Raw genomic sequence first — 115,343 nt, forward strand, 5'->3', positions numbered from 1 at the left:
TGGAAGGGGTCAGTAGAGCGGTGATCTCGCACGATCCAATGTGGCCGGAAGATCAGAGCAATCTGAACCCTCGCCTCGGACCGAGGGGTGAGGCGCTGCGAGATCGCGAGGGTTTGTCCGCATGGTCCGTACAAGGCGCATCCGCAGATGTCGTGTGAGCTTCTCGAGTTGAACGCTGCGGCAAGCGTCATTGCGAGCGCGGTGATGCAATCCAAGGGACGGGGTGGGACTCTGGATTGCTTCGTCGCTTCGCTCCTCGCAATGACGGAGATTGGAGCAGCCGGTCGTGCTTCGCGACCGGGATCGCGCTGGGGGCCTGGCGGTGGGGCGCAATTCCTCAGGAGAGGCAAGTGCGGCGTTCGCGATGTAGAAACTCGTGCGCGACTTCCTTCGCCTCGATCCGCCACCCCCGACAAACAAAAACCCCGCCATTTGCGGCGGGGCTCAGTCTGGGAGGAGCAAGCCGTGAGGCTCGCCGGAGGACCCAGTGAAAGCTCAGGCGGGGATGCGTTCGTCCATGTCGTGGGGCTCGCGCAGCACGTAGCCGCGGCCCCAGACGGTCTCGATGAAGTTGCGGCCTTCGGAGGCGTTGGCGAGCTTCTTGCGCAGCTTGCAAATGAAGACGTCGATGATCTTCAGCTCGGGCTCGTCCATGCCGCCATAGAGATGGTTGAGGAACATCTCCTTGGTGAGGGTGGTGCCCTTGCGGAGCGAGAGCAGCTCCAGCATCTGATATTCCTTGCCGGTCAGATGCACGCGCTGGCCACCGACTTCCACCGTCTTGGTGTCCAGGTTGACGACGAGGTCGCCGGTCTGGATGACCGATTGGGCGTGGCCCTTGGAGCGGCGCACGATCGCATGGATGCGGGCGATCAGCTCGTCCTTGTGGAACGGCTTGGTCATGTAGTCGTCGGCGCCGAAGCCGAGACCTTTGACCTTGTCCTCGATGCCGGCGAGGCCGGACAGGATGAGGATCGGCGTCTTGATCTTCGAGACGCGCAGCTGCTTGAGCACGTCGTAACCGGACATGTCGGGCAGATTGAGGTCGAGAAGGATAATGTCGTAATCGTACAACTTACCGAGGTCGACGCCTTCTTCGCCGAGGTCAGTCGTGTAGACGTTGAAGCTCTCAGACTTCAACATCAGCTCGATCGACTGCGCGACGGCGCTGTCATCCTCAATCAGCAAAACGCGCATGCCAGTTCCCCATAGTCGCCGCTCCGGGCGTCAGGTCGGCCGCCATCGCGGCACTCAAAACGCCTTTGAACAACTGATTCGGATCCTGACGAGAGATGGTTAACAAATCCTGATTCACATCCGCAAGCTCAAACCGTGCAATTTTTGTCGAATCGCCGTAAGGTGTTGCGAAGAAGCAGTTTTTCTCAGCCGCCCTCGTTCAAGCTCCATGTTAAGAGACGGACCTAACCGACTCTCGTTCCTCACCGCTTTTGAGGGCGGAAAGGCGCGCTGCGTCAGTCACTCCAGACCATGACGCAATGATTAATGATGCGAGTAAACACAGAGTTAAACCGCACAACCGAATCTGCCCTTACTTAAGGTTTTCGCAATGAAGGCGCTTTCGTGATGAAGGCACTGGCCGAGCAGATCAGCGACATCGACGCGGTGAACACCTATGGCCGTGTCGTCGGCGTGAAGGGGTTGATGGTGGAAATCGCCGGTCCGATTCATGCGATGTCGGTCGGCGCCCGCATCGTGATCGAGACCGGCAATAATGTCATCCCCGCCGAAGTGATCGGCTTCTCCGGCAAGAACGCGGTGGTGATGCCGTTCGCGGGACTCGAGGGCGTGCGGCGCGGCTGCCGTGCGGTCATCGCCAATGCCGCAAACCAGGTGCGGCCATCACCGGCCTGGCTTGGGCGCGTCATCAATGCGATGGGCGAGCCGATCGACGGCAAAGGGCCGCTGCCGCAAGGCGCGGCGCCGGTTCCCTACCGCAACAATCCGCCGCCGGCGCATTCGCGCAAACGCGTCGGTTCGCCGCTCGATCTCGGCGTCCGTGCCCTGAACACCTTTCTGACGTGTTGTCGTGGCCAGCGACTCGGCATCTTCGCCGGTTCGGGCGTCGGCAAGTCGGTGCTGCTGTCGATGCTGGCGCGCAATGTCGATGCCGCGGTCTCGGTGATCGGCCTGATCGGCGAGCGCGGCCGCGAGGTGCAGGAGTTCCTGCAGGATGATCTCGGCGAAGAGGGCCTTGCACGCTCGGTCGTCGTGGTGGCCACCTCCGACGAGCCGGCGCTGATGCGCCGGCAGGCGGCGTATCTGACGCTCGCAATCTCCGAATATTTTCGCGACGAGGGTAAGGATGTTCTCTGCCTGATGGACTCGGTGACGCGCTTCGCGATGGCGCAGCGTGAGATCGGCCTGTCGGCCGGCGAGCCGCCGACCGCGAAGGGCTATACGCCCACCGTGTTTACCGAGTTGCCGAAACTGCTCGAGCGTGCCGGGCCCGGCAGCGGCGAGGGAACCATCACCGGAATCTTCACGGTGCTGGTCGATGGCGACGACCACAATGAGCCGGTCGCGGACGCGGTGCGCGGTATTCTCGACGGTCACGTCGTGATGCAGCGTTCGATCGCCGAACGCGGCCGCTATCCGGCGATCAACATCCTGAAATCGGTGTCGCGCACGATGCCGAAATCGGCCGACCCCGTATTCTTGCCGACCATCATGCGGGCGCGCCAGGTGATGGCGACCTACGCCGACATGGAGGAGCTGATCCGGCTCGGCGCCTATCGCGCCGGCTCGAGTCCCGAGGTTGACGAGGCCATCCGGCTGCACGAGCCGCTGGAAGCCTTCCTGCGCCAGCGCAAGGACGAGGTCTGCGGCCTGGCCCAGGGGTATCGGGAGCTGGAACAGATCCTTGGACGCTTGGAAACGGAAAGCTAACTTTGTCGCGTAATCATCCCCCGCATGTAACGAGCCTAGTCGGCGGGCCCAGGAAGGGCGGCCGGCCCTGTCCCGCGCCGTATACGGGACTTCTGGGGAGTATGAGTCGATGAAGTCGCGCGAAACGCTGATCCGTCTGAAAAAGTTTCAGGTGGATGAGAAACGCCGCCGGGTGACGCAGATCGAGGGCATGATCGCTGATTTCCAGCGCATGTCGGCCGAACTCGAGCGGGAAATTCAGACCGAGCAGGAGCGGGCCGGCATCAACGACCCGACCCATTTTGCCTATCCGACCTATGCCAAGGCCGCGATCCAGCGCCGCGAGAACCTGACGCGCTCCGCTGACGAGCTGCGCGCCCAGCTCGAGGACGCCAAGGCCGCGTTGTCCGAGGCATTCGAGGAAATGAAGAAGGTCGAGTTGCTCGACGAGCGTGACCAGGCCCGCGAAAAGGCCGAGGAGAGCGCCCGCGAGCAGGCCGACATGGACAGTATCGGCCTGATGCGCGCCCGGCTCGGCGTCATCGCCTGAGCCGGAGCGCCCCACGGCCTTTGCTTTCGAAAACCCGGGCCCGCAAGGTCCGGGTTTTTCGTCGCGCCCACCTTGGGTGGAGCACGGTGCGCGAGTCGTGCTACGGGAGGGCGGGGCTCGAACGAGGGAGTGGGGCCGATTTTCGGGGACGCTGAATGCTGACGCCGGCAGAGCTGGTCTGGTTGCTTGCCGCAGTCGCCAAGGGGGATGAGGCCGCGTTCGAGCGCCTCTACGCGGCAACGCGCGCGAAACTCTATGGCGTCGTGCTCCGTATCTTGCACCGACAGGACCTCGCCGAGGAGGTCGTCCAGGAGACCTACGTCAAGGTTTGGAATAATGCCGCCCAGTTCAACCCGGCGGTGTCTTCCCCGATCACCTGGATGGCCGCCATCGCTCGCAACCGGGCCATCGATCTGGTGCGCAAGCGGGGCGAGCTGTCTTTGGAGGACGAGCCGTCCGCGTTCGAGGTCGCTGCCGAGACGCCGGATCCGCTGGCGCGGCGCGAAATGTCGGAGGAGCTGAAGCGGCTATTGGAATGTGTCGGCCGGCTCGAGCCGGACCGTCAGAAGCTCGTGCTGCTGGCCTATTATAACGGCTGGAGCCGTGAGCAACTGGCGACCAAGTTCGAGGCGCCGGTGAATACGGTCAAGACCTGGCTGCGGCGGAGCATGATGGACATTCGCCAATGCCTCGGTCTCGGTTGAGGCGTGGTTTGGACTGAGCGTTTGATGCGAGAGACGCTGCAAGAGACCTTGTAGGTGATCTGACCTGGACCTGTGATGGCGTATAGCGAAGACCATATCGCGCTGGCGGCGGAATATGCGCTCGGCACCCTCGACGCCGCCGAGCGCGCCCAGGTCGAGACCATGATGGCGGTCGACAGCGATTTTGCCGCGGTCGTGCAGGCCTGGGAATTCCGGCTGAGTGCGCTCAACCAGATGGTCGGACTGGTCGAGCCGCGCCCCGAACTGTGGGAGCGCATCAAGGCCGAGATCGCGCGCGCGGCGCCGGTCGCCCAGGTCTCCCCCACGACTGCAGCTGTCGTGGCGGCGCCGGTCGCGATCGTGCCGGATGCTCCCCCGGTTTTGGCTGCGGATGGTCCGGCCGTCACGGCGGCCGAGGACGACACTGCCACGGGCAAGACGACCGAGCTCAAGGCCGAACGGAGCGAGGCCGTTGCAGCCGACAACACTAATGTCATTCAGCTCTCGTCCAAGGTCCGGCAGTTGCGCATCGTCGCCAATGTCATGACGGCGGTTGCCGCGATGCTGCTCGCGCTGCTCGGGGTGCAGATCTACCGGCCGGAGCTGTTGCCGCCACCGCTGCAGCCGAAGGCGCGGGTTCAGACCGCGGAGGTCAAGGTGCCGGCTGGAGCGCAGCCTTCGGCCCAGTTCGTTGCGCTGTTGCAGAAGGATGCGGCCTCGCCGGCCTTCATCCTGAGCGTCGATGCCGGCAGCAAGACCTACACGGTCCGCCGGGTTGGTGCGGCGCCTGAGCCGGGCAAGAGCTTCGAGCTCTGGATCGTCTCGGACAAGCTGCAGAAGCCGCGCTCCCTCGGTGTAATCGGCGGCAGCGACTTCACCAGCCGGCCCGTTCTGTCGGCCTATGATGCCGACACGGTCAGTCGCGCCACCTACGCCGTGTCGGTGGAGCCGGAGGGGGGGTCGCCGACCGGGCAGGCCACCGGGCCGATCGTCTTTACCGGCAAGCTGATCGAGACGGTGCCGCCGTCACGCTGAACCGCGGCAAAAAGAAAACGCCCGTGGGGAGCGGGCGTTTTCGGTAGTCGACTTGGGGTTGGGTCTACTACATATCCACGCGGCCAGTTGGGGGCTGTGAGAACCGCGTGAATTCCGGAAATTCCAATCAACGAACCAGCGATGTCTCCGAGCTCGTCACCGCCACCGGCTTGCCGGCTTTCATGACTTTTGCGGTCTGCGTATAGCCCGGCTCCGCATTAAGGCGAGCCGAGATGCCGAGGCCGGCCACCGCGATGCCAGCCACCAGTGCAACCACCACGATCTTGAGGTGGGTTGTCCGATCCGCGCTGTAAATCGAGTGGTTCATGGAAGCCTCCTGCCGCCTTCCGTCCTCTATCGATTCGTGTGAGCCGGGCTCGTTCCGGTTCATCGTCTCGACTCTAAGAACGTAGGAAACCTCGATTCCGTTTCGTAGGTGACATCACAAGTGTGTGAAAAGTCGTGATGGCCTGCGATCGGTATGCGCGGAAGGATGAATATTTATTTATTTCCAATGCCTTGTGATGTTTCTGGTCTGTTCTGAAGTTCGGGCAACCTAACGGAAAAGAAAGAAATCGTTTGCCTGTGGCGATAAAGCACAGCTCCGGCCTGCCCAGAAAAAGGGCGGAACCGGCGATGGCGCGCCGGCCTCCCATCTCAACGAGCGGCGGAGTCGCGGGTTCCGCCGCGTCCGTCCTCACACGCTTCCGACCGTCTTGAGCCGCGCGCGGGGATGAATTTCGGCCTGCGACAGCACGGTGGTCTGCGCCCGGAAGCGTTCGACCAGCGAGCGGACGAACGGCCGGATCGCGGCCGAGGTGACCAGCACCGGTGACTCGCCCTCGCGCGCGGCCCGCTCGAACGCATCGCGCGTCGCGGTCATGAACTCGGAGAGCTTCGACGGCTGCATCGCCAGGCTGCGCTCCTCGCCCTGGCCGATCAGCGATTCCGCAAACGCCTGCTCCCATTTCGGCGACAGCGCGATCAGCGGCAGGTAGCCCATCGGCGAGGTGTTCTGGGCGCAGATCTGGCGGGCGAGGCGGGCGCGCACATGCTCGACGATGGTGGCCGGATTGCGCGAGAACGCCAGCGCATCGGCGATGCCTTCGAGGATGGTCGAGAGGTCGCGGATCGAGATCCGCTCCGACAGCAGCAATTGCAGCACGCGCTGGATGCCGGAGATCGTGATCTGGGTCGGCACGATGTCCTTGACCAGCTCGCTCTGTTCCTTCGGCAGCTCCTTCAGAAGCTTCTGCACCTCGCCATAGGACAGCAGGTCGCTCATATTGGCCTTGAGCAGCTCGGTCAGGTGGGTCGAGAGCACGGTCGCCGCGTCCACCACCGTGTAGCCCTTCAAGGTCGCTTCTTCCTTCAGGCCGGCGTCGACCCATGTGGCGGGCAGTCCGAAGGTCGGCTCGGTGGTGTGGATGCCGGGCACCGCGACCTGGTTGCCGCCGGGGTCCATGACCATGAACTGGTTCGGCCAGATCTTGCCGGAGCCGGCGTCGACCTCCTTGATCTTGATGATGTAGGTGTTGGCCTCGAGCTGGACGTTGTCGAGGATGCGCACCGACGGCATCACGAAGCCCATTTCGATCGCGAGCGACCGCCGCAGCGCCTTGATCTGGTCGGTCAGCCGGTCGGTGCCGTCGGGGCCGTTGACCAGCGGCAGCAGCGCATAGCCAAGTTCGATCTTGAGGTCGTCGATCTTCAGCGCGTTCGCGATCGGCTCCTCGGCCGCCGCGGCGGTGGCGGCTGCGGCGGGCGCCGCCGCCTCCGCGGCCTCGACCGCCTTGGCGACGTCCTTCTGCCTGCGCGCCTTGATGGCGAGCGCGGCGGCGCCGCCGCCCAGTGCGAGGAACGGTAGGGTCGGAATGCCCGGCAGCAGCGCCAGCACCAGCATGACGGCGGCGGACAGGCCGAGGGCCTGCGGATAGCCGGAGAACTGCTGCATCAGCGCCTTGTCGGCCGCGCCGCTGACGCCGGCCTTGGACACCAGGAGGCCCGCGGCCGTCGACACGATCAGCGCCGGCACCTGGGTGACGAGGCCGTCGCCGACCGTCAGCACCGTGTAGGAGCGGGCGGCGTCGCCGAACGACATGCCCTGCTGGGCGACGCCGATGATGATGCCGCCGATGATGTTGATGAACACGACGAGCAGGCCGGCGACGGCGTCGCCGCGGACGAATTTCGAGGCACCGTCCATCGCGCCGAAGAAGCCGCTTTCGTCCTCGAGCTCCTTGCGCCGCATCTTGGCGACCTTCTCGTCGATCAGGCCGGCGGAGAGGTCGGCGTCGATCGCCATCTGCTTGCCGGGCATCGAATCCAGGTGAAAGCGTGCCGCGACTTCGGCGATACGGCCCGAACCCTTGGTGATGACGACGAAGTTCACCGTCACCAGGATCGCGAACACGATGATGCCGATGACGAAATTGCCGCCCATCACGAACGAGCCGAACGCCTGGATGACGTGGCCGGCGGCGTCGGTGCCCTCATGGCCGTGGCTGAGGATCAGCCTTGTCGAGGCCAAGTTCAGCGACAGCCGCAGCATCGTCGAGATCAGCAGGATGGTCGGAAAGGACGAGAATTCCAGCGGCGCCTGGATGAAGAGGGCCGTCATCAGGATCAGGATCGACAGCGTGATCGAGATCGCCAGGAACAGGTCGAGCACGATCGCCGGCAGCGGCAGGATCAGCACCACCAGGATGGTGAGGATGCCGAGCGCTAGCGCGATGTCGCCGCGCAGGATCAGCGTCTTGAAATCGCCGAATGTGTAGCCCCCGGCCGGTGACCCGGCCCCCTGACCCGCCGTGACGTCGACCATGGCTTTCGCCCCTTCCCGTGAGCCGCGTTTCCCGGCCCCAAACGACTGCGCGGCGGCCACTGCGCCGCCGTTTCGAAATTGAGGTACCGCGCTGGCGTCCACGGAAGGTCTCCCCCGTCAACTGCACCCGACTGCGACACGCACATTTCACTCGGCAATTTTTGCCCGGTGTATGGTTAGCATTCGGTTAATGCGGGTTAACAAAGGGTTGCGGGGAGAAGGGATGGGGTGTTCCGCGGTGCTCCGATCCACCGCCCCAGCCCGAGCCTCGCCCTGCGAGACGCCCGCTTTCGGCGATCTTCTCAAGGGGAGGGGGGGCGCCGATTTCGCCGCTCGACCCTCGCCATGAGCACGCAGCGTGCAGCGCCGGGGCTGGCGCTAAATCCTCATGGTGAGGAGCGCCGCAGGCGCGTCTCGAACCGTGAGGCCCCTGCCGCGCCTGACAGCCGACGCGCACGATTGAATGTCTCTCCGCGGCCATGCGCCATCATCTCTCGCGGCGCATCGCGCCCGAGCTTTCGCATCAGGTTCGCCCTCATAACAAACGCCCTCATAACAAAGGAGGGCGCGGGGAAGGCCGGGCGCTGGCCGCGCCCGTGGCCCGCCTGCAGCAAAAAAAGCAGGCGGCAGTCACCACAGGTCTGGCCGGGCACGCCCGGCCTTCCCCGCGCGACGGTTGGAANGGCACGCCCGGCCTTCCCCGCGCGACGGTTGGAACGGCTTATACGTGGTCTCCCTGGTGCACCGGGCTTGTTGGCCACCATGCGCGACGGCGCGCTTGCGCACGCTCGCCGCGGGACACCAGCATCGGGGTGTCAGGACCGCACGACTTCGCCGTGCGCAACGAACCGTTCGTCGGCGCGACACAAAGCCACGCTGCGATTCCCTGCGCCCATCGCATCCCACCTCCCACGTCTCGTGACGGTCGCGACACGCCCCTCCGGCGGAAGCAGGATGGGAGAGATATACATGATTTCTGGAAAAAAGAAAGAGGTGTCTTGGAACTGGGACGATCAAAGGGGCAGCAAGATCCGGCGAGCCAAAGGCCGGCGGTCTCCGCGTAACTCGCAAAGCACGCACTGTGAAGCGGGCTGAAAGAGTATATGTCGCCTTGGCCGGCATGGCGTCCGCAGGCACCCGCTTCAACCGTCTGTTCTCGTCCTCCCGTCTCTTCAGCCGCTTGGCCTCCAAAACGTCCATCCCGCCAAACGTGGCTTCCACTTGCAAATGCCAGTGTCGCTCAAGCCTTGCTTGCAGCGCGGGCGAGCGACGGAGCACCAGCCTCGTGCTCCTTCGAAATCCCGATGATCTGCTCTTCCGTAAAGCAATCCTAGGAGAGATGAATTACGCGAGAGGTCTTTTGCTGCAGAGGACTTGCATGCAATGGATAAGTGCCGATACCTATCATCGTGCCGGCTCAGCGCTGACAGGTACTGCAGAAGAGTGTCCTCTCGTTCTCAATATCGGAAGCTGTATTTCGAGTTCGCGAAACATCATTGTCATAAATTTCTCGTTTTGCGGCAGAAGATCGTTCGAGAATCTTTCGATTGCATCAGCAACCTGGGGCTTGTTCACCTTCCGGTCAATCCAGCCCTTCAGTACAGCGGAGAGGGAATCATATGAATGCTTCCACACCACAAAGAAGTGTTCGATGATGGCGCCGTCTTCAGCCTTCATGAAGTTTTTCATACTTGTCTGGTCAGCAAGGCCGTATTCGCTCGCCTCGATCACCATCCGCTGAAGATAGGAATCGAGCGAGCGAACCTCGAGGTCAAACGCATTATCGGTCGCATTTACCGAGAACTGGTCGCGCAATTTCTGCCGCTCCTCCCCAAACTTGAACCAGAAGCGCGCTGCGAAGATCAGGCCGATAAGCGGAAACGACGTTTCGTCTCGCCCGGGAAATAGTCGCTCAAGCGTCGGAATGAGCGAGACATAGTAACGCCTGGTGCCGTTTCGAAAAACCTTGAACCGTCCAATGATCGGACGATAGGGCTTCAAATCCTCACCGATGAAGCTCAGCGGTGGAGGCTGAGTTACGCCTGCCTTTAATTGCGCCATGATTGAAGCTTCGACATACCTTATCCAGGGTACCACATTGCCGGCCCGCTTTGTCAGTATTTCGGTGAGGTCCTTCCAATCAAGGCCGTAGATGTCCTGATCCTTGAGTCGCTCTGGAACAGCGTTTGGAACGCCAAGCAGGCTGAAGGACGTTATGGTACCCAATACCCGCGAGGTCGGCGGAATGCCGGCCATAGTATCCCAATCTGTTACGGCAGGAAGAGTAATCGAAATGCGTTGGTGAAGCGGCCGCTCATCGACGACCTCATCGCCTTTGTTCGCGTAGAATGCCTGGATGATCTCGCGCGACTTTTTCTCGCTCTGGTCCTGTAGATGCGCTTTGCGGCGTTCCGCGTAAAGCTTGTAGCAAAGTGAAAACATAGCCTTCATTCGTGGCGCAAAGGCCTCGGATGTCCAGCCCTCAGCAGACTTGAGCAGCTTCTCGCCCGCGTCATAGCGGATCTGAACGCCTTGGAGTCCTGATAGAATTGTTGGAGGCTCTTTGGTGTCATAAATGCAGAACATCCTTCTCTTCATCCCGTCCGGCTCAGACGCGGTAAAGAGTCCGACTTCGAAACCGCAATAGTCGAAAACATGTTTTTGATCGCCAGTGTACACCGCGATGAAGATGTCGGCATTTTTAACGGCGAACGCGATTTCGGCTTTCCAGTCTCCTCCCAATTCGATTTGTTGGGCATCGAGAAATACTTCGAACGCGGCGTGGTCTATGGCCGCGATCTCTTGCCAGAGCGCTTGCGCGATGGGGAAATCATCATGAGAATAGCTAATAAAGACATTGATCTTGTCTATTTTTTTGCGTCGTTGCCTCGACGCTGCATTCTTCGCCTTTTTCGCTTTTGCGGGCTTGCCCATTGTCCGCCTCCGTATCGCATCTATCGCAGGCAGCTGATTTAAGAAAAAGCAACATCAGAAATGACCAATTATTTGCACGTTAAAATCGCATGTCAAACAGAATCGATTTAAGGGAGATGTCGCTCAGTTGTGTGAAAATACCGTCGGCAGCCTCAATCGTTTGGAGTTGTTGTTCTTGATTGCGAGTATTTCATCGAGAAGGAATGGCTAGCTGCTCCACATGTAATCCTCATGAGTCCGGACGACGCGCGCGGTCAGTCCGATCCCGTTCGTGCGCGACGGGGATTGGAGCGGCAACGGGTGTTGATTGAGGTGATAGTGCACACAAGCGACCGTTGTTCTGGTCATATGGACTACCGAAGCGACGCTATCCTTCCGAACAGGCCGGCCGAGGTCTCCTGGATTGAGTGGGCGGCGTGGGATCTAGACAACCGAGTTCGCGGTGTCTATTTGCCGTTGTCCGGCCAAGGCGCGTCACTGTTCTTGATGCTGTCGCCAGCAGCTGATCCGCGCGGACCTCTGCGTCGGAGGATCGATGATCTCGCTCGGAGCCGAAGCCATGGATGCGACACGTATCTTCGTGGACAGCGAGTTCGCACGCCTGCGCACGGTGGTGCTCGCCGAATGCGAGTTTCGCGCGCCCGACGCCATGCCGCTGCCGGCAGATCTGGCATTCCTTCCGCAACAGGCGAGCGCCGCAGGATCTCAAACGCCTGGCCGCAGCTTGGCTGAGAGCCATCCCGATGTGCAGCGCGCTTGGGAAGCCGAGCGCGAGGCGCTCGCGGCGGTGCTGCGCCGGCATCAGGTCGAGGTGCTGCGACCGCGGAAGTTGAACGCGGCGGAGAAGGCCTTTGCCGGCGCCAGGGGCTACGCCAACTTCTTCACGCGCGATCCGTTCTTTACCATCGGACCTTTCCTGATCGAAGGCTCGCTGCGCTTTGTGTATCGCCGCATCGAAGTCCTGCCCGCCCGCGACCTGATCTTTGACTGGGCGATGCGGACTGGCTGCCTCTATGTCGCAGTCCCGCAGCCGGCGATCGCCGACGACGATGACGGCGGCGCCGGCCCGTTCCTGGAGGGCGGCGACATTCTGATCCTGGGGCGTCACGTCTTTGTCGGGCAATCGGGGCTGGCATCGAACGACGCTGGCATCCGATGGTTGGCCAATCTGCTGCGCCCGATGGGCTATACCGTGGAAGGCGTCAGGTTGCGGCCCGACGTGCTCCATCTCGATTGTGCGCTCAGCCTGGTCCGGCCGGGTGTGATGGTCGTCTGCGAGGACGCCTTCCTCGACGGCGTGCCCTCGGCGCTTGCGAACTGGACCCGCATCGCTGTCGGTCTCGATGAGGTGGCCCAATTGGCCGTGAACGGCCTGCCGGTGACGTCCGACATCTATATCACCGATCCTGCTTTTGCAGCGGTTGGCGAGGCGCTCGCCCGACATGGCGTCGCGGTCGAATATGTCGACTTCGCCATCTCCCGATCGATGGGCGGCGGATTTCGCTGCAGCACGCAGCCGCTGCTGCGGGCCGATTGACGCAACGCGTCAATGAGGCCGGCGCTCCTTCGAGACAAATGCATCATCGATGGAGCTCAGTTCCTTTCAATCAAGCAGCAGCTCGTTGTCCATTACCGTCACCGTAATTCGCAGAGCAGCTTTCGCTTCGGCTGCGCATGCGTCCATCTACGACGGCTCGGCGTCAGAGCCCTACGACCGCGGTGTCTCGTGCTCCCCCCGCGCATCGCCGCGAGACGATCGTGCCGGCCGACAAACTGTGTCGTGATCATGCTGGCCGTGCGGCAGGCGGCATCAAGTTTTTCTGATGGTTGCGATCAGCAATCGCGATTGGCATCCCAGGCAGCTTCTTTTTAGAACGTTTCTAATTTGAAGGAGAAGCCAGGATGTATCCACCCCACCACCGCCTGCGGCTGACATTGACCGCAGTAACCCTCGCCGGACTTGCGATCGTCGCGACCGGCGTCGGCTTGCGCGCGGAGACGCCGCCGCCGTCACCGACCTATCTGCCGAGTGTCAGCGACCTGATGATCGCGACCATCCAGCCGCGCCACATCCGGCTGTGGATCGCCGCCCATAGCGGCAATTGGGCGTTCAGCGCCTATGAGCTCGGGAATCTCAAGGGCGCCTTGAACCGGGTCAGCCGTGCGCAGCCGCTGGTGGACGGCAATTCTTTCGCCGACATGACGACGGCGGTGACCCAACAGCCGTTCGAGGCGCTGGCGCAGGCGATCAAGCAGAAGGACATCGGTCGCTTCGAGCAGTCATATGCCGATCTCACGGCGGCCTGCAATTCCTGTCATCAGGCGCTGAACCGCGCCGCCGTCGTGATCAAGGTGCCACAAAGCGCGAGCGTTGCGGATCTGGACTTTGCGCCGGGCGCGGAGTGAGGCAAAGGAATTGAGCTCGGGCGCGCCGTCCGGTGGCGATGGGAGACGGCTTGATGAAGCTCTATTCGTTCTGGCGGTCGCTTGCGAGCTTCCGGGTGCGGATCGCGCTCAATCTGAAGGGCGTCGCCTACGAGCTCATCACGGTTGATGTCGACCGCCAGCAGCATCGGGAAGGCGCTTATGCGGCGGTCAATCCGCAGATGGCGCTGCCGTCGCTGGTGCTGGACGACGGCACGGTGCTCACGCAGTCGCTGGCGATCCTCGACTATCTCGACGAGGCCTGTCCCGGTCCGGCGCTGCTGCCGGCCGATCCCAAGGGGCGGGCGCGGGTGCGGGCGCTGGCGGCGATGATCGCGTGCGATGCGCATCCGCTGACGACGCCGCGGGTGCAGCGCTATCTCACCGAGGTGCTGCACCTCGACGATACGGCGCGCGCGGCCTGGCTCAGGTACTGGGCCGCGGAGATGCTCGGCGCGGTCGAGGCGCGGCTCGCGGGCGATGGCGCCACGGGGCGCTTCGCCCATGGCGATGCGCCGACCACCGCCGACATCTGCCTCGCCGGCCATGCGCTGTTCGCACGCAACCAGGGCCTCGATCTCGGCGGGGCGCCGACGGTGCAGCGCGTCGTCGAGGCCGCGATGGCGCTGCCCGCCTTCGCGGCCACGCATCCGCTGGCGCAGCCGGATACGCCGGAGTCGCTGCGGCGCGCGCCCACTTCATCGTAGTCCGAGCAACGGCGCTATCGCGCCGGCTGTCCGCCGCTTTGCTTCATCCAGTCCTGAAACTGCTCGAACAGCACCTTGGCCTCATCATTGCTCAGGCGCCGGCCGCCGGTCGCGGTTCTCGCGCTCATCCACTCGTCGAACTGCTGCTTGACCGCGGCGGCCTCGGCCTCGGGCGGGCGGCTGCTCGCGAGCAGCTCCTCGGCGGCGCGGAAGCGGGTCCAGCCGGGCAGCGAGGAGGCGAGGTTGATCTCGTTCCATTTCGGGTGGAAGGGCGGCTGCTTGAACTGGTCGAACCGTTTGAACAGATACTCCACGAAACGCGAGACGCGGCGATAGCGCTCGGTCTCCGGCGACCAGTTGTACACCGCCAGCACCTGCGGCACGCCGATCGTCTCGACGGTCTCGCCGGGCTTAAGCAGGTTGGGGTAGTCTTGCGAGGTCAGCTTGGTCGGCACGTAATAGTCCTGCAGGCTGCGCGCGAACGGAATCGGCAGGAAATGAAAGCCCGGCTCGGGCTTGAACTTGGCGAACAGGTCGGTCGGCTTGCCGGTCACATGCACCACGCCGGCGATCTCGCCGCTGCGCATCTTCTCCAGCGCCACCGAATTGTTGATGAACACCTTCTCGGCGTTGATCTTGAGCCGGTCGAACACGATGCCGCCGGTGAGGTTGGCCGCGCTGCCCACCGTGTTGAACGAGACCTTCTTGCCGGCGAGGTCCTCGAGCGTCTTGATCTCGGGCCGGACATAGACATGCATCTCGTTGATGTAGAACGAGCAGATGTAGCGGATGCGGTTCTTGATGTTGGCGAGCGTGCCGTTGCGGACGAACTCGTCGAGTACGTCGGCCGAAGTGATGGTGACGTCGACGCCGCGCAGATACAGCAGGTCCTCGATATTGCCGAGCGCACCATAGGTCACCATCGGCAGCACGCGCAGGTTCGGCCGATCGTCGAGCACCTTGGCCATCTCGGCGGCAAAGCGGATGTTGGTGCCTTCGAGCAGGCCGCCGGCAATGCCGACCGTCCATTCGTTGGACTCCTGCAGCTTGCCGCCTTCGCCGGCGGCGGCCGCCGTCGCCGATTTTGCCGGCTTCGCGGTCTGTGCGGCGGCGGGCAGCAGCGCAGTCGCCAGACTCAATCCCGCCGCAACGACGCAACTCAACCACGCGACCCGCATGCCCCAGATCCCCCATTGCCGGCCGCACGATGATCGCGGCACGGTCGTTGTTCTGGTCGATTATGTCGGGGTTCCGCGAAGGCCGTCTACTACTCGCCGGTTGGTCGCTATTTGGCCGAGACAGTGGCGGCACGTCGCCACTAAAAAGCCATCAACTTGAATGCGCCCTGGTTTCGCCAGTGAGAGGCATTGTTACATCGGGCCCGGCCAAAAGGGCACAGCGGGAACCATTACAGCTATCGGTTGTACCTCCGATACCCGAGAGGCTCCCGAAGACCCGGTGGGACGCATCGATGCGGTCTGCGAACGAACTCTCTGCCGTGCGCGGCAAGAGCCGCACGGCCGATCAGGTGCCGGCTTTGGCGCAATAGTCCCGCCAGAACTGCCGATAGCCCGCCTCGACGCAGCGCGTGTAGTGGGCGACGTCGCCGGCAGGCGAGCGTGCGACCTTGCCGGGCAGCTCGGTGCGCAGCTGTGCCAGCAGCTCGGGCTGCGCGGCAAATGTCTTGGCGATGCGGATGTAGCCGTCGTCATCGTCGGCGACCCAATCGGACAGGCCGGCCGCGGTCAGGATGCCGCCCGCCGCCCGCGAGGCCGCGCCGGCGCCAAGCTTGGCAACGACCGGCACGCCCATGTAGAGCGCCTCGAACGTCGAGATGCCGCCATTCTGCGGGAACGGATCGAGCGCGATGTCGATGCGGTCGAACGATCGCAGATGCTCGCTGCGCGCGCTGGCGCCGAGGCAGAGGATGCGCGATTCCTTAACGCCCTGCGTCACGAAGCGGCCGAGCAGGCCGTCGCGCACCAAGGGATCGTTGAGCGCGAGATGCTTGACGACGAGCTTGGCGTCCGGCACTTCGCCGAGCAGCCGCGCCCACAAGGCAATCGCCTCGTCGGAGATCTTGTCGATGCGATTGTAGACGCCGAAGGTGACGTGGCCGTTCTGCAGCATCGGCGGCGGCGATGGCGGAATGTCGAGCAAGGGATCGATCGTGATCACCGACGGCAGGTCATGCACGCGCTCGGCGAAGAGCGGCCGGACGTTTGCGGGCACCGTGACGGGATCGGCGAAGAAATAGTCCATGGTCGCAAGCCCCGTGCCGGTGCCGCTGCCCCAGGCGGTGACCTGGATCGGCGCCGGCTTGCGCGCGAACACCGGCATCCGCGTGCCCGTGGTGTAGCCGGAGAGATCGACCAGGATGTCGACGCCGTCCGCCTGGATGCGATCGGCGAGCTCGTCGTCGGAGAGGTTGGCCGCCTCGACCCAGACGTCGGCGATGGACTGGAAGGTCGCCGTCAAGTCGTCGTGGCGCGGCGAGGACGAGTAGCAATTGACCTGCACCTGCGTCTTGTCGTGCCCGCGCAGCACCGGCAGGAAGGCGAAGGCGGCCGAGTGCGTGCGGAAGTCGGCCGAGACGTAGCCGACGACGATGCGCCGCTCGGGATCGAGCGCGCGTGCGGCAAGCTTGCGGCGCGGGAATTTCGAGCCGACCGCCACCCACCAATAATAGCGCGCCGCCTGCTGGACCGCGAAGTCGGCGCCGGAGAGGAAGTCGAGATAGAAGATCTTCTTGGTGATGGCCTCGTCATAGTCCGGCTGCACCGCGAGCGCCTGATCGAAGCGCGCAATCGCGCCTTCGATGTCACCGAGCCGTCCCTGGCAGGCGCCGAGCAAGGTCAGCGCCACTTGGGCCGTCGGGTTCTGGTCGAGCACGCGCTTGCAGGCCGCCATCGCCTGGGCGATGTTGCCGTTGAGCATCGCGATTTGCGCCTTGCCCTGCCAGCCCACCTGCAGCCCGGGATCGAGGGCGACCGCGGCATCGAACTCGGCTTCGGCTTCGGCATTGCGCCCGCTCAGCATGAACAGCCGGCCGCGATGCGCCAGCAGCTCGGCATTGCTCGGCCGCACCGCGCGGGCCGTGTTGAAGGTCGCTTCCGCCAGCTCGAAATGATGCAGTTCGAGATGCGCGAGGCCCTTGTTGACCAGCGCTTCGAAATGCGCCGGGTTGAAACTCAAGGCGCGCTCGGCGCTGGCCGCAGCGGCGTCCCAGCGTCGCAGCATCAGCTCGGCGACACTGCGGTTGCACCAGGAATCGACATCGTCAGGCTTGAGCTGGAGGGCGCGGGTCGCGGCGTCGAGGGCGGCCTCGCCCTGTTTCAGCCGCAGCAGGGCGATCGCCAGATTCCGCCACGTGACCGGCGCGTTCGGCCGCAGCGCGAGCGATCGCTCCAGCGCGGCGCGCGCCTCCTCGTAGCGCTCGCAATTGACCAGTGCCCAGCCGAGATTGGACTGCGCATCGGCCGAATTGGGCTCCAGCGCGACCGCCTGGGTCAAGAAGCCGGTGGCCTCGACGAAACGCGAGCTGGTGACGAGCGAGACGCCGAGCAGATGCATGGCGTCGAAGCAGCTCGGCACCTCCTGCAGCAGCGCCGCGCAGATCGCCTGGGTCTCCGCTTGCCGTCCGGCGCGATAGGCCGTGTACGCCGCCGTCAGCTGCGTCTCGACCAGCTTCTTCTGCTTCTTCTCCTGCCGGGCCTTCTGGAAGGCGCGCGAACCAACGGTGCTCAAGGCTTTTCTCCGGGCGAACTGTGCGGTGGCGCGTTCGAACGGGCCTGGCGCCGCGCTCGGCGGAGCGCCCCGCCGGGGGCCGCAGGTTGGGCCGATTGCGCCGTCGTGCCGGCAGCCGCGACGGGCAGGGCTCGCCGGAGCGATGATCCGGCGGCCCGCCACGCGCAGCGCGACGCGGCAAAGCTTGCCCGCCTCATGGTTAGCAAAGCGTTAACGCGGCCGGCGGGGCGCGCGCGGAGGCGAGGAATGCCCGGTCAAGGGAGCAGCATCCTCGCCAAGCGGCCGCAGGGGCCAGGACTTTGACGGGCCAGCGTCGCTTGTCCTACTTGCCCTTCTCGATCTCGGTCACCGTGTAGCCGGACGGCTCCTCGATGGCCTCGAACTTGACCTTGTCGCCGGCCTTGAGGCCCTTGAGCATCGCGGCGTCCTTGACGCGGTAGACCATGGTCATGGCCTCGTCCATGCCGAGGCTCTTGGCCGGGCCGTGATGCAGGGTGATCTTGGCGTTGGCTTCGTCGACCTTCTTGACGTCGCCGCTGATGGCATCGGCGGCGAGGGCGGGGGTCAGAAGCGCGAGAGCAAGGGCGGCGGCGGTGCTGAGCTGAGTGAACGTCTTCATCGTGTCGTCTCTTCTGCTGGTCTTGGGTCTGAATGCGTAAGGCGGATCAGCGCAGCGTGATCCGCCGATGGGGCCGAGATCCGTGGCGATGGCGGGTCACGCTAACGCTGATCCGCCCTACGGCCTGGCGCGTGAGGCGCGCCGTCACTTGACGCTGACATGACCGGTCATGCCGTAGTCGCGATGGTCGGGGATCAGGCACGAATATTCGAACGTCCCGGTCTTGGTGAAGCGCCACAGCAGCTCGGTGGTCTTGCCCGGTGCGAGCCGGGCGCCGTTCGGTTCGGCGTGCTCCATGTGGGGATGCTTCTTCATGACGGCGGCGTGTTTCAGATTCTCCGTCTTGGTGGCGAGCAGGAATTCATGGTCCTCCTTGCCGTTGTTGCGCAGCATGAAGCGGATCTGCTCGCCGCGCTTCACGTCGATGCGCGCCGGGGTGAACTCCATCTCGGTCAAGAGCACCTCGACGGTGCGCGACGGCAGTTTGGGGTCACCCGGCTCGCCGGCCGAATAGCCCTGCGCGCCGTGCTGCTCGTGGCCGCGCGCCGGCGCGGCTGCGATCATCGCGGCGGCGATGGCGGCGCTGATCATGACGGGGGTCTTCATCTGTCTCTCCTGGGGATCATCTGGTCGGCTGGTCATGGACGGGTGGATTTCGGCGTTGCGGCTGCGGCGCTGCTGGCGCGCGGGACCGGCTCCGGCGCGCTCGCGACCTCATAGGCGATGCTGCCTTGCGGAAACTGATAAGGGCCGGGATCGCGATAATCGTCGCGCGCCAGGCCCTCGCGCACCTTGAGCGTGGTGAACATGCCGCCCATCTCGATCGGGCCGAACTGACCGGTGCCGGTCATCATCGGCAGCGTGTTGTCGGGCGCCGGCATCTCCATGGTGCCCATAGCCATGCCGGTATGGCCCATCACCATGCCCTCGGGCGCGAGCTTGCCGACGGCAGCGGCCAACTCCTTGCGCGACACGCCGATCAGGTTGCGCATGTCGTGGCCCATGGCGTTCATCGTGTGATGCGACTTGTGGCAGTGGAACGCCCAGTCGCCGGGATTGTCGGCCGTGAAATCGAGCACGCGCACAGCGCCGACCGGCACGTCGGTGGTGGTCTCCGGGAATTGCGCTGTTTCGGGCAGCCAGCCGCCGTCGGTGCCGATCACCTTGAATTTGTGGCCGTGCAGATGGATCGGATGGTTGGTCATGGTGAGATTGCCGATGCGGATGCGCACTTTGTCGCCGAGCCGCACCGGCAGCGGATCGATGCCGGGAAAGACGCGGGCGTTCCAGGTCCACATGTTGAAGTCGGTCATCTCATTGACCTTGGGCAGATAGCTGCCGGGCTCGATGCGATAGGTCGACATCACGAACACGAAGTCGCGGTCGACCGGCGGCGGCGCGGAGCCGCGCGGATGCACGACGATCATGCCCATCATGCCCATCGCCATCTGCACCATCTCGTCGGCATGCGGGTGATACATGAAGGTGCCGGCGTGCTTCATCTCGAACTCGTAGACGAAGGTCTTGCCCGGCTTGATGTGCGGCTGGGTCAGGCCGCCGACGCCGTCCATGCCGCAGGGCAGGATGACGCCGTGCCAGTGCACCGTGGTATATTCCGGCAGTTTGTTGGTGACGAAGATCCGCACCCTGTCGCCTTCGACCGCCTCGATGGTCGGGCCCGGCGACTGGCCGTTATAGCCCCACAGATGCGTGGTCATGCCGGGCGCGAATTCGCGCGTCACCGGCTCGGCGACGAGATGGAATTCCTTCCAGTCGCCGTTCATGCGGAACGGCAGCGACCAGCCGTTGAGCGTGACCACCGGCTGATAGTCCGGACCGGCGGACGGATTCAACGGCGGCTGCATCACGGCCTTATCCATGGTCGGTGCTTCGGGAATGGCGGCGGCCTGGACGCGGCCGGATACGGCGGAGGCGCCGGCCAGCGCCGCGGAGCCGAGCAGGGTTCGGCGTGACAACATCGGGGCTCTCCTGTCAGTCATTGGCGGGCACGAGCGCGCTCGCGGTCTGCTGTGCATTATCTTCGCCGCTCACGACGCCGCCGTTGATTGCGGCCGACAACTCGGCATCGGCGAGGAAGAAGTCTCTGACGGCATCGATCGCGGCGCGGCGCGAGGCCAGCCGCTGCCGCGCCTCGACCAGCAGTGCGAAGATGTCGACCTGCATGCTGGAATAGCGCAGCTGCATCTCCTCGCTGATGATCTGGCGCAGCGGCAGCACCTCGCGGGCATAATGGCCGGCGATGTCGTAAGCCGCGCGATAGCTGCGATAGGCATCGCGCGCCTCGGAACGCACCGTGACGGCGCGCTCGGTGAGGCGGTTGAAGGCGATGTTGTAGGTCTCGGCCGCCTGCCGCGCGCGGACCTCGCCGCCGTCGAAGACCGGAATCTGGAACTGCACATCATAGCCGCGCTCACGGATGACGCGGCCGTCGGGCTCGACGGTCTTGCGATCGAGGCCGGCAAGGTCGAGCAGCGTCACGAAGCGCGTCGCCTCGGTGAGCTGCAGCGAGGTCGCGAGTGCCGTGAGCTCCAGCCGGGCGATCTGCAGATCGATGCGATGCGCGACGGCGTCGCGCTCGACGAAGGGCTGGCTCAGCGGCCGCCGCGGCAGCGCGGGCAACCGATCCGGCAGCCGGAAACCCAGGTCGTCGCCCCACAGGCCCATCAGCCGGATCAGGCGCTCGCGCGCGCTTGCCGCCATGCGGCGGGCGGTGGCGAGCTCGGCCGTCGTCTCGGCATAGAACACCTGCTCGCGCGCCTGATCGAGCCGGTTGAGCGCGCCGGTCTCGCCGAGTTTCTGGGCGAGCTTCGCGGTGGCCTCCGCGGCCGATTGCGCCTCGCCGAGCAGCGCCACCAGCTCGTTCGCGGCCACCACGCGCACATGCGCGCGGCGGACGTCGGCGGCCAGCCGCAAGGTGGTGAGTGCAGCCTTCAACTGCGCCTGCCGGAAGCGCTCGCGCGCGATCTCCGAGCGCAGCGGCAAGGTGGCGAGCGCCAGAATGTCGCCGGCGACCTGCCGCTCGGCTTCCAGCGCGCCGTCGCCGCTGATGCGCATCAGCGAGAAGGTCGGGTTCGGCGGCAGGCTGGCCTCGATCGTATCAGCCTCGCTGAGCGCCAATTGATGATAGGCCGCCTGCAGCCCCTTGTTGTTGAACAGCGCGACCTGCACGGCGGCATCCGCCGACAGCGGCCGCGACAGCAGCCGGCGCGTGGCGTCGCGCAGGCGCGCGGCATCGTCATCGGTTCTGACCGAGGCGACCTCCTTGCCGGTGGTGCGGCCGGTGATGTCGGCCACGACGCCGAGGCCGCCGTCGGGCGAGAACGAGGCGCAGCCGGCAAGCCCAGATGCTGCGACGACCAGCGCCGCAACGCGCGGCGCGAGCTTGATGATCCCTTGCATCTCAGGGCTCCTGGCGGGCCGGTTCGGAGCGCGGTGCGCGCGCCCCGCCACGCTCTCCCCAGCCGGCGGGGGCGGTGGGGCGCAGCGGCGTGTAGGGCGCGACGACCGCGGAGGTGCGCACCGGCGCCTCATTGGCCGCGGGATCGGCCGGATCGGGGCCGGCGAACGCGACGGTGCGCGGCTGGCAGCCGGCGAGGCTCACAGCGGTGAGCAGCGCGCATGCCCCGGAGACAATGCGATACGGCAGGCCGCGCCGCGCCGGACGAACGGCAGCGGGCGGCGCCGGTGATTGCGACAACATGATCTGTCCTTTGGTCGGTCGATGATCAGCGACCGCGCGCAGTTGCGCGCGAGTCCGCGTCGTTCGTTCAGACCAGGACGATAGGGGGACGATCGAGCCGTGGCGGCGTGCGCCCGGGCAGACTGGTCTCGTGCGCAGCTTCGCTGGCCGCGGCGAGGGGAGCGCGCAAGGCGACCACCGGCAGCGCGGCGGCGAGGCCGACCGCGCACATCATGGCGCAGCAGGGGCCGGGCATCTTGCTGTGATCGTGGTGGGACGGTGCGGGCGGCGGATCCTGCTGCGGCTGTAGACTGGCATCCGCGATTGGGTGATCATGATGATGCGCATGCGCGGCATGCCGCGGCATCGCGCCATCGTCCAACGCGGGTTGGGCCGGATGATGAGAGACCGCGACGGCAACCATGCCGTCATCGAAGCACGGCGCCGCGCCGCGGGCAAATGCGAGCGCCACGCCCGGGCTGAGCACGCAGAACAGGTAGGCAAGGACGAGCAGCCGTCCCGCTGAAACCCGCAGCTTTCGTGTCAATCCCAGCGACATGCGCGCGCAAATCTCTCCGTGTCGGTCGGCACTCTAGCGCAACAGGCGCGCCGCCGCAAAGAGGGCTGCGGAAGCAGCATTGCGCCACGTCTGTTGCACTGCTTCTGCATGGCCAATGCTGCAGCAATGTGACTTGACCCGATACGGCGCGACGATGATGTTGCCGACATCGTGCACGGACCAGCCACAAGATTCGAGGAAGCGCCCCATTTCGTTCCGGATTCGCGCCAGGCCTGGGCGCGGCTGGTGCTGGCGCTCGTGATCGGATCGATCGGCGGTGCGGGGATGTGGACCGTCGTCGTCGTGCTGCCGACGGTGCAGGCGGAGTTCGCCGCCAGCCGCGGCGCCGTCTCGCTGGCCTATACGCTCACGATGTTCGGCTTCGGTCTCGGTGGCGTCATCGTCGGCCGCATCACCGACCGTTTTGGCATCGTCACCGCCATGGCCCTGAGCATTGCCTGCACGGCAGTGGCCTATCTGCTCGCTGGCGCCTCGGTGACCCTGTGGCAGTTCCAGGCAGTGTATTTCCTGGTCGGGCTGGGTTCATCCGTGACCTTCGCGCCGTTGATGGCCGAGGCCTCGCATTGGTTTGTGCGCTATCGCGGGCTCGCCGTCACCATCGTCGCCTCCGGCAATTATGTCGCCGGCACGATCTGGCCGCCGCTGGTGAATTGGGGCGTGCAGCAGATCGGCTGGCGCGCCAGCCATGTCGCGCTCGGGATTTTCAGTGCGGTGACCATGAGCGCGTTGCTGCTGCTGTTGCGCGCCCGCATGGGCGGCGCCGGCGCGCAGGATCATGCCCATGCCGCACCGCCGCAGCTCGCGCTGCCGATTTCCACCAATGCACTGACCGTGCTGCTCAGCGTCGCTGCGATCGCCTGCTGCGTCGCCATGGCGATGCCGCAGGTCCACATCGTCGCCTATTGCGGCGATCTCGGCTATGGCGTCGCGGCCGGCGCCCAGATGCTGTCGCTGATGATGGCGCTCGGCATCCTCAGCCGCATCGGCTCGGGCTTTCTCGCCGACCGTGTCGGCGGCATGCGCACATTGCTGATCGGCTCGCTCGCGCAGGGCTTTGCTCTGCTGTTCTATCTGTTCTTCGACGGCCTCACCTCGCTGTATCTGATCTCCGGGATGTTCGGCCTGTTCCAGGGCGGCATCGTGCCGAGCTATGCGATCATCGTGCGCGAGGCGATGCCGGCGCGCGAGGCCGCCACCCGCGTGGGCATCGTCATCTTCGCCTCGGTGTTCGGGATGTCGTTCGGCGGCTGGGTTTCCGGCGTGATCTTCGACGCCACCGGCTCCTATGCCGCGGCCTTCGCCAATGGGCTCGGCTGGAATGCGCTCAATCTGGCCATCGTGGTCACGCTGCTGATCCTGGCGCGGCGGCAACACTCGCTCGCGGCTTGAGCCCAGACCTGAACCGAAAGCGTTGCGCGACGGCAACAGTCGGATCCTGATCGGTGGGGCATATGCACGCCGTCATACAAAATCCCGGCGCGCGCCGCAAATCCATCGAATCCCAACCAGCAACTACCAACTCGATCGAGGCCGCTCGAGGCCATGAGCGCTCGGGGGGACTCGCATCGCGAGGGGGAATGTTGCGTGGTCCCATCCGGGGCCGCGGATGCCCATCGCTTGCCCGAAGCGCAAGGAGGCGTCGAGGTGAAGGCTGCGGACCGGTCGAGATCGCTGCGGCGGCATCGCGATGGCGAAGGACGATTCGCATCACCGATCGTGCCCCAAGGCGTTTGGAAGCTGCTGCCCGCAATGATCGTCAGCCTCCTGCTTGCCGGTGCGGCTTCGGCGCAGGCGCCTCCACCCCAACGCCCCGCGCCGACCCGCTCCATCATCGTGCCGGTGGCGCCTGCGCCGGCCAAGCCGAATGCTGCGCCTGTGATCCCCGCGCCGCCACGTCCGGCCGGATTGCCGGCCTCATTGTCGCCGGCGCCCGGCAGCGGACCGGATGTGTGGCGGCTACCGAACCCGAACGACGTCAACGATGGCACGGTGACGATCATCACGGCGCCGGCTGGCGGGGCGACCTCGGTGTTCGGCTCGGACATGGCGCGCGTGCTCGACGATCAGTCCAACATTCGTGTGCTGCCGGTGCTCGGCAAGGGGCCAGTCCGCAATGTCTCCGACATCCTGTTCCTCAAGAGCATCGACATGGGCGCGGTCGCCGCCGACGTGCCTGAGTTCTATCGCCTGCAATACGGCATCCCGGACATCACGTCGCAGCTGCGCTACGTCGCGCGGCTTTATTATAATGAGGTCCATGTCATCGCGCGGTCCTCGATCCGCTCGATCTTCGATCTCAACGGCAAGCGGGTCATTGCGCCGACCGATGTCGGGTTCTATTCGGCGCGCGTGATCTTCAACCGGCTCGGCATGACCGCATCGTTCGACTATTCGACCGACGATGCGAAATCGATCCAGAAGCTGGTCGACGGCGAAGCCGACGCCTACATCGTCTCGACCGGCAAAGTGTTCCAGCTCGCGCGCAACATCCGCAACGACAATCGCGCGCTGCATCTGGTGGCCATCCCCTACGACCGCCGTCTGCAGGATCTCTATCTGCCGACCACGCTGTCGTCGGAGGAATATCCCAACCTGCTCGGGTCTGGCGAGACGATCGAGACCGTGGCGATCGGCATGCTGCTTGTCAGCTACAATTGGCCGGAGAATACCGAGCGCTACCGCAAGGTCGCGCGCTTCGTCGATGCGTTCTTCGCGAACTACGACGAGTTCATGAAGCCGCCGCGGCATCCGAAATGGAAGGAGTCGAGCATCGTCGCCGCCGTTCCCGGCTGGAAGCGCTTCAAGGCGGCGGACGAGTGGCTGGTCGCCCGCAACATGGCGCCGCGGCCGCATGTCGCCGATGTCCAGCAGCGGCAATTCGAGGATTTCGTGCGCCAGAGCGGCGGCCAGGTGTCGAACGATCCGGCCGAGCGCAGCGCGCTGTTTCGGCAGTTCCTGCAATGGCGCCAGCAGCATGGCGGCCCGCCGGCGCCGACGCGCTGAATCCGCCGCGCGGTCAGACCGACTGGCCTGCCTTCAGCAGCGAGCAGCCGGTGATCTTGAGGCTGCCATCGGTCTGCGCTTGCAGCGTGTACAGCGCTTCCCAGGCCTCGCCATTGGCGTCGACGATGTGAACGCGCTGCATGATCGTGCCGTCCTGCGCCTGTGATGGACCGAATTCGAAGCTGCGGTGCCGGTAGACCGGTGCATAGCCTTCGCGCACCATAGCCATGAAGATCTCGATGCTGGGGAACAGCGCCTGGATCTCCGGCGCCGCCTGGGCATAGGCGGTCGCGCCGTCATCGCGCGCCAGCGCCTGCTCCTGGGCGCGGATCACCCCCTGCGCGGCGTCGATCTCATTGCCGGCAAAGGCGGGCGTCCGCAGCAGGCAGAGACCGAGGACGAGCCATGCTGAAACTCTCATCGCGCTTGCTCCAAAGCTGCAGTCATGACAGAGCCAGATCGCGCGGGCATGGGCGGTCCGTCACGATCTCGGTCGGGGCTGTGGCCGCCCGGGCCGTCCGATCTGGCCTCTTACGGCCCAAATCATGCATCCAGGATCGCGAACAGAGCAAGGCAGCATGACGGATTTTTCCTACACACGATCGCTTTTCAAGATACCTGACGGCATCATCTATCTCGACGGCAATTCGCTGGGAGCGCTGCCGTCCGCGGTGCCCGCGCGCGTCGCCGCCATGATCGAGGCGGAGTGGGGGCAGGAGCTGATCCGCGGCTGGAACAGCGCCGGCTGGATGGTGCAGCCGCGCCGCGTCGGTGATCGCATTGCCCGGCTGATTGGCGCTGTGCCCGGCACGGTCGTGATGGGCGATACGCTCTCGATCAAGGTGTATCAGGCGCTCGCCGCGGCGCTCTCGCTCAATCCGAGCCGGCGCGTGATCCTGTCCGACAGCGGCAATTTCCCGTCCGATCTCTACATGGCGCAGGGGCTGGTCCGCATGCTCGGCGACCGCGCGACCTTGAAGGTGGTCGATCCCGAGCAGGTCGAGGCCGCGATCGACGACAGCGTTGCCGTGCTGATGCTGACCGAGGTGGACTACCGCACCGGCCGGATGCACGACATGGCCGCGCTGACGCAGAAGGCGCATGCTGCTGGCGCGCTCACGGTGTGGGATCTCGCGCATTCCGCCGGCGCGGTGCCGGTGGATCTTGCTGGCGCGGATGCGGACTTCGCCGTCGGCTGCACCTACAAATATCTCAATGGCGGTCCCGGCGCGCCAGCCTTCATCTATGTCGCGCCGCGCCACGCCGACATCGCGCCGCCGGCGCTGTCGGGCTGGATGGGCCATGAGGCGCCGTTTGCCTTCGACCTGGATTATCGCCCGGGCGGCGGTATCGAGCGCATGCGCATCGGCACGCCGCCGATCATCGCGCTCGCCGCTCTCGATGCCGCGCTCGACGCCTGGGACGGCGTGTCGATGCAGGACGTGCGCACGGCCTCGATCTCGCTCTCCGAGCTGTTCATCGCCGAGGTCGAGGCGCGCTGTCCGTCGCTGACCTTGGCGTCGCCGCGCGATGCCTCGCGGCGCGGCAGCCAGGTGTCGTTCCGTCATCCCGACGGCTATGCGATCATGCGCGCGCTGGTCGCGCGCGGCGTCATCGGCGACTTCCGCGCGCCGGACGCGCTGCGCTTCGGCTTCACGCCGCTCTATATCGGCGAGGCCGAGGTGCGCGGCGCCGTCGACATCCTCGCGGAGGTCCTCGCCAACAGGCTGTGGGACAAGCCTGAGTATCGCCAGAAGGAGCTCGTGACGTGAGCAACGCCCCCTACGATCCCGCCACCGAAGGCGCGCGGATGAACTTCAAGGGACGCATGTCCTATGGCGATTATCTGATGCTCGATCGCCTGCTCGACGCGCAGGCGCCGCTGTCGTCGGCGCATGACGAGCTGCTGTTCATCATCCAGCACCAGACCTCCGAATTGTGGATGAAGCTCGCGATCCACGAGATCAAGGCGGCGATGGCGGCGATCGCCAAAGACGACGTGCAGCCGGCGTTCAAGATGCTGGCGCGGGTGTCGCGCATCTTCGAGCAGCTCAACGGCGCCTGGGACGTGCTGCGCACGATGACGCCCAGCGAATATACGCTGTTCCGCGACAAGCTCGGCGAGTCCTCCGGATTTCAATCGTTCCAGTATCGCTCGATCGAATTCCTGCTCGGCAACCGCAATCTGGCGATGCTGCGTCCGCACGCGCATCACCCCGAGTTGACCGCCGAGCTGGAAGCGATCCTCGCCAAACCCAGCCTGTATGATGAAGCGCTGAAGCTGCTGGCGCGGCGCGGCTTCTTCATCGGCGCCGACGGGCAGCGCACCGACTGGCGCGGAACGCGCAGCGAGAGCCCGGAAGTGGCGGCGGCCTGGACCAGCGTCTATCGCGATCCGCAGCGGCATTGGGAGCTGTACGAGTTGGCCGAGAAGCTGGTCGATTTCGAGGATTATTTCCGCCGCTGGCGCTTCAACCACGTCACCACGGTGGAGCGCATCATCGGCTTCAAGACCGGCACCGGCGGTACCAGCGGCGTGAACTATCTGCGCAAAATGCTGGAGATCGTGTTGTTCCCCGAACTCTGGAAGCTGCGCACCGGGCTGTGAGCAGGGCTCCCGCATATGATGTTCAAGCTTGAAGGCGGCTCTCTGCGCACGGTCATGGTCGGACTCCGTTCCGGCCATCCACGTCGTGCTGCATCCTGGAACGGACGTGGATGCCGGGCCTTCGCCGCGCCGAAGCGGCTTCGGTCGCGCAGGCGGGACGAAGCCCGGGCATGAGGATGCGGACCCGCGAAGACTCAGAATATCATCAGCGATAGACCTCGGGCTGCAAGGCCGCGCGCTCATTCGATCAGGAGATTTCGATGCTCTATACTATCAAGGACTGGGACAACGCCTACGCCAATGGCCCCAACATCGCCGGCGGCGAGCGCTGGCCCGGCCTATGGGTCGCGCCGGCTGACGCGTATCGCAAAGAGCTCGCGGGGCAGGGCCGGGCGAAGCTCGACATTGCCTATGGCGCGCATGACCGCCAGCGTCTCGACCTCTTCCTGCCTGCGGCTGCGCCGAAAGGGCTCGTCGTCTTCGTGCATGGCGGCTATTGGATGCGGCTCGACAAGAGCTTCTGGTCCCATTTGGCGCGCGGCGGCAACGCGCACGGCTTTGCTGTGGCGATGCCGTCCTACCGGCTCTGCCCCGAGGTCGGCCTCGCCGACATCTCGTCCGATGTGGCGCAGGCGATCGCGCGGGCCATGGACGAGGTTGCGGGTCCGGTGGCGCTGACCGGCCATTCCGCCGGCGGCCATCTCGTCAGCCGCATGATCTGCCGCGGCGCGCCGCTGCCGCCGGAGCGGCAGGCGCGCATCACCAGCGTCGTCTCGATCTCAGGTCTGCACGATCTGCGTCCGCTGCAACGGACGGCGATGAACGAGACCTTGCGCATCGACGACGCCACTGCGCTGCGCGAGAGTCCCGCGCTGCTGGCGCCGATCGAGGGCGCGCGGGTCACCGCCTGGGTCGGCGGCGCCGAGCGCAACGAATTCCGCCGCCAGGCCCAACTGCTCGCCAACATCTGGACCGGGCTCGGCGCATCCACGGCCTACGTCGAAGCACCGGACCGGCACCATTTCGACGTGATCGATGAGCTGGCGGAGCCGGAGAGCGGGCTGGTCGGGGCGCTGGTGGGGTAATCGCCAGGCTCTTTGCGCACTGCTCTCGCTGCTTACTCATCGCTTGCGTTCTACGGTGACGCCGCCGCGATCTCATCTCCTCCCCGCAAGGGCGGGGCGATCGCATATGGAAAACTGACATCGTCTCTGCGGCCATCCTTCGAGACACCCGACTCCGGCGGCCTCAGGATGAAAGCTTGTTTTGCGGCACGAAATTAGCCCCTCATGGTGAGGAGCGCCTCTGCGGCGCGTCTCGAACCATGAGGCCCCGAACTGCTGTGCAGCCATATGCAATCGCCTTGCCCGCAAAGGGGGGGAGCACAATGTCAGCGCGGTGATATCTCCAATCTGAGGGATCGTTGCCTCACCCCTCCGCCACCGCATCTCCCCAGGCATGGAAGATCTCCGTCGCGCCGCTGTTCGTGTCGCCGTTGCGCAGCACGATGCTGGGGCAGGCGAATTTCATCGGCATGGTCTGCACCGGGGACGGCACCGTCTCGAACTTTGCCGCGAGCGCGTTCATGACCTCGGCCGGCAGCCGCGTATCGGCACCCACCACGTCGCCCTCGCTGGCGTCGATCCGCGGCTGGTGGATCGCGGCGTCCAGGTCCATGCCGTAATCCATGACGAAGGACAGCATCTGCGCGACCGCGGGCAGGATGCGACGGCCGCCGGAGGCGCCGAGCGCGAGGCGCTTTCCATCCGCCGCCTGTGCCACGACCGGCGTGTAGTTGGTGAGGCAGCGCTTGCCCGGCGCCAGCGAGTTGGTCGTGCCGGGCGTCGGATCGAACCACATGATGCCGTTGTTCATCATGATGCCGCTCTGCGGCGCCTGGAATTTCGAGCCGAAGCCCGACAGCAAGGTTTGGGTGACCGCCGCCATGTTGCCGTCGCGATCGACCACCGAATAATGCGTGGTGCAGGCCGGGGCGAGATATTCCGCGCCGAGCGCGCGCTTGCCGGGCGCATCGCCCATGTCGTTGAGGCGCTCGCGATAGGCCGATTGCAGCGCTTGCGCATAGGCGATGAAGGCGCTGGCGTCAGGCGCCTGGCCTGACGCGGCGATGCTGGCCTGCATCAGCCGCAGCGCGTGCGCCAGCGTGGGTCCAGCGGTCAGTTCCGGCGTCGCGAACACGGTGCCGCCGCGATAGGGGATGCGCAGCGGCTCGCGGATATGCGCCGCGAAGGCGGCGAGATCCTCGACCGACAACGCCCCGCCGGCCGCCTGGATGTCGCGCGTCAGGGAGCGGGCGATGTCGCCCTGATAGAAATCGCGCGCACCGGCGCTGGCAAGATGCGCAAGCGTCGCCTTCAGCTGCTCCTGCGGCAAGCGCGTGACCGCCTTGGCACCCCATTGCGGGTTCGGCGGCAGGCCGTCCTTGAGATAGGCCGCGGCGCTGGCGGGATAGCGGCGCAGATCGGCGGCGCAGCTCGAGATCATCACGGTGGTCCACCAATCCACCAGCAGGCCTTCAGCAGCGAGCCTGACGCTCGGCGTGACGAGGTCCTGCCAGGGTAGCCTGGCGTAGCGGCTGTGCACCGCCTCCATGCCGGCGACGACGCCGGGCACGGCGACCGCGCCGGGGCCGTGCAGGTTGCGGTCGTCCTTGACGCGGGGCCACGGGAACAGATCGGCGGCGACACTGCCGTCATTGGCCAGCGGATAGTCTTCCACGCGCAGACTGTCGGGCGCGCGCATGCCGTAGTCGATCACCTCGACGCGGTTTTCCTTGGCGCGGTACAGCACCATCGCGCCGCCGCCGCCGAGACCGCTCATCCACGGCTCCAGCACGCCGAGCGCAAAGCCGGTCGCGACGACCGCATCGATGCAGTCGCCGCCGGCGGCCAGCACCTCGGCGCCGATCTCCGCCGCCCGCCGCGACTGCGCCGCGACGATGCCGCCTTTGCTGGTCACCGCCGGCTTGCGGATCTCTTGACGATTGGAAAACTGGTTCGGCATGGCACTCCCCCTCGATCCGCCGCATTCGTCGGCGAATTGACACCGGTTGGTGCCGGCACACAATCGGCAGCAGCGGAAGGCTCCCCAGCCCGGATCGAATGACGGCTTGCCGCGTTGAGGAGATGTTTACCAATGGGTATTATGGTCTGCGGCAGACCAGATCGATCTCGATCAGCGCGTCATAGGCAAGGCCGGTGACGCCGACGCAGGTGCGGGCCGGCAGCCGGTCCGGCGGGAAGAATGAACGGTAGGTTTCATTCATTGCCGCGTAATCGCGCTTGAACTCGGTCAGGTAAATCCGAGCCATCACAATATGTTCGAAGCGGAGGTTAAGACCTTGGAGGATGTCCTTCAAGTTCTGCATCACCGCCTTCGTCTGTTGGACGATCCCCTCCGGCAGTACGCCCGGCGCCTCCGGTGAGTCCGGCATCTGGCCGGTGACGAACACGAAGCCGTCGGTCTCGACCGCGTGACTGAACGGCGCCACCGGCTTCGTCGCGCCTGTGATCATGTGGAATTGCATGGGGGTGTCCTCTTCGTAGGGGGCTCGCTGGAAAAACAACAACGGCCGTCGTTGCGAGGAGCGAAGCGACGAAGCAATCCAGAGTCGCGCGTGACGCCTGGGATTGCTTCGCTTCGTTCGCAATGACGGAGATCTGAGAAGCAGCTGCGGTTCAATCCGCATCCTCGAACAGCCGCTTGCTCAGGATCGCGTGCACGCCCCAATTGCCGTCGACCACCTGCGTCACGCCGAAGTCGACGGCCGCCGACATCAGCGCGATCGCCTCGTCCTCGCTGAGGCCTTTGATGTGCATCAGGAAGCGGCGCATCTTGCGGAACGCATCCTTCATCGCGAGGTCGAGCGAGGATGTCGCGTAGACCTCGCTCTGGCCCTGCGCGCCGAACTCGGCGAGATAGTTCGGATGACTGAAGCCGGTCAGCACCCAATCGGTCGCGGTCTCGATCAGCGGATAAGTGAGGTCGGCGAAGGGCTGTCCGGCGAGCTGGGTCTTCTTGTGGAGGATCACCTGGAAGGTGCCGGTCATCGAGCATTCGATCGCGGTGCCGGACAATTCGCCGTCGCCCTGCGTGGCGTGAGGATCGCCGACGGAGAGCAGCGCGCCGGGAACGGCGACCGGCAGATACACGGTCGCTCCTTTGCCGATGCGCCAATTGTCGAGATTGCCGCCGAAATAGGATGGCGGAACCGAGTCGACGAAATCGGCTTCGCGCGGTGCCACGGCGATGACGCCGAAATGTGGCCGCAGCGGAATGCGGATGTTGTCGAGCACGCCATGGCGGCGCTTGATGCTGTCAGCGGCCACCGGCACGCCGGGATAATCATAGGTCGCGTGCACGATCCCGGCCGGATCGGTTTGCGGCTCCCAGCGATAGGAATACAACGCGCGGGCGTGCGGCTCGGGATCGCCGGCGAAGATCTCGTAGATCGTCACGGCCTCGCGCGGCTGCGGCGACGCAATCAGCTCATTGTAATGATAGCCCCACCACGCCGCGACGCTGGAGCCGAACACGCGTCCCGCGTGGTTCGGGTTGCGGCTCGGCCGCGGCACGATGTCGAGGATGCGGACCTCGAGCACGTCGCCGGGCTGCGCGTCCTTGATCGCCACCGGACCGGTGCAGATGTGTACGCCAAATCCTTCGCCGGCGCCGCGGCCGAACACGCTGGCGTCCATCGGTCCCGCTCCGCGGCGGTCGACGTTCTTCTTCGTTCTGGTCCAGCCGAACACGCTGAGCGCGCCCTCGTCACCTGCGATCATCAGCTCCGGATCATCGGAGGCGTGCTGGGTCAGCGTCTCGATCGTGATCGTGTCACCGGAGGCGATCTCCAGCTGCGGCGGCAGCGAGCGGCTGAAATAGCCCCAATGCACGCGCTCGGCGGACACTGCGAGATGATGATGCCGCTGCTGCGCGTCCTGGTCGTTGGCGGGCGCGGGCAGGGCGATGTCGCTTCGCGCCGGAGCCGCGGTCGGCGAGGCGCGCTGCTGGGCCAGTGCATCCTGCGGCCAGCCGCGCTGGCCGCGCGGCACCGCCGAGGTCACCGCCTGCTCAGCCTTCTGCTGGCGGAACTCGCGCGGCGACAGGCCGAAGCGGGCGCGGAAGCTGCGGCTGAAATGCGCTGAATCGGCAAAGCCCCAGCGATAGGCGATCTCCGAGATGGAATGATGGGCTTCGGCCGGATTGGACAGATCGGTCCAGGCGCGCTGCAGCCGCCGCTCGCGGACATAGTGACTGAAATTGTCGCCGGCGCTCTCGAACAGCTTCTGCAGATAGCGCTCGGAGATGCCTTCGGCCTGCGCGACGCTTGCCGGCGTGAGAGTGGCGTCATCGAGCCTTCGCTCGATGCTCTGGCAGATCCGGTGCAAGGTCGCGGCCTGGGTCGCGCTGCTGCCGGCCTCCGAGACCGGCACGGCCTGGCGATGCGCCAGCGTCAGCAGCAGATCGACGAGACTTTGCGCGACCGTGCTCCATTCGGCGTCGCTGAGCGTTTCCAGCGTTCGCGCTGTCGCCTCGATGGTGCGGCAGACCACGTCGGCGAGCCCAATTGGCGCGATCACCTGCGGCTTGGCGAATTTCAGCTTGCCGCTGATGCGGCCGTGCAGCGCGTCCGATGTTACCGACAGCACGATCGCGCGCAGGTCGCGCTGAAACGCGATGCTCCAGTCGCGTGTCCGCGGCAGCAGCAGCAGATGTCCCGACGGCACGATGCGGTGGCTGTCGCCGCTGCGGAGCACGGCGCCATCCTCGATCGCGAGCAGCGCGATCGGCAAGTCCTCATGCGCCTGCGGAACCGCGGCTACGCTCTGCGAGCCTGCCGAAAGCCGCGATAGCGCCAGGCCTGGCGCAGTCCGATGCGAGGCGGTGGCATGGCCGTCGTAGAAGGCCGTCTTCGTTGCCGGCTGCAGCCCGACGGCGCTCAACACATCGCGCCACGCATCCGGGCGCTCGCCCTCGGCATAGGATTCGCTGGTGAACGGACGGAAACTCATGGCACGCCCCGGGTCCGGGAATTCGAAGCAACCCCCGTGCCAGATGAGCTTCATGGTGTGTGATGTCCGCAGAAGGGAGTCGGTCTTCAGCGCTGTGCTCTTGAGTTGGTCAATGCTGTGCCCCGCGAGCGGTCTGTTCCCCTGCCCCACAAGGGGGGAGGGAGCGTACCTTTCGTGGAGCGAGGGCTCGTTCACCAACGTCAATCAATCACACCGGAACACGGTCTTCCGGATCGTGCCGTGCACGCCCCAATTGGCGTCCACCACCTGGGTGACGCCGAAATCGGCGCCGACCGACATCAGCGAGATCGCCTCGTCCTCGCTGAGATGATGCACCGTCATCAGGAAGCGGCGGAGCTTGCGGAAGGCGTCGCGCATGGCGCGATCGAGGCTGGAATGGTTGGCGATCTCGGTCTGCGCGTTGGCGCCGAGCTCGGCGAGATAGTTCGGATAGGTGAAGCCATAGACCGACCACGCGTCGCTGGTTTCCAGCAGCGGATGGGTGAGGCCTTCCAGCTGGGTGCCGCCAAGATCGCCCTTCTTGTGCAGGATGAACTCGAAGTCGCCGGTGAGCGAGGTCTCGATCGCGGTGCCGCCGAGCTCGCTGTCGCCTTGTGCGGCATGGGGATCGCCGACCGAGAAATAGGCGCCGGGCACGGCGACCGGATAATACATCCGCGCGCCCTTGCCGATGCGCCAATCGTCGATATTGCCGCCGGTGTAGCTCGGCGGGATCGAGGAGACGTAGTCCGCCTCGGAGGGCGCGAGGCCCATGGTGCCGAAATGCAGCCGCGCCGGCACCTTGATGCCCGGCAGGATGTTCTCGCGCTTCCTGATCGTGGTGTGATCGACCGGCACGCCGGGATAGTCGATGGTCGGATGGACGATCCCGTCGGGATCGGTCTGCGGCGTCCAGACGTAGTTGTAGACCGCCTTGGCGAACGGCTCGCCCGAACTGTCCAGCTCGAAGATGGTGACGACCTCGCGCGGCTTCGGCTCCTCGATCAGGTCGTGATAATGGAAGCCCCAATTCGCCGCGACATTGGAGCCGAAGCACTTGCCGGCATGGCAGCCGCATTGGCTCGGCCGCGGCCTGATATCGAGGATGCGGACCTCCAGCACGTCGCCGGGCTCGGCGCCTTCGATCGCCACCGGGCCCGTCAGCAGATGCACGCCGATGCCTTCGCCGGCGCCGCGGATGAACGGGCCTTCGGTCGGGCCGGAGCCGCGCCGCGCCACCGCCTTGTGTTCTTTCGTCCATTTGAAGACGCTTTCGGCGCCGGGATCGTCCTTGATCATGCGCTCATAATCGTCGTTGGCGTGATGCGTCAGCGTCTCGATCGTGGCGCGATCGCCGGAGCGCAAGGTGAGCGCCGGCGACACCACCTTGGAGAAATAGCCCCAGTGGACGGTCTTGTTGGACACCGGCAGCAGATGGTGCTTCATGCGAGGGCCTCTTTGCTCAGAGATCGAAAAACGTCGGGAGGTTGGCTCGCGCCCGGGGTCCTGTGGGGCGCGAGACCGTGGGCCTCATGGTTCTCAAGGCGATGCCGACGGCATCGTCCGGAGACGGCGCTGCGGGCCTCCTCACCATGAAGGGTGGGAGTGACGGCGCCGCAGCCACGGACCTCATCCTGAGGAGCCCGCCGCAGGCGGGCGTCTCGAAGGTTGGCCAAGAGGACGCTGTCGCGGCACACAAGGACGCGGCGCTCATGCCACCGCGTCCTTCGGCCGCTCGGCCTCCATCACCGACAGGAAGCGCGCGGTCAGCGGATGGCGCGGATTCGTCAGCACCTCGTGGGCCGGGCCCTGCTCGAGGATAACGCCGCCATTGAGGAAGGCGACGCGGTCGGCGACCTCGTCGGCGAAGCGGATCTGGTGGGTCGAGATGATCATGGTGAGGCCGTCGTCGATCGCGAGGCGGCGGATTACCTCCAGAACCTCATTGACCAGCTCGGGATCGAGCGCCGAGGTCGGCTCATCCAGCAGCAGCACGCTCGGGTTCGGCGCCAGCGCGCGGGCGATCGCGACGCGCTGCTGCTGGCCGCCGGAGAGATGCCGCGGCAGCGCATCGGCACGGTGCGAGAGCCCGACGCGCTCCAGCAGCTCGAGAGCACGGCGCTCGGCCTCGAACCGGCCCATGCCGTGCACCCAGCGCAGGGGACCAGCCACGTTCTCCTTCGCGGTGAGATGGCCGAACAGGTTGAACTGCTGGAACACCATGCCGACGCCGACATTGGCGCGCTCATTGGCGATCGCGCGCGGCGACAGCTTGCGCCCTTGTTCGTCGAAGCCGAGCTTGCGGCCGCCGACGCGGATCTCGCCGGCATCCCAGTTCTCGAGGTGGTTGATGCAGCGGAGCAGGGTGCTCTTGCCGGAGCCGGAGGGCCCGAGCAGCGCGACCACCTCGCCGATGCGCACGGTGATGTCGAGGCCGTCGAGCACCTTGTTGCCGTCATAGGCCTTGCGCAGGTGTTTCACCTCGACCGCGACGTTGTTGCGCGCGACAGTCGCCGCGCGCCGGGCCCGGTCTTCGATCGACAAAGCGAGCGGCGGGGTCTCTTTGAGCTCGGGTGCCTCTGGCGGCGCTGCCTTGTTGGCCTGCTCCGGCTTTGGCGTGAGGTCGACGCGGCGCCAGGGGAGATAATCAGCGAGGCCGCGCGGCTTCGTCGTCCGGTCGAGGTCGAGCAGCCATTCCAGCGCCAGCTGAATCACGCTGATCGCGCCGGTCAGCACGAGGTAGATGAGGCCGGAAGCAAAGAAGATCGAGAAGAAATCGAAAGTCGAGGAGGCGAGCTGCGTCGAGCGCAGGGTCAGCTCCTGCACGGCGATCACCGAGGCCAGCGAGGAGTTCTTCAACGCGCTCACGGCCTCGTTGCCGAAGGCGGGGATCATGGTGCGGATCGCCTGCGGCGCGATGATCCGGCGCATCAGAACGCCGGGCGTCATGCCGAGCGCCTGACCCGCCAGCAGCTGGCCGCGATCGACGCCGAGCACGCCGGAGCGCAGCATCTCGGCAATGAACGGCGCTTCGTTGCAGGCCAGCGCGAGGCCGGCGGCCAGCACCGCCGGCAGCTTGATGCCGATATGCGGCAGCGCGTCGTAGGCGAACACCATCTGCAGGATCAGCGGCGTGCCGCGGAAGATCACGGTGTAGCCGCGCGCGATCGCGGCCAATAGCCAGAACCGGCTGAGCTGCATGCCGGCGAGAATGATCCCAAGAAGCAATCCGCCGATCAGCCCGAGCGCGGTGACCTGCAGCGTGAGCTCGATGCCCATGAGCAGGTACGGCATGCTGAGATAGTGCAGAAAGAGGGACATCGGTGATGAGTGCCTGAAAAGTGCCGCAGGGTGAGCAACGGCGCGGAGCGCCGTGCCGACCGCGATTCGTGCGATCCCTCCTCGTTGGGGAGGGGGATGTCAGCAAAGACTCCGCCGTGTAGACCCCCATCCCCCATCCTCTCGGCAAGGGGGAGGGGAGCGCGCGGTCTTTTGCGGCAGTAGCTTCGCTTGAAGGGCGCGCTTAGTCTGCCGTCAGGATGTCCGGCTCCTTGAAGTTCGCCGGATCAAGCTCCCACTTCTTCAACAGCTCCTGATGGATGCCGGCCTTCTGCACCTCGATCAGCGCGGCCATCACGGCGTCGCGGAACTTCGGCTTGTCTTTCGGCACGGCGATGCCGACCGAATAGGGGATGGTCACCGCGATCGCCTTCTCCAGCTTGTCCGGATAGGCCTTGACTGCTTGATCGACCGTGTTGACGTCGTTGACATAGGTGTCGGCACGGCCGGCGAGAATGGCCTGGATGCAGTTGGCGTTGTTGTCATAGAGCTGGAGCGTCGGCTCGGGCTTGCCGGCGGCCTTGCATTGCGGGCCGAGGTCCTGGATCAGCGGGACCTCGACATAGCCGGTGTTCTCGGCGGCGGCGGCGCCGCACATCGACAGATTGATGCCGTTGATGCCCTTCGGGTTGCCCTTGGCGACCAGCACGCCGTCGAACACCTTGGAGTAGGTGATGAAGTCGGCGGCCTTGGCGCGCTCCTTGGTGGCGTAGATGTCGGAGATGACGATGTCGGCCTGGCCGCTTGCCAATGTGGTCAGGAGCGCGGCGAAGGTCACGGGTTTGTAGGTCAGCTTGAAGCCGAGGCAGTCGCCGATGGCCTCGCCGAGATCGATGTCGAAGCCGACATATTTGCTCGGGTCCTTCGGATCGATCGACTCATAGCCCGGCGTGTGCGGGTTGATGGCGTTGACGAGCGTCTTGCCCTTCCAGTCCGGATATTTCTCCTTGAGCGCCGCGCAGCCTGCGGGCGCCGCGGCCTGGGCGCCGACGGGAGCGAGAAGCCCCGCCGCGATGATCGCGCCGAGCGCGACAAGCCACGCGCGCCTCGCTTTGGTGAATAGCCTCGTCTGCATGTTGCCAGCTCCTTCGAACGATGATGTCGCGCTGGTCCGGCGGTGCATGGGTGCCGTCGCCCCGGTCCAAGCTCAAAAGCGAGCTTAGGTGCGCGCGAGCGCGGCTGACTTGTCCGTGGGCGCACAAAAATTTGGATCATGGCGGCGCAAGAAATGAGCAGCCGCGTGCCTATAAACTGATCTGCGACAGAGCGTTCTCTCAGTTTCCGATCGTGCTGAGGCTGCGCGAGGGATAGCGCAGCGCGACGTCGAACGGGTTCAGCTTGCCGGCCAGCGCCTGCGCCTCGCCTTGCAGGATCTTCACGACATGCGGCAGGCGGTCGGCATTCAGCCGCTCCGCCAGCGTGCCGACGCTGAGCGCTGCGACGGCGCGTGCTTGCGTGTCGAGCACGGGGACGCCGACGCCGGCCATGCCCGGAATCAGTCCCGTGCTGGTGTTGACCCATCCTTGTGCGCGCGCCTGCGCCAAAGCGCTGCGCAGCGACGCCTCGTCGAGGAAGCCGCGATCGAGCAGGCGCGGGATGTTGAAGCGGATCACAGCTTCCTGCTCGTCCTCCGGCAGGTTGGCGAGAATGGCGAGGCTGCCCTGGCCGAGCCCGAGCGGCACCTTGCCGCCGATATCGCCCGTGAAGGAGCGGATCGGAAACGGCCCCTCGACGCGATCGAGGCACACCGCATCGAAACCGTTGCGCACCAGCAGGAAGATCGTGTCGCTGAGCGTCGCAGAGAGGCGCAGCAGCGCCGGACGCGCGGCCTCGCGCAGGCCGCTGGCCTGGCCGGCGCGCGCGGCGAGCACGTAGAAATCGAGCGCGAGTCGATAGCGTTTGCCGGCGGCCTGCTCCGCGAAACCTTCGGCCGCCAGGTCTTGCAGCATGCGATGCGCGGTCGGCTGGCTGCAGCCCGCGGCCTCGGCAATGTCCTTCAGCCGCAGCCCCGCCGGGTCGCCGGCCGCGAGAACCCGCAGCAGTCTGAGCGCGCGGCGGAGGCTGGAGGAGGACTGCAGGTCAGAGTTGTTCATTTTGTTGAGTGAATGATATTGGGAATAGGAGCGTCTAATAATCCATATACCGGAATCTTTCTGAATTAAATTCAGGATATTGAAATCGGTCGTTGACCCGTCGTCCCGACCGCCCGATGAAAGAGCCCCAGGGTGGCAATCCCTGGTGATGGCCCAGGGCGCCTCCCGCGCGAGGACGCATGGGTTTCCTGACGCTGGAAGGTCTGACCAGGCTCTATGGTGATGTCGCTGCGGTCAGCGACGTCAGCCTCAGCGTCGCCAAGGGCGAGTTCGTCTCGCTGCTCGGCCCGTCCGGCTGCGGCAAGACCACGACGCTTCAGATGATCGCCGGCCTGGTCGAGCCGACGTCGGGGCGCATCACGCTCGACGGGCGTGACATCACCCATGAGAAGCCGGATCGCCGCGGCCTCGGCATTGTGTTCCAGAGCTATGCGCTGTTTCCGCACATGACGGTGGCGCAGAACGTCTCGTTCGGGCTGGAGATGCGCCAGGTGGCCAGGGCCGAGCGCGAGGCGCGCGTCAGACAGGCGCTGGCGCTGGTGCAGCTCGCCGCGCTCGCCGACCGCTATCCGCGCCAGTTGTCCGGCGGCCAGCGTCAGCGCGTCGCGGTGGCGCGTGCGCTGGTCATCGATCCGCCGGTGCTGCTGCTCGACGAGCCGCTGTCCAATCTCGATGCCAAGCTGCGCGAGGAGATGCAGTTCGAGCTACGCGGCATCCAGCAGCGCGTCGGCACCACCACGATCATGGTGACGCACGACCAGGGCGAGGCGCTGTCGATGAGCGACCGCGTGGTCGTGATGGAGCAGGGCCGCATCGTGCAGGTCGATGCGCCTTATCGGCTCTATGAGAGCCCGGCCACGTCCTTCATCTCCGCCTTCGTCGGCAAGATGAACCGGCTATCCGGCGTCTGGCGTCCGGGCGGGGTTGAGATCGGCGGCCGCCTGCTGCCCTGCAACGGCGCTGGTCTGAGCGAGGGCGCCGCTGCCGTGCTGGCCATCCGGCCGGAGAAGATCGGCTTGAAGGCGCCGGGCGCAGGCGTGCTCGACGGCCGCGTCAAAGGCCGCTTTTTTCTCGGCAGTGCCTGGTTCTTCACCGTGGAGACGCCGGCCGGCCTGATCGGCGTGTCCCTGCCCAATGCCGGCGAGGAGCCGGCGCGCGAGGGCGATGCCGTCGGACTCGACTGGAGCAGCACCAGCGCCAAGGCCGCGAAGCCGGAGGGAGCGCAGGGGGCATGAGCGGCGCGCGCGTCAGCACGACACCCTGGCTGTTGGCCGCGCCTGGTGCGTTACTGTTCGCGGCGCTCGTGCTCGTGCCGCTCGCGCTCACAGTCGTGCTCTCGTTCCATGCCTATGACGTCGCGCGTGGTGTGCAGGACGAGTTCACGCTGGCGCACTATGCCGCGATCCTCTCCGACAGCTATTTTCTGAGTATCTTCTGGCGCACGCTGCGGCTCGCCGCGCTCACGACCTTGATCTGCGCCGTCATCGGCGCGCCTGAGGCCTACGTCCTGTCGCGGATGCGCGAGCCCTGGCGCTCGATCTTCCTGCTCGCGATCATCGGCCCGTTGCTGGTCTCGGTGGTGGTACGCACGTTCGGCTGGAGCATGCTGCTCGGCCCGACGGGACTCGTGAACGATACATTCCGCGGGCTCGGCATCGGCACCGTGAAGATCCTCTACACCGAGACCGCGATCGTGATCGCGCTGGTGCATGTGATGCTCCCGTTCATGGTCATCCCGGTCTGGACCTCGCTGCAGAAGTTGGATCCGATGGTCGAGGCTGCGGCCTGGACGCTCGGCGCCTCGCGCTTCACGGCGCTGCGCCGCGTGGTGCTGCCGCAGGTGACGATGGGCCTGTTGTCAGGCAGCCTCGTTGTCTTCGGCCTGTCGGCCTCGGCCTTCGCGATCCCCGCGCTGCTCGGCGGCCGCCGGCTGAAGATGGCGGCCACGCTGGTCTATGACGAATACATGCATGAGCTGAACTGGCCGCTGGGGGCTGCGATCGCGATGCTGGTCCTGGTCATCAATCTCGTCATCATGCTGGCCTATCAGCGCGTCGTCGAGGCGCGCGCGAAGCGAACCTTGGGGTGAGTGGCATGCACCGCAACGGTCCGATCGCTCTGCTGTTTCATGCGCTCGTCGTCGGCTTCGTGCTGGCGCCGCTCATCGTCATCTGCCTGGTCGCGTTCACGCCCGCCAACACCTTGACCCTGCCGACGACGCAGGTCTCGCTGCGCTGGTTCACGGCCGTGTTCGCGCATCCGGATTTCGTCGCCTCGTTCCTCAACAGCCTCTGGGTCGCGGCGATCGCCGCGTCGGTCGCGGTCGTGCTCGCGGTCGCCGCCGGGCTTGCCCTCGATCGCTACGATTTCCGCGGCCGCGCGGCGCTGAATGCGCTGTTCCTGTCGCCCTTGATGATCCCGCATCTCGTGCTCGGCGTCGCGCTGCTGCGGCTGTTCGCGCTCATCGGCGGCACCGGCAGCCTGCTCTGGCTGACTGCGGGCCACATCATCGTGGTCACGCCCTATGTGCTCCGCTTGGTGCTGGCGGCGCTGTCGGGGCTGGATCGCAGTGCGGAGCAGGCCGCGGTGACCTTGGGCGCCTCCAGCTGGATCGTGTTTCGCCGTATCACCGTGCCGATGATCCTGCCCGGCATCACCGGCGGCTGGCTGCTCGCCTTCATCAACTCCTTCGACGAGCTCACGATGTCGATCTTCATCACCTCGCCCGCGACGGTCACGCTGCCGGTGCGCATGTACATGTATGCGACCGAGTCGATCGATCCGATGATGGCCGCGGTGTCGGCGCTGATGATCGCGGTGACCGCCGCGGCGATGCTGCTGCTCGATCGCATCTTCGGCCTCGACAAGATTCTCGTCGGGCCGGGCTGAGGAATGACCATGCCGTTGCTGCACCGTCTCGTCCGCACCGACAGCGCCGTGATCCGCTTCACGATCGACGGCACCCCTTGCCAGGGCCGCGCCGGCGACACGGTGCTGACCGCGGTGCTGTGTCATGCCGAACGGCTGCGTCGCAGCGAGTTCACTGGTTCGCCACGTGCCGGCTTCTGCCAGATGGGGGCGTGCCAGGACTGCTGGGTGCAGCTCGACAGCGGGGAGCGGCTGCGCGCCTGCACGACGCCGCTCGCCGAGGGCATGCACATCATCACGCAGCGGAGAGGCAGCCATGCGTGAGCGTCCACCGCCGCTGATCGTCGGCGCCGGCCCGGCCGGCATCCGCGCTGCCATCACGCTGGTCGCGGCCGGCCTGCGGCCGGTCGTGGTGGATGAGGGCCATGCCTGCGGTGGCCAGATCTATCGCCAGCCACTGGCTGCCGATAAGCGTGATGACCGCGCGCGCTACGGCTCGGAGGCCGCCAAGGCGTCGCGGCTGCATCGCGCCTTCGCGGCGCTCGGCAGTGATATCGACTACCGGCCGAATACGCTGCTGTGGAATCTGCGCGATGGCGCTGCCGACATCCTGCGCGACGGCACCAGCCGGCGCTTCGCCTATGACGGCCTGATCCTCGCAACCGGCGCGACCGACCGTGTGCTGCCGATCCCCGGCTGGACCTTGCCCGGCGTGTTCACGCTCGGCGGCGCGCAAATCGCGCTGAAGGCGCAGGGCTGTGCGATCGGCCGGCGCGTGGTGTTCGCGGGCGCCGGCCCGCTGCTCTATCTCGTCGCCTGGCAGTACATGAAAGCCGGCGTGGACGTCGCGGCCGTGCTCGATGCAGCGCCGCTGCCGGCCAAGCTCAATCTGCTGCGCGCGCTGCCGCTCGCGCCCGGGATTGTGCTCCGCGGACTGCGCATGGCCGCGGAGCTTGCGTTCGGTGGAACGCGTGTGCAGTTCGGCGTCTCCGGGCTTCGTATTGAGGGCGAGGGCAGGGTGGCCCGCATCGTCTATCACGCGGGCGGACGCGAACGCGCAATGGCCTGCGATGGCGTTGGCTACGGGCTCAATCTGCGCTCGGAGACACAGGCCGCCGATCTCGCCGGCTGCGCCTTCCGCTTCGATCCCCGCGACCGCGCGCATCTGCCTGAGCGAGATGCCGCCGGTCGCAGCAGCGTTGCCGGCGTCTATCTCGCCGGCGACGGTGCCCGCATCGCCGGTGCGGATGCCGCGGAAGCCGCCGGCGAGCGTGCGGCGCTGGCGCTGCTGGAGGACCGTGGTCTGCCGCACGATCCGGCGCGCGCCGCCGATCTCGAACACGTGCTGGCGCGCATCGACCGTTTACGCGACCTGCTCGAGGCGGCATTTCCCTTTCCGTCGCATGGGGCGGGCGACATCGCCGACGACACGCTGCTCTGCCGCTGTGAGGAGATCCGCGCCGGCGACGCCCGGCGCGCGATCGCGCGATTCTCGCTGACCGAAATGAATCGTCTCAAGGCGGTCACGCGCATCGGCATGGGCCGCTGCCAGGGCCGCATGTGCGGCGCTGCTGCAGCGGAACTGCTGGCTGCGCAGACCCGCCGCGACATCGGCGCGGTCGGGCGGCTGCGTGCGCAGGCGCCGATCAAGCCGATACCGCTGGCCGCGGGCCTGTCCATCGATGAGAGGCAGCATGACCCGGCGCATTGACTGCGATGTCGCGATCATCGGCGGCGGCCTGGTCGGCAGTTCCGCCGCATTGGCGCTGCGCGGCATGGGCCTGTCCGTCACGCTGCTCGACAAGGGCTTTTGCGGCGCGCAGGCGAGCGGCGTGAACTATGGCGGCGTGCGCCGGCAGGGCCGTCCGTCCGAGCAACTGCCGCTGTCGCAGCGGGCGCATGCGATCTGGCCGCGACTGCAGCAGCTGATCGGCATCGACGGCGAGTTCCTGCGCTCGGGCCATCTCAAGCTCGCGCGCAGCGCCGACGACATGGCGAGCCTGGAGCGTTACGCCGCCGAGGTCGCGCCGTTCGGGCTCGATCTCGAACTGGTCGGACACAATCAGCTGCGCGAGCGCTTCGGCGTGATGGGCGATCTCGTCGGCGGGTCGTTCTGTCCCGGTGACGGCCACGCCAATCCGCGGCTGGTCGCTGCGGCCTTCGCTGCGGCGGCGCGCCGCGCCGGCGCCGAGGTGCTGGAAAACACGGAAGTCGCCGGCGTGAGCAGGACGTTCGAGGGCTTTGCGCTCGAGGCCGGCGATGTCGCCGTCACCGCCCGCAGCGTCATCAACAGCGCCGGCGCCTGGGCCGACAGATTTGCGCGCGCGTTCAACGAGCCGGTGCCGCTGGAGCGGACTTATCCCTCGATGATCGTGACCGAGCCGCTCGATCCGTTCCTGTCCGTCAATATCGGCATCGAGGGCGGCGGCATCTATGCGCGGCAAGTTGCGCGCGGCAATGTCGTGGTCGGGGGCGAGCGCGCCACGCCGCTCGACAATCCCGACTACTCGCGCCCGCACAGTGATGGCGCTCTTACCATCATGCAGCGGGCCAGCGAATTGTTCGGGCCGTTGCGCCATGCGCAGGCGATCCGGTTCTGGAGCGGCACCGAGGCGACGATGCCCGACCGCAATCCCGTGCTCGGCCCGAGCGCGACGACGCCGGGTCTCATTCATGCCTTCGGCTTCTCCGGCGCCGGCTTCCAGATCGCGCCGGGTGTCGGCGAGGTGCTGGCCGAGCTGGTGCGCGATGGCCAGACCGCGACGCCGATCGACGCCTTCGCGATCACCCGTTTCTCACCCGCATCGCAGCCGGGCGGTGCTCTCAAGCAGCAATGACGACAGGATCGAAGGAGATCACGCCATGATCGATGCTCGCCGCGCGCTCGGCTCAGCCCTCGCGCTCATGCTCGCCACCGCCGCTGCGCAGGCCGAGACGAAGACGCTCTATGTCGGCATGAACGGCGGCAATTTCGAGCGCACCTATACGCAGGCGGTGTTTCCGGATTTCGAGAAGGCCAACGACGTCAAGATCGTCGTTGTGCCCGGGACCTCCTCGGAGATCCTCGCCAAGGCGATCGCCGCGAAAGACAGGCCGCAGATGCACCTGATGTTTCTCGATGATGGCGTGATGATCCGCGCGGCAGGTTTGGGCCTGTGCGAGAAGCTGAAGCCGAGCGATGGCCTGGCGCAGCTCGAGCCGTTCGCGCGGCTGAAGAACGACATCGCCGCCGGCATCGACATCGGCATGACCGGGCTCGCCTACAACAAGAAGCTGTTCGACGACAAGGGCTGGGCGGCGCCGACGTCGTGGCTCGATCTCGCCGACCCCAAGTTCAAGGACAAGGTCGTGTTTCAATCGGCCTCGGTGTCCACCTTCGGACTGCACGCCTTCCTGATGTTCAACCGCATCAACGGCGGCAGCGAGGCCAATGTCGAGCCGGGCTTCAAGGCGTTCCCCGAGACGATCGGCAAGAACGTGCTCGAATACATCCCGAACTCGGCCAAGATCTCCGAGATGGTGCAGACCGGCGAGGCCGCGATCTTTCCGCTCACGCCGACCGCGGTGTCGACGCTGAAGGAGAAGGGTATTCCGGTCGAATATGCGCAGCCGAAGGAGGGCTCCGTCGTGCTGATGGTGGCCGAATGCGTGATCGCCAACAATTCGGAAGCGGAACTGGCGCAGAAGCTCGCTGCCTATCTGCTGTCGCCGGACGCCCAGGCGAAGGCGCTTGCCGCCGGCAACATCGTGCCCTCCAACACGGCAGCGAAGGCCACGACGCCCGCCGCCGAGCAGAAGCTCGCGACGTTCCACACCTATATGAAGACCGCGATCACGCTGGATTGGGACGGCATCAACGCCAGGCGCGCCGAATGGAATACGCGCTGGAACAGGATGATCGAGCGCTAGGCTGGCGTCGTTCCGTCGTCATTGCGAACGAACCAAAGCAGTCCAGACCTTTCGCGCGGCCTCTGGATCGCTTCGCGGGCGACGACGGAGAGCGTGTCGGGCGACGCCTGCTCCGATCGTCATTGCGAGGAGCGAAGCGACGAAGCAATCCAGGGCTCCGCAGGGACTCTGGCTTGCGTCAGAGCTTGCGCGTCTCGCAATGACGGAAGCGAGAAAGGCGAGCTATCCCGCCGGATAGCTCATTGCATAGGTCTCTGTCAGCGCCTCATCCAGGCGCCGTCCAGTTCTGAAGGCTGAGAGCGTCGCAGGGCGCGTCACGCCAGGCAACAGCCGGCCGTCGGGCTCCGGCGGCTCGATCACGGTGCGCACCGGAATTCGCTCGGCATAGATCGGCAGCAAATAGTCCTCTTCATCATCGATGACGCCGGCGGCGCGGATCTTGGCGGACGCTTTCTCGATGTCCATGGTCACGACCGACGTCGCCTTGAGCTCCTGCTCCGTGGTCGGGCGCAACGTCGCGGTGCGGCCTGGAAACAGACGGTCGACCATCATGGTCAGTGCCCGCGACTTGTCTGTCTGGTCCTCAATCAGCCGCGCATGGCCGAACGCCATCACCGAGCGATAATCTGCGGAGTGATGGAAGGCGCTGCGCGCCAGCACGAGACTGTCGAGATGCGTCACGGTCAGGCAGGCCGGCTGTCCTTCGGACAAATTGCGCAGCATCCGGCTGGCGCTCGAGCCATGCCAGTACAGCGTCGTTCCCTCGCGCCAATAGAGCGTCGGCGTGCAGTAGGGCTGGCCCTCGATCACGTAGGAGACATGGCAGAGAGCGGCCGAGTCGAGCAGGGCGTGCACCGTGGCGTGATCGTAATGTGCGCGCTGATGTCTCCGCTTGACGCGATTGGTGTCGTCGATGGGATAGCTCGCCGCTGGTGCCTCGGTCATCGTCAGTCTCCTGTTTGCGGCGAACTGATGCCATGGCAAAGTGGTTGCCGGGAGTTCCACTTTGATGCCAAACAGAGCAACCACTTTGCGGCGCCGCGACGATGTGCTGGCGCTGCCGATCCGGCTCGATCGGGCCATTCGCAGCCAGTCGCAGCAGGTCCACAGCGCGCTGCGCGCCGGCATCATCGACGGCCTGCTCGCGCCTGGCCTGCGGCTGCCCTCGACGCGCGCGCTCGCCGAGCAACTCGGCGTCCGGCGCAACGCGATCGTTGCCGCCTACGAGGCCCTGCTGTCGGACGGCCTGGTCGAGGCGCGCCATGGCGCGGGCACCTATGTCGCGGCCGAGCTGCCGGCGCCACCGGCTGCGGCGCCGATGGCCGAACTGGATATCCGCATTCCGCCACGCCGCCCGTTCGCGCTCGGCGTCACGCTGGTCGACCCGGTGCTGCTGAAGCGACTCGCCGCGGCCAGCCGCGGCGTCGGATCGCGCAGGCCGTGCCGGATGATCTCGGCTATGGCGATCCGCGCGGCAGCCTGCATCTGCCTACCCAGGTCGCGCATTATCTCGCCGCCAATCGCGGCGTCCGCTGTGACCCCAGCTGTATCCTGATCGTCAGTGGCACCCAGCACGGGCTGCGGCTGTGCATCGATGCGCTGCTCGCGCCGGGAGACGCGGTCTGGTTCGAGGATCCTGGCTATTTCGCCTCGCGCCATACGTTGCGGGCGACCGGGGTGACGCTCGTCCCGGTGCCGGTCGATGGCGAGGGCATCGTCGTGACCGCAGGCGAGAAGGCAGATGCTGCGGCGAAGGCCGCCTATGTCACGCCCTCGCACCAGTTTCCGACCGGCGTCGCGATGAGCATGGCGCGCCGGATCGCGCTGCTCGACTGGGCGCGCCGGGCCGGTGCCTATATTTTCGAAGACGACTATGACAGCGAGTATCGCTTCGCCGGTCCGCCGCTCACGGCGCTCGCCGGCATCGGCGCCGAACGCGTGATCTATCTCGGCACGTTCGCCAAGACGCTGTTTGCCGGGCTCAGGCTCGGCTATCTCGTGGTGCCGCCAGCCCTGGTCGCACGCGTCGTCGCCGCGCGCGCAGCGCAGGACCGGTTTCCGCCCGTTTTCATGCAGGACGCGCTGGCCGATCTGATGGCCGACGGCGTGATCTCAGCCCATATGCGGCGGATGCGCCCGCGCTATCGTCAGGCCCGCGACGTCGTGGCGGACGCGCTCGCAAGATATGCCGGCGATTCGCTCCATCTCGCCGCGCCGGCGCAGGGGCTGCACCTGTTGGCCACCCTGCCGCACGGTGCGCCGAAAGGGGCCGCGAAGCTGATCCGGGAGCGGGCGGACATCGAATGCCGGCTGTTGTCGGATGCCCGGATCGTGCAGCGCGGACCGGACGGCTTCATCCTGGGCTACTCGGGGTTTGCGACCCACGATCTGACCGGGGCGGCAAGGCGGCTCGGGCGTGCCGCCCAGGAGATCCTGTCACAAGCCGGACGCGCGCGCTGAACTCCAGGAGGCGATCTTAAGGATAGGGGTCGTGTGCGGCGTCCGTCATGGTCTGGCGCACCCGGCGCAACGTGATGGGCGTGCCGTCGGAAACGAACTGCAGCTCATAAGCGCGGCCGCTGTCGTCCTTGGCCGAGCAAGTCACGCTCGTCACCTTGAGCATCGCGAAATTGCCGACCTGCCGGCAGTGTCCCGACGAGCTCTGGGTTGCGGGCACCGGAATGCCGTCGACCTTCGGGCGGGTTTTCGAGTTGAGCAGCATGCGGTCGATCGGCAGCTCGTAGACGTTCTGAATCGACCGCCGGCCATTGATGCCGGAGAAGGCGATGATGTGGCTTTCGTCGGCGGGATCGTCGAGAGCCACCGTGAAGTGCGCCCGGCCTTTCTCGCTGTGGAAGAACGCCACGGTCTTGCAGGGGAAATCCCGGCCGTCGACCTTCAAGGTCCGGCAGCTGCCGGACATCAGGGCATAGAGGTCGATGTCAGGCTGCTCCTCCGGCAAGTTCGTGACCGGCATCGGCTGCTGCGCGACGCATGGCGTGCTCAGGCCGAGGCTGAGCGCAACGGCGACGAGGCGAGGAAAGTGAAAGGTCATCCGCGGGGTCAGCCTGAAGGGAATCATGTCTGCGCAATAGGTTAAGCGATGTGTCAGCTTTGCGGCGAAACAACGGCCGCCCGATGCCAATTGCCGGACATTGCGCCGCAGTATGCCGCTCGATTCGCCTTCGATACCGCAAAAACCTTTAGAAAGTTCCGCGTTCAGCTCCTATGGGAAGAGCATGGCCGGTTCACGGCCCAACATAAGAACGACATGGAGGAAACGGATGACAGTGTCGCGTCGCGGCATTCTTTCGGCCGCGCTCAGCGGAGCAGCGCTTGCGGTCTCGGGGCAGGCGAGGGCGCAATCCTTCGGGTTCAAGCCCAACCAGCGCTATCCCGATCCCGCGGTCGAGATCCTCGATCCCAGCTTCGCCAAGTATCGCCTCTACAGTTCGACCGTCGAACAGCTCGCCAGCGGCATGCGCTGGGCGGAAGGGCCGGCCTATTTCCCCGAGGAAGGCTATCTGCTGCTCAGCGACATTCCGAACAACCGGATCATGAAATACAGCGAGAAGGACGGCAGCTTCACCGTCTTCCGCAGCCCTGCGAACTATGCCAACGGCAACACGCGCGATCGTCAGGGCCGGCTGGTCAGCTGCGAGCATTCGGTGACGCGGCGCATCACCCGCACCGAGAAGAACGGCGTTGTCACCGTGCTCGCTGACAGCTTCGAAGGCAAGCGGCTCAACGCGCCGAACGACATCGTGGTGAAGTCCGACGACACGATCTGGTTCACCGATCCGCTGTTCGGCATCAACGGCAATTGGGAAGGCTTCAAGGCCAAGTCGGAGCAGGCCAATACCAACGTGTTCCGGATCGGCACCGACGGCAAGCTCACGGCCGTCATCACCGACCTCGTCAACCCGAACGGGCTCGCCTTCTCGCCGGACGAGAAGAAGCTCTATGTCGTGGAGTGGAAAGGCACGCCCAACCGCAGCATCTGGAGCTACGACGTCAACGCCGACGGCTCGGTCGGCAACAAGGTGAAGCTGATCGATGCCGCCGACCAGGGCTCGCTCGATGGCTTCCGCGTCGACCGCGACGGCAATCTCTGGTGCGGCTGGGGGTCGAACGGCGCGCTGGCCGCCGAGCCGGTCGACGTCGATGGCCGCAAGGTCTATCCGCTCAAGGCCAAGTCGGAGGATCTCGACGGCGTCATGGTGTTCAATCCCTTGGGCAAGCCGATCGGCTTCATCCGGCTGCCCGAGCGCTGCGCCAATTTGACGTTCGGTGGGCCGAAGAACAACCGCCTCTACATGGCGGCGTCGCATTCGCTCTACGCGCTCTATGTCGAGACGGAGGGCGCGGTGTAGGACGACGTCGACGCTGCGGCGTCATCCAGGGGGCAGCAGGTCCGGGCTGCCCTGATGGAAGCTGCAGCGTCGTCGGGACCTACTTCGTTGATTGTGCCTTCTGCTTCCACAGCACCCAGGCGCGGTCCATGATCACCATGTTGACGCCGTCGGCCTTGGCGGCCTCCTCGGCGCTGAGATAGGTCACCTCGGTGCCGAGGCCCATCGCCTGCGCCTGCAGCCGCGCATTGACGTCGGTGTAATAGGCGCGGAACACGGCCGCCTGCACCGCCGGGCCGACGGTGACGTCGCCATGGCCGCGCATCAGCACCACGGATTTGTCGCCGAGCGCTGTCGCGAGCGATTTGCCGATGGCGTTGTTGCGCACCAGCATGTCGGTCGCGCCGAATTCCTTGCCGATGTCCCACACCGGCGCGCCCTCGCCGAGGAAGGCGGCGTTGTGATAGAGCGGGCGCAACGGCGTCCGGCTGACGCTGAAGGGGATGACGCCGGGTGAATGCGTATGCACGACGGCGTTGACGTCCGGGCGGGCCCTGTAGACCTCGGCATGGATGAAGCGTTCGAGGAACACGGCGCGGTTCTTCGCATCGACCGGCTCGCCGTTCTCGTCGAACTCCATGATGTCATTGGCCGTGACCTGCGCCGGTGCGATCGAGCGCGCCATCAGGAAATGGCGCGGATTGGCAGGGCTGCGCGCGCTGACATGGCCAAAGGCGTCGACGATTCCAAGATCGGCGAGCACGCGGCTGCCGGTCGCGATATCCTCGAGCAGCTCGCGGGGGACGCCGGGGATGGCGTCCTCGGCGCGAGCGGGGGCGGCGGAGAGGAGGAGGGCGGTGACCGCGATCGCGGCGAAGCGGCTGAAGCTGGACATCTCGTGGTTTCCCTCCCCGATCCTCGTTACCTAGGTTAGCGCTTCAGCATACGCGTCATTGCGAGCGCAGCGAGGCAATCCAGAGTCGTTGTTGCAGCCCCTGGATTGCGTCGCTGCGCTCGCAATGACGGGGAGAGGTCGGAGCGACACAATGACCATGGCAGGTCGAGCGCGTTCTCCCTCAGGTCACTGGAGCCGGATTGAACAGGGTCAGATCGTTATGGATGCCCCAGCGATCGGACCATGGCTTTGTGCGGCCCGAGGCGACGTCGAGGATAAGCTTGAACAGCTCCCAGCCGGTCTCCTCGATGGTCATCTCGCCGGTGGCGATGCGGCCGGCGTCGAAGTCGATCAGATCCTTCCAGCGCCGCGCCAGCTCGCTGCGGGTGGCGACCTTGATGACGGGGGCGGCGGCCAGGCCATAGGGCGTGCCGCGGCCGGTGGTGAACACCTGCAGGGTCATGCCGGAGGCGAGCTGAAGCGTGCCGCAGATGAAGTCGGAGGCGGGCGTCGCCGCGAACAGCATGCCCTTCTGCTTGGCCTTCTCGCCCGGGGCCAATACGCCATGGATCGGGCCGGAGCCGGACTTCACGATCGAGCCCAAGGATTTCTCGACGATGTTGGCGAGGCCGCCCTTCTTGTTGCCCGGCGTCGTGTTGGCGCTGCGATCGGCGCCGCCGCGCTTGAGATAGGCGTCGTACCAGTCCATCTCGCGGATCAGCGCGCGGCCAACGTCCTCGTTGATGGCGCGTCGGGTCAGCAATTGGATCGCGTCGCGTACCTCGGTGACTTCCGAGAACATCACGGTGGCGCCGGCGCGGACCAGGAGGTCCGCGGCGAAGCCGACCGCGGGGTTCGCCGTGACACCGGAGAACGCGTCGCTGCCGCCGCATTGCAGGCCGATCACGAGATCGGACGCCGGGCAGGTCTCGCGCCTGCGCTTGTTGAGCTGGGCGAGGCGCCGGTCGGCCTGGGTCATGATGGCCTCGACGATCGCGCCGAAGCCGTCGAAGGCCTCGTCCTGCATGCGCACGATCGAGTCCTCGGTGCCTTCCGGCAGCAGCCGCTCCGGCGCGAGCTTCTCGCAGCCGAGTCCGACGACCAGGATCTCGCCGCCGAAATTCGGGTTCAGCGCGAGGTTCTGCAAGGTGCGGATCGGCACCACGGCGTCGGGCGCCGAGATCGCGACGCCACAGCCATAGGCGTGGGTCAGCGCGACGACGTCGTCGACATTCGGGTATTTCGGCAAGAGCTCGCTCTTGATCCGCTTGATCGCGAATTCCAGCGTGCCCTTCACGCATTGCACTGACGTCGAGATGCCCAGCACGTTGCGGGTGCCGACCGAGCCGTCGGCGTTGCGATAGCCCTCGAACGTGTAGCCTTCGAGCGGCGGCAGCGGCGCCGGCACGGCGGTCGAGATCTCGAGCTTGTCGAGCCCGGGAGCCTCGGGCATGTCGATGCGGGCCTCGTCGACCCATTCGCCGGCTGCGATCGGTGACTTCGCAGTGCCGATGATCTCGCCGTAGCGAATGATCGGCGCGCCCTCGGGAATGTCGACCAGCGCCGTCTTGTGGCCCTGCGGGACGAAGCTCTTCAGCGTCAGGCCGTCAGGGAATTTGGTGCCGGCGGGCAGGCCGAAATCGTTCACCACGATCGCGACATTGTCGCGCGCGTTGAGCTTGATGGTGCGCGGCTCCTGATTGGCGACGACCTGCTGGTTCATGCTGGCTCCGTTCCGCTTCAGCTTCCCTAGGGTGGCCAAGCGATGCGTGCCCACCGTCTTTCAAATCGCTCGACGATCGGGGGGCACAGCGCTTGCGCTCCTTTGCCCACCCTCCAGATCCTTAGTTGTCGTCATTGCGAGGAGCGAAGCGACGAAGCAATCCAGAATCTTTTTCCTGGCTCCTGGATTGCTTCGCTTCGCTCGCAATGACGAGTCCTAGTGGTCGTGTCTCGCCAGCTCACACCGGGAAGGTGTAGGCCGTCTTTACCGTCGTGTAGAACTCGCGCGCGTAGGAGCCCTGCTCGCGGGCGCCGTAGCTCGAGCCTTTGCGGCCGCCGAACGGGACGTGGTAGTCGACGCCGGCGGTCGGCAGATTGACCATCACCATGCCGGCCTCGCTGTTGCGTTTGAAGTGCGAGGCGTATTTCAGGCTGGTGGTGCAGACGCCCGCGGCGAGGCCGAACTCGGTGTCGTTGGAGATCGCCAGCGCCTCGTCGTAGTTCTTGGCGCGGATGACGCAGGCGACCGGCCCGAAGATCTCCTCGCGCGCGATGCGCATATTGTTGGTGGCCTCGGTGAACAGCGCCGGCTGCATGTAGAAGCCGGGCGTCTCGCGGTTCAGCAGCTCGCCGCCCCAGGCGAGTTTCGCGCCTTCGTCCTGGCCGATCTTCAGATAGCGCTGGTCCTGCTCGAGCTGGTTGGCGTCGACCACCGGGCCGATATGGGTGCCCTGCTTGACGGCGTCATCGACCACGAGGCCCTTCAGCCGCTCGGTCAGCGCAGCCACGAATGTATCGTGGATGCCCTCGGTCACGATCAGGCGCGAGGACGCCGTGCAGCGCTGGCCGGTGGAGAAATAGGCGCCGTTGGCGGCCGCCTCGACCGCGACCTTGACGTCGGCGTCGTCCAGCACGACCAGCGGATTCTTGCCGCCCATTTCGAGTTGGAACTTCTTCATCGGGTTCGAGAGCACGCAGGCCTGCGCGATCTTGCGGCCGGTGCCGACCGAGCCGGTGAAGGAGATCGCGGCGACGTCGGGATGCTCGAGCAGGGTTTGGCCGACCACCGAGCCGGAGCCGACCACGAGGTTGAACACGCCGGCAGGAAGGCCGGAGCGCGCGATGATCTCGGACAGCGCATGCGCCGAGCCCGGCACCAGCTCGGCCGGCTTGAACACCACGGTGTTGCCGTAGCAGAGGGCAGGGGCGATCTTCCAGGCGGGAATCGCGATCGGGAAATTCCAGGGCGTGATCATGCCGACGACGCCGACCGCCTCACGCGTGATCTCGACATCGAGGCCCGGACGGACCGAGGCGCCCTTCTCGCCGGTCAGGCGCAGCGCCTCGCCGGCAAAGAACGCGAAGATCTGGCCTGCGCGGGCGACCTCGCCGATGCCCTCCGGCAGGGTCTTGCCTTCCTCGCGGGCGAGCAGGCGGCCGAGCTCTTCCTTGCGCGACAGGATCTCCGCCGAGATCTTGTTCAGCGCGTCATAGCGCTCCTGCGGGGTCGAGCGCGACCAGGCGGGGAAGGCGGCCTTGGCGGCGGCGATCGCCTTCTCGGTCTGTGCGCGGTCGGCCTTGGCATATTCGCCGACGACGTCGTTGGTGTTGGACGGGTTGATGTTGCGGGTCACCCCGCTGCCGTCGACCCACTCGCCGGCAATGAAATTCTTGAGGATCGCGTTCATGTTGTTCTCCAGACTTTGCGCGATTGCTCGGACAATCTAACCGATCGCCCCCGTCATCGCACGAGACAGGGGCGCTTGTCGTCGAAGGTCCAGCCGGGGATCAGATACTGCATTGCGACGGCGTCGTCGCGGGCGCCGAGCCCGTGGCTCTTGTACAGAGCATGAGCCTTTTCGATGGCGCCGCGGTCGACCTCGATGCCGAGCCCGGGCTGCTCGGGCACGGCGATCCGGCCGCCCTTGATCTGCAGCGGCGCTTTCGTCAGGGCCTGGCCGTCCTGCCAGATCCAATGGGTGTCGATCGCGGTGACCTTGCCCGGGGCGGCGGCGGCAACATGGGTGAACATCGCCAGCGAAATGTCGAAATGGTTGTTGGAGTGTGAACCCCAGGTGAGGCCGTTGTCGCGGCAGGTCTGGGCGACGCGCACCGAGCCCTGCATCGTCCAGAAATGGGGGTCGGCCAGGGGGATGTCGACCGCACCCAGCCGCAGCGCATGGCTGAGCTGCCGCCAGTCGGTGGCGATCATGTTGGTGGCGGTCGGCAGGCCGGTGGCACGGCGGAACTCGGCCATGATCTCGCGGCCGGAGAAGCCGGCTTCGGCGCCGCATGGGTCCTCGGCGTAAGCGAGGATGCCGTGCATGTCCTTGCACAGCCGGATCGCCTCATCGAGCGACCAGGCGCCGTTCGGGTCGAGCGTGACGCGCGCCTGCGGAAAGCGCTTGGCGATCGCCGTCACCGCCTCGATCTCGGCCTCGCCCTTGAGCACGCCGCCCTTCAGCTTGAAGTCGGCGAAGCCGTAGGCGTCATGCGTGGCCTCGGCGAGCCGCACCACGGCCTCGGGCGTCATCGCCTCATGGTGGCGCAGGGTGAACCAGCCATCACGCTCGCCTTCGCCCGTCGCGTAGGGCAGGTCGGTCTTCTTGCGATCGCCGATGAAGAAGAGATAGCCGAGCGCCTCGACCGAGGTCCGCTGCTGGCCTTCGCCGAGCAGCGCCGCGACCGGCAGGCCGAGATGCTGGCCCAAGAGGTCGAGCAGCGCGGATTCGACCGCGGTGACAGCGTGGATCATCACGCGCAGATCGAATGTCTGCTTGCCGCGGCCGCCGGCGTCGCGGTCGGCGAAGGCGGTGCGCATCGACGCCAGGATCGTGTTGCAGGCGCCGATGCTCTGGCCGACGATCAGGCTCTTGGCATCCTCCAGCGTCTGCCGGATCTTCTCGCCGCCCGGCACCTCGCCGACGCCGGTGTGGCCGGCATTGTCAGTGAGGATGACGAGGTTGCGGGTGAAGAACGGCCCATGCGCGCCTGAGAGGTTGAGCAGCATGCTGTCACGCCCGGCGACCGGAATGACCTCCATGCCGATGACGACCGGCGCGCCGGAAATCCCGGTGCGGGTGGCTTCGTGACTCATCGTGCTCCTCCGTCGTCGTCTCTCGTTCTTGGCGCCGCGTCCCCTCATGGTGAGGAGGCGCGCAGCGCCGTCTCGAACCATGAGGCCCCGGCTGTGGCCTCATCCTTCGAGACGCTTGCTGCGCAAGCTCCTCAGGATGAGGGACAGGCCGTCGCCGCAGCGACGGCAGCCTCAATCTTACTCCGCCGCCTGGCTCACCGCCGCTGCCGGCAGCGCCTTCACCAGCGCGGTCAGCTCGGCCATCTCGGCTGCATCGAGGTCGGTCAGCGGCAGGCGGACCGGGCCGGAATCGCGGCCGATGACCTTCATGCCGGCCTTGATGATCGAGACCGCGTAACCCTTCTTACGGTTGCGTATCGCGATCAGCGGCAAAATGAAATCCTTCAATCCGGCATGGATGGTGGCGTGGTCGCGCTTGCGCACTGCGGCATAGAAGTTCGTCGCGAACTCCGGCACAAAGTTGAACACGGCCGACGAGTAGGTCGTCACGCCCATGTCGAGATAGGGCAGCGCGAAGGTTTCCGCCGTCGGCAGGCCGCCGATATAGGTCAGGCGGTCGCCCATCTTGCTGTAGACCCGGGTCATCAGCTCGATGTCGCCAATGCCGTCCTTGTAGCCGACCAGGTTCGGGCAGCGCTCGCACAGCCGCGCCAGAGTGTCTGGCTGCAGGATCGCATTGTCGCGATTGTAGACGATGACGCCGATCTTCACGGACTTGCAGACCGCCTCGACATGGGCGGCGAGGCCGTCCTGCTCGGCATGGGTCAGATAGGGCGGCAGCAGCAGCAGGCCGTCCGCGCCGGCCTTCTCGGCGCCGACGGCGATCTCGCGCGCGATGGCGGTGCCGTAGCCGGTGCCGGCCAGCACAGGCACGCGGCCGCGGGTCTCGTCGACGGCGACCCGCACCACCTCAGGCACTTCGGCCGGGGTCAGCGAGAAGAACTCGCCGGTGCCGCCGGCGGCGAACAGGCCGGCGACCTCGTAGCCGCACAGCCAGTCCATGTTGGCGCGATAGGTGGCCTCGTCGAACGAATAGTCGGCCTTGAACGGCGTCACGGGGAAGGAGAGCAGGCCGCTGCCGATTTTCGCAGCCATTTCCTGGGGGGTCATCTTGCTCATCGCGCGGGTCCTCAACCTTTGTTCCAGGAATAGACGCGGCGACTCCACCGGCGCGCGCATTCCTCGCGCCGTGTCGTAGGACCAAGTTCAATGCCGGTCCAAGCCAATCACGGTATTGATTGATGCTGGATGGGTATCAATCTTCCGCCTGCTGCAGCGCTGCGAGACCGCCGGCGATCGCGATCAGGGCCGGCAGCAGCGGATTGTCGTGATCGCGCCGCCAGACCAGGAACAGCTCGGCCGGAGTCGGGTTGCGCAGCTTCAGCGGCCGCAGCTTCACATCCGCGATCTTCAGGCTCGCGGCAGCTTCCGGCACGATCGCGAGCCCCAGACCGGCGCGCACCATCGCCAGGATGGAGTGGATCTGACTCAGATGCTGCACGTAGCGCGGCAGCACCTCGGCGCGCATGAATTGCGACACCAGCAGGTCGTGGAAATAGCGCGCCTCGGTCTGCGAATACATGATGAAGGGCTGGCCGTCGAAGTCGCGGATCGACACGCTCTCGGCGGCCGCGAGACGATGGCGGCGCGGCAGAGCGGCGCACAGCGGCTCGGCGACGACGCGGCGGGTGGCGAATTCCGGCCGCGCGATCGGCGGCCGCAGCAGGCCGGCGTCGATCTGGCCGGAGGCCAGCGCCTCGATCTGGTCGCCCGAGACCATCTCCTTCAGCGACAGGTCGGCCTCGGGCAGCTCGGTGCGGCAGGCGGCGACCAGATCGGGCAGGAAGCTGTAGGCCGCGGCGGCGGTGAAGCCGATCTTCAGCGAGCCGCTCTTGCCGCTGGCAATGCGCTGCGCCACCTGGGCGGCGCTCTCGGCCATCTTCAGGATGCGCCGCGCCTCGGGCAGGAAGCTGCGTCCCGCCGGCGTCAGCTTCACCGACCGGCTGGTGCGCTCGAGCAACGCGGCATCGATGATGTGCTCCAGCACCTGAATCTGCCGCGACAGCGGCGGCTGCGTCATGTTCAGCCGGACGGCGGCGCGGCCGAAATGCAGCTCCTCCGCCACGGTGACGAAGCAGCGCAGCTGGTTGAGGTCGAACATCGATGCCTCCCCGGCATGGATCGAGCAGGTCGTCCGGCCTTGGTAGCATTGATCAAGCGAGGTGGAAATGTCGATCGGGCGGGTTGGCGAAAGGCGGGCGGCGCAGGCGCGGCGAACAGGATGGTCGTGTGCGTCGCTCTGACGACGCGCAAAAAAAAACGGCGGCCGAGGCCGCCGTTCAAGTCGAGACCACGCTGATCGCGCGTGGTGCTCAGGAGGCTCGGAGTTGGACGCGCTGGATGCGGCCAACGATGAAGAGATAGGCAAACGCCGCCACCAGGGCATTGAGGCCGACGAACACCAGCGCGCCGTTGAAGGAGTTGGTGGCCGACAGGATGTAGCCGATCACGATCGGCGTGGTGATGCTGGAGAGGTTGCCGAAGGTGTTGAACAGGCCGCCGGAGACGCCGCCGGCTTCCTTCGGCGAGGTGTCGGAGACGACCGCCCAGCCGAGCGCACCGATGCCCTTGCCGAAGAAGGCGAGCGCCATCAGCCCGACCACCAGCGCCTGGCCGTCGACATAATTGCAGCCGATGATAGCCATGGACAGCAGCATGCCGCCGACGATCGGGATCTTGCGCGCCAGCGTCAGCGAGCCGGTCTTGCGCAGGATGGCGTCGGAGATGAAGCCGCCGAGCACGCCGCCGATGAAGCCGCACAGCGCCGGCAACGTGGCGACGAAGCCCGCCTGCAGGATCGACAGCCCGCGCTCCTTGACCAGATAGACCGGAAACCAGGTGAGGAAGAAATAGGTCAGCGTGTTGATGCAATACTGGCCGATATAGACGCCGAGCATCATGCGGTTGGAGAGCAACTGTCCGATATGCGACCAGGTCGGTCCGCCCGATGCGGTCTTGCCGTCTTGCGCGCCCTCCATGTCGACCAGCGCGCCGCCTTCCTTGATATAATCGAGCTCCGCCTCGTTGACGCCGGGATGCTCCTTGGGGCCGTACATGGTCTTGATCCAGACCAGGCCCATGAGGATGCCGAGCGCGCCCATCACGGTGAAGACGTGGCGCCAGCCGAATTCATGCGCGATCCAGCCCATCAGCGGCGCGAAGATCACAGTGGCGAAATACTGCCCGGAGTTGAAGAACGCCGATGCCGTGCCGCGCTCGTTGCTCGGAAACCAGGCGGCCACGATGCGCGCGTTGGCCGGGAAGCTCGGCGCCTCGGCGAGTCCGACCAGGAAGCGAAGGGCGAACAGCGCGACGATGGCCGCGCCGCCGGAGAAGAAGCCGATCCAGCCCTGCATCAGTGTGAAGATCGACCAGACGACGATGCTGCAGGCATAGACCCAGCGCGAGCCGAAGCGGTCGAGCAGCCAGCCGCCCGGCACCTGGGCAAGCACATAGGACCAGCCGAAGGCGGAGAATACATAGCCCATCGCGACAGGATCGAGATGCAGCTCCTTGGACAGCGCCGGTCCAGCGATCGACAGCGTGGCGCGGTCGGCATAGTTCACGGTCGTGACCAGGAACAGCATGGTCACGATGAGCAGCCGCACGCGCGATCGGCGCAATTCGGCCGTGGATACGATTGCGCTCATGCGCTCCACCTCTCTTGTAACGTTCCTCAAGGACTGTCCTAGAGGAGATGGAGGTCCGGGGTCCAAGCCGAAGCCTGTATCGATCGATCCAATTATTGGATTGATCGTGCCCTCAGCCGGTCACAAAGCGGACGTGCGGATAGTTGCGAGTGGCGCGCTCTTTTCACCGCGAACGTCTCATCCTCACGCGATGGCGCCCGACGCGACGCGTTCCGCCCTTTGGAAGTGCACAAACATCATCCAGCGCGCGAGCGGTCGACGCTTGTATCGACCGCTGCTGCGTGCACAATCGTTTGCGCAAGCGAACAGGAGCCCGCGCGCGTGAAGGCCGTCTATACCGAGCTGCATCGTAGCCATGATCCGCAATTCTACCTCGTGCGTGGGGTGGTCAAGCGCACCACCGAGCAGCCCGAACGGGCTGACCGCTTGCTTGCAGGATTGAAGGTCGGCAATCACGAGTTGGTTGCGCCCACCCATTTCGGCCAGGAAGCACGCGCGCGCGTTCATAGTCCGGAGTATCTCAACTTTCTGGAAGAGGCGTGGGAGGCTTGGGCCGCGCTCGGCGATGCCGGGACGGAGATGATTCCGAACATGCACCCGGTGCGCCACGCCGCCACCTATCCGACCCATATCGTCGGACGGCTCGGCTGGCACACGATCGACACCTCGGCGCCGATCGGGCCGGGCACCTGGGAAGGCGCCTGTGCCGCGACCGACGTCGCGACCACCGCCGCCCAGTTGCTGCTTGACGGCGAGGATGCGGCCTATGCGCTGTGCCGTCCGCCCGGTCACCACGCCTATCGCGACATCGCCTCCGGCTTCTGTTTCATGAACAACTCGGCGATTGCGGCGGCCCATCTGCGGCAGCGCCATGAGCGCGTCGCGATCCTCGATGTCGATGTCCATCACGGCAATGGCACGCAGGGCATCTTCTACGAGCGTCCTGACGTACTCACCATCTCGATCCACGCCGATCCGGCGCACTACTATCCGTTTGTGTGGGGCTACGCGCATGAACGTGGCGCCGGCGCCGGGCTCGGCGCCAACCTCAACATTCCCCTGGCGCTGAAGAGCGGCGACGACACCTATCTGAAGGCGTTCGAGACCGCGGCCAAGACCATCCATGCCTTCGCCCCCGGCGCGCTCGTCGTCGCACTTGGCCTCGATGCGTCCGAGCACGATCCGCTCAAGGGATTGTCGGTGACCACGCCCGGTTTCCGGCGCATCGGCGGCGCGATCGCGCGGCTCGGCCTGCCCACGGTGTTCGTGCAGGAGGGCGGCTATCTCTCCGACATTCTCGGCCAGAACCTGACCGCCGTGCTGGCCGGGTTCGAGGCGGCCCGGTGAGAATGGTGCTCTGGTAAGGCGCCCTCCCGGCGCTGCGGCAACATCAAACCTTCCGTCCGGATTTCCACGGGTCCGGAAAAGAGAGCTTTCGTTAGGTTCCCATGCGACGATCCGACGCAGATTCGTCCAGGCCGCTTCAACGGCGAATGCGGGGAACATGTCGATGCGGTTGCTCGACCATCTCAAGATCATTTGGAAGATCAGCCTCATCGTTGCCGTGCTGGGAGCAACACTTGCCGGCGTCGTCGTGTTCGGCACCAACCAATTGAGCACGACGGTTGCGGACTTCGCGGAGCTGTCCAACCAGCAAATGAGTTCCATCGCGGTGGTGCGGGCTCAGCGCCGCCTCGAAACCTATCATGCCGCGCTCTACGCTCTGCTCACGGAGACGACCGCCGAAGGCAACGAGAAGCGGTTGAAGCTCGCCGTCAAAAACCGTGACGAGATCGCATCCTTCATGGACCTGGCGTCCAAAGAAGACCCGGCGCAGACCAAGCAGATCGATGGATTCAAGGCTGACCTGACACGGGCATTTGCCGTTTGCGATCCCGTGCTGGAGGCCGGGGCCAAGGCGGTGAGCCCGGAGGAAAATGCCAAGGTGGCCGATCGCGCGCACCAGGAATGCGATCCGGCCATCGACGGTGTGCTCGGCAAACTGCAGACCTTCGTCGGTCAGATCGTGGAACTGACGCGCAAGAAGAATGAGGCCATCCGAGCCGAAGCTGACTCAAGCACCCGCGCGGTGATGCTGGTTGGGATTGTTGGACTGATCATCGGCGTCGCCATTGCATTGTTCATCGGCTTGAGATCGCTGTCGGCCCCCATCGCCCGGCTGAAGGCCGCGATGGAGCGGCTCGCCAACAACGATCTCACCGTCGAGGTGCCCGAGACCGAACGCCGCGACGAACTCGGCGACATGGCCAAGACCGTCCAGGTCTTCAAGACCAACGGCATCGAGGTGGCGCGCCTGAAGAAAGTGCAGGAGGAGACCGAGCGGCAGGCTGCGGAGCAGCGCCGGCGCGACATGCACGACCTCGCCAACAAATTCGAGCAGGCTGTCGGCGACATCGTCCACACGGTGTCGTCGGCATCGACGGAGCTCGAGGCATCTGCCAACACGCTCAACCAGACGGCGGAGCGATCGCAGCGGCTCACCAACGTGGTGGCCTCTGCCTCGGAAGAGGCCTCGACCAACGTGCATTCGGTGGCCTCGGCGGCTGAGGAGCTGTCATCCTCCGTCAATGAGATCAGCCGCCAAGTGCAGGAATCGGCACGGATGGCCAATGAAGCGGTCAGCCAGGCGCGCAAGACCAACGATCGGGTCAGCGAGCTGTCGAAGGCCGCCGCACGCATCGGCGACGTCGTCGAGCTGATCAACACCATCGCCGGGCAAACCAATCTCTTGGCGCTCAATGCCACCATCGAGGCAGCGCGCGCCGGTGAAGCCGGCCGCGGATTCGCGGTGGTGGCCACCGAGGTGAAGGCGCTTGCCGAGCAGACCGCCAAGGCCACCGGGGAGATCGGCCAGCAGATTTCCGGCATTCAGACCGCGACGCAGGAATCGGTCGGGGCGATCCGGGAGATCTCGGGCACGATCGAGCGGCTGGCGGAGATCGCCTCGACGATCGCCGCCGCGGTCGAGCAGCAGGGCGCCGCGACCCAGGAAATCTCGCGCAACGTGCAGCAGGCCTCGCAGGGCACCAGGGAGGTCTCGACGAACATCATCGACGTGCAGCGCGGTGCCTCCGAGACCGGCTCAGCCTCGTCGCAGGTGCTCTCTGCGGCCAAATCGCTGTCCACGGACAGCGAACGGCTGCGCGGTGAAATCACGCGATTCCTCGGCACGGTGCGGGCCGCCTGAGGCGCCGCCAGCGCCGGCCACCTCGTGGTGCGGTGGCGTTGCTGCAGTCAGATCATGGGTGAGCCGTGGCAGACATCATCAAATTCCCCACGGCTGCGTCGCGGGCGGTGCGCGTCGAGCGAACCGAGCCCGCGCCCGAGGCTTCGATCGAGGGGCAACTCGTACGCCTGCAGCTCACGCTCGATTCGTGGCGGCTGATCCTGCGCTGGCTCGATCAGCTCGCCCAGTCCGGCGGCGAGGGGGAGCCGGGCGAGCAGTCGCGGCGCATCCGCGAACTGATCGCCGCAGCCGAACGCGCCATCGCCGATCTCCATGATCGCCACGGCCGCGGGCCCGCACCGGGGCGCGATTAGCTGGCCAGCGCCTGCGGCGCCGGCGCTACGAGCTCCTGCTCGGCCGCGCGCACGATCGCCATGGTGCGCAGAATGCTCGCCGGATTGACGCTGATGGAGTCGATGCCGAGCCCGGCGAGGTAGCGCGCGATCTCCGGATAGTTCGCCGGCGCCTCGCCGCAGATGCCGACATGGCGGTGGTTGCGGTGCGCACCATCGATGGCCAGCTTCAACATCGCCAGCATGCCGGGATCGCGCTCGTCGAAGTCGAACGCCACGAGTTCCGAATCGCGGTCGACGCCGAGCGTGAGCTGGGTGAGGTCGTTGGAGCCGATCGAGAAGCCGTCGAAATGCTGAGCGAAGTCGTCGATCAGGATCACATTGTTGGGGATCTCGCACATCATGTAGATCTCGAGCCCGTTCTCGCCGCGGACGAGGCCATGCCCGGCCATCGCCGCGATCACCTTGCGCGCCTCCTCGACGCGGCGGCAGAACGGGATCATGAGCTTGAGATTGCGCAGGCCCATCACATCGCGCACCCGCTTCAAGGCGGCGCATTCCAGCGCGAAGCCGGCGGCATAGGCGGGATGGGCGTAGCGCGAGGCACCGCGGAAGCCGAGCATCGGGTTCTCTTCCTTCGGCTCGAAATCCGAGCCGCCGATCAGGCTGGCATATTCGTTGGTCTTGAAATCCGACAGGCGCACGATGACGGGACGCGGATAGAACGCGGCGGCAATGGTGCCGACGCCTTCCGAAAGCCGCTCGACGAAGAAGTCGGCCGGTTTCTTGTAACGCGCGGTGAGGCGTTTGATCGTCGCGCGGTCCTTCGCCGAATTCACCTTGTTCGGCGTGGCCAGCGCCATCGGGTGAATGCCGATCGACTGGTTGATGATGAACTCCATGCGCGCCAGCCCAACGCCGTCGCTCGGCAGCAGCGCGGTCTTGAAGGCGAGTTCGGGATTGCCGAGATTGACCATGATCTCGGTGCGCGGCTTCTCCAGCCGATCGATCGCGATGCGCTGCACCTCGAACGGCAGGGCGCCGTGATAGACATGTCCGGCATCGCCCTCGGCGCAGCAGACGGTGACGCTTGCCCCGGTCTTGGCGCGCGCGCTGAAATCCTCGGTGCCGACCACCGCCGGCACCCCGAGCTCGCGGGCGATGATGGCGGCATGGCAGGTGCGGCCGCCATGATCGGTGACGATCGCGGCCGCCGTCTTCATGACCGGCTCCCAGTCCGGGCTGGTCGAGGCGGCGACCAGCACCTCGCCGGGCCGGAACGCACGCAAATCCTTCGCCGTGCGGATCAGGCGGATCTTGCCGGCGGCGATCTTTTCGCCGACGGCGCGGCCGGTCGCCAGCACCTGGCCGGTCTTCTGGAGCACATGGGTTTCGATCGCCTCGGGCCGGCGCTGTGAGGCGACGGTCTCCGGCCGGGCCTGGATGATGTAGAGCGCGCCGTCGCGGCCGTCCTTGGCCCATTCGATGTCCATCGGCGTCGGCCGCCCGGCCTTCTGCGAGTAGTGCTGTTCGACCGTGATCGTGGCCTGCGCCAGTTCCAGCACGTCGGCATCATCGATGCAGAATTTCGCCCTGTCGGCCGGCGGCATGGCCTCGGTGCGCGTGGTCGCGCCGCGCGCGCCGGTCTTGGCGTAGACCATCCGCTTGTCCTTGGCGCCGAGCCGGCGCGACAGCACGCTGCGGAAGCCGGCGGCGAAGGTCGGCTTGTGCACGTAGAACTCGTCCGGATCGACCGTGCCCTGCACGATGGTCTCGCCGAGGCCATAGACGCCGGTGATGAAGGCGACGTCGCGAAAGCCGCTCTCGGTGTCGAGCGAGAACATCACCCCACTGGCGGCAAGATCGGATCGCACCATCTTCATGACGGCGACCGACAGGGCGACCTTGTCGTGCGCAAAGCCGTTGTCGATGCGGTAGGAAATGGCGCGGTCGGTGTAGAGCGAGGCGAAACAGCGGCGGCAGGCCTCGAACAGATCCTTGGGCCCGCGGACGTTGAGGAAGCTTTCGTGCTGCCCGGCGAAGCTTGCATTGGGCAGGTCCTCGGCGGTGGCGGAACTGCGCACCGCCACGGCAACGCCGCGGCCATATTCCTGCTCCAGCTGCCGGTACGCCTGCGTGACCTCGCGGCGCAACTCGTCGCGATCGGTCGCGGCGAACACGATCGCCCGCGCCTTTGCCGCCCGCTTGGCGAGATCGGCGATGCGCCGTTTGTCGAGGCCAGCAAGCAGCTTGCGCAGCTCGTCATCGGCACCACCCGCGCGGAGGGCGTCACGGTAACTGGCAGCGGTCAGCGCGAAGCCGTTGGGCACGCGCACGCCGTGCGGCGCCAAGGCCGAATAGAGTTCGCCGAGCGAGGCGGTCTTGCCGCCGACCTCGGGCACGTCCTCGATGCGAAGGTCCTTGAACCAACGGATGTACCCGGGTGCCGTCATCGGTGATCTCCCGCGTCGCAGCGTAGGCAGCAAGTTTGTCGCGTTGCACGGCGGATGACTTGCGGAAGATCAAGCGGAACGACGTCGGCGCTCCTTAGATCACGTTGTGCTAGAAGTTCCAGAGCTGAAGCGGAGGACGCCCGACCCACGATGATGTCCGACGACGAGAATGAGGACGGCAATCGCGAATGGTCGCGATTCTGGCTGACGGCACGGCAATTCTGGCTGGGATCGGCGGCCTGGCGGGTCTGGCTGCTCTGCGCCGCCCTGATCGTCCTCGTGGTGCTGCAGCTCTACGTCCAGTTCCGCTTCAACTACTGGAACCGGGATTTCTTCGACGCGCTGGAACGCCGCGATCCGACGCGGCTGCGGCAACAGGCCGTTCTGCTCATCCCACTTTGTCTTTCGAGCGTTGTGCTGGCAATTGTCTCGGTGTGGGGTCGTATGGCGATGCAGCGCAACTGGCGGCAATGGCTGAGCGCCAAGGTGATCGATTATTGGGTCGAGAACGACCGCTATGCGCGGCTCGCGACGGTGCGGGGCGATCAGAAGATTCCCGAGTACCGCATCGCCGAGGACATCCGCATCGCGACCGATGCGCCGGTCGACTTCGCGGTCAGCATGATCTCCTCGCTGCTGACGGCGGTGGTGTTCGTGCAGGTGCTGTGGCAAGTCGGCGGGTCGATCGGTTTTGCCGCGGCCGGGCTGCAGTTGTGGATTCCTGGCTACCTAGTGGTCAGCGTCATCGTCTATTCCGTGCTGGTCACCGGGGCCATGCTGTGGGTCGGCTCGCCGCTCACCCGCGTCATCCAGACCAAGAACCAAGCCGAGTCGGAGCTGATCACCGCGGCGCACCACCTGCGCGACGTCGGCGAAGGCATCACGCCCAAGCACGAGGAGCGCGGCGTCATCGCGGGCATCTGGATGGCGCTCGACCGTACGATCCAGCAATGGAAGCGGCTGTGCTGGCAATTGATGCGCAACACCCTGGTGTCTCATCTCAATACGCTGATCGCGCCGATCATCGGCCTCGTGCTGTGCGCGCCGAAGTTCCTCGCGGATCAGATGACGCTGGGCGAGCTGACCCAGGCGGCTGCTGCATTCACGCTGGTGCAGGGCTCGTTCAACTGGATGGTGGACAATTTCAGCCGCGTCGCCGAGTGGACGTCGTCGCTGGAGCGCGTCGGCGGATTGCTGCTGTCGCTTGATCGGCTCAACGGCGACGGGGAGTTGAAAGTTACGCCGTCTCCAGCCGCACGTCAGCCAGCAGACGGTTGACATCGGACGGATCGCATAGCGCGGTGCCGGTACGCAGCAACGCTGCCGCGCCGGCCGCAACCGCGAAGCGGAACGCGTCCTCCAGTGGTGCACCTGCCGCGAGCTTCGCCACCAGCGCGCCGAGAAAGCTGTCACCGGCGCCGACGGCGTTGACCGGCACCATGGTCAGCGGCTGGGCGCGCAGCACGCGCTCTGATGTCACCAAGAGCGCGCCGAGATGGCCCATGGTGAGCGCGACCGTGCCGGCCTTGCCGCTTGCGACCAGCGCCCGCGCCGCTCGTTCCCATGCCGCCGCATCGGGCAGTTCGCCGCCGGCGAGCTCCTGCATCTCGCGCAGCGACGGCTTGATCAGGTCGACGCCGCCGGCGACGGCCGCGGCCAGGGCCGGGCCCGATGTGTCGAGGATGAACTGCGCGCCGCGGGCGCGGACGAGCGCGGCAATGCGGGCGTAGTAATCGGTCGGGACCCCGCGCGGCAGGCTGCCGCTGCCGACCACGAAGCGGGGGAATGGATCGATGCGGGCGAGCAGCGCGAGACCAGCCTGCCACTCGCTTTCAGACAGCGTCGGTCCGGGAAGGATGAAGCGGTAGGGCTGGGCCGTGGCGCGCTCCTGCACGAAAAAGTCCTCGCGCGTGTGCTCGGCTGTTGTCCAGGTGAGGCTGGTGACGCCTTCGCTCTCCACGAGCTGCTTCAACAGCTGCCCGGTCGGCCCGCCCACGGGATAGAGCGCGGTCACATCGCCGCCGAGGCGGGTGATCACGCGCGCGACATTGATGCCGCCGCCGCCGGGATCACGCTGCTGCGTGGTGCCGCGCAGCTTCGCTACCGGCATGATCCTCTCGACGGTCGTCGAGACGTCGACAGCCGGGTTCGGCGTGATCGTGACGATGTCACTCATTCTCTGTCAGTGTGTGGGAGCGCCGCCGCTCGCGGGAATGACGGATTCATAGAACGATTTGAGACCAAGGAAGCTGATATCCGGCTTGGTGACGAGGTGCACCGGGATCGGACGCAGATAGCTGTCATAGCGTCCCTTGCTCTCGAACTGCCGGCGGAAATCGGACCTGGCGAAATAGTCGGGAAAGCGCGGCGGGATGCCGCCGGCGATATAGACGCCGCCGCGGGCGCAGAACGTCAAGGTCAGATTGCCGGCGACGGCGCCGAGCCACGCGCAGAACATGTCGAGCGTCGCGCGGCTGGTCGTGCAACTGCCGTCGAGCGCGGCGCTGGTGATCGCGGCCGCATCGCGCGGCGGCACTGTGACGCCATCGACGGCGGCAACGGCCCGGTAGACGTTCTCGAGCCCCATGCCCGAGAGCGCCCGCTCGATCGAGACATGGCCGAAGCGCTCGCGCATCTTGGCCAGCACCGCGGCCTCGCGCGCGGTCGTCGCCGGCAGCGTGGCGTGGCCAGCTTCGGTCACGGCCACCATGGGACGGCCGTCGCCCGGGAGATAGCAGGCGGCGCCGAATCCTGTGCCCGGGCCGATCACCAGCATCGGCGCGCCAGCAACGGCTGCGTCGCCGCCGAGCGGAAACAGATCGTCCGGATGCAGCGCCGGCAGCGACCAGCCGACGGCCTCGAAATCGTTGAGGAGCCTTGCCGAGCGCAGATTGAAGCGCGCCTTGAGCTCGGCCCCGTCGATCACCCAGGTCGAATTGGTCAGCATGCCGCGGTTGCGCTCGATCGGACCGGCAATGTCGAGCACGGCCGCGCCGGGTGCCCCGCCGGCCGCATGCCGGGCCAGGAACTCGGTGATGGCATCATCGATGGTCGGATAGTCTGCGACCTTCAGGTGTTCGACATGGTCGATCGTGCCTCCGTCAAGCAGCGCAAAGCGCGCATTGGTGCCGCCGATGTCCCCCAGAAGCACGCGATCGCTCATTCCTCACTCTTCCGCCCGGTTGTGCGGCCCGGCCGGATCGTCGGGCGACCGCCTTGCCGCAATCATCTCCGCATACCATCGCGCCGATGCCTTGGGAATGCGGCGCTGCGTGGCGTGGTCGACATAGACAATGCCGAAACGCTGCGAATAGCCTGCCCCCCATTCAAAATTATCCATCAGCGACCAGACGAAATAGCCGCGCACATCCGCGCCCGCGGCGATGGCCTGTTCCATGGCCGTGATATAGGCCTTGAGGTAGCGGATCCGGTCGTCATCCTGGATATCGCCCGCGGGATCGATCACGTCGGCGGCGGCCGTGCCGTTCTCCATCACATAGATCGGGATCCGGAACCGCTGGTCGATATCGACCAGCGTTTCGCGGAACGCATCCGGCACCACGGGCCAGCCGATCGCACTGCGCGGCACGGCCTGCGGCGGCGGACCGAAACTGGCGCCGATCAGGTTGGTGTCGGCCTTGACGTAATGCGGCGAATAGTGATTCAGCCCGAACCAGTCGACGGGGCGGCCGATCTGCGCCATGTCGTCGGGCCTGACATAGGGCGTGACGGCGTCGCGCAGTGCCGGCGGATAGCAGGCGAACGCCTGCGGAAACGGGAAGGCGTCGTTCCAATAGGCCGCGAGCCGCAGCGCGGCAGCCGCGTCCTCGGGACTGCTGGTGCAGGGATAGCAGGGCTGGCGATTATGGATGGCGCCGATCGAGGCGCCGACGACGTCGCGGCGCAGCACGTCGACGGCGCGGCCATGGCTGAGATTGACGTGATGAATGGCCTGGTGCAGCGCTGCCTTGTCTGCGACGCCCGGCGCATGCCAGCCCAGCCCGTAGCCGAACAGCGTGAACACGCCAGGCTCGTTGAAGGTCGCGAAGCGCTTGACCCGGTCACCATAGCGCCGCGCCACCAGTGCGGTGTAGTCGGCGAACCAGCCGGCGATATCGCGGTTCTGCCAGCCGCCGAGCTCGCCCAGGGCCTGCGGCAGGTCCCAATGATAGAGGCAGAGCCAGGGCTCGATTCCTGCGGCCAGCAGGGCATCGATCAGGCGGTCGTAGAAGGCAAGTCCGGCTTCGTTGGCCGCGCCGCGTCCCTGCGGCAGCACCCGCGGCCAGGCGATCGAGAAGCGATAGGCATCGAGGCCGAGATCGCGCATCAGCGTCACATCGTCGGCATAGCGATGATAGTGGTCGCACGCGATGTCAGCGGTATCATTGTGGCTGACGCGGCCGGGCGCCCGCAGATAGACATCCCAGATGCTGTCGGCCCGACCGTCGCGATGCGCCGCGCCTTCGATCTGGAAGGCCGAGGTGGATGCGCCCCAGACGAAGCGTGGACGGGTGGTCATAAGAGATGGGCCTGCACTGGAACGAACGGCCGCATGATGCAGATCGCAGACGTCGAACCGTTGACCGGGATCAATCCGGCGAGGCTCGCCGGGGCTGGTGCGATCCGGTCCTGCGTCTGACACGGGCAATCATGCAGGCACCGGGGCTTGCATCGGGGCCTAAAGCTGTGGAACGTGCGGCCGCCGAAAATTGGAGCCCCGGCGCGGATGAGCGTCTTTCTGCTGCGGCGATGCCTGACCTTGCTTGCGACCCTGGTCGGCGCGTCGCTGATCATTTTCCTCGTGCTCGACGCGTTGCCGGGGAACGCCGCCCAGATGCTGATGGGCGCGGATGCCTCGCCGGACGCTGTCAGGGCCCTGACCGTCAAGCTCGGGCTGGATCAGCCGCTGGCGCTCCGCTATCTGCATTGGCTCCGCGGGCTCGTGGTCGGTGATCTCGGCAACAGCTATGCCTATGGCACGCCGGTGGCCGAACTGATCCGCGAGCGGCTGGCGATGACCATTCCGCTCGCGATCCTCGCGATGCTGCTGACGACGGTGCTGGCGCTTGCGGCCGGAATCTATACGGCGGCCCATCATAACCGGCTGGGCGATGTCGGCGTGATGTCGCTGACCCAGATCGGCATCGCGCTGCCCAACTTCTGGTTTGCGATCCTGCTGATCCTGTTGTTCGCGGTGAAGCTGCAATGGCTGTCGGCCGGCGGCTTCCCCGGCTGGGAGGACGGCATCTGGCCCGGATTGCGATCGCTGCTGCTGCCGGCGGTGGCGCTCGCGGTGGTGCAGGCGGCGATCCTGGCGCGGGTGACGCGCTCGGCGGTGCTCGACGTGCTGCGCGAGGATTTCGTCCGCACGGCGCGGGCCAAAGGGCTGACGAAGCGCGAGGTGCTGTGGCAGCACGTGCTGCGCAACGCGATGATCCCGGTGCTCACCGTGATGGGCCTGCAATTCGCCAATCTCCTGGCCGGCACCATCGTGATCGAGAACGTGTTCTATCTGCCGGGCCTCGGGCGGCTGATCTTCCAGTCGATCGCCAACCGCGACCTGATCGTCGTGCGCAACTGCGTCATGCTGCTCGCGGGCATGGTCATCATCGTCAACTTCGTGGTCGACGTCCTCTATGCGGTGATCGATCCGCGCATCAAGGTCCACGAGCTGTGAGTTCGTCGGTTACAGTTCAAGCCGCTGCAAGTGCCGCGCCGTTGCCCAATGGCTTCTGGCGCCGGGCCTTGCGGCATCGCAGCTTCATGGTCGGCGCGCTGCTGTGCCTCCTGGTGCTCGGCGCTGCGCTGCTGTCGCTGGTCTGGACGCCGTGGTCGGCCTATGAGATCGACGTCGCTGCGAAGCTGCGGCCGCCATCGGCGGCGCATTGGCTCGGCACCGATGTGCTCGGCCGCGACATCGTCTCGCTGCTGCTGGTCGGCGCGCGCGCGACCATCCTCGTCGGCATCATCGCAGTCGGCATCGGCCTCACTTGCGGCGTCTGCCTCGGGCTGATCGCCGCCGCGCAGCGCGGCTGGACGGAAGAGCTGATCATGCGCTTCAGCGACTTCACCTTCGCTTTTCCGGCGGTGCTGTCGGCGATCATGCTCGCCGCGGTCATCGGTCCGGGCATGGTGACGTCGATCACCGCGATCGGCATCTTCCAGATCCCGGTGTTCGTCCGCGTCACCCGCGGCTCGGCCGGCGCGATCTGGGCCCGTGAGTTCATTCTCGCCGCGCGCGCCGCCGGCAAGGGCCGCGTCCGCATCACCATCGAGCACGTGCTGCCGAACATTCTGTCGATCCTGATCGTGCAGGCGACGATCCAGTTCGCACTGGCGATCCTGGCCGAGGCGGCGCTGTCCTATCTCGGCTTGGGCACGCAGCCGCCGCAGCCGTCCTGGGGGCGCATGCTGAACGACGCGCAGACCCTGCTGTTCCAGTCGCCGAGCCTTGCCGTCTATCCGGGCGCCGCGATCGCGCTGGCCGTGCTCGGCCTCAATCTGCTCGGCGACGGTCTGCGCGACCTGCTCGACCCGCGGCTGGCGAGGCAGCGATGACCGCCGGAGATCAGGCCCTGCTCGACGTCTCGAATCTCGGCATCCGGCTCGACACCAGCCGGGGTCCCGCGCAGGCGGTGCGCGAGGTGTCGTTCGCGCTTCGGCGTGGCGAGACGCTCGGCATCGTCGGCGAATCCGGCTGCGGCAAGTCGATCACGGCGCTCGCATTACTCGGGCTGCTGCCCGACAGCGCGGTTGTGAGTGGCAGCATCAGGCTCGACGGCCGTGAGCTGGTCGGCCTTGCGGATGCTGATTATTGCACGCTGCGCGGCAACCGCATCAGCATGATCTTCCAGGAGCCGATGACCGCGCTCAACCCGATGCACACGATCGGCCATCAGGTGGCCGAGCCGTTGCTGCGCCACACCGGCTGCTCGGCCGCTGAGGCCAAGCGCCAGGCGATCGCGCTGCTCGACCGCGTCGGTCTGCCGGATCCCGCCCGGCGTTACGACGCCTATCCGCATCAATTTTCCGGCGGCCAGCGCCAGCGCATCACCATTGCCATGGCGCTCGCCTGCAAGCCGGATGTGCTGATCGCCGACGAGCCGACCACCGCGCTCGACGTCACCATCCAGCGCCAGATCCTCGATCTGATCGCCGATCTCGTGGCCGAGCAGGGCATGGCGATGATCCTGATCTCGCATGATCTCGGTGTCATCGCTGAGAATGTGCAGCGCATGATCGTGATGTATGGCGGCACGGTGGTCGAGAACGGCACCACGGATGCGGTGTTCTCGCGCATGGGCCATCCTTACACGCAGGGCCTGTTCCAGGCGCGGCCGCGGCTCGGCGCCCGCAAGGGCACGCGGCTTGCCACCATCGCAGGCACGGTGCCGGAGCTCGCCGATCTGCCGGCCGGCTGTGCATTTGCCGATCGCTGCAATCTGGTCATCGACGCCTGTCGCACGGCGCTGCCGCCGGTGGCCGAGATCGGTGCTGGTCATGCGGTTCGCTGTATCCGGACCGATGTCGCGTTGACGCGCGATCCGGTGGGAGTGATCGCGTGAGCGAGGTCGTCGATCGCCGGGCCGAGACCGCGCTGCTCGAGATCAAGGATCTCGTGCAGCGCTATACGCTGCCGCGCGAGAGCCTGCTGCGGCCGCCAGGACAGGTGCGGGCACTGAATGGCGTCTCGCTCAAGCTGATGCCCGGCAAGAGCCTCGGCATCGTCGGCGAGTCCGGCTCCGGCAAATCGACTCTGGCGCGGCTGATCATGGCGCTGGAACGGCCGTCCTCGGGAGCGGTGCTGATGGCGGGGCGTGATCTCGAACGGCTGTCTGCGGATGAGCTGCGCCGCGCGCGGCGCGAGTTCCAGATGGTGTTCCAGGATCCCTATGGATCGCTCGATCCGCGCCAGACCATCGCGCGCATCGTCGCCGAGCCGCTGACGGCTCTGGAGAGCCCCGATCGCGCGTCTTTGCGCATGCGCGTCGCCAACGTGCTGCGGCAGGTCGGATTACGCGATGCCGACATGGACAAATATCCGCATGAATTCTCCGGCGGCCAGCGGCAGCGGATCGCGATTGCGCGCGCCCTGATCACGCAGCCGAAGCTGATCGTCGCCGACGAGCCGGTCTCGGCGCTCGACGTCTCGGTGCAGGCGCAGGTGCTGAACCTGATGCAGGACCTGCAGGAGCAGTTCGGCCTCAGCTACGTCCTGATCAGCCACGATCTCGCGGTCGTCGACTATCTCTGCGACGAGGTCGCCGTGATGTATCTCGGCCGCATTGTCGAGCAGGGCCGGCCCGAGGACCTGTTCGGGCAATGCGCGCATCCTTATACGCGGGCGTTGCTGGATGCGGTGCCGCGGGCGCAGGCCGGCGCAGTCCGGCGACGGCGCGAGAACGTCGCGATCGCCTCGCAATCCGTGGGCGCCTCGGGATGCGCCTACGCGCCGCGCTGCCCGCTCGCCGATTCTCATTGTCGCGAGACTGCTCCCGCCTTGCGGCCGCTCACGTCGCAACATGTGGCTGCCTGCCACAAGGCGGAAAGCGTCATGGCGCTGCCGGCGCTCGTCGCCGCAGAACAACCGCCTCTTGTCTCCAAGCCTTTTTGACGCGTAATTTGGTTCCGTCCGGGAGAAACACACAATGTTCAAGAGATTATCGATCATCGCACTGGCCGCGCTCGTCGCGGCCATCGGGCCGGCCTCGGCGCAGAGCAAAAAAGACAGCGTCGTCGTCGGCATGACCTTGGAGCCGCCGGGCCTCGACCCGACCAGCGCGGCCGCCGCGGCCATCGCCGAGGTCACGCTCTACAATGTCTATGAGACGCTGACCAAGATCAACGAGGACGGCTCGGTGTCGCCGCTGCTGGCGCAGAGCTGGCAGGCCTCGTCCGATCTGAAGAGCTACACCTTCAAGCTGGCCAAGGGCGTCAAATTCCAGAACGGCGAGGCGTTCGATTCCTCGACGGTGAAGTTCGCGTTCGAGCGCGCTGGCGCCGCCAACAGCACCAACAAAGACAAGGCGCTGTTCCAAGCGATGGAACAGGTGACAGCTCCCGATGCCGAGACGATCGAGATCAAGCTGAAATATTCCGAGCCGAACCTGCCGTTCCTGCTCGGACAGGCGACCGCATCAATCGTCGAGCCGAAGAGCGCGCCGACCAATGCGACGCAGCCGGTTGGCACCGGGCCGTATACGCTCGGCGCCTGGGCCAAGGGCTCGTCGCTGACCTTGAACAAATGGCCCGATTATCGCAACGCGGCCGCGGTCAAGCTGTCCAAGGTGACGATCCGCTTCATCTCCGATCCGGCGGCGCAGGTCGCGGCGCTGCTGTCGGGCGATGTCGACGCCTTCCCGCGCGGCACCTCGGCGCGCACCTTGCCGCAGTTCAAATCCGACCCGCGCTTTACGGTACTGATCGGTGGCTCCAAGGCGAAGACCATCGTCACCATCAACAACAAGAAGAAGCCGCTCGACGACGTTCGCGTCCGCCGCGCCATCCTGGCCGCGATCGACCGCAAGGCGATGATCGAGGGCGCCGTCGATGGGCTGGGCACGCCGATCGGCAGCTTCTACGTGCCGGGCTCGCTCGGCTATGTCGATACCACCGACATCAATCCCTACGATCCGGAGAAGGCCAAGAAGCTGCTTGCCGAGGCCGGCGTGACCACGCCGCTGCAGCTCTCGCTGCGGCTGCCGCCGCCGGCCTATGCGCGGCAGGGCGGCGAGGTGCTCGCGGCGCAATTGGCCAAGGTCGGCATCATCGCCAAGATCGAGAATCTCGAATGGGCGGCGTGGCTGTCGCAGGTCTTCAACGGCCCGCACGATTTCGACCTGACGATTGTCTCGCATGTCGAGCCGTTCGATCTGGTGAAGTTCACCGAGAAGAACTACTATTTCGGCTATCAGTCCGAGGCGTTCGACAAGCTGTATCAGCAGATCGTCGATACGCCGAACGATGCGGAGCGCGCCAAGCTGCTCGGCGACGCCCAGCGCATGCTGGCGACCGACGCTGCCGCCGGTTTCCTGTTCCAGCCGCAATGGATCACGATCATCAACAAGAAGCTGAAGGGCGTCTGGAAGGACGTGCCGCAGTTCGAGAATGATTTCTCGAGCTGGTCCTGGGAGTGATCGGGCCTCACAGTCAATTGGCGCCGCAGCCGCGCTGCCCAATACAGTGCTTTTTCCCTTGTGGACCCACAAGGGGAAGGCAATTGCATATGACCAATCTGAGTTTTTCGCGAAAACCATTTCCACATCGTCATGCCCGGGCTCTGTCCCGGGCATCCACGTCGTCCTCAGCATGCCGGACGACGTGGATGGCCGGGACAAGCCCGGCCATGACGACGTGGAGACAGACCAGCGCAACATTTCGATCTCAAATGCGATAGCCCTGCTCACAAGGGGAGGAGGCACAGCAACGAGCACCGGCACATCAAGAACTGCCGTCTGGCATATGCATCGACGTGATGCATGCCGTCCCTGAAATCATCAGGTCAGTGCGGCCACTCGATCGGCGTGAAGCGCAGCTCCCGCCGCCGCATCTCGGCCTGCAGCTCCTGGGCATATTGCTTGGCCCTGTCCCCGATCAGGCGATAGGGGCCCCCGATCCGGCTATCGGCGGCTACCTGCTTCCGGACACTCTCGTAATAGGCCAACAAGCTTTCGTCCGTTGAATTCACAAATCGCATCGCTAAACGCCCTTGCAACAATCCCCCTCGCGGCCAGTGTGCATGTGTTGCCAGCCCTGGCAGCGACATAGGTTAAAGTTCCGACGCAACAAAAAGTTCCGTTCTCCTGTTCCAAAGAGCCGTATCGGCGCTGTGGTCGCCCTCGCGCCGCAAGAGCCTTTCGTCACCGGCCCGCTTAAGCCTTCAGCGAAGGCGAGGTCGGGGCATGGGGGCGGGCATTCTGGTCATCGTGCGGATCTGCAGCAGACCACGGTGGCATTCGGCCATGCTGCGGTTGCTGCATGCCACGCGCATCACTCATGCCGATGTGCCATGCGGACCCGACCGGCTGAGCACGTCGTGCGAACGTGATTGCAACCTATGGGCGCGTTAGCCTATGGTGGTGCCATCTGCGTTGACGTGTCGGACGGTCGAGCATGGACAGGAAATCTGCATGTCTGGCCGCGGCCATGAGCTGTCGCGAGGAAGCGGAGCGCGATCCGGCACGTCGTGATCTCTGGCTGCTGCAGGCGTCCAAATGGACGGCGCTGGCCGGCGAGCAGGCGGGGCACGCTCTGATCGTTTGCGAGCCCGTGGCCTCCGCAGCTCAGGACGTCCGTCGCTGAGCCTGGATCATTGCAAGGTCGGGTCGAGCCGGTCGCGCAGCCAGTCGCCGATCATCGAGACCGCGAGCGTGGTGATGACGATCGTGACTGCCGGGGCCAGCATGACCCATGGCGCGCGCGTGAGGTATTCGCGGCCATAGCCGACCATATTGCCGAGGCTGGTCATCGGCGGCTGCACGCCGAGGCCAAGGAAGGACAGGCCGGATTCCAGCAGGATGACCTCCGGGAACACCAGCGTCATCGAGACGATCAGTGTCGAGGCGATGTTCGGCAGGATGTGCCTGAGATAGACGCGCTGCGGCGTCGCGCCGAGCTGACGCACGGCGGCGGCGTAGCCCTGCGCATTGGCTGAGATCGCCAGCCCGCGCGCGATGCGCGCGTAACGCTCCCAGCCGAACAGGCCCATTAGCCCGATCAACAGCGGCAGCGAATTGCCGAAGAAGGCGAGCACCGCGAGCGCCAGGATCAGGAACGGCATGCTGGCCTGGAAGTCGGCGAGCATCAGCACGAATTGCTCGACCAGGCCGCGGAAATGCGCGGCGAGGAAGCCGAGCGTGGTGCCGACGATGGCCGAGATCGCGGTCGCGCCGAACGCGATCAGCAATGAGATCCGGATCGAGACGATCAGGCGCGACAGCACGTCGCGGCCGAGCTCGTCGGTGCCGAGCCAATGCGCCGGGTTGCCCGGCAAAGCAAGACGGTTGCGCAGATCGAACTTGGTGAAGCCATAGGGCGCGATCTGATCGGCGAAGATGGCCACGATGAGCATCGCTGCGATCCAGCCGATGGCCATGATGACCGAGACGGGAATATTGGGCCAGCGCAGCCGCCTTGCGGTGGGGGCCTTCATCGCAACATCGGTCATGCCGCAGCTTCCTTGCTGCGCAGCCGTGGATCGAGCAGGCCGTACAGGAAATCGACGATCAGGTTCGAGGTGACCATCGTCATCGCCACCAGCAGCAGGATGCATTGCACGACGGCGAGGTCGCGATTGGCGACCGCGACGACCAACAGCCGGCCTACGCCGGGCCACGAGAACACGCTTTCGACCACGACGGCACCGGCGATCAGGCTGCCGACCATGAAGCCGAGAATGGTCACGGTGGGAATCGCGGCATTCGGCAGCGCATGGTCCGTGATCACGCGCCGCCATGGCACGCCCTTGGCCGATGCCGTGCGAATATAGGGCTGGCCGAGGATCTCCAGCATGGCGCTGCGCGTGAAGCGCGCCAGCACGGCGGCGCCGCCGAAGCCGAGCGTCACGATCGGCAGGATGGCGTGACGCCACGAGTCCTGTCCGCCCGACGGCAGCCAGCCGAGTTGCACGGCGAAGATCAAGACCAGCAGCAGCGCCAGCACAAAGCTCGGCACCGTGAAGCCGGCCACGGCCGTGATCATCACCGCGCGGTCGATGGCAGATCCCCGATGCAGCGCGGCATAGATTCCCGCGGGAATGCCGAGCAGCACCTTCACCAGGAAGGCCGGAATGGTCAGCGCGAGCGTCGCAGGAATGCGCTCGATGACCAATTGGATCGCCGGTCGGCCGTCGCGCATCGAGCGCCCGAGCTCACCCTGGCCGATCGCCTTGAAGTAGTCGAGATACTGCACCCAGATCGGATGATCGAGGCCCCAGGCCTTGCGGAACGCCTCGATCACCTCGGGCGGCGCTTCAGGTCCCATGATCATCAGCGCGGGATCGCCGGAGAGCCTGAGCACGATGAAGGCGAAGGTGACGACCAGCGCGATCGTCAGCAGCGCGCGCGCAAAGCGGATCGCGAAGAAGCGGAGCATCACGCGGCGTCCTGGGCTTGCGACGACGCACCCGCCACGAGATGGCACGCCACCTGTCGCTGCGGATCCAGCGCGGTGAGCTGCGGCACCTCGACGGCGCAGCGCGCCGTCGCGTGGCGGCAGCGCGGATGGAAGGCGCAGCCGGACGGCCGCGCGGCCGGATTGGGCGGATCGCCTGTCAGCACGATGCGGTTCGAGCTGCGCCGGCCGGGCGCCGGCGAGGCTGACACCAGCGCCTGCGTATAAGGATGCTGCGGCCGCGCGAACAGATCATCGGCATCGCCGAACTCGACGATGCGGCCGAGATACATCACGGCGACCTTGCTGCTGATCTGCCGGATGACGCGCAGGTCATGGCTGATGAACAACATGGTCAGTCCGAGCCGCGCCTGCAGATCGATCAGCAGGTTGACCACCTGCGCCTGGATCGAGACGTCGAGCGCGCTCACCGGCTCGTCGCAGACGAGGAAGTCGGGTTTCGTCGCCAGCGCGCGCGCCAGCACGATGCGCTGGCGCTGGCCGCCGGAGAGGGCGCCGGGATAGCGCGCGCCATGGCTGTCGTTGAGATCGACGGATCGCAACAGCTCGTGCACGCGCGCGTCGCGCTCGGCCTTGGTGCCGATGTTGTGGATGTCGAGCGGCTCGCGGATCTGCGCGGCGGCGGCAAGCCTTCGATCGAGCGCGCCGAGCGGGTCCTGGAAGATCATCTGCATGCGCGCGCGTTGCGCGCGCCAGGCGGCTGTGCCCGGTGCAGCGATCGGCGCACCATCGAAGTGCACGCTGCCTTGGTCAGGTGGCTCGAGTCCGAGCACCATGCGTCCAGTGGTGGATTTGCCGGAGCCGGATTCGCCGACGATGCCGAGCGTCTCGCCTTTTTGAATCGAGAAGCTCAAATTGTCGACGGCACGGACGGAGATGGGCCGCCCGAACAGGCCGGACCGCATCCGATAGGTGCGCGAGATCGCCTGGACCTCGACCAGCGGCGTTGTCATTCGGCGGCGAGCTCCACCGGCAGCCGTTGCGGCCGCAGGCAGGCCACCGCGCGGTCCTGCTCGGAGGGCGCCAGCGGCGGCACGCCGGCGTGGCAGTCATCGCCGGCATGATGGCAGCGCGGCGCGAAGGCGCAGCCGCTCGGCAGCGTGCGCGGATCGGGCACGGTGCCGGGAATCGCCTGCAGCCGTCGCCGCGCGCCATCCAGCGGCGGCAGCGCGCGGATCAGGCCTTGCGCGTAAGGGTGCCAGGGATCGTCGAACAGCCGCGTGGCGGGTGCGCGCTCGACGATGCGGCCGGCATACATCACGCAGACCCGGTCGCAATTCTCGGCGACAACGCCGAGGTCATGACTGATCAGCACCATCGCCATGTTGAACTCGCGGCGCACGGCGGACAGCAGATCCAGGATCTGCGCCTGGATGGTGGCGTCGAGCGCGGTGGTCGGCTCGTCGGCGATCAAGAGGTCCGGCTGACCGGCCAGCGCCATCGCGATCATGATCCGCTGCACCTGGCCGCCGGAGAATTCGTGCGGATAGGCCGATAGCCGCCGCGCCGCGTCGGGAATGCCGACGAGATCGAGCAGCCGCAGCGCCTCAATGCGCGCGGCTTCGCCGTGGAGGGCGCGATGCAAAGCGAGGCTCTCACACAATTGACGGCGGATGGTGAGCACCGGATTGAGCGCGCTGGCGGGATCCTGGAAGATCATCGCGATGCGCCGGCCACGCACCTGGTCGAGCACCGCGCCGGGCGCGCCGAGCAGCTCGCGGCCGTCGAGCTGCACCGAGCCCGCCACCTTCGCCTTCGCCGGCAGCAGGCCGAGCGCCGCGAGCCAGGTCACCGACTTGCCGGATCCGGACTCGCCGACGAGGCCGACCGCCTCGCCCTTGCCGATGTCGAGATCGATGCCATGCAGCACAGGCGTGCCGTCGAAGGCGACTTTCAGGCCGGAGATGCGGACCAGCGGCGCCACGGCATCAGACTCCGTAGTTGCCGGTGCGGAAGTCCATCGCGAAGGCCGGCGAGGCCTTCCACTTGATCGACTTCGGCTTGGCGGTGAAGGTCGCGTTCTGGTGCAGCACCGTGTAGGCTGGGTCCTCGCGCTCGGCGATCTCCAGCATGCGGCGGAACGCCTTCTTGCGCGCCTCGCGGTCGGTCGAGGTCTCCAGGAACTCCGACAGCTTGTTCAGCTCCGCATTGCTCCACTCGCCGACCTGCTGCTGCTGGCCGTTCGGACCGTGCTGGGCCACGAGCGAGGAGACTGGATCGTTGAACGCCGCCGAATTCGACCAGTCGCGCACCGCGCGGGTGGGGGCGCGCTCGAGGATCTGCGACCAGTTCTCCTTGGTCTCAATCTGCACGTTCAAGCCGACCGCCTGCCACATCTCGACCAGCACCTGCGCGGTCGCGACCTGGTTGGTGTAGTAGTTGTTGAGCAGGCGGTAGGGGATCGGATCGCCCTTGTAGCCGGCCTGCTTGAGCAGGTCCTGCGCCAGCTTCGGATCAAACGCCGGCACGCTCCAATCGGCGATGAACATGTCGCCGTAGAACTCCCATTGCAGGCCCTTCGGCACGCGGGTGCGGCCGGCCCACAGGCTGTCGACGATCGCCTGGCGGTCGATCGCATGGGTGAAGGCGCGGCGCACCAGCGGATTGGCGAGCTGCGGATGGTTCTTGTCGAACACGGTCAGGCGGTGATTGAGGATGGTGCCGCCCTGCACCTCGAACGCCGCGTTCTTCTCGATGCCGGCGATCTGGTCCGGCGGGATATCGCAGGCGAACTGATATTCGCCCGACAGCAACCCGTTGATGCGGCTTGCGACCTCCGGCACCTCGACGAAGCGGATGCGCTTCAGCGGCGGGCGACCGCCCCAATATTCGTCATGCGCTTCCAGCGTCAGCGACACGTCCGGCTTGAATTCGACGATCTTGTAGGGGCCTGTCGTGATCGGCTTGCGCGCCCAATCGAGATAGCTCGCCGCTTCCTCCCAGCCGCGCCGGCTCATGATGTCGGAGCCGTAGCGCATCAGGCGGCCTTCGATGGTCACGTCCGGCGTCGCGTTGACGAAGCGGACGGTATATTTGTCCACCGCGTCGACGCGAACGAGATCCGGCCACATCCGGCGGGCGACGCCGATCACGTCCGGCGGCAGCTCCTTGCCGGGGCGCGGCGTCGGGATCTTCTCGAACGCCTTGATGGTGGTGCGGCTCTTGGCCTCGCTGTCGCCGAACATGCGCTCGCGGCTGAACGAGAACACGACGTCCTCGGACGTCATCTCGTCGCCATTGTGGAACTTGACGCCCTGGCGCAGCTTCAGCTCGACGGTCTGGTCGTCGATGCGCTTCCACTCGGTGGCAAGGCCGGGGACGGCTTCGAGATTGCCGCGGAAGTTCTTCGAGATCAGGCTCTCCCACAGCGACGAGTAGAACACCCGCTCGCCGACATTGGACTGCTCGCGCAGCACGTCGAGCACGTTGGAGTTCGTCACCTTCTGCACGGCGATGGTGACCGAGGGGCGATTGTCGGCCTGCGCGATCGACACGCGCGGCAGGATGAAGCTGCCGCCGATCGCGGCGCCGGCGCCGAGCAGGCCACGGCGGGTGAGCTTGGTCATGGCAATCTCTCTTGAGGTTGTCGACTTTGCGAAAGAGGCGGACTTATTGCGCGACACCGAGCGAGGCGAGATAGGCGGCGCCGGCCTTGACGTGATCGTGGTTGCGCAGTTCGAGGATCAGGCGCGGATTGGAGGAGAGCTTCGCCAGCGCGCGGAATACGCCGATCCAGCGGATATTGCCTTCGCCCGGTGCCCAATGGCGGTCGGCATAACCGTCGGTGTCCTGCAGATGGACGTGGGTCAGCATGTCGCCGGCAGCGTCGACATAATAGTCGACCGGCGGCGCGCCAGTGGAATGATGCGCGTAGTTGGCGTGACCGGTATCGAGCGACACCCGTACCTTGCTGCTGCCCAGCGCCGTCGCGAGCGCGACACGATCGGAGGGATCCTTGTCCTCGATGTTCTCGATCACGATCTCGCAATTCGCCTGCTCGGCCGAGGCGATGACGTCCGAGAGCGTCGCCCTGACACGCTCGATCAGGCCCTCGCGATTGTCCGGCAGCATGTCGATATTGTTGTAGTCCCAGGTCGTGTAGGGCGAGTGGATCACCATCTGCGTGGCGCCCAGGAACTCGGCGACTTCCAGCCCCTGCAGCAGCCGCTTGGTGACGGCGCGGCGGATCATCGGATCGTGGCTGTCGATCTTGAAGCCCCAGAACGGACCGTGGATGCCGAGCCGGCCGGTATGGCCTGACAGCATCGACTTGATCTCCTTGGCGGTGCTGCGCCAGTCGCTGTCGAGCAGGTCGGCGCGGAAGAAATCCTGGATCTCGAGATCACGCTGCCGCTCGAGCAGCCAGTCGGTGTGGGTCGGAATGGATTTGACGGAGAGGGCGGCGCCGAGAACGGGCAGCGTGGCGGACATGGCATGATCCTTCTTCGAGACCCTGTGAGCGCTAACGAAGTTCGATGACGCTCCCATGAAGGGCTGTGGATGATCACATGCGACATGTTGTGTTGATCCGGCCCGATCGACGCCAGATCTGTCTCGTTGAGGTGATAATCAATTTTACGCACTACTTGACGTAGTCGCGGAAACTGGAACAATGCGGCGGAAAAGGGGGCGTGAAATGACGACACAGTGTGCAATCGTTGCGAGATTGCGTTCGGTTTTCGCGCTTCACGCGCTTGCGTTCGGCATGCCCCTGCTCATCAGGCGTCTACTCATGCGGCCTTTACTCATCCGGGCTTTACTCGTCGCGGCTCTAGTCATCGCTGCTCTGCTCAGCCTGCCTTTGCTCAGCGCGCCGGTAAATGCCAAAGGACCCTACGGCTCGATCTCCGTCGCCGGATGGTCGGGCGGGGCCTTCACGGACGACAACACCGGGCAGTTCACCAGTTGCGTCGCATCGGCCAGCTACAAGAGCGGCATCAACTTCGGTGTTCTCGCTCTGCCAAATTTCAATTGGGCGCTCGCCTTCATCCACCCGAGCTGGTCACTGTCGCAGGGGCAGAAGTTTCCGATCGTGTTGAGCTTCGATGGCCGGACGTCGTACAATGTCGAAGGTGCGGTGTGGTCGACCACGATGGTCGTCGTGCCGATGCCCAACGATTCCAGCCTGATCAAAGCGTTCCGCGCCGCGCGGACGATGTCGGCGTTCGCCCAAGGCAATCTGTTCCAATTCAATCTGAACGGCACCGCTGTGCTGCTGCCCTCGCTCGCCAATTGTGTGCGCATCATCAATGCCGGGGGGCTGGCCGCCGCGACCAACTTCAACATTCAACCCAATGCGCCATCGGCGCAGCGCCCGGCGATACAGCAGGCGGCGGCGGTGCCAAGCGCGCCGGCGGCCGTCCAGCCGTCGCGGCCGCGGGGCGACTCTCCCGAGCTGCAGTTGGAAGCGATGCAGATCGCCTCCAACTTCATTCTGAAGGCGGCCCTATCGCATCCGGCCATCCTCGGCGGCGGCGAAAGGCCGGTCTGGTTGACATCCGGCGGCGTGGCGTGGAAGGCCGATAATGCGACCGGATTTGTGAAGATCGTACCGCCGGAGCCCAATCTCGACGGGCTGGAGGTGGCCGCCACGATCGTCGGCAACGATGCGCGCGATTGCAAGGGCAAGTTCATTTCCGCGCGCAACAGTGAGCTGGTCGACAGCGCGGTGGTGTTCCGCGGCATGTCCTCCTGCGAGGACAGCGAGAAGTCCGATGTCTCCGAATATTTCATCTTTCCGCGCAAGGCCGGCGGCTTCGTCCTGTTCTCGGTGATCACGCCGACCAAGCCGGTTGGCGGTGGTGGCGGTCAGCAGCTGCAGACGCGCGAAGAAGCTAATGCCAATTTCCGCAAGGCGGCCTACACGTCGCTCGCGAAATAGCAGCCCGCGATTTGGCTTGTCCTCGCAGGTGATCCAAGGCGCGCTCGTGCTCAGCCGGCGGGCCGCTTCGGACGTCTGATCGCGCGCACCTTGCCGCTGCGACCGCCGCCGCAATACAGCGTCTCGCCGCCATCGGCCTCCATCCCCGAGACGCCGGTGCCCGCGGGCATGTCCAGCTGCTCGAGCACCTCGCCGCTCGCCGGATCGATCCGTCTGATGTCGCTGACATCATCCTCCCAGGTGCCATGCCAGAGCTCGCCATCGACCCAGGTGACGCCGGTGACAAAGCGCGTGCAGGGGATGCTGCGCAGGATCCGCCCCGTCGCCGGATCGATCTGATGGATCTTGCGATCGCGATAGGCGCCGACCCAGAGCGAGCCCTCCGCCCAGGCGAGGCCGGAATCTCCGCCTGCTGCCGGCGCCGGAATGGTCGAGATCACCTCGCCGCTGTCTGGATCGACCTTCTGAATATGCGCTTCCGCGATCTGATACAGATGCTTGCCGTCAAAGGCGGTCCCTGCATGAGCGGCGATGTCGAACGACCGCTTCACCTCGCCATCGGCAGGGTCGAACGCCTTGATGCTGGCGCCGGTCGCAATCCACACCTGCCGTCCGTCATGGGTGACGCCGGCGACTTGGTCGCCCTCGAAGGGGCCGTATTCGCGGAGGATCTCGGCGGGGGCTCGTCTCATGGCGGTGGTGCATCCCTTGTTGTGACAGCGTGACGCTAATCCAGCGAGGACCAGGCGGGGAGTAACAAGCTGGTCGCGAATTCCGGGACCACCGGGCATGTCCAGCGTTGCGCGCGGCCGCGGCCGAAGGATTGCACCTTGCCCGACACGGCGAGGGCGTCGAGCGCGCGCTGCACCGTGCGCTGACTGGCACCGAGCGCGAGCGCCAGGCCCGAGCTTGACCACGCCTCGCCGTCGGCGAGGCAGGCCAGCACGGCGGCATTCTCGTCTTCGATCGGCTGCGCAAGCACCACGACGTCGCGGCCATCGCAGGACGCCAAGGCGAAGCCGTCGCGGGTGGCCTTGATCTCGGCCATGCCCTTGAGCAGGTGACGCAGGCGCCCGATCTCGACGCGCAGCCGCGCGCGGTGCGACTCGTCCGCCTGCTTGCCGCGGAAAGCGGCGGAGATCAGCACCGACCGCGGCACATCATCGGGCGCTCGTTCCGCCAGTTGGCGGGCGAGGACAAACAACACCGGACGCCGCGTCAGCGGCACGACATGGTTGCCTTTGCGTACGGCCAGCCGGCAGGCATCGACAATCAGCTCGTCTGACCGGAACAGCGCCTCGACCTCGTCGAGCAGCAGCCGTCTGTCCCGGCCTGGTTGGATCAGGCGTGCCGCCGGTGCGGATAGGGTGGTCGCCAGCCGTTCGACCTCCACCAGCAGCTCCGGACTATGAGCCTGCCGCGCCATGCGGGCGGCGCGCTCCAGCGCCGCTTGCGCGGCCTTGGTCTGCAGACGGCGCAGTGCCAATCCGGCGACGATCAGCTCGTAGATCGTGCGGGCCGCCGGCAGCAGGGGCGAGGGATCGAGATCGGCCAGTCCGCGCTCGGCCTCGTCGAGCTGACCGATGAGCACCATGCGGCGGATTTCGAGGCTGCGCGCATAGGCGGCATTGATGCGGTCGCCGTGCTGCGCCAAGGTGTCGCGCGCCTCCGCGAGCGCCTTGGTCGGCCATGACAGATCCCGCGCCGCGAGCGCGATCTCCGCTTCGGCGAGGGCACAGCGGGCGCGCGCCACGGCCGCCTTGGCGCCGAAGCTTCGCGCCGCTTGCCGCAGCAGCGCCTTCGCCCGCACGACATCGCCGAGCCGGGCCATCGCGATGCCGCGCAGCGCCAGCGCCGGCGGATCATCGCGCAATGCGACGCGGTTCAGCGCACCGAGCGGATCGCCGGCGGCGAGCGCCTGCGCTGCCGCCGAGATCAGCGAGTCCATGCAAATCCCGCCAAACTTGTCACTCCCTGGTTCTCCCGCGCCGATCCTAGTCTCAGTCGCGGTCAACACGCAAAGGATCACAGACATGACCATGCATCTCACAGGAACTCGCGAAGACTGGCTGAAGGCCCGCCTCGACCTGCTCGCAGCAGAAAAGGAATTCACGCGCCGCGGCGATGAGCTGGCGCAGCGCCGTCAGGCTCTGCCCTGGGTGCGCGTCGACAAGAGCTATCGCTTCGACACCGAGGATGGCCCAGCGTCGCTCCCCGACCTGTTCAAGGGACGCTCGCAGCTGCTCGTCTATCACTTCATGTTCGGGCCAGACTTCCAGGCCGGTTGTCCGTCCTGCTCGATGATCGCCGATGGGTTCAATGGCTTTCAGGTCCACCTCGCTCATCACGACGTGATGCTGTGGGCGGTCTCGCGCGCGCCTCTGGCCAAGCTGAAGGCCTATCAGACCCGGATGGGCTGGAGCTTTCCCTGGGCGTCGTCGGCGAGCAGTGATTTCAACTTCGACTTCAACGTCGCCGTGACCGAGGAGCAGCAGCGCCAGGGCGGGACCGAATACAATTATCGCACCAGCCCGCCGCTCGGGGCCGGCGACGTTCCGCCGATGGTGGCCGAGATCGCCGCCACGGCGGGCACCGACGGCGCCACCTTCATGCGCGACCGGCCGGGCATGAGCGCATTCATTCTCGACGACGGCGTCGTCTATCACACCTATTCGGCCTATGCCCGCGGTCTCGATGGTCTGTGGGGCGCCTATCAGTGGCTCGACCGTGCGCCGAAAGGCCGCAACGAGCAGGGCGTGTGGTGGCGCCGCCGCGACGAATACGACGCACGCTGACATCACGGAGCCAAGCCATGGCGTTCCTCGCTTCCACCAAACGCGTGATGCCCGACATCGCTACGGGTCTGCGCTTTGCCGCGGCGCCGACCTTCGCGTTGATGGCGGTGCTGAATGCCATGGCCCGCGACGGGCGGAGCGATGCCATCTGCTCCGCGATGCCGGCCGGCGCGCCGCTTAGCAGCATGACGGTGATGTATCTGCTGATGAGCGCGTTTCACCTGGTGCCATGGCTGAAGCGGATCAGCGGTGGCGTCGGGAGATAGCGCTCCGACTGATGCAACCAGTTTGGAGGGCGGCTACGTGTCTACGAGCCTTGTCCGCGGAGAGAGACCCCCTCACTCAAGCGAGTTCGCGGATGGGCCGGCAATGCCCTCTCCCGCAAGGGGAGAGGGCATGCAGGACAGAACGGCGTATTGGCTCGGGTGAGGGGTGTCTCTCTGCAAGCTCCGCCTGTTCGACACCCTCCCTCACGCTTCCGACGCGACCTTCAATGCCTCGGCGCGGATCTCCTCGACCAGGCGCTCCTTAAGCGCGACGAACTCCGGCGAGGTCTTGATCTTGTAGGAGCGCGGATGCGGCAGCGCGATCTTGATATCGGCCTTGATACGGCCAGGCCGCGCGCTCATCACCAGCACGCGGCTGCCGAGGAAGATCGCCTCCTCGATGTCGTGGGTGACGAACAGCACCGTCTTCTGGTCGCGCTCCCAGATTCCGAGCAGCATCTCCTGCATCAGCACACGGGTCTGGTTGTCGAGCGCGCCGAACGGCTCGTCGAGCAGCAGGATCTTGGGATCATTGGCGAGCGCACGCGCAATGGCGCAGCGCTGCTGCATGCCGCCGGACAACTGCTTCGGCCAGTGGTTCTCGAAGCCGTTCAGCCCAATCTGCTGGATGAAACGGTCGGCGACCGCGTTGCGCTTGTCTTCCGGCATGCCGCGTTCGCGCAGGCCGAAGGCGATGTTCTCGCGCACGGTGAGCCAGGGAAACAGCGTGTAGGACTGGAACACCATGCCGCGATCGGCGCCGGGACCGGTGACCTCGCGACCGTCGAGCCGCACCTTGCCGCTGGTCGGATGATCGAGGCCGGCGACGATGCGCAGCAATGTCGACTTGCCGCAGCCGGAGGGACCGAGGATGGTGACGAAATCATTGTTGCCGATGGTGAGCGCGACCGGCTCCAGCGCGCGCGTCGGCGCGTGGCCCTGGCGGGCCGGGAAAATGCGGGTGACCTGATCAATGACGAGCGTGGTCATGCGAGCTTCCAGGGGAACAGCCAGGCGTTGAACGCCTTGAACAGGAAATCCGAGATCAGCCCGATCAAGCCGATCACGATGATGCCGAAGATGATCTGTCCGGTGTTAAGCAGCGCCTGGCTGTCGGTGATCATGTGGCCGATGCCCGAGGACGAGCCGATCAGCTCGGCGACGATGACATAGGTCCAGGCCCAGCCGAGCACCAGCCGCAGGATCTCGGCGATGTCGGGCGCCGCGGAAGGCAGCAGCACGCGGCCGATGATGCCGCGGTCGCTGGCGCCGAGCGTGTAGGCGGCCTCGACCAGATCGCGCCGCGTATTGCCGACCGTGACGGTGATCATCAGGATGATCTGGAACACCGATCCGATGAAGATGATCAACAGCTTCTGCAACTCGCCGATCCCGGCCCAGAGAATCAGCAGGGGAATGAAGGCGGAGGCGGGCAGATAGCGCGCGAAGGAGACGAACGGTTCGAGAAACGCCTCGATCGGCTTGTAGGCTCCCATCAAGAGCCCGAGCGGGACGGCGATCACGGAAGCGAGCACGAAGCCGCCGACGACGCGCCACACGGTCATGCCGATATCATAGAGGAAGCCGAACTTGACGAGCAGGTCCCAGCCTTCGCGCAGCATCGTCACGGGATCAGCCAGGAATGTTTTCGGCACGTAGCCGCCGAACGTCGCCAGCGACCATGCCGCGACGAACACGACGAAGAAGGCAAGGCCGAGCGCCGTTCTTGATCTGGCGCTGACGGGATCGAGAGGTCGGATCACGGAGAAGGGCTTTCGTGGGCTAGTGCAGGTCGTTCGAACAGACGTGCTTCAGAGCAGGCGGACGCAGTTTTGCGCAGAACGTATCAACACCGTCATTGCGAGGAGCGAAGCGACGAAGCAATCCAGAGCCGCATCCCGAGCCCTGGATTGCTTCGCTTCGCTCGCAATGACGACTCTACAAAGAGCAAATTTCGCGGCTACTTGATGAAGCTCGCATCATAGAGATCCTCGACGTTCGGGATCTGCTTGATGATGCCGACCTCGAGCAGGAGCTCCGCCGCGTCCTTGTTGAAGGTCTTGAACTCGGTCTCGAAGAACTTCTGGCTCGCGGCCTTATCCTGCCAGCGCAGATATTTGGCGGAGTTGCCGAACTGCTCGGCCGTCTGCTTCACGTCGGCGCCCATGATCTCATAGGCCTTGGCCTGGTCCTTGGCGATCAGGTTGAGTGCCTCGTAATAGCTGTCGGCGAGCGCCTTGGCGGCCTTCGGGTTCTCGGAGAGGAATTTCGGCGTGCAGCCGAACGTATCCATCACCATCGGATAATCGAGCGTGGTGGCGATGATCTTGCCCTTGTCCGGCGCGGCGCGCACCGTCGACAGATATGGCTCGTAGGTCATGGCCGCATCGTTCTGGCCGGAGACGAAGGCCTGCGCGGCCGCCGCCGGCTCCAGGTTCACGATCGTGACGTCCTTGACGGTGAGACCGTTCTTCTTGAGCATCCAGGCCAGCCCGAAATAGGGCGAGGTGCCGGGTGCCGACGCCGCGACCGTCTTGCCCTTCAGGTCCTTGATCGAGGCGATGTCGTTGCGCACGGCCATGCCGTCGGCGCCGTAGCTCTTGTCGAGCTGGAAGATCTGCTTGGTGGCGACGCCGTTGGCGTTCCAGGAGATCCAGGTCTCGACCGTGGTCGCGGCGCACTGCACGTCGCCGGCAGCAATTGCGAGGTGACGGTCCTTCTGCGGGATCTTCTTGATGGTGACGTCGAGCCCGTTCTTCTTGAAGATGCCCGCTTCCTTGGCGAGCGTCAGCGGCGCGAAGCCGGTCCAGCCGGAAATGCCGATGCCGACCTTGACGTCGTCAGCAAACGCTGTGGTCGAGGCCAGGAGGGCGGCCGTTACGGCGAGGAGCTTAAATCTACGCATCGTCATCATCCTTTGCTGTTGAAAGAAGTTGCGGAGTGGTCTGCGGTCGCTCGCGATGACCGCATGTCTCTGCAAGAGCTGACGGCTTGCTTGCAAATCTCGTGCTCAGATCCGGCGTGCATGTTGCGGTCATTCGCTGCCCCTGAATCGCGCCACCAGCCGGTGCTGCTCGCCGGGATAGATCAGCCTGACAGCCGTGAGCGGCCGACCTTGGCGCCAGGTGTGGCGCTCGATGACCAGGCACGGTGCGCCCACCGCGATGCCAAGACCCTGGGCGATCGCCTCGTCGGCGACGATGGCGCTGATCGCATGCTCCGCTTCCGTCCAAGGCACGTGATGCAGGAGCCAGGAGCCGGGCGGATCGACCTTGAAGTCGGCCTTGGCCGCGTCGGGCACCGCGTCCAGATCGATCAGCCGGTCCTCGATCGCGAATGGGAGATTGTCGGCGCTGTGGCGGCAGCGGATCGCGATCACCTTGCACGGCTTCTTGACGCCGAGCCGCTCGCGATCGCCGGCGTTGGCGGCGCGACGCATCGAGGAGATCAGCTGATAGCCATAGGTGCGGCCGAGCGCGCCGATCTCGGCACGGATGTCGGGGATTTTCAACACCGCCGACAGGAATTGCGGCCGTCGCACGAAGCTGCCGGCGCGGCGGCGGCGTTCGATCAGGTCGGCCTGCGCGAGCTCCGACAGCGCCTTGTTGACGGTCATGCGCGAGCAACCATAGCGCGCCATGATCTCGTGCTCGAACGGAATGCGATGGCCGGGCGGCCATTCGCCGGTGAGGATGCGGCGCTCGATGTCCTGCCGGATCGTCTTGTAGAGCGTGCCCGCTCCCGGCTTGGCGCGGTCCTCCGCGAGGCTCATGCGAGCAGCCTCCGCAGGGCCGTGTTGAAGCCGCGCCGGGCCGCCTCGCGCGAACGATGATGGCCTCCCTGGACAACCTTGGCGCCGCCGGCCCAGACACAGTCGATCGCATCGTACGCCGTCGCGAAGATCCAGCCGTCGAGCAGCGCATCCTGCGTTCGCCCCGCGAGCGAAGGATGCGACAGATCGAGCGTGACGATATCGGCACGGCCGCCCACCTGCAGCCCAGCGACGGATTGTGCGAGCGCCTGCGCGCCGCCAGCGAGAGCGGCGTCAAACAGCGTCCGGCCTGTCGACGCCTCCGGGCCTGACGTCAGCACGTTGCGCTCGCGATGCGTCAGCCGCTGGCCGTATTCGAGCTGGCGCAACTCGTCGCTCACGCCGACCAGCACGTTGGAGTCCGTGCCGACGCCAATACGCCCACGCGCGCGCAGATAGTCGCGCGCTGGGAAGATGCCGTCGCCAAGGCTGGCTTCGGTGACCGGGCAAAGGCCGGCCGTCGCGCCGCTCCGTGCGAGCGTCGCTGTTTCGTCCGCCGTCATATGCGTCGCATGGATCAGGCACCAGCGATGATTGACGTCGTGATGATCGAGTAGCCATTGCACGGGACGCTGGCCGGACCAGGCGAGGCAGTCCTCGACCTCCTTGACTTGTTCGGCGGCGTGAATGTGGACGGGGCCGCCGTCAGCGAGCGGCAGCAGTGCGGTCAACTCATCCGGCGCGACGGCGCGCAGGCTGTGCGGCGCGATGCCGAGATTGGCGCCAGCCAGCGAGCTGATCGCCTTGCGGGAGTCCGTCAGCAATCTCGCAAACTGATCGACATTACAGATGAAGCGCCGCTGGCCGTCATGCGGAGGTGCGCCGCCGAAGCCGCCATGCGCGTAGAAGCTCGGCAGCAGGGTCAGGCCGATGCCGGATGTTTGGGCTGCCGCGGCGATGCGCACCGCCATCTCGGCGACATCGGCGTAAGGCGTCCCGTCGCGATCGTGATGCAGATAGTGGAATTCGCCGACCCGCGTAAAACCGCGCTCGAGCATCTCGATATAGAGCAAGGTCGCGACCGCCTCGACGTCCTCCGGGCGCATCGACAGGGCGAAGCGGTACATCGTCTCGCGCCACGTCCAGAACGTATCGGTGGAATGGCCGCTGATCTCGGCAAGGCCGGCCATGCCCCGCTGGAACGCATGGCTGTGCAGGCTGGCGATGCCGGGGATCGCGACCTCATGTTGCTCGTCATCGGAGGTCGGAGGCACGCCTTCGGTGACTGACGTGATCGTACCGTCGCTGACGACGATCTGCACGTCGTCGGCCCATCCCGTGGGCAGAAGCGCGGATGCAAAGTGCAGTGACGCCATGATCGAAAGCCCGCTGGACAGGACGGCGGAGGCGAGTTTATGTATAGACATATTGCCCGTCAAGCTTTCGTGAAGGTGGGAGGGACAGCATGGCCGAGCGTTTCGATCGGATCTGGCACAATGCGCGGCTCGCCACGTTGCGCGAGGGGCAGCCGGGCCTCGGGGTGATCGAGCAGGGCGTGGTGGCGGCGCGCGACGGTCGCATCGCTTTTGCCGGTCCCCGTTCGGATTTCGCTGCGGATGGCGATGCGCCTGAACGCATCGACTGCGCGGGGCGCTGGATCACGCCCGGCCTGATCGACTGTCATACGCATCTGGTCTATGGCGGCGATCGCGCCCATGAGTTCGAATTGCGGCTCGCGGGCGCCAGCTACGAGGAGATCGCGCGCGCCGGCGGCGGCATCGTCTCGACGGTGGCGGCGACGCGTGCCGCCGATGAGAATGAGCTGGTGACGGGCGCGTTGCCGCGGCTCGATGCGTTGCTTGCCGAGGGCGTCACCACGATCGAGATCAAGTCCGGCTATGGGCTTGAGACCGCCACCGAGCTGCGACAATTATCCGCAGCCCGCGCCCTCGGCGTCCGCCGGGCCGTCAGCGTCCGCACCAGCTTTCTCGGCGCCCATGCGCTGCCGGTCGAAGCCGATGGCGACAAGGAGCGCTACATCGATCGCGTCTGCGACGAGATGCTGCCGGCGGTGGCGCAATCCGGCCTTGCCGATGCCGTCGATGCGTTCATGGAAAACATCGCGTTCTCCGCGGCACAGACGTCGCGCGTGTTTGCTGCGGCCAAGGCGCTCGGCCTGCCGGTCAAGCTGCATGCCGACCAGCTCTCCAATCTCGGGGGTGCTGCGCTCGCCGCCGAGTTCGGTGCGCTCTCGGCCGATCATCTTGAGCACACCGACGAAGCTGGTGCCGCTGCGATGGCGCGTGCGGAGACGGTGGCCGTGCTGCTGCCCGGCGCCTTCTACTTCATTCGCGAGACACAGAAGCCGCCGGTCGAGCTGTTTCGCAAGCATGGCGTGAAGCTGGCGCTGGCGACCGACTGCAATCCCGGCTCATCGCCGCTGACCTCGCTGCTGCTGACCATGAACATGGCGGCAACCCTGTTCCGCATGACCGTCGACGAATGTCTGGCCGGCGTGACGCGCGAGGGCGCCCGCGCGCTTGGCGTCCTGGCGGAGACTGGCACGCTCGACGCCGGCAAATGGTGTGACCTCGCGATCTGGGACATCAATCGCCCTGCGGAGCTGGTCTACCGCATGGGCTTCAATCCCCTGCATCAGCGTGTCTGGAGAGGTCGATGAGCACGATCATTGCGGCGCCCGGCCGCGTCAGCCTGGATGATCTCGCGCGCGTTTATGCGGGCGCAACGCTCGAGCTCGACCCTTCTTATTGGCCTGATGTCGAAGCCGCGGCGGCGATCGTCGCCAAGGCGGCGCAGGGGGCCGAGCCGGTCTATGGCATCAATACCGGCTTCGGCAAGCTGGCGTCGAAACGTATTCCGCCGGACCAGACCGCGCAGCTGCAGCGCAATCTGATCCTCTCGCATTGCTGCGGCGTCGGTCCTGTGACCCCCGAGGCCGTCGTTCGGCTGATGATGGCGCTGAAAATCATCTCGCTCGGCCGCGGCGCCTCGGGAGTCCGCCGTGAGATCATCGAACAGTTGCAGGCGATGCTGGCGCGGGGCGTGTGTCCGTTCGTGCCGCAGCAGGGTTCGGTCGGCGCGTCCGGCGATCTCGCGCCGCTCGCGCATATGACGGCGGTGATGATCGGCGAAGGCCAGGCCTTCGTCGATGGGCGGCTGGTGCCGGGCCGCGAGGCGCTGGCGCACGCGGGTCTCGCGCCGGTCACGCTCGGACCGAAGGAGGGGCTCGCGCTGATCAACGGCACGCAGTTCTCGACCGCCTACGCGCTCGCCGGACTGTTGCGTGCCCATGATCTGCTCAAGGCTGCGCTGGTCACCGGCGCGCTGTCGGTCGATGCCGCGATGGCTTCGACTGCGCCGTTCCGTCCCGAGATTCAGGCGCTGCGCGGCCATCCCGGGCAGATCGCGGCCGGCCGCGTCCTGACCGAGCTGCTCGACGGCAGCGCCATCCGCCTGTCGCATCTCGAAGGCGACGAACGCGTGCAGGATCCGTATTGCCTGCGCTGCCAGCCGCAGGTCGCGGGCGCCGCGCTCGATCTGCTGACCCAGACGGCACGGACATTGGTGACCGAGGCCAATGCAGTCACGGATAACCCGCTGGTGCTGGTCGTGACCGGCGAGATCATCTCTGGCGGCAATTTTCACGCCGAGCCGGTGGCGTTCGCCGCGGACCAGATCGCGCTGGCGCTGTCCGAGCTCGGCGCGATCAGCGAACGGCGCATCGCGACCTTGGTCGACCCCGCGCTCAATTTCGGTCTGCCGCCGTTCCTCACCCCGCAGCCGGGCCTGAACTCCGGCTTCATGATCGCCGAGGTGACCGCCGCGGCCTTGTTCGCCGAGAACAAGCAGCGCGCGCTGCCCTGCTCGATCGACTCGACGCCGACCAGTGCCAACCAGGAAGACCACGTTTCGATGGCCGCCCATGCCGCGCGGCGGCTGCACGACATGGCCGATAATCTCGCCCACATCATCGGCATCGAACTGCTGGTTGCTGCGCAAGGCATCGAGCTGCGTGTGCAGCATGGCACCAGCGCCGCGCTCTCGGCCGTCATCGGCGCGCTGCGCGTCCATGTGCCGGCATTGGAGAACGACCGCTACATGGCCGATGACCTTGCGAAGGCGGCGGCGATCGTGGCGGGCGGTGTGCTGGCTGACGCAGCGCGTGACGCACTCGGACGCGACCCATTTCCCAAGCTTGGATGAGAGGGACCCATGAACCGACGCCTGGACAATGAACGGGTGATCCGCGCCCCCCATGGCAGCGACATCAGCGCCAAGAGCTGGCTCACCGAAGCGCCGCTGCGCATGCTGATGAACAATCTCGATCCCGATGTCGCCGAGAAGCCGAGCGAGCTGATCGTCTATGGCGGCATCGGCCGCGCCGCGCGCGACTGGGACAGTTTTGATCGCATCGTCGCCTCGCTACGCAAGCTTGAAGCCGACCAGACCCTGGTGGTGCAGTCCGGCAAGCCGGTCGGCATCTTCCGGACCCACCCCGATGCGCCGCGCGTGCTGATCGCCAATTCCAACATCGTGCCGCATTGGGCGACGCTCGATCACTTCAACGCGCTCGATCGCATGGGCCTGATGATGTACGGCCAGATGACGGCCGGCTCCTGGATCTATATCGGCAGCCAGGGCATCGTGCAGGGCACCTATGAGACCTTCGTCGAGGTCGGCAGTCGCCACTACCATGGCGATCTCGCCGGCAAATGGATCCTGACCGCCGGCCTTGGCGGCATGGGCGGCGCGCAGCCGCTGGCGGCGACGATGGCCGGCGCGTCGATGCTGGCCGTCGAATGCCAGCCGAGCCGCATCGAGATGCGGCTGCGCACCGGCTATCTCGACCGCCAGGCTGCCTCGCTCGACGAGGCGCTGGCGCTGATGGCCGAAGCGGCGGTGACGAAGCAGGCGGTGTCGGTCGGCCTGCTCGGCAACGCCGCCGAGATCTTCCCGGAACTCGTGCGTCGCGGCGTGCGGCCGGACATCGTCACCGACCAGACCAGCGCGCATGATCCGATCAACGGCTATCTGCCCAAGGGCTGGACGCTCGCCGAATGGGAGATGAAGCGTGCCTCTGACCCGAAGGCGGTGGAGCAGGCCTCGAAGACCTCGATGGTCGGCCATGTCCAGGCGATGCTGGATTTCCACGCCATGGGCATTCCGACGCTCGACTACGGCAACAACATCCGCCAGATGGCGAAGGACATGGGCCTCGCCAACGCGTTCGACTTCCCCGGCTTCGTGCCGGCCTATATTCGCCCGCTGTTCTGCCGCGGCATCGGCCCGTTCCGCTGGGCCGCCTTGTCGGGCGATCCCGAGGACATCTACAAGACCGACGCCAAGGTCAAGGAGCTGTTGCCGGACAACAAGCACCTGCACAATTGGCTCGACATGGCGCGGCAACGCATCAAGTTCCAGGGCCTGCCGGCGCGGATCTGCTGGGTCGGGCTCGGCGACCGGCATCGCCTCGGGCTCGCCTTCAACGAGATGGTGGCGCGCGGCGAGGTGAAGGCGCCGATCGTGATCGGCCGCGACCATCTCGATTCCGGCTCGGTGGCGAGCCCGAACCGCGAGACCGAGGCGATGAAGGACGGCTCGGATGCGGTGTCGGACTGGCCGCTGCTGAATGCGCTGCTCAATTGCGCCAGCGGCGCGACCTGGGTGTCGCTGCATCATGGCGGCGGCGTCGGCATCGGCTATTCGCAGCATGCCGGCATGGTGATCGTGGCCGATGGTACGCCCGATGCCGCGCGGCGGCTGGAGCGCGTGCTGTGGAACGATCCCGCCACCGGCGTGATGCGCCACGCCGATGCCGGCTATGAGGATGCGATCGCCTGCGCCGACGTTAATGGTCTCGATCTGCCGAGTTTGGCGCGATAGCGCGTGCAACCTCTTGGGTTGAACAGCGGCCCCTGATTGTGGTCTCATGCGCCGAACGCGACCGTTACGCGTCGCGGCGCAGAGGGAAGCCTATGGGGATCGCCTTTCCGTTCGCGGCCATCGTCGGCCAGGACGAGATGAAGCTGGCGCTGATGATCGCCGCCGTCGATCCGAAGGTCGGCGGCGTGCTGGCGTTCGGTGATCGCGGCGCTGGCAAGTCCACTGCGGTGCGTGCGCTTGCCGCATTGCTGCCGCCAATGAGCGCCGTCGTCGGCTGTCCCTACCAATGCGATCCGGCCGATGCCGCCGCGCAATGCGCGGAGTGCCGCGCGCGATCCAAGCCGAGCGGCAAGGCGAAGAAGCCGGCCGGGCTCAAAGCACACCAGGTGCCGGTGCCGGTGGTCGACCTGCCGCTCGGCGCGACCGAGGACCGTGTCGTCGGCGCACTCGATTTGGAGCGTGCGCTGGCGCATGGCGAGAAATCGTTCGAGCCGGGGCTGCTGGCGCGCGCCAATCGCGGCTTTCTCTATATCGACGAGGTCAATCTGCTCGAGGATCATCTCGTCGATCTCCTGCTCGACGTCGCGGCATCAGGCGAGAACGTGGTCGAGCGCGACGGTCTCAGCATCCGTCATCCCGCGCGGCTCGTGCTGGTCGGCACCGGCAATCCGGAGGAGGGCGAGTTGCGACCGCAATTGCTCGATCGCTTCGGGCTCTCGGTCGAGGTCAAGACGCCCGCCGATCTGCCGACGCGCATCGAGGTGATCAAGCGCCGCGATGCGTTCGAGACCGATCCCGCAGCCTTCGTCGCGCATTGGGAGAAGGAGGAGGCGAAGCAGCGCAAGCGCATCCTCGCCGCTCGCGAGCATATCGCCTCGGTCAAGGTCGCCGACCGCGAGCTGGAAAACGCGGCGCGGCTGTGCATGGCGCTCGGCACGGATGGTCTGCGTGGCGAGCTCACCCTGATGCGAGCGGCGCGCGCCGCCGCCGCGCTCGATGGCGCGAAGGCGGTCGATGACGGCCATCTCAAGACCGTGGCGCCGATGGCGCTGCGGCACCGTCTGCGGCGCAATCCGCTCGACGATTCCGGCTCCTCGGTGCGGGTCGAGCGCGCGCTCAACGAGCTGTTCGCAACGTGAGCGACGGCGCCGCGATCTGGGCCGATGCGATGATCGCAGCCGCGCTGGCTGCGATCGATCCGGCGGCGGCGTCAGTGCTGTTGCGTGCAGGCGCGGGGCCGGTGCGCGAGCAGTGGCTCGAACTGCTACGCGAGCTGACGCCGGCGACGACGGTTCTTCGCAAGCTCCCGCCGTCCATCTCCGATGATCGCCTGCTCGGCGGGCTCGATCTCGCCGCCACCTTGCAGGCCGGCCGTCCGGTGATGCAGCGCGGGCTGCTCGCCGAGCTTCATGACGGCATGCTGATCGCCGTCATGGCCGAGCGGATCGCGCCGTCGACCGTCGCCCATCTCACGGCCGCGCTCGATACCGGCATGATCAGCATCGAGCGCGATGGCCTGTCGCTGCGCGCGCCGGCGCGGTTCGGCCTGATCGCGCTCGACGAGGGGATTGGCGATGAGCACGTGTCGCCGGCACTCGCCGACCGCCTGGCCTGTCATCTCGATCTTGGGATGGTCGCCCGCGCCGATCTCGGCGAGAGCCTGTTCACATCCTCGGACATCGCGGCTGCGCGGGCGCTGCTGCCGCAGGTCGGTCTGTCCGACGAAGCCATCGCGGCGCTGACGACGACGGCGTGCGCGCTCGGCATCGACTCGCTGCGCGCGCCGCTGCTGGCGTGTCGGATTGCGCGCATCGCAGCGGCGCTGGATGGCGCGACCGATGTCGCGGAATCTCACATCGCGTGCGCCGCGCGGCTGGTGCTGGCGCCGCGTGCGACGCGGCTGCCTGCAGCGGATGACGAGACCGAGACCAACGAGGCGTCGGAGCCTGAGAACGACCCGGCCGAGAACGAGGAGGACGACCGCAGCGAGGACGGTCCGCTCGAGGATCGCGTGCTCGAGGCAGCGCAGGCGGCCATTCCGGCTGGTCTGCTCAAGCGCCTGCAGGAGGAGCGCGCGACCCGCCTCCGCAGCAGTAGCGCCAGCAAGCAGGGCACTGCGCAAAAGGCGCCGAAGCGCGGCCGTCCCATTGGCGCACGCCGCGGCGAGTGGCGGGCGGGCGCGCGGCTCAACGTGCTCGAAACTTTGCGCGCGGCGGCGCCGTGGCAGCCGCTGCGGCGGCGGGCGCAGCGCTCCGGCAAGAGCGGCCGGCTGATCGTGCACAAGGACGACATCCGCCTCACGCGCTTCAAGCAGCGCTCGGGCACCACGACGATCTTCGTCGTCGACGCCTCCGGCTCCTCGGCGCTGCAGCGGCTTGCCGAAGTGAAGGGCGCGGTCGAACTGCTGCTCGCCGAATGCTACATCCGCCGCGACGAGGTCGCGCTGATCGCATTTCGCGGCAAGGGTGCCGAACTGCTGCTGCCGCCGACCCGCTCGCTGACCCGCGCCAAGCGCAGCTTGGCAGCGCTTCCCGGCGGCGGCGGCACGCCGCTGTCGGCAGCGATTTTTGCTGCCACCGAGCTCGCGCTTGCCGTGAAGGCCAAGGGACAGGCGCCGACCATCGTGCTGATGACCGACGGCCGTGCCAATGTTGCCCGCGATGGTGTCGGCGGACGCAGCGAGGCGGAGGCGGAGGCGCTGGTGGTCGCCAGGCAGCTCGCGCTCACCGGCATCCCCGTGGTGCTGGTCGATTCCTCGCCCCGCCCGCAGGACAAGGCGGCGCAATTGGCCGGCGCGATGCAGGCCCGCTACGTCGCGCTGCCTCATGCCGACGCGGCGCGGTTGTCGCAGGCGGTGATGGCCGAGGCCAGCCGCGGCTGACGATTGTGGAACGCCGGGCGTCAAGCGGCGTTCCCAACAACGACTGACAAGAGCGCCCGTCATCGTTATGCTCGCCCTGGATCGGATGCGGGCGACGCCGGCCTTCGACACGAAATCGTCACACAGGAGCACGGCATGCAGATCACTTCGGCCACCCAGAGTGATCATGCCGCGGTTCCGCGCGCCGTGACGATGCCGCCGCCGCTGGCGGCACCGCGTTTCGAACTGGCCGATGCGCGCATCGGCCGCATCACCTGCTATGGCGACGGTCCGGCCGCGCCCTCCGAGCAGCGCCCGCTGCTCTTGATTCACAGCGTCAATGCTGCAGCCACCGCCTATGAGATGAAGCCGCTGTTTGAGCATTATCGCCACACGCGGCCGGTCTATGCGCTGGATCTTCCTGGTTTCGGCCTGTCGGACCGCGCCGACCGGATCTACACGCCGCGCCTGATGACTGATGCGGTCCTGCTCGCGGCCAATGAGATTCGCCGCCGTCACGACGATACGCCGATCGACGCCATCGCGCTTTCGCTCAGCTGCGAATTCGCCGCGCGCGCCGGCACCGAGTCGGCGAACCTGTTTCGTACGCTCGGGCTGATCAGCCCGACCGGCTTCGACCGCCGCGCGGAAGTGGCGGCCAAGACAGGGGGGGACAAGGACGCGACCCGCGCCATGCCGTGGCTGCGTAACATCTTCACGGTGCCTTTGTGGAAACACCGTTTCTTCTCGCTGCTGACCTCGCGCGCCAGCATCCGCTTCTTCCTGCGGAAGACGTTCGGGCGCAAGGATATCGATGAAGGCCTGCTCGAATACGACTACATCACCACCCACCAGCCCGGCGCCGAGAATGCGCCGTATTCCTTCGTGTCCGGCTACATGTTCAGCGTCCATGCGCTGAAGCTCTACCAGGCGCTCGCCATGCCGGTGTGGATGGTGCATGGCGTGCGCGGCGACTTCGTCGATTATCACGGCAAGCATGCGGTCGAAGGCCTGCCGAACTGGCGGATCGAGGTGATGCAGACCGGGGCGATGCCGCATTTCGAGCAGCTTGATAAAGTCGTCGCCGGCTACGATGATTTCCTGGCGCGTGCTGTCGGGGAGTGACCCCGAGAGCCGCGTTCAACCCCGTGGGCCGGCATGAGCGACAAGCCGAACTGGAGCGTCGACGGCAAGGACTGGCCCAACCGCGCGGCCAGCCGCTTCGTCGACGCTGCCGGCCTGCGCTGGCATGTGCAGATGATGGGCGAGGGGCCGGTCGCGCTGCTGGCGCATGGCACGGGGGCCGCGACCCATTCCTGGCGCGATCTTGCGCCGCTGCTCGCGCGGCACTTCACCGTGGTCGCGCCGGATCTCTCCGGCCACGGCTTCACCGCGACGCCGCACTGGCAGCGGCTGTCGCTCGACGGCATGTCGCGCGATCTCGCAATCCTGTGCGAACGGCTTGCGGTCCAGCCTCAGATCGCGATCGGCCATTCGGCCGGTGCTGCGATCCTCACCCGCATGACCATCGATGGCCTGATCGCACCCCGGCTGATCGTCAGCCTCAACGGCGCCTATCTGCCGTTCGGCGGCGTCGCCGCGCAGTTCTTCTCGCCGCTCGCCAAGATGATGGCGCTCAATCCGCTGGTGCCGCGGCTATTCGCCTGGCGCGGCCGCGATCCGGCGGCGGTGCATCGGCTGCTGAAGGGCACCGGCTCGACGCTCGATGCCCATGGCGAGCGGTTCTATCGCCGCCTCGTCGGCAGCCCTGGCCATGTCGGCGCCGCGTTGGAGATGATGGCGAATTGGGACCTGCATCCGCTGCTGCGCGACCTGCCGCGGCTCAAGGCGGCGCTGTTGCTCGTGGCTGCATCGCATGACCGGGCCATCCCGCCCGACGTGGCCCTCCGCATCAAGCAATTGGTGCCGCAGGCCCAGCTCGAACTCATTGATGGGCTTGGCCATTTGGCCCATGAGGAGCAGCCGGCGCGGATCGCGGCGCTGATCATCGCTGCGGCCGAGAGAGCCGGCGTGCTCGCAGTGCAGCAGGAAATGTCCATTTGAGTTGACATTTTTGGCTGGCGAAAGCGTCAATTTCGATTTACGCTTTCGCCTATGCTCGACGTCTCCACCATCAAGGCCGCTGTTCCGGCTGCGCTCGGAGACCGGCCCCATGCGGTCGTGATCGGCTCCGGCTTCGGCGGTCTTGCTGCGGCCGTTCGGCTCGGCGCGCGCGGCTATCGCGTCACCGTGTTCGAGCAGCTCGATGCGCCCGGCGGCCGCGCCTATGTGCATCGCCAGGATGGCTTCACCTTCGATGCTGGCCCGACCATCGTGACGGCGCCGTTCCTGTTCGAGGAGCTGTGGCAGCTGTGCGGGCGGCGGATGTCGGACGACGTCACGCTGAAGCCGATCTCGCCCTTCTATCGCATCCGCTTCGACGACGGCACCGTGTTCGACTGCTCGGCCGATCCGGCGGCGATGCGCGCCGAAGTGGCGAGGATTTCGCCCGGCGACGTCGAGGGTTATGAGCGCTTCATGAAGGCGAGCGAGGCGATCTTCAAGAAGGGCTTCGAGGAACTCGGCGACGTGCCGTTCCTGTCGCTGCTCGACATGGCCCGGATCGCGCCGGCGATGATCAAGCTGCAGAGCTTTCGGTCGGTCTATGGCCTCGTCTCGCATTATGTTCGCGACGAGCGGCTGCGTGTCATCCTGAGCTTTCACCCGCTGCTGATCGGCGGCAATCCGTTCACGACGACCTCGATCTACTGTCTGATCGCCTATCTAGAGCGCCGCTGGGGCGTGCATTTCGCGATGGGCGGCACCGGAGCGCTGGTCGCGGGGCTCGTCGACCTGATCGAGGGGCAGGGCGGCGAGGTGCGCTGCTCCACGCCTGTTGCCGAGATCACCACCAGGGATGGCGCTGCGACCGGCGTAAAGCTCAAGTCCGGCGAGACCATTGCCGCCGATGTCGTCGTGTCCAATGGCTGCGCTGCCTGGACCTACAAGCATCTTTTGCCCAGCATTCCGCGCCGGCGCTGGACCGATGCGCGCATCGATCGCGCGCGCTATTCGATGAGCCTGTTCGTCTGGTATTTCGGCACGAAGCGCCGCTATGACGATGTCGAGCATCACACCATCCTGCTCGGTCCGCGTTATCGCGGCCTGCTCGACGACATCTTCCGCCGCAAGGTGCTGGCGGATGATTTCAGCCTCTACCTGCACCGGCCCACCGCGACCGATCCGTCGCTGGCGCCCGAGGGCTGCGACGCCTTCTACGTGCTGTCGCCGGTGCCACACCAGGAGAGCGGCATCGACTGGGCCGCTACCGCGGAGCCATTCCGCAAGCGGATCGAGACCGCGCTGAGCGAGACGCTGCTGCCGGATCTCGCCGGGGAGATCGTTACGTCGCGACTGCTGACCCCGGACGATTTCGAGCATCGGCTGTCGTCCTATCGCGGCGCCGCCTTCGGACTCGAACCGGTCCTGCTGCAGAGCGCCTGGTTCCGGCCGCACAACAAGAGCGAAGAGGTCGAGCGCCTCTATCTCGTCGGGGCGGGGACGCATCCGGGAGCCGGCCTGCCCGGCGTATTATCCTCGGCGCGGGTGCTCGATGATCTCGTGCCCGCGCCACATGAGCTGGAGCGGCGATGAGCTGGGACGAGGACATCGCGATCTGTCGGCGGATGTTGCGGGGCGGATCGAAGACGTTCTTCGCCGCCTCGAAGGTGTTGCCCCGATCGGTCGGCGATCCCGCCATCGCGCTTTATGCGTTCTGCCGCGAGGCGGATGACGCGATCGACGGTCCAGGCCGCCGCGTCGATGCGGTCGAGGTGCTGCATGAGCGGCTCGACCGAATCTATGACGGTGTGCCGGACGACAACGCAGTCGACCGCGCGCTCGCGCGTGTCGTGACTCACTTCGCGATTCCGCGCAAGCTGCCGGAGGCGCTGCTCGAAGGTCTCGCCTGGGACGCCCAGGGCCGCCGTTACGAGACGTTGAGCGATGTGCTCGCTTATGCTGTGCGCGTCGCCGGCACCGTCGGCGTGATGATGTCGCTGCTGATGCACCGGCGCGACGCCGAGACGATCGGCCGCGCCTGCGATCTCGGCATCGCGATGCAACTCACCAACATCGCGCGTGATGTCGGCGAGGATGCCCGCGCCGGCCGGCTGTATCTGCCACGGCAATGGCTGTGCGAAGCAGGGCTCGATGTCGAGACCTGGCGCGCCGCGCCGTTCTTCGACGACCGCATCGGCCGCGTCACCGCGCGGCTGCTCGCGGTGGCCGACGTATTCTATGCCCGCGCGGTGGCCGGCATCGCCGACCTGCCCTGGAGCTGTCGGCCCGGCATTCATGCCGCGCGGCTGATCTATGCCGAGATCGGCGCAGAGGTCGCGAGGGCCGAGTTCGACTCCATGTCCCGGCGGGCGGTCGTGTCGATGCGGCGCAAGCTGCAATTGCTCGGCAAGGCGGCCGTCGTCTCGCTGCTGCAGGAGGAGCCGTCGTTGGCGCCGTTGCGGCCGGAGGCTCGTATCCTGATCGACGCCGTCGTCGTCGCCGACGGGCTGCGACCGCACGCGCTGGCGCCGCCGCGCCGGACTCTCCAGGACCGCGCGCTGTGGCTGATCGATCTGTTCGAGCGGCTGGAACGGCGCGATCAGCTGTCGCGTTCAGGACGGATGTCGTGAGGCGAATACGTCAGCAGCTGTGAGATCATGGGCGTGCGAGGGCCGGACCGTCACGGCGGGTGGAACGAAGTCAAAAATCCGTTCTGCGATGTATCGAGCGAGATCTCGCGCGCGAGACAAATGAGTGACCCGAGATGAGCGAGATGGGCGGCCTGCTCGAATTCGTCGTCGTTGCGCTCTGCGTGCTCGGCTGGCTCGTGCTGGAGTGGCAAGGCCGCCGCCTCGATCGCCAGCGCGCCGAGCGCGAGGCGCGGGACCGGGAGACGGACAAGACATCGCTGGGCAACGGCGCGTGACGCCACAGAGCGCGCGTTTCGCAGAACGGCCTGCGTTGCCAACTCATCCGCTCCACCGCGGCATGCGGAACGGCAGCATCGCTTGCACGATTGGCTGCTTGAACCTGTCGAGTGACAGGCTTTCATGCATGACGGCGACGTCTTCGCCGCCGATGCGGGCAGCGAGGTGGGAGCGGGCGTAGAACGGTGCGTCTTCTAGTGTGCTGACGACGCGGACCGGTGTCTCGGAGTCTGCGCGGGCGCTGCGGTCGATGCGCCACAGCGTTCTGCGCAAGGGTGCGTCAGCGAGCGGCGCGAGCCGGTCCAGCCTGGCGTCGGGATCGACGTGCAGCGCGATCGACTTGTCGGCGCCGGTCCGCGCTGTCGTGTCGTAGGAGATTACGGTGCCGGTGCGCGTCGCGGCGCGCGACCATTGCCAGCTCTTGAAATCGCGCTCCAGCGGCGCATCGCCATGGTTGATGTCGAAATAGCCGTCGCCGCGCCAGTGCAGGTCGGGATGATCGAAATCGACCGAGACGCGGCAGCACGGCGCGATCGGCTGCCAGCGGTGACGTCCGGCCGCATCGAGCGTGAACGCGATCTCATTCAGCGCTGTCGGCACCACGCGCACCTTGCCACGCAGTGGCAGTGGCCAAGGCACCGTGACCTCGTTGATCTCGATCGTCAGCTCGCGGCCGGTCCAGGCGAGGCGGCTCGGGCCGATCTTGAAGCTCTCGGCATCGCGCACGATCGCGCCGCGGCCGCGCTCGGTCATTGACCAGCGCCGCGCGCGCGCGCCATACAGCGCGACATTGAGCGCGCAATGATCTTCCGGATCAGCCGGGCCGCGCCGCCGAGCCCACGCATAGTATGGCGAGAACACGCTGCCGATGAAGGCGATCAGAGTGATGCCGAAGCGGCCGTCGTCGCTCAGCGCGTCGACATACCACCATGCATAGCCGTCCTTCGGGATGGCGCGGTCGAAGCGAGGTCCAGAATCGCCCGCGCGGCTGCCATCCGGCCCGACAGCGCCGCCATCGGCACGCCCGGCCCCGGATGCGCGCTGCCCCCGGCTATGTAGAGTCCCGGCAGTTTCGTCTGCGCCCCCGGGCGCTGGAACGACGCCATCCAGCCATGCGAGCTGCGGCCGTACAGCGCGCCCCCCGTGCCCGGAAACATCCGGTTGAAATCCACCGGCGTCGTCACGCGGGTCAGTTCCGGTGTCGTCGCGACGCTGAGGCCGCAGCGCTGCAACAGGTCGAAGGTCTGGCGGGCACATTGGCTGATCTCCGAGGACTCGAAGCGGTGGTGGTCGCCGGTGGCAGGCGCATTGATCAGGACGAACAGCGGCTCGCTGGTGCCGGCATTGCGGGGCTGGTCGTCGCGTGCCTGCGCGCAGACATAGACGGTCGGCTGCTGCGGCATCGCGCGCGCGTCGATCAGCTGATCGAACTCGGCGCGGTAGTCGCGCGAGAAGAACACGTTGTGACGCAGCAGCGGAAAACCGTCGGCGCGCGCCATGCAGCTCCAGGTCATGGCCGACAGCGAGCGCGCGGACCGAGGCAACGCGGGAAGGGCCCGCGCCGCGTCAGCACCGAACAGGCCCTGCGCCAGCGCCGCGACATCGGCGGTCGCGATCACCGCGTCGGCTGTGATCTGCTCGCCATCGGCGAGGCGCACGCCGGCGGCGCGGCCGCCCTGTGTCACGATGCCGGCGACGTCGCAGTCATAGCGAAGGGTCACGCCGTGGCGTTTGGCCATTGCGGCGAGACAGGCTGCGAGCTCGTGCATGCCGCCGCCGATCAGCCAGACGCCGGCCTGCTCGACATGGGCGACCAGCATCAAAGTCGCCGGCGCATGGAACGGCGACGAGCCGCAATAGGTCGCGTAACGGCCGAACAACTGCTGCAACCTGACATCGCGAAAATAGCCGCCGAGCGCCTTCCACAGCGTCTGGAACGGGCGGATCGCGGTGAGGTCGCGGAAGCCGGCATTGCGCAGCAGATGTGTCATGCTCGGTGCCGGCGTGCGGATGAAGGGATCGCGCAGCACCTCGAAGATGCGGCGGGCATCGCGACAGAAGGCGCGATAGCCTTCGGACTCGCTGCGTCCGGCGAACCGACCGATGGCATCGGCCGATCTGTCCTCGTCGGCGAACAGATCGAGCCGGCTGCCGTCGGTCCAGGCGTGACGGGCGAGAATCTCGAGCGGCATCAAGGTGAGATGGTCGTCGAGCGCGGTGCCGATCTCGGCGAACAATTCGTCGAACACCCAGCGCATCGTGAACACGGTGGGGCCGGAGTCGATACGTGCGGGGCCGATGGGGATCTGGCGCATCTTGCCGCCAGGCGAGGGGGCGCGCTCCAGCAGCGTCACCGCAGCGCCGCGTGCCGCGAGCGTGAGCGCAGCTGCAAGGCCGGCAATGCCGGCGCCAATCACGATCACGCGGTGATCGGCCATAGCTCGCACTCCTGTCCGCTCGACATGACGCAGGAAATGTCTAGCATGATTTACAGTATAGGTGTAAGCTGTAATTTACATAAGCGAGGGCCAGGACGGCCTCGCGGCAGGGGAGGCGGACATGGATGTGATGGCCCGGATCGAGAAATCCCTCGTCGCAGCGGTCGCGCTGGCCGATCGGCCCGGATGTCCGCCACGGTTGTCCGCCGCGATGCAGGCCGCGGTGTTTCCGAAGGGCGCGCGGGTGCGGCCGCGTCTCTGTCACGCGGTGGCGGCGGCCTGCGGCGACGACGAGCCGGCGGCGACCGATGCGGCGGGATCGGCGATCGAACTGTTGCACTGTGCCTCGCTGGTCCATGACGACCTGCCGTGCTTCGACAATGCCAAGTTGCGGCGCGGCCGGCCATCGGTGCATGCCGCGTTCGGCGAGCCGCTCGCGGTGCTCGCGGGCGACGCGCTGATCGTGCTGGCGTTCCAGACCCTCGCCAAGTCGCGCTGCTCGCCGCTGCGGCTGGCGCAGCTGATCGCCACCATCGGCGACGCCGTGGGTGTGCCGCATGGCATCGCCGCCGGTCAGGCCTGGGAATGCGAGCCGGAGATCGACCTGTCGCATTATCACCGCTCCAAGACCGGGGCGCTGTTCGCGGCGGCGACGGTGTCGGGGGCTGCGGCGGCCGGACACGCGAATCCGGAGGCCTGGCGCAGCCTGGGTGAGAAGATCGGCGAGGCCTACCAGGTCGCAGACGATATCCGCGACGCGGCCAGTGACGAGGAGGAGGCGGGCAAGCCGGTCGGGCAGGACGCCGCGCTCGGACGTCCCAATGCCGTGCTGCGCTATGGTCTCACCGGCGCGGTCAGCTATCTGCACGATCTCGTCGCTGACGGCATCCGCACCATGCCGCCTTGCGCCCATGCGCATGAGCTGCGCCTGCTGATGGAGCAGGAAGCCAAGCGTCTGGTGCCGCGCCGCCTGGCGGCATCGGCGGCGTGAGCTTTCGGCCGCGTTGGATGGCCACGCTCTCAAGGCGCGATCGCTGCTCACCCTCCCCTGGAGGGGGAGGGTCGACGCGCACGAGCGCAGCGACATGCGCGCCGGGGTGGGGTCACAGACCATCCGCGTGTACGGCGCTGGTGATGCCCGAAAGGCCGCCGGCAATGCGAACAATCTCGGGGCTCATCAGCAGCGATTTCCGGGCTCAACTTACCCCGCCGCGCGCTGCGCGCACGGCGAGCCTCCCCCTCCAGAGAAGGGTAGGCAGCTCGACCCATCAACTGCGTGATCCAACGCCAATTCTGTCGCTGGAGCGTTAGGCCATGCCCGCGGCCCTCCGCCACGATACGCCGGCTGTCACGCGCTTACGTGATCGCTGGCGTGGCTGGCGCGATGCGTTGCTGGCAAGTGCTTCGTTCCAGCGCTGGGCGGCAGCGTTTCCGTTGACGCGGCCGATTGCACGCAGGCGGGCGGCGGAGTTGTTCGATCTCTGCGCCGGCTTCGTCTATTCGCAGACCTTGGCGGCCTGCGTGCAGCTCGATCTGTTTGAGACATTGCGCGGAGGACCTTGCAATGTCGCGGCGTTGGCGTCGCGTGCGGCGATGTCACCTGCCGCAATGATGAGCCTGTGCGAGGCGGCCAGCGCCTTGCAGCTGCTGGAGCGGCGCGGCGCGGCGCATTATGGGCTCGGGCCGCTCGGCGCGGCGCTGCTCGGCAATCCCGGCATCGCCGCCATGGTTCGCCATCACGCTGCGCTGTATGCCGATCTCGGCGACCCCCTGGCGCTGTTGCGCGGCCAGGATCGCGCGCGCCGGCTGGCGCACTACTGGCCCTATGCGCTCGACCGCAGCGGCGCGACGCTGACGCGCGACGACGTCGCGCCCTATACGGCGCTGATGGCGGCGTCGCAGCCGATGATCGCGGACGTCGTCCTCGCGGCCTATCCGTTGAGCCGCCACCGCTGCCTGCTGGATGTCGGTGGTGGCGACGGCAGCTTCCTCGCCGCAGCCGCGCGGGCCGCGCCGCAACTCCAGCTGAAGCTGTTCGATCTGCCCGAAGTCGCCGCGATCGCGCAGGAGCGCCTTACCAAAGCCGGGCTCGCCGATCGCGTCACGATCAGCCCCGGCAGTTTCTACGACGATCCGCTCCCCACCGGCGCCGACGTGATCTCGCTGATTCGCGTCGTGCATGATCATGACGACGATGCGGTGGCACGGCTGCTGGCCAAGGTGCGCGCCGCCTTGCCCGACCATGGCGTGCTGTTGCTCGGCGAGCCGATGCGTGAGGCATCCGGCGGTAGCGACGGCGTCAGCGCGTATTTCGAGATCTATCTGCGCGCGATGGGGCAGGGGCGGCCGCGCAGCGCGGCGCGGCTGCGCGAACTGCTGAACATCGCGGGTTTTTCGCAGGTGCGAGTGCTTCGCACACGCATCCCCATGATCGCCAGCGTGATTGTCGCGAATAGCTGACACTCAGAATGTAAATTTATGTTGACACTATTCGTGAGCGGATTAACCTGACACCCGTAACTAAGCGGGCGTCGCCGGGGAGTTGGGCTATGGACGCGATCGCCGTGGTGCTGGGGAGGCCGAGGGAGTTGTCGCTGCAGCAGCTGCAGCTGGCGGATGCCCCGGACTGGCTCACCGTCGACATCGAATGGAGCGCGATCAGCACCGGCACCGAACGGCTGCTGTACGAAGGGCGCATGCCGTCCTTCCCGGGCCTGGGCTATCCACTCGTGCCGGGCTACGAGGCGGTCGGCCGCATCGCGCACGCTGCACCTCATTCGGGTTTTCGAAAGGGCGAGCGCGTCTTCGTGCCGGGCGCGGCGCGCTGCTTCGGCGAGGTGAGGAGCCTGTTCGGCGCCGCAGCCTCACGCCTCAACGTTCCTCCGCAGCGCGTGGTCGCGATTGACGAGTCCATCGGCGAGCGCGGCGTGCTGCTCGCGCTCGCGGCCACCGCCTATCATGCGCTGACGATCGGCGGCGACGGCCAGGCCGAATGCGTGGTCGGCCATGGTGTGCTCGGTCGTCTGCTGGCGCGGCTGATCATCGCAATGGGTGGCGATCCGCCCGTGGTGTGGGAAAGCAATCCGGAGCGCGCCGCCGGCGCGACCGGTTATCGCGTCATCGATCCCGCGACTGATACCCGTCGCGACTATCGCCTGATCTTCGACGCCAGCGGCGATGCCGGGCTGCTCGACAGTCTCATTGCTCGCTTGGCCCCCCGGGGCGAGATCATCCTCGCCGGCTTCTACAGTGCGCCGCTGACCTTCTCCTATCCGCCGGCCTTCATGCGCGAGGCGGCGATCCGCGTCGCCGCCGAATGGAAGCATGAGGACCTGCTCGCGGTGCGCAATCTGATCGACACCGGTCGGCTGTCGCTGGACGGGCTGATTACGCATCACGCCGACGCTTTGTCGGCGGAGAGCGCCTACCGGACCGCATTCGACGATCCGTCATGTCTCAAGATGGTCTTGGACTGGAGAGCTGCCCCATGAATGCCCCGACCAAGATCAGTGCGGTGGCCGATGCCCTGCGGGCCGAAGCCGCGATCGAGCCCGACGTGCCCACGACGGCGACGCCGAAGAAGGCGACGCAGATCATCGCGATCTACGGCAAGGGCGGCATCGGCAAGAGCTTCACGCTTGCCAATTTGTCCTACATGATGGCGCAGCAGGGCAAGAAGGTGCTGCTCATCGGCTGCGATCCGAAGAGCGATACCACGTCGCTGCTGTTCGGCGGCCGCGCCTGCCCGACCATTCTTGAGACCTCGTCGAAGAAGAAGCTCGCCGGCGAGGATGTGAAGATCGGCGACGTCTGCTTCAAGCGCGACGGCGTGTTCGCGATGGAGCTCGGCGGACCCGAGGTCGGCCGCGGCTGCGGCGGTCGCGGCATCATCCACGGCTTCGAGCTGATCGAGAAGCTCGGCTTCCACGATTGGGGCTTCGACTACGTGCTGCTCGACTTTCTGGGCGATGTCGTCTGCGGCGGCTTCGGCCTGCCGATCGCGCGCGACATGTGCCAGAAGGTGATCATCGTCGGCTCCAACGATCTGCAGTCGCTTTACGTTGCCAACAACGTCTGCTCGGCGGTGGAATATTTCCGCAAGCTCGGCGGCAATGTCGGGGTCGCCGGCATCGTGATCAACAAGGATGACGGCACCGGCGAGGCGCAGGCCTTTGCTGATGCGACGGGCATCCCGGTGCTGGCCTCGATCCCGGCCGACGACGACATCCGCCGCAAGAGCGCCAGCTATCAGATCATTGGCCGGCCCGGCACGCCCTGGGCGCCGCTGTTTGAGCACCTCGCGAAGAACGTCGCCGAGGCCCCGCCGCAGCATCCGCATCCCCTGACGCAGGACGGCCTGCTCGGCCTGTTCAAGGCCTCGGAAGTCGGCCGCGACGTGGTGCTGGAGCAGGCGACGCTTGAAGACATGTGCGGCAGCACGGCGGTGGCCAAGCCGTCGCTCGAAGTGATCTACGACAATGTGTGATGGGTGCGTTGCTGAGCAGCGGAATGTAGTGCAATGAGCGATGCAGTGATCCATCAGGCCGTGGGCGGCGCGGAGGCCGGCATGCCGGCGCAGCCCGAGGCGCTCGGCTGCCACGCCGGCAAGGCCGAGCTCAAGAAGGCGGCCGAGGCTGCCGGCAAGAGCGAGGTCTTGGCGCGCTATGCGGCGGACTATCCGGCCGGGCCGCATGACCAGCCGCAGAGCATGTGTCCGGCGTTTGGCTCGCTGCGCGTCGGCCTGCGCATGCGCCGCACCGCCACCGTGCTGTCGGGCTCGGCCTGCTGCGTCTATGGCCTGACCTTCACGTCGCACTTCTATGGCGCGCGGCGCAGCGTCGGCTATGTCCCGTTCAATTCCGAGACGCTGGTCACCGGAAAACTGTTCGAGGACATTCGCGACGCCGTGTTCAAGCTCGCCGATCCCGCCAATTACGACTGCGTCGTCATCATCAATCTGTGTGTCCCCACCGCGTCCGGCGTACCGCTGCAAATCCTGCCGAAGGAGATCAACGGCGTCCGTGTGATCGGCATCGACGTACCCGGCTTCGGCGTGCCGACCCATGCCGAGGCCAAGGATGTGCTGGCGGGCGCGATGCTGAACTACGCGCGCCGCGAGGCCGAGCAGGGGCCGGTGCAGGCGCCGCGCGCGCCGCGCGGCGACAAGCCTACCATCACGCTGCTGGGCGAGATGTTCCCCGCCGATCCCGTCGGCATCGGCATGATGCTGGCGCCGCTCGGCCTTGCCGCCGGACCCACGGTGCCGACGCGCGAATGGCGCGAACTCTATGGCGCACTGGACTGCGCGGCTGTCGCGGCGATCCACCCGTTCTACACGGCGTCGATCCGCGAGTTCGAAGCGGCGGGCCGTCCGATCATCGGTTCGGCGCCGGTCGGCTACGACGGCACGGCGGATTGGCTGGAGGCGGTCGGGGCGATCTGCGGCGTCGGACGCGGGCAGATCGACGCAGCGAAGAACGCAGTGCTGCCGGCGATCCGCGCGGCACTCGCGGCAGCGCCGATCCGCGGCCGCATCACGCTGTCGGGCTATGAAGGGTCCGAACTCCTGGTCGGGCGTCTCCTGGTCGAGAGCGGCGCCGATCTGCGCTATGTCGGCACGGCCTGTCCGCGCACGCGCTGGTCGGAAGCGGACTGTGCGTGGCTCGAGAGCCACGGCGTGCGCGTGCAGTACCGCGCCTCGCTGGAGCAGGATCTCGCCGCAGTCGATGAGTTCGCGCCGGATCTCGCGATCGGCACCACGCCGGTCGTGCAGAAGGCCAAGGCGCGCGCGATTCCATCGCTCTATTTCACCAATTTGATCTCGGCGCGGCCGCTGTTCGGCGTCTCCGGCGCCGGCTCGCTGGCGCAGGTCGTCAATGCCGCCATCGGCGGCAAGGCGCGGTTCGACGAGATGCGCACGTTCTTCGAAGGTGTCGGCGAGGGCGACACTGCGGGCGTGTGGCAGGACACGCCTGTCGCGCGTCCTGAATTCCGCGACAAGTTCCGCAAGGCGGTCGCGGCGCAGGCCAAGAAGCGCAAGTCCGAGGAGATGGTGTGATGCTGATCCTCGATCACGATCGCGCCGGCGGCTATTGGGGCTCGGTCTACGTGTTCACCGCGATCAAGGGCCTGCAGGTCATCATCGATGGCCCGGTCGGCTGTGAGAACCTGCCGGTGACTTCGGTGCTGCACTACACCGACGGCCTGCCGCCGCACGAGCTGCCGATCGTCGTCACGGGTCTCGGCGAAGACGAACTGGGACAGAAGGGCACCGAGCAGGCGATGAAGCGCGCCCGCGCCGCGCTCGATCCCGACCTGCCGGCCGTGGTCGTCACCGGCTCGATCGCCGAGATGATCGGCGGCGGCGTCACGCCGGAAGGCTCCAACATCAAGCGCTTCCTGCCGCGCACGATCGACGAGGACCAGTGGCAGAGCGCCAACCGCGCGCTGAGCTGGTTGTGGAGCGAATATGGCCTGCGCAAGATCCCGGAGCGCAAGCCGCGTGCGGACGGCGAGAAGCCACGCGTCAACATCATCGGGCCGATCTACGGCACCTTCAACATGCCCTCGGATCTCGCCGAGATCCGCCGGCTCGTTGAAGGCATCGGCGCCGAGATCAACATGGTGTTTCCGCTCGGCAGCCATGTTGCCGACGTGCCGAAGCTGGTCAATGCGGACGTCAACATCTGCATGTATCGCGAGTTCGGCCGGCTGCTGTGCGAGACCTTGGAGCGCCCCTATCTGCAGGCGCCGATCGGGCTGCATTCGACCACGAAATTCCTGCGCACGCTCGGTGAGATGCTCGGGCTCGACCCCGAGCCGTTTATTGCGCGCGAGAAGCATACGACGATCAAGCCGATCTGGGACCTCTGGCGTTCGGTCACGCAGGACTTCTTCGGCACCGCCAGCTTCGGCATCGTCGCCTCCGAGACCTATGCGCGAGGCTTGCGCAATTTCCTGGAGACCGAGCTCGGGCTGCCGTGTCATTTCGCAGTCTC

Annotated in this window: 100 protein-coding genes and 1 pseudogene (1 of these 101 running past the window's edge); 51 read left to right on the forward strand and 50 right to left on the reverse strand. The window is 66.2% G+C overall.

The window, feature by feature from the left end; translation table 11 throughout:
- Positions 1-495: 495 nt before the first annotated feature.
- Positions 496-1,197, reverse strand: a complete 702-nt coding sequence (gene ctrA / locus HL671_RS18455; protein WP_012046382.1) for a response regulator transcription factor CtrA — start codon at positions 1,195-1,197, stop codon at positions 496-498.
- Positions 1,198-1,584: 387 nt separating this feature from the next.
- Between ctrA and fliI the strand changes: the two genes are divergently transcribed.
- The 4 genes from fliI to HL671_RS18475 all read left to right on the forward strand — a co-directional run bounded on the left by fliI (position 1,585) and on the right by HL671_RS18475 (position 5,175).
- Positions 1,585-2,907 carry a flagellar protein export ATPase FliI gene (fliI, locus tag HL671_RS18460; protein ID WP_012046381.1) on the forward strand — a complete coding sequence of 441 codons (1,323 nt, stop codon included), beginning with the start codon at positions 1,585-1,587 and terminating at the stop codon, positions 2,905-2,907.
- 109 nt (positions 2,908-3,016) lie between these two features.
- Positions 3,017-3,436 (forward strand): flagellar export protein FliJ, encoded by a 420-nt coding sequence (fliJ, locus tag HL671_RS18465; RefSeq protein ID WP_008960735.1) that lies wholly within the window; start codon positions 3,017-3,019, stop codon positions 3,434-3,436.
- A 155-nt stretch (positions 3,437-3,591) separates the two neighbouring features.
- Positions 3,592-4,140, forward strand: a complete 549-nt coding sequence (locus HL671_RS18470) for a sigma-70 family RNA polymerase sigma factor (RefSeq protein WP_012046380.1) — start codon at positions 3,592-3,594, stop codon at positions 4,138-4,140.
- A 75-nt stretch (positions 4,141-4,215) separates the two neighbouring features.
- Complete coding sequence (locus HL671_RS18475; RefSeq protein WP_172237343.1) at positions 4,216-5,175, forward strand: anti-sigma factor; 960 nt, start codon at positions 4,216-4,218, stop codon at positions 5,173-5,175.
- Positions 5,176-5,302: 127 nt separating this feature from the next.
- Here the strand turns inward: HL671_RS18475 and HL671_RS18480 are convergent, their stop codons facing one another.
- The 4 genes and pseudogenes from HL671_RS18480 to HL671_RS18495 all read right to left on the reverse strand — a co-directional run bounded on the left by HL671_RS18480 (position 5,303) and on the right by HL671_RS18495 (position 10,933).
- Positions 5,303-5,503: a hypothetical protein gene (locus tag HL671_RS18480; protein WP_012046378.1), complete on the reverse strand. Its 201-nt coding sequence runs from the start codon at positions 5,501-5,503 to the stop codon at positions 5,303-5,305.
- A 369-nt stretch (positions 5,504-5,872) separates the two neighbouring features.
- The gene (gene flhA, locus HL671_RS18485) at positions 5,873-7,999 is read right to left on the reverse strand and encodes a flagellar biosynthesis protein FlhA (RefSeq protein WP_041750980.1); all 2,127 of its coding nucleotides are present in this window, start codon (positions 7,997-7,999) and stop codon (positions 5,873-5,875) included.
- A 1,119-nt stretch (positions 8,000-9,118) separates the two neighbouring features.
- Positions 9,119-9,308, reverse strand: a pseudogene (locus tag HL671_RS18490) (transposase); the annotation flags it as partial.
- Positions 9,309-9,403: 95 nt separating this feature from the next.
- A complete protein-coding gene (locus HL671_RS18495) occupies positions 9,404-10,933 on the reverse strand; it encodes a toll/interleukin-1 receptor domain-containing protein (RefSeq protein ID WP_172237346.1) in 1,530 nt (509 codons plus the stop codon).
- A 535-nt stretch (positions 10,934-11,468) separates the two neighbouring features.
- Between HL671_RS18495 and HL671_RS18500 the strand changes: the two genes are divergently transcribed.
- From HL671_RS18500 to maiA, 3 genes are all read left to right on the forward strand, one after another.
- Positions 11,469-12,470 (forward strand): dimethylarginine dimethylaminohydrolase family protein, encoded by a 1,002-nt coding sequence (locus HL671_RS18500; protein ID WP_172237349.1) that lies wholly within the window; start codon positions 11,469-11,471, stop codon positions 12,468-12,470.
- A gap of 365 nt (positions 12,471-12,835) precedes the next feature.
- Positions 12,836-13,339, forward strand: a complete 504-nt coding sequence (locus HL671_RS18505) for a cytochrome family protein (protein WP_172237351.1) — start codon at positions 12,836-12,838, stop codon at positions 13,337-13,339.
- A 53-nt stretch (positions 13,340-13,392) separates the two neighbouring features.
- Positions 13,393-14,064 carry a maleylacetoacetate isomerase gene (gene maiA, locus HL671_RS18510; RefSeq protein WP_172237354.1) on the forward strand — a complete coding sequence of 224 codons (672 nt, stop codon included), beginning with the start codon at positions 13,393-13,395 and terminating at the stop codon, positions 14,062-14,064.
- A gap of 14 nt (positions 14,065-14,078) precedes the next feature.
- Here maiA and HL671_RS18515 read toward each other — a convergent pair whose 3' ends face one another.
- The 8 genes from HL671_RS18515 to HL671_RS18550 form a co-directional block, all read right to left on the reverse strand.
- Positions 14,079-15,242, reverse strand: a complete 1,164-nt coding sequence (locus tag HL671_RS18515) for a TAXI family TRAP transporter solute-binding subunit (protein WP_012046373.1) — start codon at positions 15,240-15,242, stop codon at positions 14,079-14,081.
- Between the two features lie 346 nt (positions 15,243-15,588).
- Positions 15,589-17,811, reverse strand: a complete 2,223-nt coding sequence (locus tag HL671_RS18520; protein WP_172237357.1) for a tetratricopeptide repeat protein — start codon at positions 17,809-17,811, stop codon at positions 15,589-15,591.
- Positions 17,812-18,133: 322 nt separating this feature from the next.
- On the reverse strand, positions 18,134-18,430 hold the full coding sequence (locus HL671_RS18525; protein ID WP_172237360.1) for a copper-binding protein: 297 nt from the start codon (positions 18,428-18,430) through the stop codon (positions 18,134-18,136).
- Between the two features lie 144 nt (positions 18,431-18,574).
- The gene (locus HL671_RS18530; protein WP_172237363.1) at positions 18,575-19,036 is read right to left on the reverse strand and encodes a cupredoxin domain-containing protein; all 462 of its coding nucleotides are present in this window, start codon (positions 19,034-19,036) and stop codon (positions 18,575-18,577) included.
- Between the two features lie 32 nt (positions 19,037-19,068).
- Positions 19,069-20,409 carry a multicopper oxidase family protein gene (locus HL671_RS18535; protein WP_172237366.1) on the reverse strand — a complete coding sequence of 447 codons (1,341 nt, stop codon included), beginning with the start codon at positions 20,407-20,409 and terminating at the stop codon, positions 19,069-19,071.
- A gap of 13 nt (positions 20,410-20,422) precedes the next feature.
- Entirely contained in the window at positions 20,423-21,850 is a 1,428-nt protein-coding gene (locus tag HL671_RS18540; RefSeq protein WP_012046368.1) for a TolC family protein, read from the reverse strand.
- Position 21,851: 1 nt separating this feature from the next.
- Positions 21,852-22,151: a hypothetical protein gene (locus HL671_RS18545; protein ID WP_172237369.1), complete on the reverse strand. Its 300-nt coding sequence runs from the start codon at positions 22,149-22,151 to the stop codon at positions 21,852-21,854.
- Positions 22,152-22,218: 67 nt separating this feature from the next.
- Entirely contained in the window at positions 22,219-22,689 is a 471-nt protein-coding gene (locus tag HL671_RS18550; protein WP_172237372.1) for a hypothetical protein, read from the reverse strand.
- Between the two features lie 171 nt (positions 22,690-22,860).
- Here HL671_RS18550 and HL671_RS18555 point away from each other — a divergent pair, with 171 nt between their 5' ends.
- Both HL671_RS18555 and HL671_RS18560 read left to right on the forward strand, forming a co-directional pair.
- Positions 22,861-24,099, forward strand: coding sequence for an MFS transporter (locus HL671_RS18555; RefSeq protein WP_172237375.1), 1,239 nt, complete (start codon positions 22,861-22,863; stop codon positions 24,097-24,099).
- A 360-nt stretch (positions 24,100-24,459) separates the two neighbouring features.
- Complete coding sequence (locus tag HL671_RS18560) at positions 24,460-25,713, forward strand: TAXI family TRAP transporter solute-binding subunit (protein WP_246579754.1); 1,254 nt, start codon at positions 24,460-24,462, stop codon at positions 25,711-25,713.
- Positions 25,714-25,726: 13 nt separating this feature from the next.
- Here the strand turns inward: HL671_RS18560 and HL671_RS18565 are convergent, their stop codons facing one another.
- Positions 25,727-26,134, reverse strand: a complete 408-nt coding sequence (locus HL671_RS18565) for a DUF4864 domain-containing protein (protein ID WP_172237378.1) — start codon at positions 26,132-26,134, stop codon at positions 25,727-25,729.
- 157 nt (positions 26,135-26,291) lie between these two features.
- On the opposite strand from HL671_RS18565, the gene kynU reads away from it, so the two are divergent.
- The 3 genes from kynU to HL671_RS18580 all read left to right on the forward strand — a co-directional run bounded on the left by kynU (position 26,292) and on the right by HL671_RS18580 (position 29,406).
- Entirely contained in the window at positions 26,292-27,485 is a 1,194-nt protein-coding gene (gene kynU, locus HL671_RS18570) for a kynureninase (protein WP_172237381.1), read from the forward strand.
- Complete coding sequence (gene kynA, locus HL671_RS18575) at positions 27,482-28,321, forward strand: tryptophan 2,3-dioxygenase (RefSeq protein ID WP_012046361.1); 840 nt, start codon at positions 27,482-27,484, stop codon at positions 28,319-28,321. Before kynU ends, kynA begins: the two co-directional genes overlap by 4 nt.
- Before the next feature lie 260 nt (positions 28,322-28,581).
- Positions 28,582-29,406 (forward strand): alpha/beta hydrolase, encoded by an 825-nt coding sequence (locus HL671_RS18580; RefSeq protein ID WP_012046360.1) that lies wholly within the window; start codon positions 28,582-28,584, stop codon positions 29,404-29,406.
- Positions 29,407-29,749: 343 nt separating this feature from the next.
- Here HL671_RS18580 and HL671_RS18585 read toward each other — a convergent pair whose 3' ends face one another.
- The 7 genes from HL671_RS18585 to HL671_RS18615 all read right to left on the reverse strand — a co-directional run bounded on the left by HL671_RS18585 (position 29,750) and on the right by HL671_RS18615 (position 39,785).
- Positions 29,750-31,345: a gamma-glutamyltransferase family protein gene (locus tag HL671_RS18585; protein ID WP_172237384.1), complete on the reverse strand. Its 1,596-nt coding sequence runs from the start codon at positions 31,343-31,345 to the stop codon at positions 29,750-29,752.
- Between the two features lie 139 nt (positions 31,346-31,484).
- Positions 31,485-31,868: a RidA family protein gene (locus HL671_RS18590; protein WP_172237600.1), complete on the reverse strand. Its 384-nt coding sequence runs from the start codon at positions 31,866-31,868 to the stop codon at positions 31,485-31,487.
- Positions 31,869-32,019: 151 nt separating this feature from the next.
- Complete coding sequence (locus HL671_RS18595) at positions 32,020-34,353, reverse strand: acetamidase/formamidase family protein (protein WP_172237387.1); 2,334 nt, start codon at positions 34,351-34,353, stop codon at positions 32,020-32,022.
- Positions 34,354-34,557: 204 nt separating this feature from the next.
- Complete coding sequence (locus HL671_RS18600; protein WP_012046356.1) at positions 34,558-35,799, reverse strand: acetamidase/formamidase family protein; 1,242 nt, start codon at positions 35,797-35,799, stop codon at positions 34,558-34,560.
- A 264-nt stretch (positions 35,800-36,063) separates the two neighbouring features.
- The gene (locus HL671_RS18605) at positions 36,064-37,674 is read right to left on the reverse strand and encodes an amino acid ABC transporter permease/ATP-binding protein (protein WP_012046355.1); all 1,611 of its coding nucleotides are present in this window, start codon (positions 37,672-37,674) and stop codon (positions 36,064-36,066) included.
- Between the two features lie 202 nt (positions 37,675-37,876).
- Entirely contained in the window at positions 37,877-38,767 is an 891-nt protein-coding gene (locus tag HL671_RS18610; RefSeq protein WP_172237390.1) for an ABC transporter substrate-binding protein, read from the reverse strand.
- Positions 38,768-38,966: 199 nt separating this feature from the next.
- The gene (locus tag HL671_RS18615; RefSeq protein ID WP_172237393.1) at positions 38,967-39,785 is read right to left on the reverse strand and encodes an IclR family transcriptional regulator; all 819 of its coding nucleotides are present in this window, start codon (positions 39,783-39,785) and stop codon (positions 38,967-38,969) included.
- 179 nt (positions 39,786-39,964) lie between these two features.
- Here HL671_RS18615 and HL671_RS18620 point away from each other — a divergent pair, with 179 nt between their 5' ends.
- Genes HL671_RS18620 through HL671_RS18650 form a run of 7 tightly spaced genes read left to right on the forward strand, consistent with a single transcriptional unit; the run spans position 39,965 to position 46,562 of the window.
- Positions 39,965-41,020: an ABC transporter ATP-binding protein gene (locus HL671_RS18620; RefSeq protein ID WP_172237396.1), complete on the forward strand. Its 1,056-nt coding sequence runs from the start codon at positions 39,965-39,967 to the stop codon at positions 41,018-41,020.
- Entirely contained in the window at positions 41,017-41,874 is an 858-nt protein-coding gene (locus tag HL671_RS18625) for an ABC transporter permease (RefSeq protein WP_172237398.1), read from the forward strand. Before HL671_RS18620 ends, HL671_RS18625 begins: the two co-directional genes overlap by 4 nt.
- Positions 41,875-41,879: 5 nt before the next feature.
- Positions 41,880-42,674, forward strand: coding sequence for an ABC transporter permease (locus HL671_RS18630; RefSeq protein ID WP_012046350.1), 795 nt, complete (start codon positions 41,880-41,882; stop codon positions 42,672-42,674).
- A 9-nt stretch (positions 42,675-42,683) separates the two neighbouring features.
- Positions 42,684-42,977: a (2Fe-2S)-binding protein gene (locus HL671_RS18635; protein WP_172237400.1), complete on the forward strand. Its 294-nt coding sequence runs from the start codon at positions 42,684-42,686 to the stop codon at positions 42,975-42,977.
- Complete coding sequence (locus HL671_RS18640; RefSeq protein ID WP_172237402.1) at positions 42,970-44,364, forward strand: FAD/NAD(P)-dependent oxidoreductase; 1,395 nt, start codon at positions 42,970-42,972, stop codon at positions 44,362-44,364. Before HL671_RS18635 ends, HL671_RS18640 begins: the two co-directional genes overlap by 8 nt.
- A complete protein-coding gene (locus HL671_RS18645; RefSeq protein WP_012046347.1) occupies positions 44,348-45,490 on the forward strand; it encodes an NAD(P)/FAD-dependent oxidoreductase in 1,143 nt (380 codons plus the stop codon). Before HL671_RS18640 ends, HL671_RS18645 begins: the two co-directional genes overlap by 17 nt.
- 25 nt (positions 45,491-45,515) lie before the next feature.
- Positions 45,516-46,562, forward strand: a complete 1,047-nt coding sequence (locus tag HL671_RS18650) for an ABC transporter substrate-binding protein (RefSeq protein ID WP_012046346.1) — start codon at positions 45,516-45,518, stop codon at positions 46,560-46,562.
- Positions 46,563-46,784: 222 nt separating this feature from the next.
- Here HL671_RS18650 and HL671_RS18655 read toward each other — a convergent pair whose 3' ends face one another.
- A complete protein-coding gene (locus HL671_RS18655) occupies positions 46,785-47,507 on the reverse strand; it encodes a pyridoxamine 5'-phosphate oxidase family protein (protein ID WP_012046345.1) in 723 nt (240 codons plus the stop codon).
- Between the two features lie 64 nt (positions 47,508-47,571).
- Here HL671_RS18655 and HL671_RS39320 point away from each other — a divergent pair, with 64 nt between their 5' ends.
- Positions 47,572-48,117, forward strand: coding sequence for a GntR family transcriptional regulator (locus HL671_RS39320; RefSeq protein ID WP_463054350.1), 546 nt, complete (start codon positions 47,572-47,574; stop codon positions 48,115-48,117).
- Complete coding sequence (locus HL671_RS18660) at positions 48,003-49,022, forward strand: aminotransferase-like domain-containing protein (RefSeq protein ID WP_463054351.1); 1,020 nt, start codon at positions 48,003-48,005, stop codon at positions 49,020-49,022. The genes HL671_RS39320 and HL671_RS18660 overlap by 115 nt, the downstream gene beginning before the upstream one ends.
- Positions 49,023-49,038: 16 nt before the next feature.
- Here HL671_RS18660 and HL671_RS18665 read toward each other — a convergent pair whose 3' ends face one another.
- Entirely contained in the window at positions 49,039-49,617 is a 579-nt protein-coding gene (locus HL671_RS18665) for a hypothetical protein (RefSeq protein ID WP_172237404.1), read from the reverse strand.
- Positions 49,618-49,846: 229 nt separating this feature from the next.
- Between HL671_RS18665 and HL671_RS18670 the strand changes: the two genes are divergently transcribed.
- A complete protein-coding gene (locus HL671_RS18670) occupies positions 49,847-50,935 on the forward strand; it encodes an SMP-30/gluconolactonase/LRE family protein (RefSeq protein WP_172237406.1) in 1,089 nt (362 codons plus the stop codon).
- Positions 50,936-51,014: 79 nt separating this feature from the next.
- Here the strand turns inward: HL671_RS18670 and HL671_RS18675 are convergent, their stop codons facing one another.
- The 7 genes from HL671_RS18675 to HL671_RS18705 all read right to left on the reverse strand — a co-directional run bounded on the left by HL671_RS18675 (position 51,015) and on the right by HL671_RS18705 (position 60,338).
- Positions 51,015-51,809 carry a class II aldolase/adducin family protein gene (locus HL671_RS18675; RefSeq protein ID WP_012046341.1) on the reverse strand — a complete coding sequence of 265 codons (795 nt, stop codon included), beginning with the start codon at positions 51,807-51,809 and terminating at the stop codon, positions 51,015-51,017.
- Positions 51,810-51,990: 181 nt separating this feature from the next.
- Positions 51,991-53,532: a galactarate dehydratase gene (garD, locus tag HL671_RS18680; protein ID WP_172237408.1), complete on the reverse strand. Its 1,542-nt coding sequence runs from the start codon at positions 53,530-53,532 to the stop codon at positions 51,991-51,993.
- Between the two features lie 238 nt (positions 53,533-53,770).
- Positions 53,771-55,219 (reverse strand): aldehyde dehydrogenase family protein, encoded by a 1,449-nt coding sequence (locus HL671_RS18685; RefSeq protein WP_012046339.1) that lies wholly within the window; start codon positions 55,217-55,219, stop codon positions 53,771-53,773.
- Positions 55,220-55,272: 53 nt separating this feature from the next.
- Entirely contained in the window at positions 55,273-56,628 is a 1,356-nt protein-coding gene (gene gudD / locus HL671_RS18690; protein ID WP_172237410.1) for a glucarate dehydratase, read from the reverse strand.
- Between the two features lie 177 nt (positions 56,629-56,805).
- Positions 56,806-57,747, reverse strand: a complete 942-nt coding sequence (gene kdgD / locus HL671_RS18695) for a 5-dehydro-4-deoxyglucarate dehydratase (protein ID WP_172237412.1) — start codon at positions 57,745-57,747, stop codon at positions 56,806-56,808.
- 136 nt (positions 57,748-57,883) lie between these two features.
- Entirely contained in the window at positions 57,884-58,789 is a 906-nt protein-coding gene (locus tag HL671_RS18700) for a LysR family transcriptional regulator (protein ID WP_172237414.1), read from the reverse strand.
- 211 nt (positions 58,790-59,000) lie between these two features.
- Entirely contained in the window at positions 59,001-60,338 is a 1,338-nt protein-coding gene (locus HL671_RS18705) for an MFS transporter (RefSeq protein ID WP_172237416.1), read from the reverse strand.
- 321 nt (positions 60,339-60,659) lie between these two features.
- On the opposite strand from HL671_RS18705, the gene HL671_RS18710 reads away from it, so the two are divergent.
- From HL671_RS18710 to HL671_RS18720, 3 genes are all read left to right on the forward strand, one after another.
- A complete protein-coding gene (locus tag HL671_RS18710) occupies positions 60,660-61,685 on the forward strand; it encodes a histone deacetylase family protein (protein WP_172237418.1) in 1,026 nt (341 codons plus the stop codon).
- A gap of 163 nt (positions 61,686-61,848) precedes the next feature.
- On the forward strand, positions 61,849-63,546 hold the full coding sequence (locus HL671_RS18715) for a methyl-accepting chemotaxis protein (RefSeq protein ID WP_172237603.1): 1,698 nt from the start codon (positions 61,849-61,851) through the stop codon (positions 63,544-63,546).
- 65 nt (positions 63,547-63,611) lie between these two features.
- The gene (locus HL671_RS18720) at positions 63,612-63,899 is read left to right on the forward strand and encodes a hypothetical protein (protein WP_012046332.1); all 288 of its coding nucleotides are present in this window, start codon (positions 63,612-63,614) and stop codon (positions 63,897-63,899) included.
- On the opposite strand, the gene ppsA is transcribed toward HL671_RS18720, so the two are convergent.
- Positions 63,896-66,331, reverse strand: a complete 2,436-nt coding sequence (gene ppsA, locus HL671_RS18725; RefSeq protein WP_012046331.1) for a phosphoenolpyruvate synthase — start codon at positions 66,329-66,331, stop codon at positions 63,896-63,898. The two genes, HL671_RS18720 and ppsA, sit on opposite strands and share 4 nt — an antisense overlap.
- 153 nt (positions 66,332-66,484) lie before the next feature.
- Between ppsA and HL671_RS18730 the strand changes: the two genes are divergently transcribed.
- Positions 66,485-67,609 (forward strand): SbmA/BacA-like family transporter, encoded by a 1,125-nt coding sequence (locus HL671_RS18730; protein WP_172237420.1) that lies wholly within the window; start codon positions 66,485-66,487, stop codon positions 67,607-67,609.
- On the opposite strand, the gene HL671_RS18735 is transcribed toward HL671_RS18730, so the two are convergent.
- From HL671_RS18735 to HL671_RS18745, 3 genes are read right to left on the reverse strand one after another with little or no spacing between them, the layout of a single operon-like run.
- On the reverse strand, positions 67,569-68,507 hold the full coding sequence (locus HL671_RS18735) for a 1-phosphofructokinase family hexose kinase (protein ID WP_012046329.1): 939 nt from the start codon (positions 68,505-68,507) through the stop codon (positions 67,569-67,571). The two genes, HL671_RS18730 and HL671_RS18735, sit on opposite strands and share 41 nt — an antisense overlap.
- Positions 68,508-68,513: 6 nt before the next feature.
- Positions 68,514-69,494 (reverse strand): glucokinase, encoded by a 981-nt coding sequence (glk, locus tag HL671_RS18740; RefSeq protein ID WP_172237423.1) that lies wholly within the window; start codon positions 69,492-69,494, stop codon positions 68,514-68,516.
- Between the two features lie 3 nt (positions 69,495-69,497).
- Positions 69,498-70,850 (reverse strand): GH1 family beta-glucosidase, encoded by a 1,353-nt coding sequence (locus HL671_RS18745; RefSeq protein ID WP_172237426.1) that lies wholly within the window; start codon positions 70,848-70,850, stop codon positions 69,498-69,500.
- Between the two features lie 207 nt (positions 70,851-71,057).
- Here HL671_RS18745 and HL671_RS18750 point away from each other — a divergent pair, with 207 nt between their 5' ends.
- The 5 genes from HL671_RS18750 (at position 71,058) to HL671_RS18770 (ending at position 76,467) form a co-directional block, all read left to right on the forward strand.
- A complete protein-coding gene (locus tag HL671_RS18750) occupies positions 71,058-72,008 on the forward strand; it encodes an ABC transporter permease (protein ID WP_012046326.1) in 951 nt (316 codons plus the stop codon).
- 86 nt (positions 72,009-72,094) lie between these two features.
- Positions 72,095-72,889 (forward strand): ABC transporter permease, encoded by a 795-nt coding sequence (locus HL671_RS18755; protein ID WP_246579651.1) that lies wholly within the window; start codon positions 72,095-72,097, stop codon positions 72,887-72,889.
- On the forward strand, positions 72,886-73,896 hold the full coding sequence (locus HL671_RS18760; RefSeq protein ID WP_172237432.1) for an ABC transporter ATP-binding protein: 1,011 nt from the start codon (positions 72,886-72,888) through the stop codon (positions 73,894-73,896). The genes HL671_RS18755 and HL671_RS18760 overlap by 4 nt, the downstream gene beginning before the upstream one ends.
- The gene (locus HL671_RS18765) at positions 73,893-74,945 is read left to right on the forward strand and encodes an ABC transporter ATP-binding protein (protein ID WP_172237435.1); all 1,053 of its coding nucleotides are present in this window, start codon (positions 73,893-73,895) and stop codon (positions 74,943-74,945) included. Before HL671_RS18760 ends, HL671_RS18765 begins: the two co-directional genes overlap by 4 nt.
- Positions 74,946-74,979: 34 nt before the next feature.
- Entirely contained in the window at positions 74,980-76,467 is a 1,488-nt protein-coding gene (locus HL671_RS18770; RefSeq protein ID WP_172237438.1) for an ABC transporter substrate-binding protein, read from the forward strand.
- Between the two features lie 365 nt (positions 76,468-76,832).
- Here HL671_RS18770 and HL671_RS18775 read toward each other — a convergent pair whose 3' ends face one another.
- Positions 76,833-77,027 carry a hypothetical protein gene (locus HL671_RS18775; RefSeq protein ID WP_041750979.1) on the reverse strand — a complete coding sequence of 65 codons (195 nt, stop codon included), beginning with the start codon at positions 77,025-77,027 and terminating at the stop codon, positions 76,833-76,835.
- Positions 77,028-77,443: 416 nt separating this feature from the next.
- Between HL671_RS18775 and HL671_RS18780 the strand changes: the two genes are divergently transcribed.
- On the forward strand, positions 77,444-77,632 hold the full coding sequence (locus HL671_RS18780; protein WP_041750978.1) for a hypothetical protein: 189 nt from the start codon (positions 77,444-77,446) through the stop codon (positions 77,630-77,632).
- A 7-nt stretch (positions 77,633-77,639) separates the two neighbouring features.
- Here HL671_RS18780 and HL671_RS18785 read toward each other — a convergent pair whose 3' ends face one another.
- From HL671_RS18785 to HL671_RS18810, 6 genes are read right to left on the reverse strand one after another with little or no spacing between them, the layout of a single operon-like run.
- Positions 77,640-78,482 (reverse strand): ABC transporter permease, encoded by an 843-nt coding sequence (locus HL671_RS18785; RefSeq protein ID WP_371260215.1) that lies wholly within the window; start codon positions 78,480-78,482, stop codon positions 77,640-77,642.
- Between the two features lie 11 nt (positions 78,483-78,493).
- Positions 78,494-79,423: an ABC transporter permease gene (locus tag HL671_RS18790; protein ID WP_172237441.1), complete on the reverse strand. Its 930-nt coding sequence runs from the start codon at positions 79,421-79,423 to the stop codon at positions 78,494-78,496.
- On the reverse strand, positions 79,423-80,415 hold the full coding sequence (locus tag HL671_RS18795; RefSeq protein WP_172237444.1) for an ABC transporter ATP-binding protein: 993 nt from the start codon (positions 80,413-80,415) through the stop codon (positions 79,423-79,425). The genes HL671_RS18790 and HL671_RS18795 overlap by 1 nt, the downstream gene beginning before the upstream one ends.
- Positions 80,412-81,386, reverse strand: a complete 975-nt coding sequence (locus HL671_RS18800; protein WP_172237447.1) for an ABC transporter ATP-binding protein — start codon at positions 81,384-81,386, stop codon at positions 80,412-80,414. Before HL671_RS18800 ends, HL671_RS18795 begins: the two co-directional genes overlap by 4 nt.
- A gap of 4 nt (positions 81,387-81,390) precedes the next feature.
- On the reverse strand, positions 81,391-83,028 hold the full coding sequence (locus tag HL671_RS18805; protein WP_012046315.1) for an ABC transporter substrate-binding protein: 1,638 nt from the start codon (positions 83,026-83,028) through the stop codon (positions 81,391-81,393).
- A gap of 43 nt (positions 83,029-83,071) precedes the next feature.
- On the reverse strand, positions 83,072-83,893 hold the full coding sequence (locus tag HL671_RS18810) for a sugar phosphate isomerase/epimerase family protein (RefSeq protein ID WP_172237450.1): 822 nt from the start codon (positions 83,891-83,893) through the stop codon (positions 83,072-83,074).
- Between the two features lie 301 nt (positions 83,894-84,194).
- Here HL671_RS18810 and HL671_RS18815 point away from each other — a divergent pair, with 301 nt between their 5' ends.
- The gene (locus HL671_RS18815) at positions 84,195-85,343 is read left to right on the forward strand and encodes a hypothetical protein (RefSeq protein WP_172237453.1); all 1,149 of its coding nucleotides are present in this window, start codon (positions 84,195-84,197) and stop codon (positions 85,341-85,343) included.
- A 50-nt stretch (positions 85,344-85,393) separates the two neighbouring features.
- Here HL671_RS18815 and HL671_RS18820 read toward each other — a convergent pair whose 3' ends face one another.
- Together HL671_RS18820 and HL671_RS18825 are read right to left on the reverse strand one after the other, a co-directional pair.
- Positions 85,394-86,035 (reverse strand): Vgb family protein, encoded by a 642-nt coding sequence (locus HL671_RS18820; RefSeq protein WP_012046312.1) that lies wholly within the window; start codon positions 86,033-86,035, stop codon positions 85,394-85,396.
- A gap of 35 nt (positions 86,036-86,070) precedes the next feature.
- Complete coding sequence (locus HL671_RS18825) at positions 86,071-87,291, reverse strand: helix-turn-helix domain-containing protein (protein WP_172237456.1); 1,221 nt, start codon at positions 87,289-87,291, stop codon at positions 86,071-86,073.
- Positions 87,292-87,376: 85 nt separating this feature from the next.
- Here HL671_RS18825 and HL671_RS18830 point away from each other — a divergent pair, with 85 nt between their 5' ends.
- Positions 87,377-88,138 (forward strand): DUF899 domain-containing protein, encoded by a 762-nt coding sequence (locus HL671_RS18830; RefSeq protein WP_012046310.1) that lies wholly within the window; start codon positions 87,377-87,379, stop codon positions 88,136-88,138.
- 17 nt (positions 88,139-88,155) lie between these two features.
- Positions 88,156-88,404, forward strand: coding sequence for a hypothetical protein (locus tag HL671_RS18835; protein WP_012046309.1), 249 nt, complete (start codon positions 88,156-88,158; stop codon positions 88,402-88,404).
- Between the two features lie 204 nt (positions 88,405-88,608).
- Here the strand turns inward: HL671_RS18835 and HL671_RS18840 are convergent, their stop codons facing one another.
- The 5 genes from HL671_RS18840 to HL671_RS18860 form a co-directional block, all read right to left on the reverse strand.
- Positions 88,609-89,394, reverse strand: coding sequence for an ABC transporter ATP-binding protein (locus HL671_RS18840; protein WP_012046308.1), 786 nt, complete (start codon positions 89,392-89,394; stop codon positions 88,609-88,611).
- Positions 89,391-90,164 (reverse strand): ABC transporter permease, encoded by a 774-nt coding sequence (locus tag HL671_RS18845; protein ID WP_085972734.1) that lies wholly within the window; start codon positions 90,162-90,164, stop codon positions 89,391-89,393. Before HL671_RS18845 ends, HL671_RS18840 begins: the two co-directional genes overlap by 4 nt.
- Before the next feature lie 200 nt (positions 90,165-90,364).
- On the reverse strand, positions 90,365-91,309 hold the full coding sequence (locus HL671_RS18850) for an ABC transporter substrate-binding protein (protein WP_172237459.1): 945 nt from the start codon (positions 91,307-91,309) through the stop codon (positions 90,365-90,367).
- A gap of 129 nt (positions 91,310-91,438) precedes the next feature.
- Entirely contained in the window at positions 91,439-92,176 is a 738-nt protein-coding gene (gene hutC / locus HL671_RS18855) for a histidine utilization repressor (RefSeq protein WP_012046305.1), read from the reverse strand.
- Complete coding sequence (locus tag HL671_RS18860) at positions 92,173-93,531, reverse strand: formimidoylglutamate deiminase (protein ID WP_172237462.1); 1,359 nt, start codon at positions 93,529-93,531, stop codon at positions 92,173-92,175. The genes hutC and HL671_RS18860 overlap by 4 nt, the downstream gene beginning before the upstream one ends.
- Positions 93,532-93,620: 89 nt before the next feature.
- Here HL671_RS18860 and hutI point away from each other — a divergent pair, with 89 nt between their 5' ends.
- The 10 genes from hutI (at position 93,621) to HL671_RS18910 (ending at position 105,906) form a co-directional block, all read left to right on the forward strand.
- Positions 93,621-94,835, forward strand: a complete 1,215-nt coding sequence (gene hutI, locus HL671_RS18865) for an imidazolonepropionase (protein WP_172237465.1) — start codon at positions 93,621-93,623, stop codon at positions 94,833-94,835.
- On the forward strand, positions 94,832-96,379 hold the full coding sequence (gene hutH / locus HL671_RS18870; RefSeq protein ID WP_172237468.1) for a histidine ammonia-lyase: 1,548 nt from the start codon (positions 94,832-94,834) through the stop codon (positions 96,377-96,379). Before hutI ends, hutH begins: the two co-directional genes overlap by 4 nt.
- 9 nt (positions 96,380-96,388) lie before the next feature.
- Positions 96,389-98,059 (forward strand): urocanate hydratase, encoded by a 1,671-nt coding sequence (hutU, locus tag HL671_RS18875; protein WP_172237471.1) that lies wholly within the window; start codon positions 96,389-96,391, stop codon positions 98,057-98,059.
- Between the two features lie 92 nt (positions 98,060-98,151).
- The gene (gene bchI, locus HL671_RS18880; protein WP_172237474.1) at positions 98,152-99,198 is read left to right on the forward strand and encodes a magnesium chelatase ATPase subunit I; all 1,047 of its coding nucleotides are present in this window, start codon (positions 98,152-98,154) and stop codon (positions 99,196-99,198) included.
- Positions 99,195-100,940: a magnesium chelatase subunit D gene (locus HL671_RS18885; RefSeq protein WP_172237477.1), complete on the forward strand. Its 1,746-nt coding sequence runs from the start codon at positions 99,195-99,197 to the stop codon at positions 100,938-100,940. Before bchI ends, HL671_RS18885 begins: the two co-directional genes overlap by 4 nt.
- A gap of 135 nt (positions 100,941-101,075) precedes the next feature.
- Entirely contained in the window at positions 101,076-102,044 is a 969-nt protein-coding gene (locus tag HL671_RS18890) for an alpha/beta fold hydrolase (protein ID WP_172237480.1), read from the forward strand.
- A 33-nt stretch (positions 102,045-102,077) separates the two neighbouring features.
- Positions 102,078-102,983: an alpha/beta fold hydrolase BchO gene (gene bchO / locus HL671_RS18895; RefSeq protein ID WP_172237483.1), complete on the forward strand. Its 906-nt coding sequence runs from the start codon at positions 102,078-102,080 to the stop codon at positions 102,981-102,983.
- A gap of 51 nt (positions 102,984-103,034) precedes the next feature.
- A complete protein-coding gene (locus tag HL671_RS18900; RefSeq protein ID WP_172237487.1) occupies positions 103,035-104,573 on the forward strand; it encodes a phytoene desaturase in 1,539 nt (512 codons plus the stop codon).
- Entirely contained in the window at positions 104,570-105,610 is a 1,041-nt protein-coding gene (locus HL671_RS18905; protein WP_172237490.1) for a phytoene/squalene synthase family protein, read from the forward strand. Before HL671_RS18900 ends, HL671_RS18905 begins: the two co-directional genes overlap by 4 nt.
- Positions 105,611-105,744: 134 nt before the next feature.
- Positions 105,745-105,906, forward strand: coding sequence for a hypothetical protein (locus HL671_RS18910; protein ID WP_012046294.1), 162 nt, complete (start codon positions 105,745-105,747; stop codon positions 105,904-105,906).
- 43 nt (positions 105,907-105,949) lie between these two features.
- Here the strand turns inward: HL671_RS18910 and HL671_RS18915 are convergent, their stop codons facing one another.
- Complete coding sequence (locus HL671_RS18915; RefSeq protein WP_172237493.1) at positions 105,950-106,660, reverse strand: hydratase; 711 nt, start codon at positions 106,658-106,660, stop codon at positions 105,950-105,952.
- Between the two features lie 155 nt (positions 106,661-106,815).
- A complete protein-coding gene (gene crtD, locus HL671_RS18920; protein WP_335341771.1) occupies positions 106,816-108,354 on the reverse strand; it encodes a 1-hydroxycarotenoid 3,4-desaturase CrtD in 1,539 nt (512 codons plus the stop codon).
- Between the two features lie 112 nt (positions 108,355-108,466).
- Between crtD and HL671_RS18925 the strand changes: the two genes are divergently transcribed.
- From HL671_RS18925 to bchZ, 6 genes are all read left to right on the forward strand, one after another.
- Positions 108,467-109,336: a polyprenyl synthetase family protein gene (locus HL671_RS18925; protein WP_012046291.1), complete on the forward strand. Its 870-nt coding sequence runs from the start codon at positions 108,467-108,469 to the stop codon at positions 109,334-109,336.
- Between the two features lie 323 nt (positions 109,337-109,659).
- On the forward strand, positions 109,660-110,805 hold the full coding sequence (locus HL671_RS18930) for a methyltransferase (RefSeq protein WP_172237499.1): 1,146 nt from the start codon (positions 109,660-109,662) through the stop codon (positions 110,803-110,805).
- Positions 110,806-110,894: 89 nt separating this feature from the next.
- Positions 110,895-111,836 carry a chlorophyll synthesis pathway protein BchC gene (bchC, locus tag HL671_RS18935; RefSeq protein WP_172237502.1) on the forward strand — a complete coding sequence of 314 codons (942 nt, stop codon included), beginning with the start codon at positions 110,895-110,897 and terminating at the stop codon, positions 111,834-111,836.
- Positions 111,833-112,831, forward strand: a complete 999-nt coding sequence (locus tag HL671_RS18940; protein WP_172237505.1) for a chlorophyllide a reductase iron protein subunit X — start codon at positions 111,833-111,835, stop codon at positions 112,829-112,831. Before bchC ends, HL671_RS18940 begins: the two co-directional genes overlap by 4 nt.
- Before the next feature lie 33 nt (positions 112,832-112,864).
- The gene (bchY, locus tag HL671_RS18945) at positions 112,865-114,403 is read left to right on the forward strand and encodes a chlorophyllide a reductase subunit Y (RefSeq protein ID WP_172237508.1); all 1,539 of its coding nucleotides are present in this window, start codon (positions 112,865-112,867) and stop codon (positions 114,401-114,403) included.
- Positions 114,403-115,343: the 5' portion of a chlorophyllide a reductase subunit Z gene (bchZ, locus tag HL671_RS18950; protein ID WP_012046286.1), read on the forward strand. It continues 511 nt past the right edge of the window; only the first 941 of its 1,452 coding nucleotides appear in the window; the start codon lies at positions 114,403-114,405; its stop codon lies off the right edge, out of view. Before bchY ends, bchZ begins: the two co-directional genes overlap by 1 nt.

It is taken from the genome of Bradyrhizobium denitrificans, assembly GCF_013179005.1.
In the GTDB taxonomy this organism is placed as follows: domain Bacteria; phylum Pseudomonadota; class Alphaproteobacteria; order Rhizobiales; family Xanthobacteraceae; genus Bradyrhizobium; species Bradyrhizobium denitrificans.

Coding starts and splice junctions, on each gene's coding strand:
- HL671_RS18825 (WP_172237456.1), bottom strand. CDS start 87,291: ATGGACTCGCTGATCTCGGCGGCAGCGCAGGCGCTCGCCGCCGGCGAT.
- hutU (WP_172237471.1), top strand. CDS start 96,389: ATGAACCGACGCCTGGACAATGAACGGGTGATCCGCGCCCCCCATGGC.
- HL671_RS18745 (WP_172237426.1), bottom strand. CDS start 70,850: ATGACCACCCGTCCACGCTTCGTCTGGGGCGCATCCACCTCGGCCTTC.
- bchI (WP_172237474.1), top strand. CDS start 98,152: ATGGGGATCGCCTTTCCGTTCGCGGCCATCGTCGGCCAGGACGAGATG.
- gudD (WP_172237410.1), bottom strand. CDS start 56,628: ATGAGTCACGAAGCCACCCGCACCGGGATTTCCGGCGCGCCGGTCGTC.
- HL671_RS18785 (WP_371260215.1), bottom strand. CDS start 78,482: ATGAAGGCCCCCACCGCAAGGCGGCTGCGCTGGCCCAATATTCCCGTC.
- HL671_RS18830 (WP_012046310.1), top strand. CDS start 87,377: ATGACCATGCATCTCACAGGAACTCGCGAAGACTGGCTGAAGGCCCGC.
- HL671_RS18635 (WP_172237400.1), top strand. CDS start 42,684: ATGCCGTTGCTGCACCGTCTCGTCCGCACCGACAGCGCCGTGATCCGC.
- HL671_RS18780 (WP_041750978.1), top strand. CDS start 77,444: ATGGACAGGAAATCTGCATGTCTGGCCGCGGCCATGAGCTGTCGCGAG.
- HL671_RS18535 (WP_172237366.1), bottom strand. CDS start 20,409: ATGTTGTCACGCCGAACCCTGCTCGGCTCCGCGGCGCTGGCCGGCGCC.
- HL671_RS18630 (WP_012046350.1), top strand. CDS start 41,880: ATGCACCGCAACGGTCCGATCGCTCTGCTGTTTCATGCGCTCGTCGTC.
- HL671_RS18890 (WP_172237480.1), top strand. CDS start 101,076: ATGCAGATCACTTCGGCCACCCAGAGTGATCATGCCGCGGTTCCGCGC.
- hutI (WP_172237465.1), top strand. CDS start 93,621: ATGGCCGAGCGTTTCGATCGGATCTGGCACAATGCGCGGCTCGCCACG.
- hutC (WP_012046305.1), bottom strand. CDS start 92,176: ATGAGCCTCGCGGAGGACCGCGCCAAGCCGGGAGCGGGCACGCTCTAC.
- ppsA (WP_012046331.1), bottom strand. CDS start 66,331: ATGACGGCACCCGGGTACATCCGTTGGTTCAAGGACCTTCGCATCGAG.
- HL671_RS18500 (WP_172237349.1), top strand. CDS start 11,469: ATGATCTCGCTCGGAGCCGAAGCCATGGATGCGACACGTATCTTCGTG.
- HL671_RS18700 (WP_172237414.1), bottom strand. CDS start 58,789: ATGTTCGACCTCAACCAGCTGCGCTGCTTCGTCACCGTGGCGGAGGAG.
- HL671_RS18590 (WP_172237600.1), bottom strand. CDS start 31,868: ATGCAATTCCACATGATCACAGGCGCGACGAAGCCGGTGGCGCCGTTC.
- bchO (WP_172237483.1), top strand. CDS start 102,078: ATGAGCGACAAGCCGAACTGGAGCGTCGACGGCAAGGACTGGCCCAAC.
- flhA (WP_041750980.1), bottom strand. CDS start 7,999: ATGGTCGACGTCACGGCGGGTCAGGGGGCCGGGTCACCGGCCGGGGGC.
- HL671_RS18580 (WP_012046360.1), top strand. CDS start 28,582: ATGCTCTATACTATCAAGGACTGGGACAACGCCTACGCCAATGGCCCC.
- HL671_RS18730 (WP_172237420.1), top strand. CDS start 66,485: ATGTCCGACGACGAGAATGAGGACGGCAATCGCGAATGGTCGCGATTC.
- HL671_RS18915 (WP_172237493.1), bottom strand. CDS start 106,660: ATGACCGAGCGCGGCCGCGGCGCGATCGTGCGCGATGCCGAGAGCTTC.
- HL671_RS18670 (WP_172237406.1), top strand. CDS start 49,847: ATGACAGTGTCGCGTCGCGGCATTCTTTCGGCCGCGCTCAGCGGAGCA.
- HL671_RS18735 (WP_012046329.1), bottom strand. CDS start 68,507: ATGAGTGACATCGTCACGATCACGCCGAACCCGGCTGTCGACGTCTCG.
- HL671_RS18550 (WP_172237372.1), bottom strand. CDS start 22,689: ATGTCGCTGGGATTGACACGAAAGCTGCGGGTTTCAGCGGGACGGCTG.
- HL671_RS39320 (WP_463054350.1), top strand. CDS start 47,572: ATGCCAAACAGAGCAACCACTTTGCGGCGCCGCGACGATGTGCTGGCG.
- HL671_RS18795 (WP_172237444.1), bottom strand. CDS start 80,415: ATGACAACGCCGCTGGTCGAGGTCCAGGCGATCTCGCGCACCTATCGG.
- HL671_RS18860 (WP_172237462.1), bottom strand. CDS start 93,531: ATGGCGTCACTGCACTTTGCATCCGCGCTTCTGCCCACGGGATGGGCC.
- HL671_RS18900 (WP_172237487.1), top strand. CDS start 103,035: ATGCTCGACGTCTCCACCATCAAGGCCGCTGTTCCGGCTGCGCTCGGA.
- HL671_RS18480 (WP_012046378.1), bottom strand. CDS start 5,503: ATGAACCACTCGATTTACAGCGCGGATCGGACAACCCACCTCAAGATC.
- HL671_RS18505 (WP_172237351.1), top strand. CDS start 12,836: ATGTATCCACCCCACCACCGCCTGCGGCTGACATTGACCGCAGTAACC.
- HL671_RS18750 (WP_012046326.1), top strand. CDS start 71,058: ATGAGCGTCTTTCTGCTGCGGCGATGCCTGACCTTGCTTGCGACCCTG.
- HL671_RS18805 (WP_012046315.1), bottom strand. CDS start 83,028: ATGACCAAGCTCACCCGCCGTGGCCTGCTCGGCGCCGGCGCCGCGATC.
- HL671_RS18615 (WP_172237393.1), bottom strand. CDS start 39,785: ATGAACAACTCTGACCTGCAGTCCTCCTCCAGCCTCCGCCGCGCGCTC.
- HL671_RS18525 (WP_172237360.1), bottom strand. CDS start 18,430: ATGAAGACGTTCACTCAGCTCAGCACCGCCGCCGCCCTTGCTCTCGCG.
- HL671_RS18905 (WP_172237490.1), top strand. CDS start 104,570: ATGAGCTGGGACGAGGACATCGCGATCTGTCGGCGGATGTTGCGGGGC.
- maiA (WP_172237354.1), top strand. CDS start 13,393: ATGAAGCTCTATTCGTTCTGGCGGTCGCTTGCGAGCTTCCGGGTGCGG.
- HL671_RS18675 (WP_012046341.1), bottom strand. CDS start 51,809: ATGTCCAGCTTCAGCCGCTTCGCCGCGATCGCGGTCACCGCCCTCCTC.
- HL671_RS18775 (WP_041750979.1), bottom strand. CDS start 77,027: ATGCGATTTGTGAATTCAACGGACGAAAGCTTGTTGGCCTATTACGAG.
- HL671_RS18835 (WP_012046309.1), top strand. CDS start 88,156: ATGGCGTTCCTCGCTTCCACCAAACGCGTGATGCCCGACATCGCTACG.
- fliJ (WP_008960735.1), top strand. CDS start 3,017: ATGAAGTCGCGCGAAACGCTGATCCGTCTGAAAAAGTTTCAGGTGGAT.
- HL671_RS18910 (WP_012046294.1), top strand. CDS start 105,745: ATGAGCGAGATGGGCGGCCTGCTCGAATTCGTCGTCGTTGCGCTCTGC.
- hutH (WP_172237468.1), top strand. CDS start 94,832: ATGAGCACGATCATTGCGGCGCCCGGCCGCGTCAGCCTGGATGATCTC.
- HL671_RS18595 (WP_172237387.1), bottom strand. CDS start 34,353: ATGAGTTTCCGTCCGTTCACCAGCGAATCCTATGCCGAGGGCGAGCGC.
- HL671_RS18600 (WP_012046356.1), bottom strand. CDS start 35,799: ATGAAGCACCATCTGCTGCCGGTGTCCAACAAGACCGTCCACTGGGGC.
- HL671_RS18810 (WP_172237450.1), bottom strand. CDS start 83,893: ATGTCCGCCACGCTGCCCGTTCTCGGCGCCGCCCTCTCCGTCAAATCC.
- HL671_RS18760 (WP_172237432.1), top strand. CDS start 72,886: ATGACCGCCGGAGATCAGGCCCTGCTCGACGTCTCGAATCTCGGCATC.
- glk (WP_172237423.1), bottom strand. CDS start 69,494: ATGAGCGATCGCGTGCTTCTGGGGGACATCGGCGGCACCAATGCGCGC.
- HL671_RS18665 (WP_172237404.1), bottom strand. CDS start 49,617: ATGACCTTTCACTTTCCTCGCCTCGTCGCCGTTGCGCTCAGCCTCGGC.
- HL671_RS18475 (WP_172237343.1), top strand. CDS start 4,216: ATGGCGTATAGCGAAGACCATATCGCGCTGGCGGCGGAATATGCGCTC.
- bchC (WP_172237502.1), top strand. CDS start 110,895: ATGGACGCGATCGCCGTGGTGCTGGGGAGGCCGAGGGAGTTGTCGCTG.
- kdgD (WP_172237412.1), bottom strand. CDS start 57,747: ATGAGCAAGATGACCCCCCAGGAAATGGCTGCGAAAATCGGCAGCGGC.
- kynU (WP_172237381.1), top strand. CDS start 26,292: ATGACGGATTTTTCCTACACACGATCGCTTTTCAAGATACCTGACGGC.
- ctrA (WP_012046382.1), bottom strand. CDS start 1,197: ATGCGCGTTTTGCTGATTGAGGATGACAGCGCCGTCGCGCAGTCGATC.
- HL671_RS18560 (WP_246579754.1), top strand. CDS start 24,460: ATGATCGTCAGCCTCCTGCTTGCCGGTGCGGCTTCGGCGCAGGCGCCT.
- HL671_RS18545 (WP_172237369.1), bottom strand. CDS start 22,151: ATGTTGTCGCAATCACCGGCGCCGCCCGCTGCCGTTCGTCCGGCGCGG.
- HL671_RS18540 (WP_012046368.1), bottom strand. CDS start 21,850: ATGCAAGGGATCATCAAGCTCGCGCCGCGCGTTGCGGCGCTGGTCGTC.
- HL671_RS18925 (WP_012046291.1), top strand. CDS start 108,467: ATGGATGTGATGGCCCGGATCGAGAAATCCCTCGTCGCAGCGGTCGCG.
- HL671_RS18815 (WP_172237453.1), top strand. CDS start 84,195: ATGCGGCCTTTACTCATCCGGGCTTTACTCGTCGCGGCTCTAGTCATC.
- HL671_RS18770 (WP_172237438.1), top strand. CDS start 74,980: ATGTTCAAGAGATTATCGATCATCGCACTGGCCGCGCTCGTCGCGGCC.
- HL671_RS18605 (WP_012046355.1), bottom strand. CDS start 37,674: ATGTCCCTCTTTCTGCACTATCTCAGCATGCCGTACCTGCTCATGGGC.
- HL671_RS18790 (WP_172237441.1), bottom strand. CDS start 79,423: ATGCTCCGCTTCTTCGCGATCCGCTTTGCGCGCGCGCTGCTGACGATC.
- HL671_RS18640 (WP_172237402.1), top strand. CDS start 42,970: ATGCGTGAGCGTCCACCGCCGCTGATCGTCGGCGCCGGCCCGGCCGGC.
- garD (WP_172237408.1), bottom strand. CDS start 53,532: ATGAACCAGCAGGTCGTCGCCAATCAGGAGCCGCGCACCATCAAGCTC.
- HL671_RS18625 (WP_172237398.1), top strand. CDS start 41,017: ATGAGCGGCGCGCGCGTCAGCACGACACCCTGGCTGTTGGCCGCGCCT.
- HL671_RS18620 (WP_172237396.1), top strand. CDS start 39,965: ATGGGTTTCCTGACGCTGGAAGGTCTGACCAGGCTCTATGGTGATGTC.
- HL671_RS18610 (WP_172237390.1), bottom strand. CDS start 38,767: ATGCAGACGAGGCTATTCACCAAAGCGAGGCGCGCGTGGCTTGTCGCG.
- HL671_RS18705 (WP_172237416.1), bottom strand. CDS start 60,338: ATGAGCGCAATCGTATCCACGGCCGAATTGCGCCGATCGCGCGTGCGG.
- HL671_RS18530 (WP_172237363.1), bottom strand. CDS start 19,036: ATGAAGACCCCCGTCATGATCAGCGCCGCCATCGCCGCCGCGATGATC.
- HL671_RS18820 (WP_012046312.1), bottom strand. CDS start 86,035: ATGAGACGAGCCCCCGCCGAGATCCTCCGCGAATACGGCCCCTTCGAG.
- bchY (WP_172237508.1), top strand. CDS start 112,865: ATGAGCGATGCAGTGATCCATCAGGCCGTGGGCGGCGCGGAGGCCGGC.
- HL671_RS18470 (WP_012046380.1), top strand. CDS start 3,592: ATGCTGACGCCGGCAGAGCTGGTCTGGTTGCTTGCCGCAGTCGCCAAG.
- HL671_RS18715 (WP_172237603.1), top strand. CDS start 61,849: ATGCGGTTGCTCGACCATCTCAAGATCATTTGGAAGATCAGCCTCATC.
- HL671_RS18655 (WP_012046345.1), bottom strand. CDS start 47,507: ATGACCGAGGCACCAGCGGCGAGCTATCCCATCGACGACACCAATCGC.
- HL671_RS18930 (WP_172237499.1), top strand. CDS start 109,660: ATGCCCGCGGCCCTCCGCCACGATACGCCGGCTGTCACGCGCTTACGT.
- HL671_RS18495 (WP_172237346.1), bottom strand. CDS start 10,933: ATGGGCAAGCCCGCAAAAGCGAAAAAGGCGAAGAATGCAGCGTCGAGG.
- HL671_RS18645 (WP_012046347.1), top strand. CDS start 44,348: ATGACCCGGCGCATTGACTGCGATGTCGCGATCATCGGCGGCGGCCTG.
- fliI (WP_012046381.1), top strand. CDS start 1,585: ATGAAGGCACTGGCCGAGCAGATCAGCGACATCGACGCGGTGAACACC.
- HL671_RS18840 (WP_012046308.1), bottom strand. CDS start 89,394: ATGACCACGCTCGTCATTGATCAGGTCACCCGCATTTTCCCGGCCCGC.
- HL671_RS18940 (WP_172237505.1), top strand. CDS start 111,833: ATGAATGCCCCGACCAAGATCAGTGCGGTGGCCGATGCCCTGCGGGCC.
- HL671_RS18565 (WP_172237378.1), bottom strand. CDS start 26,134: ATGAGAGTTTCAGCATGGCTCGTCCTCGGTCTCTGCCTGCTGCGGACG.
- HL671_RS18650 (WP_012046346.1), top strand. CDS start 45,516: ATGATCGATGCTCGCCGCGCGCTCGGCTCAGCCCTCGCGCTCATGCTC.
- HL671_RS18585 (WP_172237384.1), bottom strand. CDS start 31,345: ATGCCGAACCAGTTTTCCAATCGTCAAGAGATCCGCAAGCCGGCGGTG.
- HL671_RS18850 (WP_172237459.1), bottom strand. CDS start 91,309: ATGCGTAGATTTAAGCTCCTCGCCGTAACGGCCGCCCTCCTGGCCTCG.
- HL671_RS18755 (WP_246579651.1), top strand. CDS start 72,095: ATGGTCGGCGCGCTGCTGTGCCTCCTGGTGCTCGGCGCTGCGCTGCTG.
- HL671_RS18515 (WP_012046373.1), bottom strand. CDS start 15,242: ATGCGGGTCGCGTGGTTGAGTTGCGTCGTTGCGGCGGGATTGAGTCTG.
- HL671_RS18685 (WP_012046339.1), bottom strand. CDS start 55,219: ATGAACGCGATCCTCAAGAATTTCATTGCCGGCGAGTGGGTCGACGGC.